The organism is Streptomyces sp. NPDC026515 (assembly GCF_055567595.1).
Genome location: NZ_JBVHQD010000002.1, coordinates 466,178 through 557,335, shown reverse-complemented (window position 1 = coordinate 557,335; position 91,158 = coordinate 466,178). Strand labels below are relative to the sequence as shown.

83 protein-coding genes (1 of these 83 running past the window's edge) are annotated in these 91,158 nt (G+C 70.5%); 29 read left to right on the top strand and 54 right to left on the bottom strand.

Translation table 11 applies throughout. The features are described 5' to 3' along the window. The 3 genes from ACZ4O3_RS06000 to glgB all read left to right on the top strand — a co-directional run. On the top strand, window positions 1-513 hold a 513-nt coding region (locus tag ACZ4O3_RS06000), incomplete at its 5' end, for an alpha-glucosidase C-terminal domain-containing protein (RefSeq protein ID WP_467721307.1). Window positions 514-617: 104 nt separating this feature from the next. Next, entirely contained in the window at window positions 618-1,997 is a 1,380-nt protein-coding gene (locus ACZ4O3_RS05995) for a maltokinase N-terminal cap-like domain-containing protein (protein WP_467721306.1), read from the top strand. Between the two features lie 22 nt (window positions 1,998-2,019). Next, on the top strand, window positions 2,020-4,206 hold the full coding sequence (gene glgB / locus ACZ4O3_RS05990; protein WP_467721305.1) for a 1,4-alpha-glucan branching enzyme: 2,187 nt from the start codon (window positions 2,020-2,022) through the stop codon (window positions 4,204-4,206). Here glgB and ACZ4O3_RS05985 read toward each other — a convergent pair. The 5 genes from ACZ4O3_RS05985 to ACZ4O3_RS05965 form a co-directional block, all read right to left on the bottom strand. Then, the gene (locus tag ACZ4O3_RS05985; protein WP_467721327.1) at window positions 4,181-6,421 is read right to left on the bottom strand and encodes a HelD family protein; all 2,241 of its coding nucleotides are present in this window, start codon (window positions 6,419-6,421) and stop codon (window positions 4,181-4,183) included. The genes glgB and ACZ4O3_RS05985 overlap by 26 nt on opposite strands. A gap of 179 nt (window positions 6,422-6,600) precedes the next feature. Further along, the gene (locus ACZ4O3_RS05980) at window positions 6,601-6,933 is read right to left on the bottom strand and encodes a thioredoxin family protein (protein WP_362729587.1); all 333 of its coding nucleotides are present in this window, start codon (window positions 6,931-6,933) and stop codon (window positions 6,601-6,603) included. Continuing rightward, window positions 6,930-7,358: a MerR family transcriptional regulator gene (locus ACZ4O3_RS05975; protein ID WP_467721304.1), complete on the bottom strand. Its 429-nt coding sequence runs from the start codon at window positions 7,356-7,358 to the stop codon at window positions 6,930-6,932. The genes ACZ4O3_RS05980 and ACZ4O3_RS05975 overlap by 4 nt, the downstream gene beginning before the upstream one ends. A gap of 29 nt (window positions 7,359-7,387) precedes the next feature. Beyond that, on the bottom strand, window positions 7,388-8,161 hold the full coding sequence (locus ACZ4O3_RS05970; protein WP_362729591.1) for a DUF2127 domain-containing protein: 774 nt from the start codon (window positions 8,159-8,161) through the stop codon (window positions 7,388-7,390). Between the two features lie 93 nt (window positions 8,162-8,254). Beyond that, a complete protein-coding gene (locus tag ACZ4O3_RS05965; protein ID WP_467721302.1) occupies window positions 8,255-9,928 on the bottom strand; it encodes an MFS transporter in 1,674 nt (557 codons plus the stop codon). Window positions 9,929-10,103: 175 nt separating this feature from the next. On the opposite strand from ACZ4O3_RS05965, the gene ACZ4O3_RS05960 reads away from it, so the two are divergent. Next, complete coding sequence (locus ACZ4O3_RS05960; RefSeq protein ID WP_467721301.1) at window positions 10,104-10,721, top strand: TetR/AcrR family transcriptional regulator; 618 nt, start codon at window positions 10,104-10,106, stop codon at window positions 10,719-10,721. Window positions 10,722-11,117: 396 nt separating this feature from the next. Here ACZ4O3_RS05960 and ACZ4O3_RS05955 read toward each other — a convergent pair whose 3' ends face one another. Next, the gene (locus ACZ4O3_RS05955) at window positions 11,118-12,527 is read right to left on the bottom strand and encodes a cation:dicarboxylate symporter family transporter (protein WP_362713773.1); all 1,410 of its coding nucleotides are present in this window, start codon (window positions 12,525-12,527) and stop codon (window positions 11,118-11,120) included. Window positions 12,528-12,648: 121 nt separating this feature from the next. On the opposite strand from ACZ4O3_RS05955, the gene ACZ4O3_RS05950 reads away from it, so the two are divergent. Beyond that, complete coding sequence (locus ACZ4O3_RS05950; RefSeq protein WP_362713721.1) at window positions 12,649-14,280, top strand: sensor histidine kinase; 1,632 nt, start codon at window positions 12,649-12,651, stop codon at window positions 14,278-14,280. A 62-nt stretch (window positions 14,281-14,342) separates the two neighbouring features. After that, window positions 14,343-14,960 (top strand): response regulator, encoded by a 618-nt coding sequence (locus tag ACZ4O3_RS05945; RefSeq protein WP_467721326.1) that lies wholly within the window; start codon window positions 14,343-14,345, stop codon window positions 14,958-14,960. Here the strand turns inward: ACZ4O3_RS05945 and ACZ4O3_RS05940 are convergent. Continuing rightward, on the bottom strand, window positions 14,845-15,423 hold the full coding sequence (locus ACZ4O3_RS05940; RefSeq protein ID WP_467721299.1) for a hypothetical protein: 579 nt from the start codon (window positions 15,421-15,423) through the stop codon (window positions 14,845-14,847). The two genes, ACZ4O3_RS05945 and ACZ4O3_RS05940, sit on opposite strands and share 116 nt — an antisense overlap. A gap of 300 nt (window positions 15,424-15,723) precedes the next feature. Further along, window positions 15,724-15,990, bottom strand: a complete 267-nt coding sequence (locus ACZ4O3_RS05935) for a hypothetical protein (protein WP_467721298.1) — start codon at window positions 15,988-15,990, stop codon at window positions 15,724-15,726. A gap of 339 nt (window positions 15,991-16,329) precedes the next feature. Here ACZ4O3_RS05935 and ACZ4O3_RS05930 point away from each other — a divergent pair, with 339 nt between their 5' ends. The 4 genes from ACZ4O3_RS05930 to ACZ4O3_RS05915 all read left to right on the top strand — a co-directional run bounded on the left by ACZ4O3_RS05930 (window position 16,330) and on the right by ACZ4O3_RS05915 (window position 20,226). Further along, window positions 16,330-17,703: an extracellular solute-binding protein gene (locus ACZ4O3_RS05930; RefSeq protein WP_467721296.1), complete on the top strand. Its 1,374-nt coding sequence runs from the start codon at window positions 16,330-16,332 to the stop codon at window positions 17,701-17,703. Beyond that, a complete protein-coding gene (locus ACZ4O3_RS05925; protein ID WP_362713731.1) occupies window positions 17,700-18,572 on the top strand; it encodes a carbohydrate ABC transporter permease in 873 nt (290 codons plus the stop codon). Before ACZ4O3_RS05930 ends, ACZ4O3_RS05925 begins: the two co-directional genes overlap by 4 nt. A gap of 9 nt (window positions 18,573-18,581) precedes the next feature. Next, complete coding sequence (locus ACZ4O3_RS05920; RefSeq protein ID WP_384999710.1) at window positions 18,582-19,412, top strand: carbohydrate ABC transporter permease; 831 nt, start codon at window positions 18,582-18,584, stop codon at window positions 19,410-19,412. Window positions 19,413-19,503: 91 nt separating this feature from the next. After that, a complete protein-coding gene (locus tag ACZ4O3_RS05915) occupies window positions 19,504-20,226 on the top strand; it encodes an XRE family transcriptional regulator (protein ID WP_467721295.1) in 723 nt (240 codons plus the stop codon). An 86-nt stretch (window positions 20,227-20,312) separates the two neighbouring features. Here ACZ4O3_RS05915 and ACZ4O3_RS05910 read toward each other — a convergent pair whose 3' ends face one another. After that, window positions 20,313-21,338 (bottom strand): ATP-dependent 6-phosphofructokinase, encoded by a 1,026-nt coding sequence (locus tag ACZ4O3_RS05910; RefSeq protein WP_362713737.1) that lies wholly within the window; start codon window positions 21,336-21,338, stop codon window positions 20,313-20,315. A 186-nt stretch (window positions 21,339-21,524) separates the two neighbouring features. Here ACZ4O3_RS05910 and pta point away from each other — a divergent pair, with 186 nt between their 5' ends. The 3 genes from pta to pyk all read left to right on the top strand — a co-directional run bounded on the left by pta (window position 21,525) and on the right by pyk (window position 26,387). Then, on the top strand, window positions 21,525-23,669 hold the full coding sequence (gene pta, locus ACZ4O3_RS05905; RefSeq protein WP_362713739.1) for a phosphate acetyltransferase: 2,145 nt from the start codon (window positions 21,525-21,527) through the stop codon (window positions 23,667-23,669). Next, window positions 23,666-24,883 (top strand): acetate kinase, encoded by a 1,218-nt coding sequence (locus ACZ4O3_RS05900; RefSeq protein WP_362713741.1) that lies wholly within the window; start codon window positions 23,666-23,668, stop codon window positions 24,881-24,883. Before pta ends, ACZ4O3_RS05900 begins: the two co-directional genes overlap by 4 nt. A 73-nt stretch (window positions 24,884-24,956) precedes the next feature. Beyond that, window positions 24,957-26,387: a pyruvate kinase gene (pyk, locus tag ACZ4O3_RS05895; RefSeq protein ID WP_362713743.1), complete on the top strand. Its 1,431-nt coding sequence runs from the start codon at window positions 24,957-24,959 to the stop codon at window positions 26,385-26,387. A 76-nt stretch (window positions 26,388-26,463) separates the two neighbouring features. On the opposite strand, the gene ACZ4O3_RS05890 is transcribed toward pyk, so the two are convergent. From ACZ4O3_RS05890 to ACZ4O3_RS05870, 5 genes are all read right to left on the bottom strand, one after another. Beyond that, window positions 26,464-26,946: a hypothetical protein gene (locus ACZ4O3_RS05890; protein WP_467721293.1), complete on the bottom strand. Its 483-nt coding sequence runs from the start codon at window positions 26,944-26,946 to the stop codon at window positions 26,464-26,466. A gap of 133 nt (window positions 26,947-27,079) precedes the next feature. Then, entirely contained in the window at window positions 27,080-28,447 is a 1,368-nt protein-coding gene (locus ACZ4O3_RS05885; RefSeq protein ID WP_467721292.1) for a hypothetical protein, read from the bottom strand. Beyond that, complete coding sequence (locus ACZ4O3_RS05880; RefSeq protein WP_467721290.1) at window positions 28,437-29,015, bottom strand: DUF6114 domain-containing protein; 579 nt, start codon at window positions 29,013-29,015, stop codon at window positions 28,437-28,439. The genes ACZ4O3_RS05885 and ACZ4O3_RS05880 overlap by 11 nt, the downstream gene beginning before the upstream one ends. Window positions 29,016-29,156: 141 nt before the next feature. Continuing rightward, window positions 29,157-29,804 (bottom strand): DUF6230 family protein, encoded by a 648-nt coding sequence (locus tag ACZ4O3_RS05875; RefSeq protein WP_362713751.1) that lies wholly within the window; start codon window positions 29,802-29,804, stop codon window positions 29,157-29,159. Between the two features lie 646 nt (window positions 29,805-30,450). Next, the gene (locus tag ACZ4O3_RS05870) at window positions 30,451-31,428 is read right to left on the bottom strand and encodes a tetratricopeptide repeat protein (protein ID WP_362713753.1); all 978 of its coding nucleotides are present in this window, start codon (window positions 31,426-31,428) and stop codon (window positions 30,451-30,453) included. A gap of 232 nt (window positions 31,429-31,660) precedes the next feature. Between ACZ4O3_RS05870 and ACZ4O3_RS05865 the strand changes: the two genes are divergently transcribed. Next, window positions 31,661-32,293: a TetR/AcrR family transcriptional regulator gene (locus ACZ4O3_RS05865; protein ID WP_362713755.1), complete on the top strand. Its 633-nt coding sequence runs from the start codon at window positions 31,661-31,663 to the stop codon at window positions 32,291-32,293. 36 nt (window positions 32,294-32,329) lie between these two features. Here ACZ4O3_RS05865 and ACZ4O3_RS05860 read toward each other — a convergent pair whose 3' ends face one another. The 6 genes from ACZ4O3_RS05860 to ACZ4O3_RS05835 all read right to left on the bottom strand — a co-directional run bounded on the left by ACZ4O3_RS05860 (window position 32,330) and on the right by ACZ4O3_RS05835 (window position 36,276). Beyond that, the gene (locus ACZ4O3_RS05860; RefSeq protein ID WP_467721288.1) at window positions 32,330-32,665 is read right to left on the bottom strand and encodes a hypothetical protein; all 336 of its coding nucleotides are present in this window, start codon (window positions 32,663-32,665) and stop codon (window positions 32,330-32,332) included. Window positions 32,666-32,724: 59 nt separating this feature from the next. Beyond that, complete coding sequence (locus ACZ4O3_RS05855) at window positions 32,725-34,425, bottom strand: acyl-CoA mutase large subunit family protein (RefSeq protein ID WP_467721287.1); 1,701 nt, start codon at window positions 34,423-34,425, stop codon at window positions 32,725-32,727. A gap of 75 nt (window positions 34,426-34,500) precedes the next feature. Next, window positions 34,501-34,839: a DUF3817 domain-containing protein gene (locus ACZ4O3_RS05850; protein WP_362713761.1), complete on the bottom strand. Its 339-nt coding sequence runs from the start codon at window positions 34,837-34,839 to the stop codon at window positions 34,501-34,503. Window positions 34,840-34,899: 60 nt separating this feature from the next. Beyond that, window positions 34,900-35,409: a MarR family winged helix-turn-helix transcriptional regulator gene (locus ACZ4O3_RS05845; RefSeq protein WP_362713763.1), complete on the bottom strand. Its 510-nt coding sequence runs from the start codon at window positions 35,407-35,409 to the stop codon at window positions 34,900-34,902. Window positions 35,410-35,641: 232 nt separating this feature from the next. Then, window positions 35,642-35,935: an MTH1187 family thiamine-binding protein gene (locus ACZ4O3_RS05840; protein ID WP_384999653.1), complete on the bottom strand. Its 294-nt coding sequence runs from the start codon at window positions 35,933-35,935 to the stop codon at window positions 35,642-35,644. Further along, entirely contained in the window at window positions 35,932-36,276 is a 345-nt protein-coding gene (locus ACZ4O3_RS05835; protein WP_467721286.1) for a DUF3817 domain-containing protein, read from the bottom strand. The genes ACZ4O3_RS05840 and ACZ4O3_RS05835 overlap by 4 nt, the downstream gene beginning before the upstream one ends. 219 nt (window positions 36,277-36,495) lie before the next feature. Between ACZ4O3_RS05835 and ACZ4O3_RS05830 the strand changes: the two genes are divergently transcribed. From ACZ4O3_RS05830 to ACZ4O3_RS05815, 4 genes are all read left to right on the top strand, one after another. After that, entirely contained in the window at window positions 36,496-37,128 is a 633-nt protein-coding gene (locus tag ACZ4O3_RS05830) for an AIM24 family protein (RefSeq protein ID WP_362713775.1), read from the top strand. A 1-nt stretch (window position 37,129) separates the two neighbouring features. Further along, entirely contained in the window at window positions 37,130-37,780 is a 651-nt protein-coding gene (locus tag ACZ4O3_RS05825; protein ID WP_362713777.1) for an AIM24 family protein, read from the top strand. After that, complete coding sequence (locus tag ACZ4O3_RS05820) at window positions 37,777-38,574, top strand: AIM24 family protein (protein WP_362713769.1); 798 nt, start codon at window positions 37,777-37,779, stop codon at window positions 38,572-38,574. Before ACZ4O3_RS05825 ends, ACZ4O3_RS05820 begins: the two co-directional genes overlap by 4 nt. A 92-nt stretch (window positions 38,575-38,666) precedes the next feature. Further along, the gene (locus ACZ4O3_RS05815; RefSeq protein ID WP_362713771.1) at window positions 38,667-39,143 is read left to right on the top strand and encodes a MarR family winged helix-turn-helix transcriptional regulator; all 477 of its coding nucleotides are present in this window, start codon (window positions 38,667-38,669) and stop codon (window positions 39,141-39,143) included. Window positions 39,144-39,200: 57 nt separating this feature from the next. Here ACZ4O3_RS05815 and ACZ4O3_RS05810 read toward each other — a convergent pair whose 3' ends face one another. From ACZ4O3_RS05810 to ACZ4O3_RS05800, 3 genes are all read right to left on the bottom strand, one after another. After that, window positions 39,201-40,409 (bottom strand): MFS transporter, encoded by a 1,209-nt coding sequence (locus ACZ4O3_RS05810; RefSeq protein WP_467721285.1) that lies wholly within the window; start codon window positions 40,407-40,409, stop codon window positions 39,201-39,203. A 144-nt stretch (window positions 40,410-40,553) separates the two neighbouring features. Continuing rightward, on the bottom strand, window positions 40,554-41,516 hold the full coding sequence (gene meaB, locus ACZ4O3_RS05805) for a methylmalonyl Co-A mutase-associated GTPase MeaB (RefSeq protein ID WP_362727504.1): 963 nt from the start codon (window positions 41,514-41,516) through the stop codon (window positions 40,554-40,556). Window positions 41,517-41,564: 48 nt separating this feature from the next. Beyond that, window positions 41,565-42,770: an acetyl-CoA C-acetyltransferase gene (locus ACZ4O3_RS05800; RefSeq protein ID WP_362727501.1), complete on the bottom strand. Its 1,206-nt coding sequence runs from the start codon at window positions 42,768-42,770 to the stop codon at window positions 41,565-41,567. A gap of 149 nt (window positions 42,771-42,919) precedes the next feature. Between ACZ4O3_RS05800 and mce the strand changes: the two genes are divergently transcribed. The 7 genes from mce (at window position 42,920) to ACZ4O3_RS05765 (ending at window position 52,762) form a co-directional block, all read left to right on the top strand. Beyond that, window positions 42,920-43,360, top strand: coding sequence for a methylmalonyl-CoA epimerase (gene mce, locus ACZ4O3_RS05795; protein WP_362727496.1), 441 nt, complete (start codon window positions 42,920-42,922; stop codon window positions 43,358-43,360). Between the two features lie 222 nt (window positions 43,361-43,582). Next, a complete protein-coding gene (gene scy, locus ACZ4O3_RS05790; RefSeq protein ID WP_467721284.1) occupies window positions 43,583-47,431 on the top strand; it encodes a polarized growth protein Scy in 3,849 nt (1,282 codons plus the stop codon). Window positions 47,432-47,626: 195 nt separating this feature from the next. Continuing rightward, window positions 47,627-48,562 carry a coiled-coil domain-containing protein gene (locus ACZ4O3_RS05785; protein ID WP_362729537.1) on the top strand — a complete coding sequence of 312 codons (936 nt, stop codon included), beginning with the start codon at window positions 47,627-47,629 and terminating at the stop codon, window positions 48,560-48,562. A gap of 206 nt (window positions 48,563-48,768) precedes the next feature. Next, window positions 48,769-49,725: an ABC transporter ATP-binding protein gene (locus tag ACZ4O3_RS05780; RefSeq protein ID WP_467721283.1), complete on the top strand. Its 957-nt coding sequence runs from the start codon at window positions 48,769-48,771 to the stop codon at window positions 49,723-49,725. Beyond that, window positions 49,725-50,501 carry an ABC transporter permease gene (locus ACZ4O3_RS05775; protein WP_362730052.1) on the top strand — a complete coding sequence of 259 codons (777 nt, stop codon included), beginning with the start codon at window positions 49,725-49,727 and terminating at the stop codon, window positions 50,499-50,501. Before ACZ4O3_RS05780 ends, ACZ4O3_RS05775 begins: the two co-directional genes overlap by 1 nt. A 120-nt stretch (window positions 50,502-50,621) precedes the next feature. Then, window positions 50,622-51,884, top strand: a complete 1,263-nt coding sequence (locus ACZ4O3_RS05770) for an ABC transporter ATP-binding protein (RefSeq protein ID WP_467721281.1) — start codon at window positions 50,622-50,624, stop codon at window positions 51,882-51,884. Beyond that, window positions 51,881-52,762, top strand: coding sequence for an ABC transporter permease (locus ACZ4O3_RS05765; protein ID WP_362725294.1), 882 nt, complete (start codon window positions 51,881-51,883; stop codon window positions 52,760-52,762). The genes ACZ4O3_RS05770 and ACZ4O3_RS05765 overlap by 4 nt, the downstream gene beginning before the upstream one ends. A gap of 13 nt (window positions 52,763-52,775) precedes the next feature. Here the strand turns inward: ACZ4O3_RS05765 and ACZ4O3_RS05760 are convergent, their stop codons facing one another. Next, window positions 52,776-53,117 carry an ATP/GTP-binding protein gene (locus ACZ4O3_RS05760; RefSeq protein ID WP_362725280.1) on the bottom strand — a complete coding sequence of 114 codons (342 nt, stop codon included), beginning with the start codon at window positions 53,115-53,117 and terminating at the stop codon, window positions 52,776-52,778. Between the two features lie 222 nt (window positions 53,118-53,339). On the opposite strand from ACZ4O3_RS05760, the gene ACZ4O3_RS05755 reads away from it, so the two are divergent. Continuing rightward, a complete protein-coding gene (locus ACZ4O3_RS05755) occupies window positions 53,340-54,368 on the top strand; it encodes an LLM class flavin-dependent oxidoreductase (protein ID WP_362725283.1) in 1,029 nt (342 codons plus the stop codon). A 106-nt stretch (window positions 54,369-54,474) separates the two neighbouring features. On the opposite strand, the gene ACZ4O3_RS05750 is transcribed toward ACZ4O3_RS05755, so the two are convergent. Further along, the gene (locus tag ACZ4O3_RS05750; protein ID WP_362725286.1) at window positions 54,475-54,867 is read right to left on the bottom strand and encodes an SCO5389 family protein; all 393 of its coding nucleotides are present in this window, start codon (window positions 54,865-54,867) and stop codon (window positions 54,475-54,477) included. A gap of 300 nt (window positions 54,868-55,167) precedes the next feature. On the opposite strand from ACZ4O3_RS05750, the gene nucS reads away from it, so the two are divergent. After that, complete coding sequence (nucS, locus tag ACZ4O3_RS05745) at window positions 55,168-55,839, top strand: endonuclease NucS (protein WP_362725289.1); 672 nt, start codon at window positions 55,168-55,170, stop codon at window positions 55,837-55,839. Between the two features lie 75 nt (window positions 55,840-55,914). On the opposite strand, the gene ACZ4O3_RS05740 is transcribed toward nucS, so the two are convergent. The 3 genes from ACZ4O3_RS05740 to ACZ4O3_RS05730 form a co-directional block, all read right to left on the bottom strand. Next, entirely contained in the window at window positions 55,915-58,449 is a 2,535-nt protein-coding gene (locus ACZ4O3_RS05740; protein ID WP_467721280.1) for an ATP-binding protein, read from the bottom strand. A 354-nt stretch (window positions 58,450-58,803) separates the two neighbouring features. Beyond that, the gene (locus tag ACZ4O3_RS05735) at window positions 58,804-59,127 is read right to left on the bottom strand and encodes an STAS domain-containing protein (RefSeq protein WP_003997851.1); all 324 of its coding nucleotides are present in this window, start codon (window positions 59,125-59,127) and stop codon (window positions 58,804-58,806) included. Window positions 59,128-59,335: 208 nt separating this feature from the next. Beyond that, window positions 59,336-60,184: a 3-hydroxyacyl-CoA dehydrogenase family protein gene (locus ACZ4O3_RS05730; protein ID WP_467721278.1), complete on the bottom strand. Its 849-nt coding sequence runs from the start codon at window positions 60,182-60,184 to the stop codon at window positions 59,336-59,338. Between the two features lie 289 nt (window positions 60,185-60,473). Between ACZ4O3_RS05730 and ACZ4O3_RS05725 the strand changes: the two genes are divergently transcribed. Both ACZ4O3_RS05725 and ACZ4O3_RS05720 read left to right on the top strand, forming a co-directional pair. Further along, entirely contained in the window at window positions 60,474-61,046 is a 573-nt protein-coding gene (locus tag ACZ4O3_RS05725) for a cob(I)yrinic acid a,c-diamide adenosyltransferase (RefSeq protein WP_362726401.1), read from the top strand. A gap of 184 nt (window positions 61,047-61,230) precedes the next feature. Further along, window positions 61,231-63,054, top strand: coding sequence for a glycoside hydrolase family 18 chitinase (locus tag ACZ4O3_RS05720; protein ID WP_362726399.1), 1,824 nt, complete (start codon window positions 61,231-61,233; stop codon window positions 63,052-63,054). Between the two features lie 75 nt (window positions 63,055-63,129). Here the strand turns inward: ACZ4O3_RS05720 and ACZ4O3_RS05715 are convergent, their stop codons facing one another. The 26 genes from ACZ4O3_RS05715 to ACZ4O3_RS05590 all read right to left on the bottom strand — a co-directional run. After that, window positions 63,130-63,576, bottom strand: coding sequence for a DUF2550 domain-containing protein (locus ACZ4O3_RS05715; protein WP_362726396.1), 447 nt, complete (start codon window positions 63,574-63,576; stop codon window positions 63,130-63,132). 129 nt (window positions 63,577-63,705) lie between these two features. Then, window positions 63,706-64,080: a F0F1 ATP synthase subunit epsilon gene (locus tag ACZ4O3_RS05710; protein ID WP_362722448.1), complete on the bottom strand. Its 375-nt coding sequence runs from the start codon at window positions 64,078-64,080 to the stop codon at window positions 63,706-63,708. A 113-nt stretch (window positions 64,081-64,193) separates the two neighbouring features. Beyond that, window positions 64,194-65,630, bottom strand: coding sequence for a F0F1 ATP synthase subunit beta (atpD, locus tag ACZ4O3_RS05705; RefSeq protein WP_362722445.1), 1,437 nt, complete (start codon window positions 65,628-65,630; stop codon window positions 64,194-64,196). After that, on the bottom strand, window positions 65,630-66,550 hold the full coding sequence (locus ACZ4O3_RS05700; RefSeq protein ID WP_362722442.1) for a F0F1 ATP synthase subunit gamma: 921 nt from the start codon (window positions 66,548-66,550) through the stop codon (window positions 65,630-65,632). Before ACZ4O3_RS05700 ends, atpD begins: the two co-directional genes overlap by 1 nt. A 21-nt stretch (window positions 66,551-66,571) precedes the next feature. Next, window positions 66,572-68,161, bottom strand: coding sequence for a F0F1 ATP synthase subunit alpha (atpA, locus tag ACZ4O3_RS05695; RefSeq protein WP_360477400.1), 1,590 nt, complete (start codon window positions 68,159-68,161; stop codon window positions 66,572-66,574). A 134-nt stretch (window positions 68,162-68,295) separates the two neighbouring features. Next, window positions 68,296-69,111 (bottom strand): F0F1 ATP synthase subunit delta, encoded by an 816-nt coding sequence (locus ACZ4O3_RS05690; protein WP_362722438.1) that lies wholly within the window; start codon window positions 69,109-69,111, stop codon window positions 68,296-68,298. After that, window positions 69,108-69,653, bottom strand: a complete 546-nt coding sequence (locus ACZ4O3_RS05685) for a F0F1 ATP synthase subunit B (RefSeq protein WP_351936896.1) — start codon at window positions 69,651-69,653, stop codon at window positions 69,108-69,110. Before ACZ4O3_RS05685 ends, ACZ4O3_RS05690 begins: the two co-directional genes overlap by 4 nt. A gap of 38 nt (window positions 69,654-69,691) precedes the next feature. After that, entirely contained in the window at window positions 69,692-69,925 is a 234-nt protein-coding gene (atpE, locus tag ACZ4O3_RS05680) for an ATP synthase F0 subunit C (protein WP_031181218.1), read from the bottom strand. 73 nt (window positions 69,926-69,998) lie between these two features. Beyond that, window positions 69,999-70,820: a F0F1 ATP synthase subunit A gene (gene atpB, locus ACZ4O3_RS05675; RefSeq protein ID WP_362722434.1), complete on the bottom strand. Its 822-nt coding sequence runs from the start codon at window positions 70,818-70,820 to the stop codon at window positions 69,999-70,001. A 225-nt stretch (window positions 70,821-71,045) separates the two neighbouring features. Beyond that, a complete protein-coding gene (locus ACZ4O3_RS05670) occupies window positions 71,046-71,459 on the bottom strand; it encodes a hypothetical protein (protein WP_362722431.1) in 414 nt (137 codons plus the stop codon). Window positions 71,460-71,804: 345 nt separating this feature from the next. Next, window positions 71,805-73,169, bottom strand: a complete 1,365-nt coding sequence (locus tag ACZ4O3_RS05665; RefSeq protein ID WP_467721276.1) for an MraY family glycosyltransferase — start codon at window positions 73,167-73,169, stop codon at window positions 71,805-71,807. Window positions 73,170-73,294: 125 nt separating this feature from the next. Further along, on the bottom strand, window positions 73,295-74,563 hold the full coding sequence (locus ACZ4O3_RS05660; protein ID WP_467721275.1) for a serine hydroxymethyltransferase: 1,269 nt from the start codon (window positions 74,561-74,563) through the stop codon (window positions 73,295-73,297). Between the two features lie 84 nt (window positions 74,564-74,647). After that, window positions 74,648-75,331: an arsenate reductase/protein-tyrosine-phosphatase family protein gene (locus ACZ4O3_RS05655; RefSeq protein ID WP_362729331.1), complete on the bottom strand. Its 684-nt coding sequence runs from the start codon at window positions 75,329-75,331 to the stop codon at window positions 74,648-74,650. After that, entirely contained in the window at window positions 75,328-75,975 is a 648-nt protein-coding gene (locus ACZ4O3_RS05650; protein ID WP_362729333.1) for an L-threonylcarbamoyladenylate synthase, read from the bottom strand. The genes ACZ4O3_RS05655 and ACZ4O3_RS05650 overlap by 4 nt, the downstream gene beginning before the upstream one ends. A gap of 79 nt (window positions 75,976-76,054) precedes the next feature. Then, a complete protein-coding gene (prmC, locus tag ACZ4O3_RS05645; protein WP_362729336.1) occupies window positions 76,055-76,900 on the bottom strand; it encodes a peptide chain release factor N(5)-glutamine methyltransferase in 846 nt (281 codons plus the stop codon). Window positions 76,901-77,120: 220 nt separating this feature from the next. Further along, on the bottom strand, window positions 77,121-78,197 hold the full coding sequence (prfA, locus tag ACZ4O3_RS05640) for a peptide chain release factor 1 (RefSeq protein WP_362727453.1): 1,077 nt from the start codon (window positions 78,195-78,197) through the stop codon (window positions 77,121-77,123). 108 nt (window positions 78,198-78,305) lie between these two features. Beyond that, entirely contained in the window at window positions 78,306-78,530 is a 225-nt protein-coding gene (gene rpmE, locus ACZ4O3_RS05635) for a 50S ribosomal protein L31 (protein ID WP_190206740.1), read from the bottom strand. Between the two features lie 248 nt (window positions 78,531-78,778). Further along, window positions 78,779-79,915 (bottom strand): LCP family protein, encoded by a 1,137-nt coding sequence (locus ACZ4O3_RS05630; protein ID WP_467721274.1) that lies wholly within the window; start codon window positions 79,913-79,915, stop codon window positions 78,779-78,781. Window positions 79,916-80,133: 218 nt separating this feature from the next. Continuing rightward, on the bottom strand, window positions 80,134-81,966 hold the full coding sequence (locus tag ACZ4O3_RS05625) for a trypsin-like serine protease (RefSeq protein ID WP_467721273.1): 1,833 nt from the start codon (window positions 81,964-81,966) through the stop codon (window positions 80,134-80,136). Window positions 81,967-82,102: 136 nt separating this feature from the next. Next, window positions 82,103-84,136, bottom strand: a complete 2,034-nt coding sequence (gene rho, locus ACZ4O3_RS05620; RefSeq protein ID WP_385002979.1) for a transcription termination factor Rho — start codon at window positions 84,134-84,136, stop codon at window positions 82,103-82,105. A gap of 404 nt (window positions 84,137-84,540) precedes the next feature. After that, on the bottom strand, window positions 84,541-85,470 hold the full coding sequence (thrB, locus tag ACZ4O3_RS05615) for a homoserine kinase (protein ID WP_362724556.1): 930 nt from the start codon (window positions 85,468-85,470) through the stop codon (window positions 84,541-84,543). A gap of 341 nt (window positions 85,471-85,811) precedes the next feature. Next, the gene (gene thrC, locus ACZ4O3_RS05610; RefSeq protein ID WP_362724559.1) at window positions 85,812-86,870 is read right to left on the bottom strand and encodes a threonine synthase; all 1,059 of its coding nucleotides are present in this window, start codon (window positions 86,868-86,870) and stop codon (window positions 85,812-85,814) included. 6 nt (window positions 86,871-86,876) lie between these two features. Then, on the bottom strand, window positions 86,877-88,169 hold the full coding sequence (locus tag ACZ4O3_RS05605; protein ID WP_362724562.1) for a homoserine dehydrogenase: 1,293 nt from the start codon (window positions 88,167-88,169) through the stop codon (window positions 86,877-86,879). 283 nt (window positions 88,170-88,452) lie between these two features. Next, window positions 88,453-89,844 (bottom strand): diaminopimelate decarboxylase, encoded by a 1,392-nt coding sequence (gene lysA / locus ACZ4O3_RS05600; protein WP_362724565.1) that lies wholly within the window; start codon window positions 89,842-89,844, stop codon window positions 88,453-88,455. 16 nt (window positions 89,845-89,860) lie between these two features. Then, window positions 89,861-90,838: an ArgS-related anticodon-binding protein NrtL gene (gene nrtL / locus ACZ4O3_RS05595; RefSeq protein ID WP_385002991.1), complete on the bottom strand. Its 978-nt coding sequence runs from the start codon at window positions 90,836-90,838 to the stop codon at window positions 89,861-89,863. A gap of 269 nt (window positions 90,839-91,107) precedes the next feature. Further along, window positions 91,108-91,158, bottom strand: partial view of a response regulator gene (locus ACZ4O3_RS05590; protein WP_362721439.1) — the 3' portion only. Its footprint extends 507 nt past the window's final position; only the last 51 of its 558 coding nucleotides appear in the window; its start codon lies off the right edge, out of view; it ends in the stop codon at window positions 91,108-91,110.

Here is a 91,158-nt window from a genome sequence, read left to right as displayed (position 1 = left end):
GACGAGATCGGCATGGGCGACAACATCTGGCTCGGCGACCGGGACGCGGTGCGCACCCCGATGCAGTGGACACCGGACCGCAACGCCGGGTTCTCGTCCTGCGACCCGGGACGGCTCTTCCTGCCGACGATCATGGACCCGGTCCACGGCTACCAGGTCACCAACGTCGAGGCGTCGATGTCGTCCCCGTCCTCGCTGCTGCACTGGACCCGCCGCATGATCGAGATCCGTAAGCAGAATCCTGCCTTCGGACTGGGGTCCTACACCGAGCTGCAGTCGTCGAACGCGGCGGTGATCGCCTTCCTGCGGGAGTACGAGGACGACCTCGTCCTGTGTGTGCACAACTTCTCCCGGTTCGCCCAGCCCACCGAGCTGGACCTGCGGCGCTTCAACGGCCGCCATCCGGTGGAGCTGTTCGGCGGGGTGCGGTTCCCGGCCGTCGGCGAGCTGCCGTACCTGCTGACCCTGGCCGGGCACGGCTTCTACTGGTTCCGGCTGCGCGCGGACGGGTAACCGGAACCCAGGCACGGTCCACCCCGGGCGGCGACGGTTTCCGCCGGCCCGCCCGGGGCACGCATCACTCACGCCCCCGACGACCGGGGAAAGGACGTACCGCCATGGCGGAAACGGTCACCCCCTCCACGCCCCCTCTCCTCGCCTCGCTCGATCCCCTCCTGCGCGAGTGGCTGCCCCGGCAGCGCTGGTTCGCGGGCAAGGGCAGTCCGGTCACCGGCTTCACCACCGTGGCCGAGACCGAACTCCTGCCGTCGGACGGCAAGCTGGGCCTGCACCATCTGCTGGTCCGCGCCGAACAGCCGCCCGCACCCGCCGCGGCCGGCGACTGCTACCAGCTGCTCATCGGCACGCGGGAGGCGCTGCCGCCGCGGCTGGCGCCCGCGCTGATCGGCCACCTCACCGAGGGCCCGCTGGCCGGACGCACGGTGTACGACGCCCTGTACGACCCCCGCCCGGCCGAGGTGCTCCTGGAGGCCCTGCGCACCCGGGCCCGCATCGGCGGCCTGCTCTTCGAACACGCCCCCGGCACGGAGATACGCGACGGGCTGGTGGCCCGGCTCCTGACCGCCGAGCAGTCCAACTCCTCGGTCGTCTACGGAGATACGTTCATCCTGAAGCTCCTGCGGCGGGTCGTGCCCGGCGTCAACCCCGACCTGGAGCTGCCCCTGGCCCTGGCCCGCGAGGGCTGCGCCCGGGTGCCCGCCCCGACGGCGTGGCTGCGGGCGGAGCTGTCCGACGAGCCCGACGCGTCGTACGTCCTGGCCGTTCTTCAGCCCTTCGTACGCGGCGCGACCGACGGCTGGGAACTGGCCCTGCGCGAGCTGGCCAAGGGCGAGGACTTCGCGGCGGACGCACGGGCGCTGGGGCGGGCCACCGCCGAGGTGCACACCGCGCTGGCCCGGGCGCTGCCGACCGTCACCCTCGGGCACAGCCAACTGGAGTCCATGGTCGCGGGCATGACCGAGCGGCTGACGGCGGCCGCCCAGGCGGTGCCGGCGCTGCGACCGTACGAGGACGGCCTGCGCTCGGCCTACGAGGCGCTGGGGGGCCTGGCCGCCGAGGGCCGCACCTGGACCGCCCAGCGGGTGCACGGCGATCTGCATCTGGGGCAGTGCCTGCGCTCGCCGTCCGGGGAGTGGTCCCTGATCGACTTCGAGGGCGAGCCCGCCCGCCCGCTGCCCGAGCGCCGGATGCCGCAGCCGCCGGTGCGCGACATCGCGGGCATGCTGCGCTCCTTCGACTACGCGGCCCACTCGGTGACCCCGGCGGCCCGCGCCTGGGCGCGACTGTGCCGGGCGGCCTACTGCTCCGGGTACGCCGAGATCACCGGCGTCGACCCCCGCACCGACCCCGTGCTGCTGCGGGCCTGCGAGACCGACAAGGCCGTCTACGAGGTCGTCTACGAGGCCCGGCACCGCCCCGACTGGCTTGCGGTGCCCCTGTCGGCCGTGCACCGCCTCGCCACCTCCGACCCGACCTGACACCTCTCCGGGAGACGCGTCCGTGACCTCCAAGACGTCCGTATCCGTAACCGCCGACGACCGCGACCGGCTGCTGCTCGGCACGCACCACGACCCGCACTCCGTCCTGGGCGCCCATCCGGTGCCGGGCGGCGGGATAGCCGTGCGCGCGTTCCGTCCGTACGCCCGCGCGGTGACGGTGGTCGCCGGCCGGGATCTGCGGACCGGGCTGCACGACGACGGCGACGGCTTCTTCTCCGTCCTGCTCCCCCTCTCCGACGTGCCGGTCTACCGGCTGCTGGTGGAGTACGAGGGGACGGCCCAGGAGTCCGAGGACGCGTACCGCTTCCTGCCCACCCTGGGCGACCTCGACCTGCACCTGCTGGGCGAGGGCCGGCACGAGCGGCTGTGGGAGGTGCTCGGGGCGCACCCGATGACCCACCAGGGCGTGTCCGGCACGCGTTTCTCGGTGTGGGCGCCGAACGCGCGGGGCGTCCGGCTGGCCGGCGGTTTCAACTTCTGGGACGGCACCGGGTACCCGATGCGCTCGCTCGGCTCCTCCGGGGTCTGGGAGCTGTTCGTGCCGGGCGTCGGCGCCGGCGAGCTGTACAAGTTCGAGATCACCCGCCCGGACGGCTCCCGCACCCTGCGGGCCGACCCGCTGGCCCGGCGTACCGAGGTGCCGCCCAGCACGTCGTCCATCGTGGACGCGTCCCGGCACGAGTGGGCCGACGAGGAGTGGATGACGCACCGGGCCGACATCCCCGTGCACGAGGCCCCCTTCTCGGTCTACGAGGTGCACCTGCCGTCCTGGCGCCCGGGTCTGACCTACCGCGACCTGGCCGAGCAGCTCCCGCGCTACGTCGGTGACCTGGGCTTCACGCATGTGGAGCTGATGCCGGTCGCCGAGCACCCCTTCGGCGGCTCCTGGGGCTACCAGGTCACCGGCTTCTACGCGCCGACGGCCCGCCTCGGCACCCCCGACGACTTCAAGTACCTGGTCGACGCCCTGCACCGGGCGGGCATCGGGGTGCTGATGGACTGGGTGCCCGCGCACTTCCCGCGGGACGACTGGGCGCTGGCGGAGTTCGACGGACGGCCGCTGTACGAGCACTCGGACCCGCTCCGGGCGGCCCACCCCGACTGGGGCACCCTGGAGTTCGACTTCGGACGCCGGGAGGTGCGCAACTTCCTGGTGGCGAACGCGGTGTACTGGTGCGAGGAGTTCCACATCGACGGGCTGCGGGTGGACGCGGTCGCCTCGATGCTCTACCTCGACTACTCGCGCGAGCCGGGCCAGTGGACGCCGAACGAGCACGGCGGCCGGGAGAACCTGGACGCGGTGGCGTTCCTCCAGGAGATGAACGCGACGGTCTACCGGCAGGTGCCGGGTGTGGTCACGATCGCCGAGGAGTCGACTGCCTGGGAGGGGGTGACCCGCCCCACCGACAGCGGGGGGCTCGGCTTCGGCCTGAAGTGGAACATGGGCTGGATGCACGACTCGCTGGAGTACATGGCCCACGAGCCGGTCCACCGCAGGTACCACCACCACGAGATGACCTTCTCGATGGTGTACGCCTACAGCGAGAACTACGTGCTGCCCATCTCCCACGACGAGGTCGTGCACGGCAAGCGCTCGCTGGTCTCCAAGATGCCCGGCGACTGGTGGCAGCAGCGTGCCAACCTCCGTGCCTACCTGGGCTTCATGTGGGCCCACCCCGGCAAACAGCTGCTCTTCATGGGCCAGGAGTTCGCCCAGGGCGCGGAGTGGTCCGAGGCCCACGGCCCCGACTGGTGGCTGCTGGACCCGGCCTACGGCGCCGAGGCCGACCACCGGGGCGTGCGCGACCTGGTCCGCGACCTCAACACCGTCTACCGGGAGACCCCCGCCCTGTGGCAGCGGGACACCTCCGTCGCCGGCTTCCAGTGGATCGCGGGCGACGCGGCCGAGGACAACGTCTTCGCGTTCCTGAGGTACGACGCCGAGGGCGCTCCGCTCCTCGCGGTCTCCAACCTCGCCCCGGTGGTCCGCGCCGACTACCGCCTGGGCGTCCCGGACGAGGTGCCCGCCTGGCACGAGGCCCTCAACTCGGACGCGGCCCGGTACGGCGGCAGCGGCATCACCAACCCCGACCCGGTGAAGCCGGAACACCAGCCGTCCCACGGCCGCGCCGCGAGCATCCGCCTGACCCTGCCCCCGCTGGCTACGGTGTGGCTGCGGCCTGCCTGAGCCCGTCCGGGAGCGGGCCGGTGTGCAGCACGCCCAGGCGCTGGGTGGCCCGGGTCAGCGCCACGTACAGGTCGCTGGTGCCGTAGCGGCCCGGTTCGACCACCAGGACCGAGTCGAACTCCAGGCCCTTGGCCTGGCGCGGGTCCAGGAGCACGACCGCCCGGGTCAGGTCGGGTTCGGTGCCGGGCGTGACGCCGTCCAGGCGGGCCGCGAGGGCGCGGTGCAGGTCACGGGGTGCGATCACGGCCAGGCGGCCCTCGGCGGGGGTCAGTTCGGCCACCGCCTTCCCGACGGCGCCGGGCAGGTCGTCGTGGGCCTGCCGGATCCACGGGGTCACACCCGTGGACCGTACCGAGCTCGGGGGCTCGAAGGCGGGGTTCTCGGCACGGACCACGGCCGCCGCGAGGTCCATGATCTCGGACGGGGTGCGGTAGTTGACGCCGAGGCGGGTGTGCTCCCAGCGGTCCTCGACGTAGGGGCGCAGGATGTCGTCCCACGCGCCGACTCCCGCCGCCTCCGCGGTCTGGGCGGGGTCGCCGACCAGGGTCATCGAGCGGGTCGGGCTGCGGCGCATCAGCAGCCGCCAGGCCATCGGCGACAGCTCCTGCGCCTCGTCGACGATGATGTGCCCGAAGGCCCAGGTGCGGTCGGCCGCCGCGCGTTCGGCCGCGCTGCGGAAGTCCTCCTCCTCGTGGCGCTCGGCGAAGCGTTCGGCGTCGATGATGTGGTGCGCGGACAGGACCTCCGAGGCGTCGGGGTCGCTGTCCTCCTTGTCGTCGAACTCGTAGGTCCGGGAGGCGTAGGAGACGTCGAGGACGCCCTGCGCGTAGGCGATCTGGGTCTCCCGTTCACGATCGGCGCGGGCCCGGGCGACCCGCTCGTCGACGCCCAGCAGCTCGGCCGCCTCGTCGAGCAGGGGTACGTCGGAGACGGTCCAGGCCCGGGTGACCGGGCGCCGGATCGCGGCCGCGTCCTCCGCGCCGAGACGGCCCTCGGGAGCGGCGAGGAAGTCGGCGACCAGGCGCTGCGGGGTCAGCCGCGGCCACAGCCGTTCGACGGCGGACCAGACCTCCGGGTTCTCGGCGAGGTCGTCGCGGATCTGGGTGATGTCGGAGGCGTCCAGCAGGCTGCTGCCGTCGAAGGGGTCGGTGCCGACCCGCTCCGCGTACAGCTCGGTGAGCGTGTTCAGGATGTGCCCCTCGAAGTACTCGCGGGCCACGTTGTGCGGGAGCCCGGCGGCCCGGGTGCGCTCGCGGGCCATGTTGACCAGGCCGTCGTCGAGCATCAGCACCTCCCGGTCGTGCTCGACGGCGATGACGGGGTCGGGCAGCGCCTGCCGGTCCCGTACGACGGCGGCGAGCACGTCGGCCATGTCGGCGCGGCCCTTGACGGCGGCCGCCTGCGGGGTGTCGGCCGCCGTGGCCTTCACGCCCGGGTACAGCTCGCCGACCGTCGCCAGCAGCACGCCGGTCTCGCCGAGCGAGGGCAGCACCTCGCCGATGTAACCGAGGAAGGCCGGGTTGGGCCCGACGATGAGCACGGCCCGCTTGGCGAGCAGTTCCCGGTGCTCGTAGAGGAGATAGGCGGCCCGGTGCAGCGCGACCGCGGTCTTGCCCGTCCCCGGCCCGCCCTCGACCACCAGGATCCCGCGGTGCGGCGCCCGGATGATCTCGTCCTGCTCGGCCTGGATGGTCTGCACGATGTCGTTCATCCGGCCGGTGCGGGCCGAGTCGAGGGCGGCGAGCAGCACCGCGTCGCCCGACGGGTCCTCGTGGCCGGTGCGCTCCCGGTCGCCGAGGTCGAGGATCTCGTCGTGCAGGGAGGCGACCCTGCGGCCGTCGGTGGCGATGTGCCGGCGCCGGCGCAGGCCCATCGGGGTGTGGCCGGTGGCCAGGTAGAAGGGGCGGGCGACCGCGGCGCGCCAGTCGATGAGGAGCGGGGTGCGCTCGGCGTCGTCCCGGCGCAGTCCGATCCGGCCGATGTGGTGCTTCGTACCGGAGGTCAGGTCGATCCGGCCGAAGCACAGCGAGCCGTCCACGGCGTCCAGCGCGGCCAGCAGCCCGGACCGTTCGGCGACCAGGATGTCCCGCTCCAGCCGGGCCTGCATCGGCTTGTCGCCGAGGGAGAGGGCGTCCGCGACCGAGGCCTCGGTGTCGCCGCGCAGCGCGTCCACCCGTGCGTACAGTCCGTCGATGAATTCCTGCTCGTGCCGCAATTCATCGTCCGGAAATTCGGTGTTTGACAATTCCGCTCCCGCCCGGATATACTGTGCCCACTGAACTTCTTCGCGACCTCATCGATTTCATTGTCGGTCTGAAGTCACGAACTCCTGAATATACGCAAAGAAATCCCCCGGGCGCAATTGCCGGGGGATTTCTTGTGTACGGGGTGAGCTCAGAGGACCTCGGACAGCTCCTCCAGGAGGCGCCGCTTGGGCCGCGCTCCCACCATCGCCTTCACCGGCTCGCCGTCCCGGAACACCATGAACGTCGGCATCGACAGCACCTTGTAGGCGTTCGTCGTCTCCGGGTTGTGGTCCACGTCCAGCTGGACCACCTTCAGCCGTTCCCCCTCCTGCGCCGCGAGGGCCGTGAGCACCGGCGCCATCTGCCGGCACGGCGGGCACCAGTCGGCGGTGAACTCCACCAGCACCGGCCCCGCCGCCCCGATCACCTCCGCCGCGAAGTCCGCGTCCGTCACCTCGGCCACACCCGCTGCCCTGGTCATCCGCCGTCCCCTCCCAGCTCGCACACCGGTTCCGGACCACCCGGAACCTCCGACTCGACGGCCAGCCGGTGACGCGCCGGCTCGGCCCGCTCCAACTGCGCCCCGACCTCGGCCCGAACGGCCTGCAACTCGCCGATGAGCGAGTCCAGCTCCGCCAGCTTGCGCCGGTAGACCGCGAGCGACGCCGGGCAGGTGTCGCCCTGCGGGTGCCCGGCCCGCAGGCACTCCACGAACGGCCGGGTCTCCTCCAGCTCGAAGCCGAAGTCCTGGAGGGTCCGGATCTGCGTGAGCAGCTTGAGATCGCTCTCGTCGTAGGTCCGGTGGCCGTTGTGGGAGCGGCGTGCGGGCAGCAGCCCGCGCGCCTCGTAGTAGCGCAGGGTGCGTGTGGTGGTACCGGCCCGTGCGGCCAGCTCGCCGATTCGCATGGGTACGACGGTAGGCCTTGACGCCGACGTCAAGGCAAGCTCGGCTGCACCCCGGCGGATTCCTCGACCTCCAGCAGGGAGGCGCTGTGCCGTTCCTCGTCGAAGGCCCGGCGGCCGCCCCGCAGCCCGAACAGCCGCTTGGCGAGGGCGATGTAGAGCACCGCGACGATGTTGAGGACCAGGGTGGCGATCTTCAGGTAGCTCACCTTCTCGGTCAGTTCCCAGATCTCCAGCGGCAGGAAGGCGGCGGTGGCGACCACCGTGAGGTACTCCGCCCACCTCTTGGCGTACCAGAGCCCGACCGCCTCGACGAGTTCGATCAGCGCGTACGCCAGCAGCAGCCCGGCCACCAGCAGCAGCGTGGAGTGCTTGTAGCCGAAGGCCCTCTGTATGGAGCCGACGACCGGTGAGTGGTCGAGGTCGTAGTGGAAGTGCTTGAAGACCGGCCGGAAGGTGTCCAGGTACTCGTTGAAGAGCCGGCGCACCGCGTCCTGGCTGTTGCTGAACTTCCACACCGCGACCGCGACGAGCACGATGAACACCCCGCGCACGGCCCGCTCGATCGCCAGGAACCGCAGGATGAACAGGTCCCGCAGCACCTTCCCGCGCGGCACCAGCGGGGCGTCGGCCGCCGGGCCCGAGCCGTGCGGCTCGCCGAGCGCGAAGTCGCCGCAGCGCAGGCAGCGCCAGGCCTCGCCGACCGCGGTCTGGGCGTGCAGCCGTACCCGCAGCCGCGGGTCGTCGGGGGCGTAGGTCACATGCCCCTTGCGCGCGCAGTGCCGACGGTCCCAGTCGATCTTCATCCCCCGTGCCTCCTGCCAGGAATGCCAACGTGCCTTTCCGGTTGGCCCGGAGCGGCACGTTAGTGGATACGGCTGACGAGTGCCGGTCAGGGATCAGTGCGCCCCGCTCTCCGCCGGCTCCCGCTCCTCGGCCCGAGCCTCCCGCTCCGCCTTCTCACGCCCCGGCAGCAGCACCGCCACCAGTACGGTCCCGATACCCAGCACGATCGCGCCGACCAGGCTGGTGTGGGCCACCGCGGAGGCGAAGGAGGAACCGACGGCGTCCGTCATCTGCCGGGCCCCCTCGGCCAGTTGCTGCGCCTGCGCCTTCAGCTGGGCGGCCTGCTGCGGGTCGGTGGCCTGCGCGGCCCGGGCGGCCGTCCGCCTGGCCTGCTCGCCGATGCCCTGGGCGACCGCGTAACCGGCGCCGACCGAGTCCTGCGCGGTGGCCAGCGCGCTCGCGGGCAGTTCGCCGGCGTCGGCGGCGTCGGTGAGGTGGCTGCCGTACGAGGTGGCGAGCAGCGAGCCGAGGACGGCGATGCCGAGGGAGCCGCCCAGTTCCAGCGAGGTGTCGTTGACGGCGCCGCCGACGCCCAGTTCGGACTCCGGGAAGGCGCCCATGATCGCGTCCGTGCAGGGCGAGAGCGCGAGGCCGATGGCCAGTCCGAGGATGATCAGCGGCGCCACGAACTCCCCGTACCCCGAGCCGGCGTCCACCCGGGTGAGCAGGGCGAGTGCGGTCGTCCCGCCGGCCATCCCCGCGGTGACCGTCCACTTCATGCCGACGCGCGGGGTGAGCCAGCCGGTGAGGGCCGAGCCGGCGAAGACCGCCCCGGCCAGCGGGAGCATGCGGACGCCGGTGCCAAGGGCGTCGTGGCCGAGGACGAACTGGAGGTGCTGGGTGAGGTAGTAGAAGGCGCCGAAGACGGCCAGGAAGAACAGGGCGACGGCGAGGTTGGAGCCGGCGAAGCGGCGGTGGGTGAAGCGGCGGACGTCCAGGACCGGATGCGGGTGGCGCAGCTCCCACAGGACGAAGGCGACGAGGCCGGCGCCCGCGACCACGGCCGCGGTGACCGCCCTGACGCCCCAGCCGAAGTGCGGCCCTTCGATGATCATGTAGACCAGCGAGCCGGTCCACAGCACGGAGAGCAGGCCGCCCACGTAGTCGATGCGATCGTGGTGACCGGCCTTGCTCGGCGGCACGAGGACCAGCGCGCCGACGACGGCGACGGCCGCGACGGGCACGTTGATGAGGAAGGTCGAGGACCAGCCGTGGTCGCGCAGCAGGGCGCCGGCGACCACCGGCCCGGCGGCGATGGCGAGCCCGGCGGTGGCGGTCCAGAGCGTGATCGCCTTGACCCGCTCGGTCCGCGGGAAGGTCGCGGCCAGCAGGGAGAGCGTCGCCGGCATGATCAGCGCGGCGCCGGTGCCCATCACCGCGCGGGCCGCGATCACGGTCGCCGCGCTGTCGGCGAGGTAGCCGAGGACGGCGCCACCGCCGAACACCACCAGCCCCACGAGCAGGGCCCCGCGGCGGCTGTACTTGTCGCCGATCGCGCCGAGCAGCAGCATCAGGGCGGCGTACGGAACGGTGTACCCGTCGATGACCCACTGCAGGTCGGCACTGCCGAGCCCGAGGTCGGCGGTCATGTCGGGCGCCGCCACCGTGAGGGCGGTGTTGGCCATCACGATGACCAGCAGGCTCAGGCAGAGCACCAGCAGCGCCCACCAGCGGCGCGGATACGGCCGCGCCGTCGTCTCGACCGGGTCCTTCATGACGAGTCGCATGACAGGGATCGCCTTCCTCACGCGTCCGGTGCCGTCCGATGCACAGGACGGGACTTGCACATCGCCGTGCAATTGCACAACCATGCGCAATGTAGGGGATCTGCACAGCACTGTGCAAACGAACGGGGTGAAGCACGTGCGCGGAGGCGGCGGGCCCCGCTGCGGGCCAGGCACAATGGCAGCCATGACCACGGGCAACCCCTCCCGCGCCGACCTGAACCGGCGCCGCATCCTGGACGTCGCCCTCGCCGAGCTGCTGCGCGACCCCGATGCCTCGATGGACCAGATCGCGCGCGCGGCAGGGGTCGTACGGCGGACCGTGTACGGGCATTTCCCGAGCCGGGAGGCGCTGATCGGCACTCTCGTCGACGGCGCGGTGGAGGCGCTGACGGCCGCCGACGAGAGAGCCGGCCGCGAGACGGCGGACCCGGCGGAGGCGGTGGCCCGCTCGGTCCTCGCCGTCTGGGAGATCGCCGACCGCTACCGGCTGCTGATCGGCCTCGCCCAGCGCACGGTGACCATGCAGGGCATCCGCGACCGTCTCACCCCCCTGCGCGAGAAGAAGGTGGAGCTGCTGCAACGCGGGCTCGACGAGGGCCACTTCAGCTCACCGCTGCCGGCACCGGCCCTGGCGTACGTGCACGAGCAGCTGTTGTTCGCGGTGATGGAGGCGGTCAACGACGGCCTCCTCGACGCGAAGGAGGCGGGCCGCTCCGCCGCCGTCAGCGCACTGACGGCGGCGGGCGTACCCGCCTCCAGGGCCACGCCGCTGGTGGCCGAGTTGAGCGACTAGGTCGTGTTGCGAAAGTCCCGTCGTTCGTCCGAAGGGCGGGCCGTGCGGCGTCAGGCGCGTACTCTCCGCGTGCCGGGCGGAAGTCCTCGTACTGGATGTACTCGGGCTTTCGCCCGGTGCGGCGAGCGTGCGTGCACGGCGTCGCACCGCAGACGGGACTTTCGCAACACGCCCTGGCCGGGCCGGGCTCCGGGCGGCCGAACGGGGGGAGTTGCCGGCCGCCCGGAGGCTTCGGCCGGACGCCCGGCCCCGGTTCAGGCGGGGCCGGGCGTCCGACGGTTCGGAAGTGCCCCGAAGGGGGCGCCGGGGGTACCCCGGCCGGAGGCTGGGGGAGGAACCGCGCGACCAGCCACCCGCGACCGGCACCCGCGGATCCGCAGCAGCCCGGCAGATCGCTCAGGCCTTCGCCAGCTCCTCCCGCTGCTCGGGCAGTTCGGGCGTCCCCTGCTCCCCGTCGTCCAGCAGCGTCTTCTCGTCGAACGGCAGCTCACCCGCGAGCACCAGCCGCACGCGCCCCTTGTCGATCTCCTTCGTCCACGTGCCGATCAGCACCGTGGCGACCGCGTTGCCGGCGAAGTTCGTCAGCGCGCGGGCCTCGCTCATGAACCGGTCGATGCCGACGATCAGGCCGACGCCGTCCACCAGCGCGGGCTTGTGCGACTGCAGACCACCGGCCAGCGTGGCCAGACCGGCGCCGCTGACACCCGCCGCGCCCTTGGAGGCCAGCAGCAGGAAGAGCAGCAGCGGGACCTGCTCGCCGACCGACATCGGCGTACCGAGGGCGTCGGCGATGTAGAGCGAGGCCATGGTCATGTAGATCATGGTGCCGTCGAGGTTGAAGGAGTACCCCGTCGGCACGGTGATGCCGACGACCGGCTTGCTGACGCCCAGGTGCTCCATCTTCGCGATGAGCCGCGGCAGCGCGGACTCGGAGGAGGAGGTGGACAGGATCAGCAGGAACTCGCGGGCGAGGTATTTGAACAGGGAGAAGATGTTCAGGCCGGCGATGGCCCGGAGCATCGCGCCCAGCACCACGAAGACGAACAGCACGCAGGTGACGTAGAAGCCGAGCATCAGCACGGCGAGGCTCTTGAGCGCGTCGAGCCCGGCGGAGCCGACGACGGCGGCGATGGCCCCGAACGCACCGATCGGCGCGGCCCACATGATCATGCCCAGGATGCGGAAGACGAGCCGCTGGATGTGCTCGACGCCCCGCAGCACGGGCTGCCCGGCCGACCCCATGGCCTGCAGCGCGAACCCGGCGAGCAGCGCGATCAGCAGCGTCTGCAGCACCTGGCCCTCGGTGAAGGCGGAGACGAACGTGGTCGGAATGATCGAGAGCACGAAGTCGACGCCGCCGAGCGCCTCGGAGTCCACCTGGGCGTGCCCGGTGGCCTTCAGGGCGTTGGTGATGTGCAGCCCGTCACCGGGGTGCAGGATGTTGCCGACGACCAGGCCGATGGTGAGCGCGACCAGCGACATCACCAGGAAGTAGCCGAGCGCGATACCGCCGACGGCACCGACCTTGGCGGCCTTCCGTACGGATCCGATCCCGAGCACGATCGTGCAGAAGATGATCGGCGAGATCATCATCTTGATCAGGTTGACGAAACCGGTACCGAGGGGCTTGAGCTCGACGCCGGCGTCGGGCCAGATGAGCCCCACGGCGATGCCCAGGGCCACCGCGACGATCACGGCGATGTACAGGTAATGGGTACGGTCCCGCTTCGCAGCGGGAGCGGCAGGTGCCGTACTGGGGGTGCTTGCGGCGGCCACGGCTGCCCTCCTTGACGTCTTCGTCGGCATCACCGGCGTGCGGCTCACGTCCGGGGGATATGGGGGTTGCGGTGACTATCTCCCGCCCTGTGAGCCCGGTCACCCTTCCGTTCATTTAGTTCATCGCCGACCCGGGAGGCACACTGCTGACATGCGCGTCCCGACCGTCCCCCGCCCCCGCAGCCTGGCCGGGCAGCTCTTCGCCATGCAGGCCGTGCTGATAGCGGTGCTGGTCGCCGGGTACGCGCTGTTCACCTACGTCAGCGACCGCCACCAGGCCCAGGAGGCGGCCGCCCGGCAGGCGGCGGCGGTGGCCCGGTCGGTCGCCGACGCGCCCTCGGTCCGTGCCGCGATCCACACCCCCGACCCGAGCGCCGAGTTGCAGCCGTACGCCCTCCAGGTCATGCGGGACACCGAGGTCGACTTCGTCACGATCATGACCGCGGACGGCATCCGCTGGACCCACCCCGACAAGAACGAGATCGGCCGGCACTACCTGGGCCACATCGAGGCGGCCCAGCACGGCCACACCTTCAGCGAGACCTACAAGGGCACCCTCGGCCCCTCGGTGCGCACGGTGACGCCGATCCTGGACAACGGCCGGGTGATCGGCCTGGTGAGCGCCGGCATCAGGGTGGAGGCGATCAGCCAGCGGGTCCAGGAGCAGGTGACGGCGCTGCTCGGGGTGGCGGCGGGCGCGCTGGCGCTGGGCGCGATCGGGACGTACGTGATCAACGCGCGCCTGCGCCGCCACACGCACAACATGAACGCGGCGGAGCTGAGCCGGATGCACGACTACCACCAGGCGGCGCTGCACGCGGTCCGCGAGGGCCTGCTGATGCTGGACGGCCAGTTCCGGGTGGCCCTGATCAACGACGGGGGCCGGGACCTGCTGGGGGTGGGCCAGGAGGGCGACGTGGTGGGCCGCTCGGTGGCCGAACTGGGTCTGCCGGCCCCGCTGACCGGCGCGCTGCTGGCCTCGGAGCCGCGAGTGGACGAGGTGCATCTGACAGCGGACCGGGTGCTGGTGCTGAACACCTCACCGGTGTCGGGCGGCGAGCGCCGCGGCACGGTGGTCACCCTCCGGGACGTCACCGAACTTCAGGCGCTGATGGGTGAGTTGGACTCGGAGCGGGGCTTCACCCAGGCGCTGCGCTCGCAGGCGCACGAGGCCGCGAACCGCCTGCACACCGTCGTCTCGCTCATCGAGCTGGGCAGGGCCTCGGAGGCCGTCGACTTCGCGACGGCGGAGCTGGAGCTGGCACAGGCGCTGACCGACCAGGTGGTGGCGGCGGTCAGCGAGCCGGTTCTCGCGGCCCTGCTGCTGGGCAAGACGGCCCAGGCGAACGAGCGGGGCGTGGAACTGGTGGTCTCGGACGAGAGCCGGCTGGATGACGGTTTGCTACCGGAGAGCCTGTCGGCGCGCGATCTGGTCACCGTCCTCGGCAACCTGATCGACAACGCGGTGGACGCGGCCCAGGGGACGGTCCGGGCGCGCGTGACGGTGACCGCGTACGCGGACGACGACGATGCCGAGCTGGTGATGAGGGTGGCGGACACGGGCGCGGGAGTGGACCCCGCGCATGCGGAACTGGTCTTCCAGCGCGGCTTCAGCACGAAACCGGCGGGACCGGGCGGGCGGGGACTGGGCCTGGCGCTGGTCCGGCAGGCGGTGAACCGGCTGGAGGGCACCCTGACCGTGACCGAGGCGCCGGAGGGCGGGGCGGTGTTCGAGGTGCGGCTGCCGCTGCGCACCTCGCCGGCGGGAGGCGGGGCCCGGTGACCGGGGAGCCGATCAGAGTCCTGGTGGTCGAGGACGACCCGGTGGCCGCGGACGCGCACGTCATGTACGTGGGCCGGGTGCCGGGGTTCGTCGCGGTGGGCAAGGCGCACACCGGGGCGGAGGCGCGCCGGATCCTCGACCGCACGCCGGTGGACCTGCTCCTCCTGGACCTGCACCTGCCGGACGTGCACGGGCTGCAGTTCGCGCGTGCGCTCCGGGCGGCCGGCCATCAGGCCGACGTCATAGCGGTGACCTCGGCGCGGGACCTGGCAGTGGTGCGGGAGGGCGTCTCGCTGGGGGTCGTCCAGTACGTCCTGAAGCCGTTCACCTTCGCGACGCTGCGCGACCGCCTGACCCGGTACGCGGAGTTCCGCGGGGCGGTGGGCGAGGCGAGCGGCCAGGACGAGGTGGACCGGGCGCTCGGCGCGCTGCGTGCGCCGTCGCCCGCGGCGCTCCCGAAGGGGCTGAGCGCGCCGACCCTGGAACGGGTCACGGTCGCCCTGCGCGAATCGGAGCAGGGCCTGACGGCCGCGGCGCTGGCGGAGAGCGTGGGCATCTCGAGGATCACGGCCCGGCGGTACCTGGAGCACCTGGTGGAGGCGGGGCGGGCGGCGCGGAGTCCCCTGTACGGGCAGGTGGGGCGGCCGGAGCTGGTCTACCGGTGGGTGCGGGGGCGGTGAGGGAGCCGGGCCCCGCCGGTGCGGCGGCCCAGAACACCGCCGGCGCGGCCAGCGGCACCGCGCGGAACGCCGTCAGGTCGATCACGGCCTGGATCGTCTTGCGGGTGCGCCGCCGGACGTCGGTCCGGTGGTGTGCCTCCCCGCCGAAGGCGGTGAAGTCCCCTTCGGCGGAGGCCGGCCGGGCGAGCCGCGGCCCCAGCTCCTCGCGCACCCGGTGCCCGATCGCCGCGATCTTCTCGTCGTTGGCCAGGTAGGTCCGTCCGAGCACCACGCACTCCGGCGGCAGCGCCGGCAGCGTCGACGCCTGCTCGGCCTGCGCCGCCGCGGCGACGACGGCCACCGCACCGAGCGTCACGTACAGCAGGCTGTCCCGGAAGCCGATCCGCGCCCGGTGCTCGTCCTTGATCGTCTGATCCTCGGCGAGCAGCAACTGCCCGACGGTGAAGCCCTGTTCGTCCGGCATTCGGCTCTCCCCCGTCCGACGGCCGCACCGACGGCGGCCACCCTGCCGCCGCCGGCCCGGCCTCGATCGACTGCGCAGGGACTCCCGTCACCCGCTCGACGCCGTCGGTGGTGCGGTCGTAGCGGTTGTCCCGGTGCAGCTTGGCCACGGTGATGATGTGCTGGACAACGTGGGCCGACAGGCCCAGCTTCGGGAGCTGCTCCTCCCAGCCTTCCGGAGGCAGGTCCACGTGGGAGACCTCACGGCCCAGCACCCGGGAGAACTCCGCCGCCGCCGGGAGGCCGACCGAGCTCGGCCCGGTCAGCTCGTGGACCTGCCCGATGTGCGGAGCGGGGCCGCGATCACGCCGCGGAGGGCTGCCCGGTCTCCGGATTCGCCGCCGGCCTCGGGCGCGAGCCCGGCCAGGCCGCCCGCTCCCGCGAGATCTACGTCGACGGCGTACGGAACCGCGCCGCCCCGCCGGCCGGCGTCGACGACGGTCTGGCCCAGTTCTGCACCCTTGTCGGCGCCCTCGCCCGCGCCACCCGCGGCAACCCGCTCTCGGAAGAACTGCTGCGGGCCGCGCACAAGGCTCTGACCGGGAATGACACCAGGGAGCAGGACCGGGTTCGGGCGAGGGGTTCTCCTGCCGCCCCCGGGAGGCGACCGGGGCCCGTCAGCGCCGGCCGGTACTCAGCCCAGGCCTGCGGTACGCCGCGCCGGATTGAAGTTCGGCGCCGGCGGCCGCTCACGCACGAAATCGTCCAACTTGCCCCTACGGTCCACCGAATGCATGGGGGCATCCTCACCTCTCCCCTCCCTCAGCAAACCCCCGCACACTCATTGACCTGACTAGACCACTCCACTTACCTTCACTCGGCAAGAGACGAACCCCCAGGCCACAGCGCAGTGGCCGCCAAGGAGGTCGTGCCCGTGCGCCCCACCGCCGTCAGCATCCTTGCCCTCTCCCTCGTCACCGCCGCCGCCTCACTCACCGCGTGCGGCAGCGGGTCCGGGAGCAGTCCCGACACCGTGAAGATCTCCTTCAAGCAGTCCACGGACAACTCCATCAAGGTGATGGACACCTATCTCGCGGACATCAAGAAGCAGTTCGAGAAGGAGTACCCGGGGAAGAAGGTCGAGCTCGTTCCGATCAAGGCTCCGGACTCCGAGTACTACACCAAGCTCCAGCAGATGCTCCGCTCTCCGCGGACCGCTCCCGACCTGGTCTACGAGGACACCTTCCTCATCAACTCGGACATCACCAGCGGGTACTTGAAGCCGCTCGACCCCTACCTCGCCAAGTGGAAGGACTGGGGGCAGTTCATCGACACAGCGAAGTCGGCCGCCCGGGGTGAGGACGGGAAGACGTACGGCGTGCCCGACGGGACCGACACCCGCGGCCTCTGGTTCGACAAGCGCGTCTTCAAGAAGGCCGGGCTGCCGCTGAACTGGCAGCCGACGAGCTGGGACGACGTGCTGGCCGCCGCCCGGACCATCAGGAAGAAGGTGCCCGGCGTCACCCCCCTCAACGTCTACACCGGCAAGCCCGCCGGCGAGGCCGCCACCATGCAGGGCCTGGAGATGCTGCTGTACGGGACCAACGACGGCACCAGCGACCCGCTGTACGACAGGGGAAGCAAGAAGTGGATCGCCGGGAGCCAGGGGTTCAAGGACGCGCTGTCGTTCGTCGAGACCGTGTACAAGGAGAAGCTCGGGCCGGACGTCTCCGACGCCCTCGACCCCAACTTCGGGACCGCCGTACGCGGTGAACTCCTCCCCCAGGGCAAGCTGGGCATCGACCTGGACGGCTCGTGGCTGCCACAGGACTGGAACAAGGGCAGCGGGCACGAGTGGGCCGACTGGTCCAAGGAGCTGGGGCTGGCGTACATGCCGACCCAGCACGGCCAGGCACCCGGCAAGGTGAGCATGTCCGGCGGCTGGACCTGGGCGGTCCCGGCCAAGGCCGGCAACCCCGACCTCGCCTTCGACTTCGTCAAGACCATGCAGACCAAGGCGAACGCCCAGAAGTGGTACATCGCCAACTCCGGGATCGCGGTGCGCAAGGACGTCGCGAGCGACCCGTCGTACACGGCCGCCCAGCCGGGCATCAAGTTCTTCACGGACCTCGTCGCCAGCACGCACTACCGGCCCGCCTACCCGGCCTACCCGAAGGTCTCCACCGCCATCCAGGAGGCGATGGAGAGCGTGACGACCGGTGACGCCTCCGTGGACAAGGCGGCGAGCCAGTACGACACGACCCTCAAGGACGTGACCGACAACCAAGTGGTCACCCAGTGAGTCACCCCGCGATCACCCGGCGGCTCTTCCGCGCCCTGCCCCTCACCCCCGCCCTGGCCCTGCTGCTGCTCTTCCTCGGCGGGCCGATCGTCTACTGCGCCTGGATCGCCTTCACCGACCTCCAGCTCACCGGTCAGGCGCACTCGTCCTTCGTCGGTCTCGCCAACTTCCGTACGGCGTTCCACGACGACGCGTTCCTGAACGCCGTCTGGCTGACCCTCGTCTTCACCGTGCTGTCCGCGCTCGTCGGGCAGAACACGCTGGGGCTGGCGCTCGCCGCGCTGATGCGGCGGGCGTCGAAGCCGGTACGGACGCTCACCGGCGGGATCGTGATCACCGCGTGGGTGCTGCCGGAGGTCGTCGCGGGGTTTCTGCTGTATGCCTTCTTCCGCCGGGAGGGCACCCTCAACGCCCTCCTGGACTTCCTCCATCTCCCGTCCCAGAACTGGCTGTACACCCTGCCCATCCTGGCCGTGTCGTTCGCCAACGTGTGGCGGGGCACCGCCTTCTCGATGCTCGTCTACTCCGCGGCCCTCGACGAGATACCGAACGAGATCGAGGAGTCGGCGGAGGTCGACGGCGCCAACGGATGGCGGCGGATGTGGCACATCACGCTGCCGATGATCCGCCGGTCCATCGGGACGAACCTGATGCTCAACACCCTCCAGACGCTCTCCGTCTTCGGGCTGATCTGGGTGATGACCCGGGGCGGCCCCGGCGACAGGAGCCAGACGCTTCCCCTGTTCATGTACGAACAGGCCTTCCAGAACAGCATGATCGGGTACGGGACGGCGGTCGCCCTGCTCCTCCTCCTGGTCGGTTCGCTCTTCTCCGTCGTCTACATGCGGCTGCTGCGTACAGAGGTGTGAACAAGACAGATGCCCCGCAACCGCCGGCGTTCGCGCCGCCTCGCCGCCGACCTGGGACTGCTCGTCGTGGCCGCCGCCTTCGTGCTGCCGCTCGCCTGGGTGCTGCTCTCCGCCGTCGACCCGCACGCCGGCCTGAGGGTGCGGATCCCGGACGGGTTCACCTTCGCCAACTTCGACGCGATCCTCACCCCCGACATCACCTACACTCCGCTCCTGAACAGCCTGATCCTGTGCGGCGGCGCCACCGCGCTCACCGTCGTCTGCGCCGCCCTCGCCGCCTACCCGCTCTCCCGCTACCGCTCCCGGCTCAACCGGCCGTTCCTGCTCTCCATCCTCTTCGCCACCAGTCTGCCGATCACCGCGATCATGGTGCCGGTGTACGCCCTGTTCGTACGGATCAACCTCATCGACACCATGCAGGGCACCATCCTGTTCTTCGCCGCCTCCCAACTCCCCTTCGCCATATGGCTGATGAAGAACTTCATGGACGGGGTGCCGAAGGAGCTGGAGGAGGCCGCCTGGACGGACGGCGCGGGCCCCGCCCAGTCGCTGGTGCGGATCGTGCTCCCGCTGATGGGGCCGGGGCTCGCCGTCGTCACCGTCTTCGCCTTCGTGATGATGTGGGGCAACTTCTTCGTCCCCTTCATGCTGCTGCTCTCACCGGACCAGATGCCCGCCTCGGTCAGCATCAACGACTTCTTCGGTAACCGTGGCATGGTCGCCTACGGCCAGCTCGCCGCGTTCTCCGTCATCTACTCGACGCCGGTGATCCTGCTGTACGTCCTGGTGGCGCGGCGGCTGGGTGGTGGGTTCGCCCTGGGCGGCGCTGTGAAGGGATGAACAGGTCGGCCGTACGTCCGCATCCGTACGTTCCCACAATCCGTGTTCCTGGCCGAACGGACCGTAGTCAGCGCCCCCGCGCGCCCCTAGCTTGTGCGCTGTGCGCCGACCCCCAGCTCTGCCGAACCAGCCAGGTCCCCCCTTCAACGCCCCCGCCGCCCGCAGACTCCGTGCCGCGCTCGGCATGGACCCCGAGCACGTGGCCCACCATCTGCGGGCCTCGTACGGGATGCCGTACGCCACCCCCGACCTCGTGCTCTCCTGGGAGCGCGGCGCGGCGCTCCCCAGCAGCCCCGAACTCACCGCGCTCTCGGGTGTGCTGTGGTGCTCCCCGGGCGAACTGATCGGCCGGCCGCGGACCTTGCGCGAGCACCGGATCGCGCGCGGGCTGGCACCGGAGGACGTGGCGCTGGCCGTGGGCTTCGAACTCCTCGCCTACCTCGCCATGGAGGAGGACGGGCAGTGGCAGGGCACCGAACGGCAGTCCGCCGTCCTGGCCGGCACCCTCCGGCTGTCCCTGCCGGACTTCGTCACCGTCACCGGCAAGGAGGAGAAACTGGCCGATCTGCTGCGCAGTGCGGTCACCACCCGCTGGCAGGCCTATGTCCGCCCGGTGGGCAAACTGGTCCCGCTGGACCGCCGGGTGCTGGAGAACGTGCTGCGACCCCTCTACGAGGACTACCAGGGCCGGATGACGGCGACCCTGACCTGGGGCGACATCCCGGCAGGCGGATCAGCCGACGACAGGGGGAGGGACTTCCTGGCGGGCATCGTCGGCCACTTCTGGGACACGGTGGCGGGCGGGCGCCCCTGACAGGGGGCGGGGCTGTGTCGAATACGGCTCCGCCGCGGGGCGCGAACGGCCCCCGCGCACCCGCGGCCGGAATCGAGACCCCAGACCTAGAAGACCGACTCCGCCTCGTCCATCCGGTCCTTCGGCACCCGCTTCAGCTCGGTGACCGCCTCCGCCAGCGGCACCATCACGATCTCCGTCCCGCGCAGCGCCGTCATCTTCCCGAACTCGCCCTGGTGCGCCGCCTCCACGGCGTGCCAGCCGAACCGCGTCGCGAGGACCCGGTCGTAGGCGGTCGGCGTACCACCGCGCTGGACGTGCCCGAGGATGACCGGCTTGGCCTCCTTGCCGAGCCGCCGCTCCAGCTCGTACGCCAGCGCCGTACCGATGCCCTGGAAGCGCTCGTGGCCGTACAGGTCGATCTCGCCCTTGCCGTAGTCCATCGTGCCCTCGGCGGGATGCGCGCCCTCGGCCACGCAGACCACCGCGAACTTCTTGCCGCGGGCGAACCGCTCCTCGACCATCTTGGCCAGGTCGGCGGGGTCGAAGGGCCGCTCGGGAAGGCAGATGCCGTGGGCGCCGGCGGCCATGCCGGACTCCAGGGCGATCCAGCCGGCGTGCCGGCCCATGACCTCGACGACCATCACCCGCTGGTGGGACTCGGCGGTGGTCTTCAGCCGGTCCATCGCCTCCGTGGCGACACCCACCGCCGTGTCGAAGCCGAACGTGCGGTCGGTCGAGGAGATGTCGTTGTCGATGGTCTTCGGGACGCCCACGACCGGCAGGCCGGCGTCGGACAGCATGCGTGCCGCCGTCAGCGTGCCCTCGCCGCCGATCGGGATCAGCGCGTCGATGCCGAACTCCTCGACCATGTCGGTGGCCCGGTCGCACGCCTCGCGCAGCCGGTCCCGCTCCAGCCGCGACGAGCCCAGGATCGTGCCGCCGAGGGACAGGATGCCGCCGACCGCGTCCAGGTCGAGGGTGCGGTAGTGGCCGTCGAGCAGACCGCGGAAGCCGTCCTCGAAACCGATGACCTCGTCGTCGTACTGTGCGACCGCACGGTGTACCACCGATCGGATGACGGCGTTCAGGCCGGGGCAGTCGCCGCCTGCGGTGAGAACTCCGATGCGCATGGTGGTGTGTCTCCTGCTCGCTGTCGTTGCCGGTGAGCCGATCCGATTGTTTCATGCCCCACGAGGCGGTGGGATCCTGGCGGGCGCCATATCCGGCGCCAGGGGTATTGTCAAGAGGGTTCCGCTCACCCCGGTGGGCGATTTTTATGTTGCCGCACAGGAACTACACAGAGACGGAGTGCACACGTGACGCGCAGCGTGTACGTGACCGGGATCGACCGCGGCGACGGCCGCCAGGTCGTGGAGCTGGGCATGCTGGAGCTCCTGACCCGGCAGGTCGACCGGGTGGGCGTCTTCCGCCCGCTGGTCCACGACGGCCCCGACCGACTGTTCGAGCTGCTGCGTGCGCGGTACCGTCTCGCCCAGGATCCGGCGACCGTCTACGGCATGGACTACCACGAGGCCTCCGCCCTCCAGGCCGAGCGCGGCGCCGACGAACTGGTCTCCACCCTCGTCGACCGCTTCCACCTGGTCGCCCGCGACTACGACGTCGTCCTCGTCCTCGGCACCGACTTCGCCGACACCCAGTTCCCGGACGAGCTGTCCCTCAACGCCCGGCTCGCCAACGAGTTCGGCGCCTCGGTGATCCCGGTGGTCGGCGGCCGCGACCAGAACGCCGAGTCGGTGCTCGCGGAGACCCGGAACGCCTTCCGCGCGTACGACGGTCTCGGCTGCGACGTGCTGGCCATGGTCGCCAACCGGGTCGCCCGCGAGGACCGGGACGAGATCGCCCGGCGGATCGAGGGGCGGCTGCCGGTCCCGGTGTACGTGCTGCCGGACGAGCCCGCGCTGTCCGCGCCCACGGTCGCCCAGATCGCCCACGCGCTCGGTGCGAAGGTGCTGCTCGGCGACGACTCGGGGCTGGCCAGGGACACGCTGGACTTCGTCTTCGGCGGCGCGATGCTGCCGAACTTCCTGCCCGCGCTGACCCCGGGCTGCCTGGTGGTGACTCCCGGCGACCGCGCCGACCTGGTCGTCGGCGCGCTCGCCGCGCACAGCGCCGGCACCCCGCCGATAGCCGGCGTGCTGCTCACCCTGAACGAGCGGCCCAGTGACGAGATCCTCACCCTGGCCGCCCGGCTCGCCCCGGGCACCCCGGTCCTCTCGGTGCCCGGCAACAGCTTCCCGACCGCCGCCCGGCTGTTCTCCCTGGAGGGCAAGCTGAACGCGGCCACCCCGCGCAAGGCGGAGACCGCGCTCGGCCTGTTCGAGCGGTACGTCGACACCGCCGGTCTCAACAAGCGGGTCTCCGCGCCCAGCAGCGGCCGCGTCACCCCCATGATGTTCGAGCACAAACTGCTCGAACAGGCCCGCTCCGACAAGCGGCGGGTCGTCCTGCCGGAGGGCACCGAGACGCGCGTCCTGCACGCGGCGGAGGTGCTGCTGCGCCGGGGAGTCTGCGACCTGACCCTGCTCGGGCCCGTCGACCAGATCCGCAAGAAGGCCGCCGACCTCGGTATCGACCTCGCGGACGCGCAGCTGATCGACCCCGCCACCTCCGAACTGCGGGACGCCTTCGCCGAGCGGTACGCCCTGCTGCGGGCCCACCGCGGGGTGACGGTGGAGCTGGCGTACGACGTGGTCACCGACGTCAACTACTTCGGCACGCTGATGGTCCAGGAGGGGCTGGCGGACGGCATGGTCTCCGGGACCGTGCACTCCACGGCGGCGACCATCCGGCCCGCGTTCGAGATCATCAAGACGCAGCCGGGCTCGTCGATCGTCTCGTCCGTGTTCTTCATGTGCCTCGCGGACAAGGTGCTCTGCTACGGCGACTGCGCGGTCAACCCGGACCCGAACGCCGAGCAGCTCGCCGACATCGCCATCCAGTCGGCCGCCACCGCCGCCCAGTTCGGGGTGGAGCCACGGATCGCGATGCTGTCGTACTCCACGGGCACGTCGGGTTCGGGGGCGGACGTGGACAAGGTGCGGGAGGCGACCGAGCTGGCGCGCTCACGCCGGCCCGACCTGAAGATCGAGGGGCCGATCCAGTACGACGCGGCCGTGGAGCCGAGCGTCGCGGCCACCAAGCTGCCGGACTCCGAGGTCGCCGGGCAGGCCAGCGTGCTGATCTTCCCGGACCTCAACACCGGCAACAACACCTACAAGGCCGTGCAGCGGTCGGCCGGCGCGATCGCCGTCGGACCGGTGCTGCAGGGGCTGCGCAAGCCCGTCAACGACCTGTCCAGGGGCGCCCTCGTCCAGGACATCGTGACGACCGTCGCCATCACGGCGATCCAGGCCCAGAACCTCGATTCCTCCGGCACCGCCGACTCCTCCACCACCTCCAGCTCCTCCAGCCCCTCCAACGCGAAGGCGTCCGCCCAGTGAGCCCCACCCGTGTCCTCGTCCTCAACTCCGGCTCCTCGTCCCTGAAGTACCAGCTGCTGGACATGCGGGACGGTGGCCGGCTGGCGGTCGGCCTGGTCGAGCGCATCGGCGAGCAGACCTCATGGCTCAAGCACACCTGCCTCACCAGTGGCGACACCCGTGAGCTCAGCGGACCGATCGCCGACCACGACGCCGCGCTGAAGGCCGTGTCGGAGGAACTGTCCAGGGACGGGCTCGGGCTCGATTCGCCGGAGCTGGCCGCGATCGGACACCGGGTGGTGCACGGCGGGATGTTCTTCACCGAGCCGACCGTCGTCAGCGACGAGGTGCTCACCGAGATCGAGCGGCTGATCCCGGTCGCCCCGCTGCACAACCCGGCCAACCTGACCGGTATCCGTACCGCACGGGCGCTGCGCCCCGATCTGCCGCAGGTCGCCGTCTTCGACACGGCGTTCCACACGACCGTGCCGGAGTCGGCGGCCCGCTACGCGATCGACCCGAAGGTCGCCGACCGGTACCGCATCCGCCGCTACGGCTTCCACGGCACCTCGCACGCCTATGTCTCCCGGGAGACCGCGCGGCTGCTGGGAAAGACACCTGAGGAGGTGAACGTCATCGTGCTGCATCTCGGCAACGGGGCGTCGGCCTCGGCGGTCCGGAGCGGCCGGTGCGTGGAGACCTCCATGGGGCTGACGCCTTTGGAGGGGCTGGTGATGGGTACGCGTTCCGGTGATCTGGATCCCGCCGTCATTTTCCATTTGGCGCGTGTTGGCGGAATGTCCATGGATGAGATCGACACTCTTCTCAACAAGGGGAGCGGTCTGTTCGGACTGTGCGGTGACAACGACATGCGGGAGATCCTGCGCCGGATCGACGCGGGCGACGAACAGGCCGAACTCGCCTTCGACATCTACATTCACCGCCTGAAGAAGTACATCGGCGCCTACTACGCCGTGCTCGGCCGGGTGGACGCCGTGGCGTTCACGGCGGGGGTCGGCGAGAACGCGGCGCCCGTGCGGGAGGCTGCCGTGGCCGGGCTGGAGGGGCTGGGACTGGCCGTGGACCCGGGGCTCAACGCCGTACGGGCGGACGGGCCGCGGCTGATATCGCCGGCGGACGCGCGCGTCGCCGTCGCCGTGGTGCCGACGGACGAGGAACTGGAGATCGCCACCCAGACCTACGCACTGGTCGGCGGCGGCAGAAATAACAGCTGAGCATATCGGCGCCCATTTGTATCTTCCGCCAGACGGAATATTCCGCAGCGAAACAAACCGATAGGATCGCCCCATGCGCCGTTCGAAAATCGTCTGTACTCTCGGCCCCGCGGTCGACACCCACGAGATGCTCGTGGCCATGATCGAGGCCGGCATGAACGTGGCCCGCTTCAACTTCAGCCACGGCTCGCACGCCGAGCACCAGGGCCGCTACGACCGGGTCCGGGCCGCCTCCAAGGAGACCGGCCGGGCCATCGGTGTCCTCGCCGACCTGCAGGGCCCGAAGATCCGTCTGGAGACCTTCGCCGAGGGGCCGGTCGAGCTGGAGCGCGGTGACGAGTTCGTCATCACGACCGAGGACGTCCCGGGTGACAGGACCATCTGCGGTACGACCTACAAGGGCCTGCCGGGCGACGTCTCGCGCGGCGACCAGATCCTCATCAACGACGGCAACGTCGAGCTGAAGGTCCTGGGGGTCGAGGGCGCCCGGGTGAAGACGATCGTCATCGAGGGCGGTGTCGTCTCCGACCACAAGGGCATCAACCTGCCCGGCGCGGCCGTCAACGTGCCCGCGCTGTCCGAGAAGGACGTCGAGGACCTCCGGTTCGCGCTGCGCATGGGCTGCGACATGGTCGCGCTCTCCTTCGTGCGGGACGCCAAGGACGTCGACGACGTCCACAAGGTGATGGACGAGGAGGGCCGCCGGGTCCCCGTCATCGCCAAGGTGGAGAAGCCGCAGGCGGTGGAGAACATGGAGGGCGTCGTGATGGCGTTCGACGCCGTCATGGTGGCCCGTGGCGACCTGGCCGTCGAGTACCCGCTCGAGAAGGTCCCCATGGTGCAGAAGCGCCTGATCGAGCTGTGCCGGCGCAACGCCAAGCCGGTGATCGTGGCGACCCAGATGATGGAGTCGATGATCACCAACTCCCGGCCGACCCGCGCCGAGGCCTCCGACGTGGCCAACGCGATCCTGGACGGCGCGGACGCGGTCATGCTCTCGGCGGAGTCCTCCGTCGGCGCCTACCCGGTCGAGACCGTCAGGACGATGTCGAAGATCGTCGTCGCGGCGGAGCAGGAACTGCTGAGCAAGGGTCTGCAGCCGCTCGTCCCCGGCAAGAAGCCGCGTACGCAGGGTGGTTCGGTGGCCCGTGCGGCCTGCGAGATCGCCGACTTCCTCGGCGGCCGCGGCCTGGTCGCCTTCACCCAGTCCGGCGACACGGCGCGCCGTCTCTCCCGCTACCGCGCCCAGCAGCCGATCATCGCCTTCACCACCGACGAGAACACCCGCAACCAGCTCACGCTGAGCTGGGGCGTGGAGTCGCACGTGGTGCCGTTCGTGAACACCACGGACGAGATGGTCGACATGGTCGACCAGGAGCTCGCCAAGATCAACCGCTTCGACCAGGGCGACACCGTCATCATCACGGCCGGCTCGCCCCCCGGTGTCCCCGGCACCACGAACATGCTCCGCGTCCACCACGTCGGCGGCTCCGCCGCCAACTGAGGTACCCGTAGCAGGTCCTGTACGACACTGAGGGCGCCCCCTGCGACAGGGGGCGCCCTCAGTCCCTGCCGTCGGATCACCTGCCCGGCGGTGCTCCGACCGTCTCCCGCAACCACGCGTTGCCGCGCAGCTCCGGATGGGCGGCGGTGATCAGCCGGAACGCCTCGGCCTTCGCCCGGCCGGCGAGCTGCCCCAACTCGTCCCAGGCCAACTCCACCACGCGCGGCGCGTAGTTCGTCGTGAGGGTGACGGCCTCCGGTCCGCGGCTGAAGGAGAACACGTGCCCGGTCACGCTCGTCTCCACCGCGATGTCGCTCCGGGTCTCCAGCTCTCCTCGCGCGTACTCCAGCATGAGGGCGAAGTCGACCACGGGCAGCCCCGGCGTACGAAGGCTGAGATCCACGCCGTGGACGACGAGCCGTACATCTGCCCGGAAACAGCTCACGGAGAAGTCCGCGCCGGTCAGCTCAGGGTGCTCCGGCCGGTCCGTGTTCTCCGGTCGCTGCGCCGAGGACCAGAAGGGGTCCTCGGCGCGGGGCGCGAAGAAGAAAGTGATCATCTCGTCCTTCCACTCCTGCCCGAGGGACGGAGCCCGAGCTCGGTGCGGCGCCGCGCAGAACTGTGCCCCGCCGAATCGGTACTCGGCGGGGCACAGTCTCCTTGCGGCTCCCGAACGGGTTGGTGGGTGGCGCTCAGCCGGTGCCGTCGGTGGTGTAGACGTGCATACCGGGGACGTGCAGGGTGCCGCCGAACTGGGCCGCCTGGACGACCTTCACGTTGGTGAAGTAGATCAGCGGGATGTTCAGCGGCGGCGGGTTGTCCGGGTCGAACGTGATCGGGATCAGACCGAACAGGTTGCCCGAGATCGACTCCGTGTACATCGTGGTGTCGCCGCCGGTGATGGTGGACTTCGAACCGGCCGCGGCCTGCACGTGGTAGGTCTTGCCGATGTTCGCGTCCTTGACCGTCTGGTGCAGGTCGCCGATGTCGGTGCCGCCGGAGATGACGTACTTCAGCACCTTCTTCGTCTTGCCGCCGGCCGTCTTCACCTCCACGACACCCTGGTAGTCGGCGCTCTTCAGCAGCAGCGAGCTGGCACTGAGGTACCAGGGGTCGTCCGCCACCGCGACCTTGTTGTCGACACCGCCCACGTCGTCGGTGGCGACGTCGCAGTCGTCGGCCGACGTGCCGGCGCTCGCGGACGGGCTCGGCGTGGCGGTGGCGTCGCCGGCCGCCTTGGTGACGTCGCCGGTGACCTCGCCCGCCTCCTTGGTCACCGTGTCCGTGGTGTCCTTCACGGTGTCCGTGACCGTCTTGGCGGCCTTGGTGACCGTGTCCTTGACGGTGCCGGAGGCGCTGTCGCCCTTGTCCGTGCCCGACGACTTGTCCGAGGAGGACGAGGTCGACGCGGAGGCGGACGGCGTCGGGCTCGCGGTGGAGTCCGACGCGGACGAACCCGTCGAGGTACCGCCGAGGATGCCGGTGATGGCACCCCCGATGGAGTCCAGCAGGCCGCCGCCGTTGCCGCTGCTCGCGGAGGCGGACGGCGAAGGCGTGGCCGTGCCGTCGGAGCCGGACGAACCCGAGCCGTCCGAGGACGAGGACGACTTGGTCGGGGTCGGGGTCGGGGTCTTCGCGTCGTCGGAACCTGAATCCGACGCCGCGTCCTTGCCCGAGTCCTTGCCCGTGCCCGAGGACGCCGGGTCCTTGGCGCCGGAGGACGCCGAGGGGGACGGCGTGGCCGAGTCCTTGTCTTTGGAGTCGTCGCTCGCGCTCGCGGAGGGCGAGGCCGAGTCCAGGGCGGAGACGCAGTCCTTGTACTCGTCGGCCTTCTGGCTGTTCGACGCGGAGGCCGTGTTGTTCGTGTCGGCGATCGCGAGCGTGGACGTGAACCCCATGCCCATGATCACGGCCGTCGGCATCGCCACGGAGGCTATCGCCTTGCCGGCCGGCATGTGGAACCTGGTGAACAGCGGCTTCTTGGGTGCCGCGTGGCGCGGCCCGGTTCTCACACGGGACGCGTCCACATCAGTCCCGTGGATCACCTCGTCAGCCGGCACTGTGCCTCCCGTTCGCCCCGTCCAGCGGGCTCGTTCCTGACAGGTCATTCGCCTTGCCCACGGCGTCCTGGCCCGTGAAGCGGGTGTCCGCGCCGGGGGTGTGGTCCCCGGCCGGCGGAACATCGCCCTCCGGCTGCGGCGTGCCCGGTGCCCAGGCGACCTCCGGCTGCGGCGGGGCACCCGGTGCCCAGGCCACGGCCATCGCTCCACCGATCAGGGCGAACAGGAAGCCCATGATGAAGCCGCCGAAGTTGGACACGGGGAGGGACACCAGCGCCAGCAGGATCGCGGCGACACCCGCGAACGTGCGGATGTGCTTCTGGAACCAGACGCTGATGCCGAGGACGACGAGCAGCACGCCGATGATCAGGGACCCGGCACCCGCTGTGGTGGCCATCGCGACCGTGAGGTTGCCGATCTGGAGATGCGCGTACGGGAAGTACATGATCGGGAAACCGGCGAGCAGGATGTACAGACCGGCCCAGAACGGCCGCGTGCCCCGCCAGGAGCGGAACTGCAGCCTCCGGCGGTCGAACTGGCCGGGTGCGGCAGGAGTCTCGGCGCTCATGGAAAACAGCTCCCTGGTGCGGCGTTGCTGTGGTGTAGATGCTGTGGTTGGGCGGTGCCGTGATGTGCACCGCGCGTGAAGACCGCGGGAAGAAGGTGGAGGGCGGGGGTGCCGTCGGCGCCCCCGCCCGTCACGGAGTGCTTAGTAGCACTCCGCACCCTTCGTCGAGATCGACATGTGCAGACCGCTCAGCTTGAAGGTTCCGGCGGTGGTGGCCCACGCCGTCTGCTTCACGCCGGACAGGGAGGCGTGGTCGGCCTCCTGCGCGAACCCGTTCGGGTTCGTCTGCTTGTTGGCGACCTCGTCCGACTTGATGCCGGGACCCTTGGTCGAGCTGCCGGCCGCGACACCGATGTTGATGTTGGTGAACGTCGCGTCGGCGCTCAGGTCGTCGAGGTCGATGTAGAGCTTGCTGGCCTCGACCGGCTTCTTCGCGTCGGTGCCCGCGTGCAGGATCAGGCTGACGTTCCCGAAGATCGGGACGTTCGGCGTGACCACGGACTGGCACAGGTTGGTGATCTCCGCGCTCTTGAACGCCGAGACCGCCACCGGGTGGATCGTCTTGTCACCGGCGAGGGTGACACCCGAGTCGACGGCGCCGTACTGGACGAACCCGTCACCTTCGAGCTGGTCGGCCGTGACCTTGAACTGCTGGCCCGACACGCTGAACGACGCGGCGAGAGCACCCTGCGCGAGGGCGACACCTATACACGCCGTGGCGGCGACGCTGGGCACCATGACCACAGCGAACCGCTTCCATCTGGTCCCGCCACGCACCTGGGACTCCATATTTCCTCCTTCTCGGACGTACATCTCCTGGCCCGGAATCGCCCCCAACGGCGGCTCGGCCGGGCAGGGATGGGAGAAGTGCTACGTCCTCGGAAGGGGAGCGCCCGCGTTCACAGGCGCGAACCGCACCTCGATCACCGGCGATCACCCCCGAGCGACAACCACTGGTCGCGCCTGACACGCATCACGCACAACCTTGCTGGACAGGCTCCACCTCGCGGCGAAGACCCCCCTGCCCAAGAGCCGGCGTCACTGCCGCCGACTCTGCTCGGTGGGGACCCAGATGAGCCCGCGGGCCCGACTGGTTGTCGGGGTACGGCAATGGACCGAGCGTCGCCGATCGTGGTGCATTCTCGCCGCCCGCACAAGGGGCTTCGTTACTGGGTAGTAACGGCCGGATAACCGATGAACGGCCCACCGGTCTCGGAGTGCGACGCTGGGTGGCATTCGAGGGCAGAACAAAGCAGTTGACCTCTGGACGAAACCAGACAGATCAAGGCCCCTGATTTACTGCGAGTAACAGCGGCCACTATTACCAAGATTTGGTAAAGAGCGGCCGCTGTGACCTCGCGTCGGCGAATCTTTCACTTCGGCATCACAGGACGTGACGTTTAGCGACTGGTCAGAACCGTGTTCAGACCGTGCTTCAGAACAGCGCCCGTGCCAGTGCCCGGCGTGCGTCCACCACCCGGGGGTCATCGGTGCCGACGACCTCGAAGAGTTCGAGGAGCCGCCGCCGTACGGCGTCCCGGTCGTCTCCGGCCGTCCGCCGTACCGTCTCGATCAATCGCCCGAAGGCGTCCTCGACGTGGCCGCCCGCCAGGTCCAGGTCGGCGCCCGCGATCTGCGCCTCGGCGTCGGCCGGCTTCTCGGCCGCGTTCCTGCGCACCTGCTGCGGGTCCATCCCCTGCACGCGCTGGAGCAGCTCGGCCTGCGCAAGCCCCAGTTTGGCCTCGCTGTTGGCGGGGTCGTCGCTCAGTACGTTCCGGTACGCCTGGATCGCACCGCCGAGGTCACCCGCGTCCAGCGCCTGTACGGCGGCTTCGAGAAGCGCGTCGTACGGACCGGCGGACGTCGCGGGCCCGGCCGCCGGGGCGGCGCCCGGCTGCGCGTCGGGGTCGACGGTCAGGCCGGTCAGCCCGAACCGCTCCTCGGCGACCTGGATCAGCTGGTCGAGGGTGCCGCGGACCTGGTCCTCACCGGCGGCGCCCTGGAAGAGCGGCAGCGCCTGCCCGGCGACCACCGCGAACACCGCCGGGATCCCCTGGACCCCGAACTGCTGCATCAGCATCTGGTTGGCGTCGACGTCGATCTTGGCCAGCAGGATGCGGCCGTTGTACTCGACGGCGAGCCGCTCCAGGACCGGGCTCAGCTGCTTGCAGGGCTGACACCACTCGGCCCAGAAGTCGATGACGACGGGGACTTCGGCGGACCGCTGCAGGACATCGCGCTCGAAGCCGGCTTCGTCGACGTCGATGACCAGGTCGGCCGGGGCGACGGCGCCGGCTCCACCCTGCCGGGCCGCTTCGGCGCGCGTCTGCTCGGCCTTGGCCTTGGCCTCCTGGGCCGCCTTCACCGCGGCGAGGTCGACGACGCCGCTCATGGACATGTTCCGTGGCTGCATGCGCCTATCCTCCCCCGTTCCCGCGCGTGTGTGAAAAACGTTGTGAAAGCCAGGCCGAACAAACGTCTGAAGCGGGCGCCGGGTCCCCACCCGGCGCCGTGGTCGTCGCCCGTGCGGTCACCCACGAGCTTTCGCTACGAGTCGTAGCGTAATGCCATGCCGACCCCGCGCGACACCCCTTCCCGGTGATCTCCCTCACGACGTCACATGAACCGCCGGTTATGGTCGTGGGATGCAGAGCCGCACCCCAGCCGCCCGTACCGGCCGCCCCCGCAGCGCCGAGGCGGACGCCGCGATCCTGGCGGCGACCCGGCAGGCGCTGGTGGAACTGGGCTGGTCCAAGCTCACCCTGGGAGACGTGGCGACGCGGGCCGGGGTTGCGAAAACCACCCTCTACCGCCGCTGGGCCGGCAAGAACGAACTCGTCGTCGACGCGGTCGCGGAGCTGTTCGACGAACTCGAACTCCCCGACCGGGGCAGCCTCGCCGACGACATCGAGGGCGTGGTGCTGCAGTTCGCCGCGATCCTGGACCGCCCGGAGGCGAAGAGCGGGCTGATGGCGGCGGTGGCCGAGTCGACCCGGGACGACGCGCTGCGGGAACGTATCCGCGCCTCCATCGTGGACCGCCAGAAGCGGCTGGTCCTGGAGGGCCGGGAGCGCGCCCAGCGGCGCGGCGAACTCCCCGCGCAGCCCGACCCGTGCGAGGCGGACCGCACGGCGGACCTCATCTTCGACCTGGTGGCCGGCTCGGTGGTGCACCGCGCCCTGGTGAGCGGCAAACCGGCGGACGAGGAATGGGTGCGCGGCCTCACGAGGATCCTGCTGCTGGGCCTGGCGGGCGCGGCGGACGACGCCAGGACCTGACCGCGGGCCCCACCGCGACGTCGGCACCGGGCACTTTCAGCGGACGGCGGCGGTGCCGTCACCCATCTCCGCGACATGCCCTCGCGGGCCGCGTTCCTCGTCGCGGGCCCAGTCCGGCCAGGCGCGTTCCGTCGGCGTGTTCGCGGTGACGGGGGCGCTGTCGGCCGGCACGACCATCACGGGCGGCGGGCCGTCCATCATTTTGATCACCTTCTGGTGCCCGGCCGCCGCAGACGTCGTGGGGGTCCACTGGGCCCTGCGAGGATCCGCGAACCGGGCGCGTCGACGCCGCCCGTGAAGAGCCGGCCGGCGGACGGGCGCGGGTTCCCGGACCTCCTCGTCGGTCGCGGTGACCGTGAGGACGCAGCTCATCACGGTCACCGTCAGCGGGTGTCGAGGGCCGCCTCGGGCCCTCCCCCGTCCCCGGCCGGTCAGAACCCCGCCGGCTCCGTGTACACCCCCCACTCGTCCCGCAGCACCCCGCAGATCTCGCCCAGGGTCGCCTCGGCGCGTACCGCGTCGAGCATCGGCTCGATCATGTTGGTCCCGGCGCGGGCGGCGCCGAGCATCGCGTCGAGCGCGGCACGCACCGCGCCCTCGTCGCGGGCGGTCCTGCGCTCGCCCAGGACTCGTACCTGCTCCCGCTCCACCTCGTGCGAGACCCGCAGGATCTCCAGGTCGCCGGTGACGGACCCGGTGTGCACGTTGACGCCGACGACCCGCTTGTCGCCCTTCTCCAGCGACCGCTGGTACTGGAAGGCGGACTCGGCGATCTCCCCGGTGAACCAGCCGTCCTCGATGCCCCGCAGGATCCCGGAGGTGACCGGGCCGATCGGGTGCCGCCCGTCCGGACGGGCGCGCAGCCCGCGCTCCTTGATCTGGTCGAAGATCTTCTCGGCGTCGGCCTCGATCCGGTCGGTCAGCTGCTCGACGTACCAGGAACCGCCCAGCGGGTCCGCCACGTTGGCGACCCCGGTCTCCTCCATGAGCACCTGCTGGGTGCGCAGCGCGATCTCGGCGGCCTGCTCGCTCGGCAGCGCGAGGGTCTCGTCGAGCGCGTTGGTGTGCAGCGAGTTGGTCCCGCCGAGCACCGCCGCGAGCGCCTCCACAGCCGTGCGCACGACGTTGTTGTACGGCTGCTGGGCGGTCAGCGAGACGCCCGCGGTCTGGGTGTGGAAGCGCAGCCACTGCGACTTCTCCGACCGGGACCCGTACACCTCCCGCATCCAGCGGGCCCAGATCCGGCGGGCCGCGCGGAACTTGGCGATCTCCTCGAAGAAGTCGACGTGCGCGTCGAAGAAGAAGGAGAGTCCGGGCGCGAAGACGTCGACGTCCAGGCCGCGGCTGAGCCCCAGCTCCACGTAGCCGAAGCCGTCCGCGAGCGTGTACGCGAGTTCCTGCGCGGCCGTCGCGCCGGCCTCGCGGATGTGGTAGCCGGAGACGGACAGCGGCTTGTACGCGGGGATGCCGGCCGCGCAGTACTCCATCAGGTCGCCGATGAGGCGCAGATGGGGCTCGGGCTGGAACAGCCACTCCTTCTGGGCGATGTACTCCTTGAAGATGTCGGTCTGGAGCGTGCCGTTGAGGACCGCCGGGTCGACGCCCTGCCGTTCGGCGGCGACGAGGTACATGCAGAAGACCGGGACCGCCGGACCGCTGATCGTCATCGACGTCGTGACGTCGCCCAGCGGGATGCCCTTGAACAGGACCTCCATGTCGGCGGCGGAGTCGATGGCCACGCCGCAGTGCCCGACCTCGCCGAGCGAGCGCCGGTCGTCGGAGTCGCGGCCCATCAGGGTCGGCATGTCGAAGGCCACCGACAGACCCCCGCCGCCGTTGGCGAGGATCATCTTGTACCGCTCGTTGGTCTGCTCGGCGTTGCCGAACCCGGCGAACTGGCGGATGGTCCAGGTGCGCCCGCGGTAGCCGGTCGGGTACAGGCCGCGCGTGAAGGGGTACTCTCCGGGCCAGCCGATCCGCTCGAATCCCTCGTACGTGTCACCGGGTCGCGGCCCGTAGACCGGCTCCACCGGGTCCCCGGAGAGCGTCGTGAAGTCCGCGTCCCGCTTGCGGGCCGTGTCGTAACGGGCCTGCCAGCGCAGGCGGCCCTCCGTGATGGCGTCAGCGTCCATACCATCGAATTTACTAGGACGTCCTAGTAAATGTCGATGGCGAACCGCCGCACGGTGGTCCGTACGGCGGTGGGATCAGGCTTTGGCCACGACCGGGGTGCCCTCGGTGACCTTGGCGTCGAGCTCACGGGTGACCTTGCGCTCCACGAAGAACGCCGCGGTCGGAATGGTGCCCGCGAGCAGCACCCACAGCTGCTTGCCGACCGGCCACTTCGCCTTGGAGCCCAGGTCGAAGGCGAAGACCAGGTAGACGACGTAGAGCCAGCCGTGCGCGATGGCGACGACCCGCGTGACGTCGGCCGCACCGTCGATGTCCAGCCCGTACTTGGCGATCATGCTCAGGCACAGCAGCACCAGCAGCACACCGGTGACATAGGCCAGGACGCGGTAGCGGGTCAGCACGCTCTTTTTCATGGGGACGAGCGTAACCACCCGTTCCGGGAGATCTTGCCCCGGGTCGCTCCGCGCCGAAGGTCAGTCCTCGTCGAAGTCGTGCGCCGAGACCCGCAGCGGACGCAGCATCGCGAAGATCTCCGCGCACTCCTCGGAGTCGTACGCCCCGAGCCCGAAGTCCATCGCCATCAGGTCCCGGGTGGCCGCCTCGACCACCTCGCGGCCCTTCTCGGTGATCGTGGCGAGCGTGCCGCGCCCGTCGTTGGGGTTGGGCCGCTTGGCGACCAGACCGGACCGCACCAGCCGGTCCACCGTGTTCGTCACGGAGGTCGGGTGCACCATCAGACGCTCACCGATCTTCGACATCGGCAGTTCACCGGCCTTGGAGAAGGTGAGCAGCACCAGCGCCTCGTAGCGCGCGAACGTCAGCTCGTACGGCTTGACCACCGCGTCGACCTCGGCCAGCAGGATCTGCTGGGCCCGCATGATCGAGGTGATCGCGGCCATCGACGGGACGTTCCCCCAGCGCTGCTTCCAGAGGTCGTCGGCACGGGCGATGGGGTCGAAGGGAAGACTGAGAGGCTTCGGCACGCCACCGACCCTACCGGCCGGTCATATACCGGTCAGCCCTGTCTCGGCTTTCGGTCACCCGGCCCCCGCCGCCGCCGACACCTCGGGCCCGGCGCGCCTGGAACGGCAGCGTACGGCGGCCGCTACGGCACCGGCGGCGGCATCCGCCGGGCGGCCCCGCCGAGCGCTCAATCCGGCGGGAGAAGAAAACCCCGGCCCAGGGAAGGGCCGGGGTTCACCTGCTCGCCGCCGGCTACGGGGCGAGATACCGCTCGACCGTCTCGACCTTGCTGGTGAGGCCGTCGGTGACACCGGGACGGATGTCCGCCTTCAGGACCAGGGAGACGCGCGGGACACGCTCCTCGACGGCGGCGACGGCGCGCCTGACCACGTCCATCACCTGATCCCACTCGCCCTCGATCGAGGTGAACATGGCGTCGGTGCGATGGGGCAGCCCGGACTCGCGGACCACCCGGACGGCGTCGGCGACGTACTCCCCGACGTCCTCGCCGACGCCCAGCGGCGTCACGGAGAAGGCGACGATCATGCGTTCACGACCCCTTCCTTGCGGGCGCGGGCGGCGATGAGCTCGTCCTCGGCGGCGCGCTTGAGCTTGCGCTCGGCGAAGAAGCCACCGGTCGGCAGGACGGAGAGGACGAAGTAGAAGGCGGCGGTGCCCGGGGACCACTTGGTGCGGTTCCAGGCGTCGGCCCAGAAGATCACGTACAGGATGAACAGGACACCGTGGATCGCGCCCATCACGGGAACCGCGTTGAAGTCCGTGGTCCGCTTCAGCACCGAGCAGACGAGGAGGATCAGGAAGGAGACGGCCTCCGGGGCGGAGACCAGGCGCAGGCGGCGGAGGGCGGTGGCGGTCTTGATGTCCACGAGTCACCTTCGGTGGGAGAGACGTCCACTCTTTGTGAACGCGAGCACAAACGTCCGCCCATTGTGGCAAAGAAGCCTCGCGGCCCCCGCGCGGGGGTGGAGGACCGGCCCCGGTCTCCGCACGGGTCCCACCGGTACCCCGGGGGACGGATCCGGGAGGACGTCCACCCGTGGGACCTGTCGGTGTCGTCGGGCTGCGGCTACCTTCGCAGCGTGGCGATGTTCCGACTCCAAGGCAGCAAGGTGCTCGCCGTCGAGATGACCGGGGACGCCGTGAAGGCGAAAAACGGCTCGATGGTCGCGTACGACGGGCAGATGGCGTTCAAGAAACTGAGCGGCGGCGGTGAGGGGCTCCGGGGGATGGTGACCCGGCGGCTCACCGGCGAGCAGATGACGGTGATGGAGGTGAAGGGGCACGGGACGTGCTGGTTCGCGGACCGGGCGTCCGAGATCAACCTGGTCGGCCTCCAGGGCGACAGGCTGTACGTCGAGTCGAGCAACCTGCTCGCGACCGACGCCGGCCTGCGCACCGGCACGACCTTCACGGGCCTGCGCGGCGCCTCCCAGGGCAACGGCCTGTTCACGACCACGGTCGAGGGCCACGGCCAGGCGGCGATCATGTCGGACGGCCCGGCGGTGGTGCTCCGGGTGAGCGCGCAGTACCCGCTGACCGTGGACCCGGGCGCCTACATCGCCCACCAGGGCAACCTCCGCCAGTCCTTCCAGTCAGGTGTGACATTCCGCACCTTCCTCGGAGAGGGCGGCGGCGAGGCCTTCCAGATCCGGTTCGAGGGGGACGGCTTGGTGTACGTGCAGCCGAGCGAGCGGAACACGATCGCGGGGGATGTGTGAGATGGCCCTGCGCGAGGTGAACTCCAAGATGGTCGAGGCGACCGTCATGCCCGGACAGCGGCTCTACAGCCAGCGTGGCGCGATGCTCGCCTACAAGGGCGAGGTGTCCTTCACCCCCAACGTCCAGGGCGGTCAGGGCGGCCTGATGTCCATGATCGGCCGCCGGGTCGCGGGCGAGGCCACCCCGCTCATGACCGTCGAGGGCAGCGGCACGGTCTTCTTCGGGCACGGCGGCCATCACGTCCAGGTCATCACCCTCACCGGCGACACCCTGTACGTCGAGGCGGACCGGCTGCTCGCCTTCGAGGGCACGCTGCAGCAGGGCACGATGTTCATGGGCGCCCAGGGCGGCGTGATGGGCATGGTGCGCGGCCAGGTCACCGGCCAGGGCCTGTTCACGACCACCCTCAAGGGCCACGGCGCGGTCGCCGTGATGGCCCACGGCGGGGTCTTCGAGGTCCCGATCACCCCGCAGCGCCCGGTCCACGTCGACCCGCAGGCCTACGTCGCCCACCACGGTGACGTCCGCAACAAGCTGTCGACCGCGCTCGGCTGGCGGGACATGGTGGGCCGCGGCTCCGGCGAGGCGTTCCAGCTGGAGCTCAGTGGAAACGGCACGGTGTACGTCCAGGCGTCGGAGGAGAAGCTGTGAGCGCATACGGTGCCGCCGGGCCGGTGGTCCACGACCCCATGACCCTCCCTGTCGACGACAACGTCAACAAGTACACCTTCTGCGTGGAGCTCAAGAGCGGCCAGTGGTTCCTGCAGAAGGGGAAGATGATCGCCTACTACGGGTCGATCGACTTCAACGGCGTCGGACACGGCCGTCTGGACCGTCTGGTCCGCACTTCTTTCCATTCGCCTCTGCACGCGAGCGACTGGGTGGTGGCGGAGGGCTCGGGCAAGATGCTCCTCGCCGACCGGGCCTTCGACGTCAATTCGTACGATCTGGACGAGGGCAACCTGACCATTCGCTCTGGCAACCTGCTCGCTTTTCAGCCAAGTCTCGCGCTCAAACAGTCGATCGTGCCGGGTTTTCTGACCCTTATCGGAACCGGAAAGTTTGTGGCCGCGTCCAACGGTCCGGTGGTGTTCATGGAACCCCCGATCCGGGTGGACCCGCAGGCGCTCGTGGGGTGGGCCGACTGCCCCTCCCCGTGCCACCACTACGACCACGGGTACATGACCGGGGTCATGGGCGGTCTACGTGCGATGACAGGCCTCGGCGGGGCCTCCGGGGAGGAGCACCAGTTCGAGTTCGTGGGGGCCGGCACGGTCCTGCTCCAGTCCACCGAGACCCTGATGGCGGAGCAGGCGACGGGAGCGGTTCCACACGAGCCCGGGGTACCCGGCGCGAGCGGGCCTTTCACAGGTCATTCACAGCAATCGGGCGCACCGCGCCTTCCCGGACAGCTGGGAGACCTGCAACGTCGCTTCGGGCTGTGAGCGGTAGTCTGCGGAGTGTGACATCGAACGCGTGCGCACAGTCACACCACCCTCACTAGTTCGCCTTTCAACATTTTAGGTAGACTTCATACATGGAGACCGAGACGGCCACGCGCTGGCTGACCGATGCGGAGCAGTGCGCCTGGCGCACCCACCTGGAGGTCAACAGGCTGTTGACGTACCAGCTCGAAAAGGATCTGCAGCCGTTCGGCCTGACAATGAACGACTACGAGATCCTGGTGAATCTGTCCGAATCCGAGGACTACCGGCTGCGGATGAGCGACCTCGCCGCGGCGACGCTCCAGTCCAAGAGCCGGCTCTCCCACCAGATCACCCGTATGGAGAACGCGAACCTGGTACGCCGGGAGAACTGCGAGTCCGACCGCCGCGGACTGTTCGCCGTCCTCACCGAACACGGCATGGAGACGATGAAGAAGGTGTCGCCCCATCATGTGGCCTCCGTGCGCCGGCACTTCATCGACCTGCTGTCACCGGAGGCGCTCATAGAGCTCGACAAGGGCCTCAGGCCGATCGCCGAACACCTGCGGGGACAACGCGGGCGCCCATGACGGCGAACGGCACCTGACGGCGGCGGACGAGGGTTCAGGTCTCGTCCGCCGCCCGCGTCAGGGACGCAGCCGGGTCACCGCCCACACGGCGGTGGCGGAACACAGGGCCGCGGCTGCCGCCAGGGCGAAGCAGGGTCCCACCGGCAGGCGCCCGAGCGCCAGCCCCGCGGCCACCGAACCCACCGAACTTCCGGCGTTCACGGCGGCGTTCACCCACGCCCCGGCCCGGGTCCGTGCCGACTCGCCCGCCGTCTCGTCGGCGAGCAGGTAGGCCGTGGTCAGGGTCGGCGCCACGAACACGCCGGTGGCCGTCATGGCCAGCCCCAGGGTCCAGACCCCGGGAGCCAGCCCGGCGACAGCCAGCGCCGACCCCATGCCCACCGTCAGCCGTACCAGCCGGGCGGCGGCCGGGAGGCGCCAGTCCACCGCCCCGTTCAGCAGGCCGCCCACCGCGCTGCCCACCGAGAGCGCCGCCAGCACCCAGGGGACGGCCTCGGTGCCGTTCGGCCGCTGCTCGGCGAAGGCCATCACCAGCAGGTCGGCACCGCTCAGGGCGAGCCCCAGCCCGGCGGCCGCGACCACCGGGGCCGCCGGAAAACGCCCGGGCGCCGCGCCGGCCGTACGCTTCGAGGCGGTCACGCCCCGCACCGCCGGTGACGTCACGAACGCGCAGGTACCGGCCAGCATGAGCACCGCGCTCAGCAGCAGCCCGGCCGGCGGCGGACCGAACCGCAGCAGCAGGCCGACCAGCGCCGGTCCGGACACGAACAGCAGCTCCTCGGCGACCCCGTCCAGGCTGTAGGCCCGCCGGAGCAGCGCCGGCTCGTCGACCAGGCGGCCCCACACCGCCCGCATGGTGGGGCCGAGCGGTGGCGCCAGGCAGCCGGAGAGGGCGGCGGTGACGGCGAGCGCCGCCGCGGGAGCGCCCGGACGCCACGTCAGGGCGGCGAGCAGACAGAGCACGCCGCTGTAGGCGGCCGCCATGGGAGGCAGGGCCCGCCGGGGGCCGTACCGGTCGACCAAGGTCGCCCGGACCGGCAGCAGGACGACCGCGGCGCCGCCGAAGAGGGCCATCACCACCCCCGTCACGGCGTAGGAACCGGTGGCGCGGGTCACGGACAGCAGGACGGACAGGGAGACGGTGCCGTAGGCGAGGCGGGCCGCGAGGGCGGCGAGGAAGGTGCGGCGCGCGTGCGGGACGCGCAGGACGGCGGCGTACGACGGTCGCCGGGCAGGTGCGGGGCGCGATGAAGTCAGCGCGGACATGGGGCGGTTCCTCGGGCGGAGGCGGAAGGGGGAACACCTGTGCGCGCCACGGCACGGGACATCGGGGTGCCGGTGGCGCGGGTGCCCGCTTACGCCATGGAGAGGAACATGCGGGTCAAAATAGCAGCCGGGGCCGTCCGCCGGTCACGATCGGTTCTCCGTCAGCCCCGCCACCAGTTCGTCCGCCGCGCGGTACGGGTCGAGTTCGCCGGTGACGATACGTTCGGCGAGCGCGCCGATCTGGCGGTCTCCGTGGAGATCGCCGATGCGTGCGCGCAGCGCCGTCACGGCGATGGTCTCGACCTCGCGGGCTGCGCGGGCCAGCCGGCGCTCGGCCAGGACGCCCCGCTCCTCCATCCAGGCGCGGTGCTTCTCCAGGGCTTCCACCAGCTCGTCGATGCCCTCGGCGCGGGCGGCGACCGTCTTGACGATCGGGGGGCGCCAGTCGCCGGGGCCCCGGGACTCGCCGAGCCCGAGCATGTGGTTCAGTTCGCGGGCGGTGGCGTCCGCGCCGTCCCGGTCGGCCTTGTTGACCACGTACACGTCGCCGATCTCCAGGATTCCGGCCTTGGCCGCCTGGATGCCGTCGCCCATTCCCGGGGCCAGCAGGACGACGGACGTGTCCGCCTGGGAGGCGATCTCCACCTCCGACTGGCCCACGCCCACCGTCTCGACGATGACCACGTCGCAGCCGGCCGCGTCCAGGACGCGGATGGCCTGCGGGGCCGCCCACGCGAGGCCGCCGAGGTGGCCTCGCGTGGCCATGGAGCGGATGTAGACGCCGGGGTCCGAAGCGTGGTCGGACATCCGGACGCGGTCCCCGAGCAGGGCGCCTCCGGAGAAGGGGGAGGACGGGTCGACGGCGAGTACGCCGACGCGTTTGCCCTGTTTGCGATAGGCGGTCACCAGGGCCGAGGTGGAGGTCGACTTGCCGACCCCCGGAGAGCCCGTCAGGCCGACGACATAGGCGTTGCCCGTCAGTGGCGCGAGCGCCGCCATGACCTCCCTGAGCTGCGGGGACGCCCCCTCCACCAGTGAGATCAGCCGGGCCACCGCACGCGGCCGGCCCTCCCTGGCCTGGGCCACCAGTGAGGAGACGTCCTGCATCACAGCTCCGTTCGCTCCGTTCGCTTCCGTCGGGTCGGCGAAACCTGCTCAGGCCTTCGGCACCCGCACGATCAGGGCGTCGCCCTGGCCGCCGCCACCGCACAGGGCGGCCGCGCCGACCCCGCCGCCGCGCCGCTTGAGCTCCAGCGCGAGGTGCAGGACCAGGCGGGCGCCGGACATGCCGATGGGGTGGCCCAGGGCGATGGCACCGCCGTTGACGTTCACCGTTTCGGTGGACACCCCGAGGTCCTTCATTGACTGGACGGCGACGGCCGCGAAGGCCTCGTTGATCTCGATGAGGTCCAGGTCGCCGACCTCCAGGCCCTCCTTCTTCAGGGCGTGCCGGATGGCGTTGGACGGCTGGGACTGCAGGGAGTTGTCCGGGCCCGCCACGTTGCCGTGGGCGCCGATCTCCGCCAGCCACTCCAGGCCCAGTTCCTCGGCCTTGGCCTTGCTCATCACGACCACGGCCGCCGCGCCGTCGGAGATCTGCGAGGAGGAGCCGGCCGTGATCGTGCCGTCGCGGGTGAACGCGGGCCGCAGCCTGCCCAGCGACTCGGCCGTGGTGTCGCCGCGGATGCCCTCGTCCTTGCTGAAGACGACCGGCTCGCCCTTGCGCTGCGGGATCTCGACCGGGGTGATCTCGGCCTCGAAGACGCCGTTCTTCTGCGCTGCCGCGGCCCGCTGGTGGGACAGGGCCGCCACCGCGTCCTGCTCCTCGCGCCCGAGGCCGAGACGGGTGTTGTGCTTCTCGGTCGACTCGCCCATCGGGATGTTCTCCCAGGCGTCGGTCAGACCGTCGTACGCCATCGCGTCGAGCATCTCGATCGATCCGTACTTGAAGCCCTCGCGGGACTTGGGGAGCAGATGCGGGGCGTTGGTCATGGACTCCTGGCCGCCCGCGACCACGATGTCGAACTCGCCGGCGCGGATCAGCTGATCGGCCAGGGCGATGGCGTCGAGGCCGGAGAGGCAGACCTTGTTGATCGTGAGCGCCGGGACGCTCATCGGGATGCCGGCCTTCACGGCGGCCTGGCGGGCCGGGATCTGGCCGGCGCCGGCCTGGAGCACCTGCCCCATGATCACGTACTGCACCTGGTCGCCGCCGATTCCGGCACGGTCGAGGGCGGCCTTGATCGCGAAGCCGCCCAGGTCGGCCCCGGAGAAGGACTTCAGCGAGCCCAGCAGTCGCCCCATGGGCGTGCGCGCACCCGCGACGATCACTGAGGTGGTTCCAGCGGTTCCAGAAGTCATGAGCTGCGAATCCCCTTACCGGCTGCACTGCCGAGGAGTGAACGAGGGTTTACTTCGAATGTATTGCGTGGCACTCCGTGCCGTCATCGGGCCGTCAGTGTGATCGCTGGCACGTTGCGTAACCATCGCGGTGGCGCTGCACTGAATCCATGCTGACGCGAATCGACCACATCGGGATCGCCTGCCACGACCTCGACGCGACCGTCGAGTTCTACCGGGCGACGTACGGCTTCGAGGTGTTCCACACCGAGGTCAACGAGGAGCAGGGTGTCCGGGAGGCCATGCTCAAGATCAACGAGACGTCCGACGGAGGCGCCTCCTACCTGCAGCTTCTGGAACCGACCCGGGAGGACTCGGCGGTCGGCAAGTGGCTGGCGAAGAACGGCGAAGGGGTGCACCACATCGCCTTCGGTACCGCCGACGTCGACGGTGACGCCGCGGACATCCGTGCCAAGGGCGTACGCGTTCTGTACGAGGAGCCACGGACCGGCTCCATGGGGTCGCGGATCACCTTCCTGCACCCGAAGGATTGCCACGGTGTACTGACAGAACTGGTCACTTCGGCGGCTGTTGAGTCACCTGAGCACTGACCCTCGTACATATGGGCCGGTAGGGTTGGGGGCGGTCGTCCCTTCGTACGTTCGCAGGGCCGGGGCGGCCGCATGCCGGGGTCCGGGTTTCGGGGGACGAGCGTCGGGGCAGCAGCCCGTGCTCCGCCGCTGATCTGACACCATTCCCCGGGGGCCCCGTTCGGCGGAAGAACGGAGCTCGTTCGGAGAAGGTTGCGACCAGGGGACGGATGGGACCGCGCAGTGCGGGGCTACGAGAGCCAGGAGCGAGAGCCGGCGGCTGACGTCGACCACCTCTCTCGGTTCGAGGCCGAGATGAAACGGCTGAAGACCGAGCGGGAAAAGGCGATCCAGCATGCCGAGGACCTCGGCTACCAGGTCGAGGTGCTGCGCGCCAAGTTGCACGAGGCGCGCCGCACCATCATGTCCCGGCCCGCGTTCGACGGCGGTGACATCGGGTACCACGCCGAGCAGCTGCTGCGGAACGCCCAGGTACAGGCCGACCAGATCCGCCAGGAGGCGGAGCGGGTGGCCGCGGAGGCGCGGGCGCAGACCCAGCGCATCCTCCAGGAGCACGCCGAGCAGGCCGCGCGGCTCCAGACCGAGCTGCACCAGGAGGCGGTGACCCGCCGCCAGCAGCTGGACCAGGAGCTGGCCGAGCGCCGGCAGACCGTCGAGTCGCACGTCAACGAGAACGTGGCATGGGCCGAGCAGCTGCGGGCCCGGACCGAGTCCCAGGCCCGGCGGCTGCTCGACGAGTCACGGGCCGAGGCCGAGCAGGCCATGGCCACCGCCCGCGCCGAGGCCGAGCGGATCGCCACCGAGGCCCGCCAGCGGGTGGCCGGCGACGCCGAGGCGGCTCGCGCCGAGGCCGAGCAACTGCTGCTGCGCGCCCGCCGGGACGCCGAGCGGCTGCTGAACGCCGCCTCCACGCAGGCCCAGGAGGCCACCGACCACGCGGAGCAGCTGCGCAGCTCCACCGCGACGGAGTCGGACACGGCCCGCCGGCAGGCCGGCGAGCTGAGCCGGGCCGCCGAGCAGCGGATGGCCGAGGCCGAGGAGGCACTGCGCAAGGCGCAGTCCGAGGCCGAGAAGCTGGTCACCGAGGCCGAGGCGAACGCCACCAAGGCCCTCTCCAGCGCCGAGGCCACCAACCAGCAGCGCACCCAGACGGCCAAGGAGCAGGTCGCCCGGCTGGTCAGCGAGGCCACCAAGGAGGCCGAGGCCACCAAGGCGAGCGCCGAGCAGGTCGTCGCGGACGCCCGCGCCGAGGCCGAGAAGATCATCGCGGAGGCCTCCGAGAAGGCCCGCACCCTGACCGCCGAGGAGAGCGCCTCCCAGCTGTCCAAGGCCGCCAAGACCGCCGAGGACGTCCTGAACCGGGCGGCCGAGGAGGCCAAGAACACCACCAAGGCGGCCGCCGAGGAGGCCGAGCGGATCCGCACCGAGGCGGAGACCGAGGCGGACCGGCTGCGCGCCGAGGCGCACGACATCGCCGAGCAGCTCAAGGGCACGGCGAAGGACGACACCAAGGAGTACCGCGCCAAGACGGTCGAGCTGCAGGAGGAGGCCCGCCGGCTGCGCGGCGAGGCCGAGCAGCTGCGTTCCGACGCGGTCGCCGAGGGCGAGTCGATCCGCGCCGAGGCCCGGCGCGAGGCCGTGCAGCAGATCGAGGAGGCGGCCAGGTCCGCCGAGGAACTGCTCGCCAAGGCCAAGGCCGACGCGGACGAGCTGCGGCAGACCGCCACCACGGACAGCGAGAAGGTCCGCACCGAGGCCATCGAGCGGGCGACGACGCTGCGCCGGCAGGCCGAGGAGACCCTGGAGCGCACCCGCCAGGAGGCCGACCGGCACCGCACCGAGGTCCTGGAGCAGTCCGAGTCCCTCAAGGAGGACGCCGAGCGGGCCGCGCGCGAACTGCGCGAGGAGACCGAGCGGGGCGTGGAGGCCCGGCGCGCGGAGGCCGCCGAGGAACTGACCCGGCTGCACACCGAGGCCGAGGAGCGGTTCGCGAGCGCCGAGCAGTCGCTCACCGAGGCCCGTGAGGAGGCCGGCCGCATCCGCCGGGAGGCGGGCGAGGAGACCGAGCGGCTGCGTTCCGAGGCCACCGAACGCATCCGCACGCTCCAGCAGCAGGCCGAGACCGAGGCCCAGCGGCTGCGCGACGAGGCCGCCGCCGACGCGTCCGCGTCCCGCGCGGAGGGCGAGTCCATCGCCGTACGGCTGCGGTCCGAGGCCGCGGCCGAGGCGGAGCGGCTCAAGCAGGAGGCCCAGGACACCGCCGACCGGGTCCGCGCCGAGGCGCAGGCGGCGGCCGAGCGGCTGTCCACCGAGGCGTCCGAGACACTGGCCGCCGCCCAGGAGGAGGCCACCCGGCGCCGCCGTGAGGCCGAGGAGCTGCTCGGTTCCGCCCGCCAGGAGGCCGACCAGGAGCGCGAGCGGGCCCGCGAGCAGAGCGAGGATCTGCTGGCCCAGGCCCGCAACCGGGTCGAGGAGGCGCAGGCCGAGGCCGTACGGCTGGTCGAGGACGCGGACCGGCGGGCCACCGAGATGGTGTCGGCCGCCGAGCTCCACGCCCAGCAGGTACGGGACTCGGTCTCCGGGCTGCACGAGCAGGCCCAGGAGGAGATCTCCGGACTGCGGTCGGCCGCCGAGCACGCGGCGGACCGCACGCGCCGGGAGGCCGAGGAGGAGTCGGACCGGGTCCGCGCGGACGCCTACGCCGAACGGGAGCGGGCCAGCGAGGACGCGACCCGGATCCGCCGGGAGGCGTCCGAGGCGTCCGAGGCGGCGACGGCGCTGGCCGAGCGGACCGTGTCCGACGCCGTGGCGGAGTCGGAGCGGCTGCGTTCGGAGGCGGCTGCGCACGCCCAGCGGGTGCGCACCGAGGCCTCCGACGCCACCGCGCAGGCCGAGCAGGACGCGGCGCGCACCCGCGCCGAGGCCCGGGAGGACGCCAACCGCCTGCGTTCGGACGCGGCGACGCAGGCCGACACCCTCATCACCGAGGCCCGCAACGAGGCCGAGCGGCTGCAGAGCGAGACCATCACCGAGGCCGACCGCGTCCGCGCGGACGCCATCGCCAAGGCGGAGAAGCTGATCGCGGACGCCTCCGGGGACGCGGAGCGGCTGCGCGCCGAGGCCGCCGAGACGGTCGGCTCCGCACAGCTGCACGCCGAGCGGACCCGGGCCGACGCCGAGCGGCTCAAGGCCGACGCGGAGGCGGCGGTCGAGCGGCTGCTCAACTCCGCCCGCGAGGAGGCCGAGCGGACGCTCGACGAGGCCCGCAAGGACGCCAACAAGCGGCGTCAGGACGTGGCCGAGCAGGTCGACACCCTCATCAACGAGACGACCGCCGAGGCCGACAAGCTGCTCACCGAGGCGCAGCAGCAGGCCCGCCAGACCACGGCGGACGCCGAGGCGCAGGCCGACAGCATGGTGGGCGCCTCCCGCAAGGAGGCCGACCGGCTGGTGGCCGAGGCCACGGTCGAGGGCAACTCGCTGGTGGAGAAGGCCCGCACGGACGCGGACGAGCTGCTTGTCGGCGCCCGCCGGGACGCCACCGCCATAAGGGAGCGGGCGGAGGAGCTGCGCGACCGCATCACCAGCGAGATCGAGGAGCTGCACGAGCGGGCCCGCCGCGAGGCCGCCGAGACCATGAAGTCCACCGGCGACCGCTGTGACGCGCTCATCAAGGCCGCCGAGGAGCAGCTCGCCAAGGCCCAGGCCAAGGCGAAGGACCTGGTGTCGGAGGCGAACTCCGAGGCGGGCAAGGTCCGGATCGCCGCCGTCAAGAAGGCCGAGGGGCTGCTCAAGGAGGCCGAGCTGAAGAAGGCCACGCTGGTCCGGGAGGCCGAGGAGCTCAAGGCCGAGGCGGTCCGCGAAGCCCGGGCCACGGTCGACGCCGGCAAGCGCGAGCTGGAGATCCTGGAGCGCCGCCGCGAGAACATCAACGGCGAGATCTCCCGTGTCCAGGACGTCCTGGAGGCATTGGAGTCCTTCGAGACCCCGGGGGCCGGCAAGGACGGCGGAGTCAAGGCGGGCAGCACGGTGGGTGCCCCCCGATCGGGTGGCAAGTCGTCAGAAGGATAGAGTCCGGTGTCGGTTCTGTAATGCTCTGGTGCTTTTGACCGAATCTTTGACAGAGCCTTTGGCAAGCGATCTCACAGCTAGCCACCCAAAAGGGGTGTCATTCTCCAGATCAAACACGTATCCGCTCGATGACACACCGCTTCGGCCCCTAGGATTCCACCTATCACCTCACCGGTCTCACTCGACAGGAACCCCATGAGCGACACTTCCCCCTACGGCTTCGAGCTTGTGCGGCGTGGGTACGACCGCGCTCAGGTGGACGAACGGATCTCCAAGCTCGTCTCCGACCGTGACAGCGCTCTCGCCCGCATCACCGCTCTGGAAAAGCGCATCGAGGAGCTCCACCTCGAAACGCAGAACGCCCAGGCCCAGGTAACCGACGCGGAGCCGTCGTACGCCGGCCTCGGCGCGCGGGTCGAGAAGATCCTTCGCCTCGCCGAGGAAGAGGCCAAGGACCTGCGCGAGGAGGCCCGCCGGGCGGCCGAGCAGCACCGTGAGCTCGCCGAGTCGGCCGCCCAGCAGGTTCGCAACGACGCGGAATCGTTCGCTGCGGAGCGCAAGGCAAAGGCCGAGGACGAGGGCGTCCGGATCGTCGAGAAGGCCAAGAGCGACGCGTCGCAGCTGCGTTCCGAGGCCCAGAAGGACGCGCAGTCCAAGCGTGAGGAAGCGGACGCGCTCTTCGAGGAGACCCGCGCGAAGGCCGCGCAGGCCGCCGCCGATTTCGAGACGAACCTCGCCAAGCGGCGCGAGCAGTCCGAGCGCGACCTGGCCTCGCGTCAGCAGAAGGCCGAGAAGCGCCTCGCCGAGATCGAGCACCGCGCGGAGCAGCTGCGCCTCGAGGCGGAGAAGCTGCGCACGGACGCGGAGCGTCGGGCGCGTCAGACCGTCGAGACGGCTCAGCGTCAGGCCGAGGACATCGTCGCGGACGCGAACGCCAAGGCCGACCGGATCCGCTCGGAATCCGAGCGCGAGCTGGCCGCGCTGACCAACCGCCGCGACAGCATCAACGCTCAGCTGACCAACGTCCGCGAGATGCTGGCCACGCTGACCGGCGCGGCGGTCGCCGCGGCGAGCAGCCCCGTGGAGGACGAGCCCGTCTCCCGTGGGGTCCCGGCCCAGCAGTCCCGCTAGGCGTTGGCGACATCAATGGCCCGTGCCCCTTCGGGGGTACGGGCCTTTGTCGTACCGCTGCGGGTGGACCGTGGTGGCTCGCGCAGTTCCCCGCCCCGTTCAGGGGCGTGCACCCGGCGCCCCTGAACGGGGCGGGGAACTACCCGAACGGCCCCCGCGGCTCCGCTCCGGTGGCAGGCCCAGGAGGCCGGTCTTAGCGTGGCCGCATGATCGAGCTGGAGGGCCTGACCAAGCGCTACGGCGACAAGACCGCGGTCGACGGCCTCACCTTCGCCGTGCGGCCCGGCATCGTGACCGGATTCCTCGGACCCAACGGGGCCGGGAAGTCCACCACCATGCGGATGATCCTCGGGCTCGACCATCCCACCGCCGGCCACGTGCGGATCGACGGCAAGCGGTACGAGCAGCTCAAGGACCCGCTGAGGTACATGGGGGCGCTGCTCGACGCCAAGGCCGTGCACGGCGGGCGCAGCGCCTTCAACCACCTGCTGTGCCTGGCGCAGAGCAACGGGATCCCGAAGACCCGGGTGGCCGAGGTCCTGGACACCGTCGGACTCACGGCGGTCGCTCGCAAGAAGGCCAAGGGGTTCTCGCTGGGCATGGGGCAGCGGCTGGGGATCGCCGGGGCGCTGCTCGGGGACCCGCGGATCCTGATGTTCGACGAGCCGGTGAACGGGCTCGACCCGGAGGGGATCCACTGGATCCGGACCCTGATGAAGTCACTGGCCGGCCAGGGACGGACCGTGTTCGTCTCCTCCCACCTCATGAGCGAGATGGCGCTGACCGCCGAGCACCTCGTCGTCATCGGCCAGGGACGGCTGCTCGCCGACACCTCCATGGCGGACTTCATCCGGACGAACTCGCGGTCCTACGTCCGGATCCGCTCCCCCCAGCGCGAGCGGCTGCTCGACGTGCTGCACGCGGCCGGGATCACCGTCGTCCAGACGGGGACCGGGGCGCTGGAGGTCGAGGGCGCGAAGGCCGAGCCGATCGGGGAGCTGGCCGCGCAGCACGGGATCGTGCTGCACGAGCTGAGCATCCAGCAGGCCTCGCTGGAGGAGGCGTTCATGCAGTTGACGGCGGAGTCCGTGGAGTACCACGCGCACGCCGACCCGGCCCCGGTGCCGCAGGGCTGGGGCTCCGGCTGGGACAAGGGGGCGTAATGGCGGTCGTCACTCAGGTCGTGCGGTCCGAGTGGACCAAGATCCGGTCGGTCTCCTCGACCGTGTGGACGCTGTCGCTGGCCGTGGTCGTCAGCGTGGCGCTCGGGACGCTGCTGTCCGCGCTCGCGGACAGCCACTTCTCCGACATGCCCGCTCGGGAACGGGTCTCCTTCGACCCGACGAACATCAGCTTCGCCGGGCTGACCCTCGGGCAGCTCGCGATGATCGTGTTCGGGGTGCTGGTGGTGTCCAACGAGTACAGCACCGGCATGATCCGCACCTCGCTGGCCGCGGTACCGCAGCGCGCCACCTTCCTCTTCAGCAAGATCGCGGTGGCGACGGGTCTGGCGCTGGTCGTCGGACTGGTGACCAGCTTCGCCGCGTTCTTCCTCGGGCAGGCCGTGCTCGGCTCGCACCGGGCCCACCTGGGCGACACCGGGGTGCTGCGCGCGGTCATCGGGGGCGGTCTCTACATGACGCTCATCGCGATGTTCTCCATGGGGGTGGCCACGATGCTGCGTTCGCCGCTGCTCTCCCTCGGCATCCTGATGCCGTTCTTCTTCCTGATCTCCAACATCCTCGGCAACGTCGACGCGACCAAGAAGATCGGCCGGTTCCTGCCGGACCAGGCGGGCAGCCACATCATGCAGGTGGTGCCGAGGGCCGGCGACGACGTCCCGTACGGGCCCTGGGGCGGCCTCGGGATCATGGGGCTGTGGGTGGCCGCCGCGCTCATCGGCGGGTACGCGCTGCTGAAGAAGCGGGATGCCCAGTGACCGGACCGATACGGACCGGCTTTGCCAGCTCTTGATGGGAACCGTCAGCGTCCCGATATCCTCCTAACCCTTACGGGGGCGTCTGCCCTGCTGTCCTGATCCTTTCGATGGGTGCGGAGCATGATCGAGGCTGTCGGCCTGACCAAGCGCTACGGCGACAAGACCGCCGTCTACAACCTTTCCTTCCAGGTACGGCCCGGCGCCGTCACCGGCTTCCTCGGGCCCAACGGTTCGGGCAAGTCGACGACCATGCGGATGATCCTGGGTCTGGACAACCCGACCGCGGGCGCCGTGACGATCGGCGGCTACCCCTACCGGCGGCTGCCCAACGCCGCCCGCCAGGTCGGCGCGCTGCTCGACGCCAAGGCGGTGCACGGCGGCCGGTCCGCCCGCAACCATCTGCTCTCCCTGGCCCAGCTGTCCGCCATCCCGGCCCGCCGGGTCGACGAGGTGCTCGGGGTGGTCGGCCTGCAGGGCGTGGCCGGCAAGCGCTCCAAGGGCTTCTCGCTCGGCATGGGCCAGCGCCTCGGCATCGCCGCCGCGCTGCTGGGGGACCCCCAGGTGCTGCTCTTCGACGAGCCGGTCAACGGCCTCGACCCGGAGGGCATCCTCTGGGTGCGCAACCTGATGAAGTCGCTCGCCGCCGAGGGCCGTACGGTCTTCGTCTCCTCCCACCTGATGAGCGAGATGGCGCTGACCGCCGACCACCTCATCGTCATCGGGCGCGGCCAGCTGCTCGCCGACATGAGCGTGACGGACTTCATTTCGGCCAACTCCGCCGACTTCGCGCGGGTGCGGACCCCGGACACCGAACCGCAGCTGCGCGAGAAGCTCGGCTCGGCGCTGACCGAGGCCGGCGGCCACGTCATGCCCGAGCAGGACGGGGCGCTGCGGGTGACCGGCCTGCCGCTGCCGCGGATCAGCGACCTCGCGCACGAGGCGGACGTACGGCTGTGGGAGCTCTCACCGCACCAGGCCTCCCTCGAAGAGGCGTACATGCGCATGACGCAGGGCGCCGTCGACTACCGGTCCTCGATCGACCAGAAGGCGGGCCTCCAGCAGCCCCTGCCGCCCGGTGCCCTTCCGCCGATGCCCGTGCCCGGGCAGGGCCAGCCGGGCTGGTACGCCCCGCCGCCGCCCCAGCAGGGCGGTCAGCCGTTCGCCGGGCCGTACGGCGCACAGGGAGCGCCCGCGGGCGCGTACGGCGCCCCACAGGCCCCTTACGGGGCTCCTCAGGCCGCTCCCCGCCCCAACCCGTACGCCGCCCCTGCCCAGGCGCCCGCCACCCCGGCCCCGGCGCCGGCCCCGGTGCCACAGCCGGCCTCCGACGCTCCCGCCCCCGCCGGCCCCGCCGACCTGACCAAGCCCGAGGACGCCCGATGAGCACCCACCAGCCCCCGATGCCGCAGGCAGCCCCGGCCGCGCCCGACTGGCAGGCGGCGCCCGGCGGTCCGTACCCCGGTTACACCTCGCCGATCCCGGTGGTGCGCACGCACCTCGGCCACGCCATCGCCTCCGAGTGGACGAAGATCCGTTCGGTGCGCTCGACGATCTGGACGCTCGGCGTCTTCGTGCTCCTCGTCGTCGGCATCGGGCTCCTCGTCGGCGCGGTGGTCAGCAACTCCGCCTCGACCGAGGACCTGTCCGGCGAGAGCGCGCTGTCCCTCGGCTTCTTCGGGCTGCTGCTCGGCAGCATGTGCATCATCACGCTGGGCGTGCTGACCACGGCCTCCGAGTACGGCACCGGAATGATCCGTACGACGATGGTCGCCTGCCCCTCCCGCGCGCGCGTGCTCGCGGCCAAGGCGATCGTCTTCTTCGGGCTCGCGTTCGTGATCACCCTCGCGGTCAGCGCGTTCGTGGCCATGACGCAGGTCTCGATGCTGAACGACGTCGCGCGGACGCCCACCGGCGGGGAATGGCTGAAGGGCACCGTCGGTGTCAGCCTCTACATCGCGCTGCTCGGGCTGCTCTCGCTGGTCATCGGTTCGGTCATCCGGCACTCGGCGGGCGCCATCACCATCATGATCGGCGCGGTGCTCGCCCCGCTGGTGATCGCGCTGTTCATGTTCTCGTCGTCGCTGGAGAAGGTGCGCACGGCCCTGTTCGAGTACTCGATCCCGAACCAGCTGAGCGTCTTCTACTCCAACTCCCTCAGCGACTCCGGCCCTTCGGGCTGGGACCCGCTGTGGATCATCCTGCTCGTGACCGCCGTCGCGTTCGGCGGCGCGTACCTGCTGCTGGAGAAGCGGGACGTGTGAGTCTCCTCCCGCTCTAGAACTTCGGCGCGTTCCTGGACCGCTGCACCCGTGTGGTGCGGCGGTCCTTCGCGTTCCAGCAGGCCTTGTGCCAGTGCCGGCGCTCGTCGACGCCCGAGTGCTCCGGCCAGGCGACGACGTGCGGGACGCCGGAGGGGATCACCTGGTCGCAGCCCGGGCAGCGGTAGGTCTTGCCGATCGCGCTGGCACCCGCGACGTGCCGCACGCTCCACTCCTCGCCCTGCCAGCTCTCGCTGGACTGCCAGCCGCCGTAGCGGTCCGCGCGGTCGTCCTCGGCGCTCCGGGCGGAGGCGGAGGCTCCGTTCGGGCCCTTGGCTCGGTTGCGACGCGGGGACACAGGACACCTCACGGGGCTATACAGGAAGCAGGAGCTGTCTCCAGCCTACGACGCGCGCGCGGGGGTACGCGAAGGGCACCAACCGGCACAAGTCCCCCTCCACGGCGACCCATTCTCCAGACAATCCGCAAATCTCTTCGCCAGGCCGTGTCCTCGGCACGTGTCAGACGGTTATGCCCGGTGGGGGAGCTCCGAGTAGGAGCCAGGAAAGCAGGAAATGCGATGCACGTAGGAAGTTTTGTCCTGGCGGCCCAGTTCCCGGGCCAGGGCCAGGGGGAGGCACTGCACCGGGCGGTGCGCACGGCGGAGGTGGCCGAAGAGGCCGGTCTGGACGCGGTCTGGCTGGCCGAACACCACTTCGTGCCGTACGGCACCTGTCCGTCCGCGGTCACCCTGGCGGCTCTGCTGCTGGGCCGCACCAGGCGTCTGCGAGTCGGTACGGCGGTGAGCGTACTGCCGACGGTGCACCCTGTGGCGCTCGGCGAACAGGCCGCACTGCTGCACGTCACGAGCGGCGGCCGCTTCACGCTCGGCGTGGGCCGGGGCGGGCCGTGGGTGGATCTGGAGGTGTTCGGGGCCGGTCTCGAAGCGTATGAACACGGCTTCCCGGAATCACTCGAACTGCTGATGCGCTGGCTGCGCGAACCCGCCGTGTCGGCCTCCGGGCCCCGCTTCTCCTTCCGTGAAGTCCCGGTCGTGCCGCGCCCGTCGGAGGCGCTGACGGAGGCACCGGGGCCGGAGGTGGTGGTCGCCTGCACCTCCCCGGCGAGCGTCCGGCTGGCCGCCGAGCACGGGCTGGCGATGCTGCTCGGGATGCATGTCGGGGACGAGGAGAAGGCCGAAATGGTCGCGCTGTGGCGCCGGCACGCGCGGGCCGCCGGGCGACCGGCCGAGGAGATCCTCGGCGCGGCCCACGTCTCGGCCGGCGTCTGCCAGATCGCCGACCGGCGCACCGACGCCGTGGAAACGCTGACGAAGGCGATGCCGGGCTGGCTCAAGCAGGGCCTGGAGGCCCATATGACGGTGGACGGCCGCTTCCGCTCCATGCGCGATCCGCTGGCCTACACCGAACTCCTCTGCGGACTGCACCCGGTGGGAACCCCGCGGCTGTGTGCCGACCGGCTCGCGGCGACCTCCGAGCGGACCGGAATCTCCCGTTTCGCCCTGCTGACCGAGGGCTCGGGAGATCTTGCGGCCACGGAGGAGAACGTACGACGGCTGGGTGCCGAGGTACTGCCGCACCTCCGGTGACCTCACAACTGCGCGGGGAGCTTGCCGCCCCAGTGACTTATTGCACCTCCCGCGTGTGGAGCGGCAAGCAAGCGGCTCACTGCGTCAGCAGCACCGGAGCTCCGCGTCAGCAGTCCCGGAGCTCCGGGGACTGGTTCAGCAGTTGGTTGCGCACCGAGGTGAAGCGGGCCAGCGTCGCGTCCACCGAGGTGTCCAGCGGGAACACCGCTACCCGGTGGCAGTTCTGGAAGGCCAGCCGGACACCGAAGTGCCGCTGCAGGGCGCCGCGTATGGCGTCACTCGCGAGCGCACGCAGCAGCTGACCGCGTGCCTGCTCGTCCGGCGGGGGCGTCTGGTTGTCGGCGAACTCTCCGCCGTCCACCTTCAGCTGGGCCACCAGGGAGCTGATCATCTCCCATGCGTAAGGCAGGGAGGTCCGGACGCAGTCGACGAAATCTGCTTCGTCGACCTCGCCTCGCTCGGCCTGTTCGAGTAGGGCCGGTGAGACGTCGAGCGACATGGGTTCTCCTCTCGCACCCCCGAACAGCAGGGGTTGCCGGACAGGTAGGGGGAGTTCGCGATACCGGACACGCTGAGTGCACACACAGCGACCTCCCGTTCACTACGGTAGGCAACGTACGGTGACGCCACCAGGAGATTGCGTATATGCGACGGTCCCTTTAGGCACACAATCGGCCAGAGTTGAACAGGCGTGTGCAGGCGACTCGTCAGGACCGGTCGCGGCGGCCGGTCGGAGGCCGGCCTGACGGTGGCTGGGCGAATCGCGTGGAGGGCGGGGCGTCGAGTAGCGTTGCCGACCATGCGTCTCGTCATCGCCCGGTGCTCCGTCGACTACGCCGGCCGGCTCACCGCCCACCTTCCCTCGGCCCCCCGTCTGATCCTGGTCAAGGCGGACGGCAGTGTCTCCATCCACGCGGACGACCGGGCCTACAAGCCCCTCAACTGGATGTCGCCGCCGTGCACCCTCAAGGAGGGGTCGGGCGGCGAGGAGGGCGTCTGGACGGTCATCAACAAGGCGGGCGAGAAGCTCATCATCACGATGGAGGAGGTCCTGCACGACTCCTCGCACGAGCTGGGTGTGGACCCGGGTCTGATCAAGGACGGCGTGGAAGCGCACCTGCAGGAGCTGCTGGCCGACCGCATCGAGACGCTCGGCGAGGGCTACACCCTGATCCGCCGCGAGTACATGACGGCGATCGGCCCGGTGGACATCCTGTGCCGGGACGCGGACGGCCAGACCGTCGCCGTCGAGATCAAGCGCCGGGGCGAGATCGACGGCGTGGAACAGCTCACCCGGTACCTGGACCTGCTCAACCGCGACCCCCATCTCGCCCCCGTGCGGGGCGTCTTCGCGGCCCAGGAGATCAAGCCCCAGGCCCGCGTCCTCGCCACCGACCGCGGCATCGGCTGCGCGGTCCTGGACTACGACGCGCTGCGGGGCGTGGAGGACGACAAGCTGCGGCTGTTCTGAACGCCGGGCGGCCGGCCGCCGCCCCACACGGCCGAGGGCCGGTCTCCACGCGGGAGACCGGCCCTCGGGCGTTGCTCAGATGACCGTGCCGGTGGATGTTCCCGGGCGGACACCCTCCGACGCGCTCGACGTGACGACGGTCGGGGTGTCGGAGGTCGGGCCGCTGGCCGAGTCGGTCGTGCTGGGGGTGTCGCTCGGGGAGGCGCTCTCCGAGGGGGTGGCCGACGACGTCTCGGACGGGGGGATCGAGGACGGCGGTGTCGTCGGCGGCTTCGTCGGCGGGCTGGACGACGGCTTGGTCGGTTTCACTGACGGCTTGCTCGACGTCCCTCCGCCGCCCGAAGAGCCCTTCGTTCCGGTCGGCGTCTCCGACGGGGTCACCTCGTCCGACGGCGGTGTCGGATCGTCCGACGTGCCGAGCGTGCCGTCGGGGCCGGGGTCCGTCGGTTTGGTGGACGTCATGCCCGTGTCGCCCGCTCCCGGCGACTGCTTGGGATCGGCGTCGAGGCCGCCGTCGCCCGCACCCGCCGACGGGTTGACGCTCACGTTGTCGGCCGGGTCGTCGGCGTTGTCGTGGGAGGTCATGCCGAGCCCCACCACCGTGCCGAGGACCGCGGTGAGCAGGACACCCGCGCTCACCGCCACCAGGTTGCGGCGGGCCATGCGCACGAGACCGCCGCCCCGGGCCGCCGGCGTGTGCTCCGGGACCCGGCGGGTGACCACCGTGTCCGAGATCGGGGAGTGGACGGCCGGGAAGGGCGTCGTGACACCGCCCGCCGGGGATATCGACTCCTCGTGGCGGGCGTCGGAGATCTCGTCGCCGACCATCGCGGCGAGGCTGGGAATGACCTCGCCCAAGCGGTCGGCGACCAGCGCCAGCGCCCGCCGGCCGGCCGTCGTACCCCGCTTGTCGGAGAGCGCGCCACGCAGCCCGATGGAGGCCTCCAGCTCCGCCCGGGCCTGGTCCAGCTCGTCGCCGCAGAGCGCGAGTATCCCCAACTCGTGATGGAAATAGGCTTGTTCCCCTACCTCGCCGGAGAGGCGGGTCGCCTCCGCGCCGGCCCGGAGCACACGTTCCCAGGCGCTCCAGCGCAGTCCGGCCGCGAACGCGGGCGCGGCCGTGCGGGCCAGTCGCACCGGCGTGGACTCCTCGCCCTCGGCCGGAGGCACGGTGGCCGGGACGAGGACCGCCAGGGCGGCGAGGACCGCGTCGGCCTCGGCGCACACCCGGTCGGGGGTGACCGAGGGGTGCCCGGCCCACCAGGAGTAGTGCCGGCCGGCGGCGAGGGCCTGGGCTTCGATGTCGTCGGCGTACCCGGCGGCCTCCAGCTGCTGCTGGACGCCCGCGGCGAGCCGGTAGCGGGAGCCGACCGGGGAGACCAGTCCGCAGGCCGCCAGTTCGCCGAGGGCGGCGTCCGCGTGGGTGTCGCCTACCAGGGCGGGCAGGTGGGCCTGGTGCGGGATCTCGCCGCCGAGGGCGACCGCGAAGCGCAGGGTGGCGCGGGCGGAGGCGCTGAGGCGGCCGGCGAGCAGCGGGGCGGGCGCGGCGGCCTCGCCGAGGGACGGCAGCGGGATCTCTTCGGCCGCGTCGGCGTCGAAGTGCGCGTCGGCCGGCAGCTCGGACAGGTCGGAGGCGAAGACGCCGAACTCGTCGACGGCGCCGGTGCTGGCCCGCAGCTGGTCGCGCTGGCGCAGCAGGGCGCCCGCCTGGACGAACCGCAGCGGCAGGCCCTCGGACTCGAACCAGAGGTCGCCGGCCCAGTTGGCCTCCTCCTCGCTGAGCACCCGGCCGACCGCGCGCTCCAGGATGTCCACTCCCCCGGCCCGCTCCAGGCCGCTGAGGAACACCTCCTCGACGGCGGAGTCGGCACTGGGCGCCGGTACGTCCGGGGTGGCGGCGATCAGGAAGGCGCACTCCGGGGTGGCGTCGATCAGCTCGTCGAGTCCGGAGCCGCCGAACTCGATGTCGTCGAGGACGACGACCGCGCCGATCTCTCCGGCCAGTTCGAGGAGCTCGTCGTGGCCGGGCCGGTGCGCGGGCGCCTTGTAGACGGCGTAGAAGAGGTCGCGGAGCAGGTCCTCGGACGTGCGGTGGAAGCCGTTGAGGCGGACCACGCCGTCGGGGGCGAGGTCCGAGCAGTCGTCGGCGACCAGGTCGAGGAGGGCGGTGCGGCCGGAGCCCGCGGGGCCGGTGAGGCGCACGGAGCGGCCGCGGGCGAGCAGGCGTACCAGGCGTTCGCGGTCGTCCTGGCGCTCCAGGAGCGGCAGCTCGGGCCGGCTGGGACCGGGCGGCACCGGCGGCCGGGCGGCGCGCTCGTACTCGGCGCGCTCGGCGGCGGTGCGCTTCTCCGGTACGGCGGGACGTTCGGTCGGCGGGCAGGGTTCTATCTCGCTGCCGTCGACCGGGTTCACGGTCAGCAGGAAGTCGCCGGAGACCAGCCGCGCCGTGCGGACGACCGCCGGCGTGCTCTGGCCGAAGTCGCTGGTGAGGGATTCCCTCGGCGGGCGCTGGCGCGGCGCGGCGCCCGACCCGGTCTCGAACAGGCTCGGCCGGGAGACGCCTCCCTCGTCCTGTCCGTACGCCTCGGGTCCCGGGTTGATCGGGTCCATAGGTTCCTAGCCCCCCAAAAGCGTGGTGTGCCGTGAATTCGGGCCCCTCCCGGCCTGTTGCACACTGCACTGTCGCTTCTGGTCCGGGCCCGCGCTCGAAGGGTGACAAGGCAGCGGGCGACCGAACCCTAAACCTTCGCACAGTATCTACGACAGTCCGGGGTACCGCGCCGTCCAAGACATCACGGTCTCGTGAGGATTGCGCCTGACATGCGCTTGTGCGCGGTCCGTCCGGGTCAGCCCCGCCGCCCGGTTCCCACCGCGTCCCGCCCGTTCACCGCCGCACACCCGTTCACGCCACGCACCCGGTCGCCGTCGCACACCCGGTCCAAGCGTGGCGCCCCTCTCCGGGTGTCACACCCGTGGCAGCGACTCCACCCCGATACCCCCCTCGATCGCCAGGATCCGGTGCAGCCTGGTGGCCACCAGCAGGCGCTGCATCTGCGGCGGTACGCCGCGCAGCACCAGACGGCGGCCGCAGCGGCCGGCCCGCCGGTGGGCCCCCATGATCACCCCGAGTCCGGTGGCGTCCCAGGAATCCAGCTCGGACAGGTCCAGTACCAGATCGCCGGCTCCGTCGTCGACGGCCGAGTGCAGGACCGTGCGGGCGTCCGCCGCGCTGCGAACGTCGAGGCGGCCCCCGACGACCAGCTCGGCGTGGTCGCCCCTGATGTGCATATGCGCTCCCCGAGAGTGCGTGTCCTAGTCCGTGAAAGTGATGTCCGGTGATGCAACCTCTGACTGCGTTCGACGGCCAGAGGTTGCCATCTGTAAGCGAACCGATACCGAATTCACCCTCGAGAGTGAAACTCTCGAGCCTTGTGCGTTTTCGGAATCGGTTCAGAATATTTCCGTACTAATGCCATGCCGATGGCGCACTGATGTTTCAGTACGTATAGAAGCCCTGCCCGCTCTTGCGCCCGATGTCACCGGCGTCAACCATCCGGCGCATCAGCTCCGGCGGTGCGAACTTCTCGTCCTGCGACTCGGTGTAGATGTTGCCCGTGGCGTGCAGCAGGATGTCGACGCCGGTGAGGTCCGCCGTGGCCAGCGGGCCCATGGCGTGGCCGAAGCCCAGCTTGCAGGCCAGATCGATGTCCTCGGCGGTGGCGACGCCCGACTCGTAGAGCTTGGTGGCCTCGACGACCAGCGCCGAGATCAGCCGGGTGGTCACGAACCCGGCGACGTCCCGGTTGACGACGATGCAGGTCTTGCCGGTGGACTCGGCGAACTCCCGCGCGGTGGCGAGCGTTTCGTCGCTGGTCTTGTAGCCCCTGACCAGTTCCACGAGCTGCATCATCGGCACCGGCGAGAAGAAGTGGACGCCCACGACCCGCTCGGGGTGCTCGGTGGCCGCCGCGATCTTCGTGATCGGGATGGCGGAGGTGTTGGAGGCGAGCACGGCCTCCGGACGCACGATCTTGTCGAGCGCACGGAAGATCTCGTGCTTGACCTCCAGCTTCTCGAAGACGGCCTCGACGACGATGTCGGCGTCGGCGACCGCGTCCAGGTCGGTGGTCATGGTGATGCGGGCCAGGGCGCCGTCGGCGTCGTGCGCCTCCAGCTTCCCTTTGCTCACGAACTTGTCGTACGAGGCCTGGATGCCCCCGACGGCACGCTCCAGCGCCTCGTCGGTGACGTCCCGCAGGACCACGTCCCAGCCGGCCTGTGCGGCGACCTGGGCGATGCCGGAACCCATCAGGCCGGCACCGATGACGGCAAGTTTCCGTGCCACTCCGCTCCCCTTACACGCTGTTGAGGTATGCCTCTTGGGCGGGACCCTAGCGCTCGCGAGGGGCCGGGAAACCCGGTAAGTAATGCGTGTCACGGTCTCAGGGTGTGAGACAACCGTCACGTCCGGTCAGCCGTGCCCCGCGACACGGTCCATTCCCGGCCACATACCGCGTCGTTGAGCACGTTCTCGCCCGTCCACGGCCGGCCGGCCGCCGTCACCTTCGCGACACCCGCCGTGACGGTGGGCACACGCGCGTTCCGGACCGCCGGGGCGTAACTACGCTGGTCGTATGGTCAATCTGACGCGCATCTACACCAGGACCGGCGACCAGGGCAGCACCGCCCTCGGGGACATGAGCCGGGTCGCCAAGACCGATCTGCGGATCTCGGCGTACGCGGACGCCAACGAGGCGAACGCGGCGATCGGCGCGGCGATCGCGCTGGGCGGGCTGGACGAGGAGGTCGTCAAGGTGCTCACCCGGGTACAGAACGACCTCTTCGACGTCGGCGCGGACCTGTGCACGCCCGTGGCCGAGAACCCGGAGTTCCCGCCCCTGCGGGTCGAGCAGTTCTACGTCGACAAACTGGAGGCGGACTGCGACCGCTTCAACGAGCGGCTGGACAAGCTCCGTTCGTTCATCCTGCCCGGTGGCACCCCCGGCGCGGCCCTGCTCCACCAGGCCTGCACCGTCGTGCGGCGGGCCGAGCGGTCGACGTGGGCCGCACTGGAGGTGCACGGGGAGGTGATGAACCCGCTGACCGCGACCTACCTCAACCGGCTGTCGGACCTGCTGTTCATCCTGGCCCGCACGGCCAACAAGGACGTCGGGGACGTGCTGTGGGTACCGGGCGGGGAGCGCTGAGTCCGGGCGGAACCACCCGGCCGGGCGGCAAGCGGCCCAGTCTATAGAGGAGTTGGAGGGGACGACACCCGCTTCCGGATAGTGGTCCAGACCTATTGACCGGTGGTCCAGACCTTTCTATTCTCGCGGCACTGTGGGTGCGAAGGCTCAGTCGCGCCCCCCAACTCCCCATAGGAGGCGCAGGATGCGCTTCAGACACAGAGCCGCGGCCGGGTTCGCGACCCTGTTGCTCCCGCTGGCCGGTCTGGTCGGTCTCGCGGGCCCCGCCCAGGCCGCGACCACCGCCACCGCCACCTACACCAAGACCCAGGACTGGGGTACCGGCTTCGGCGGCCAGTGGACCGTCAAGAACACCGGTACCACGTCGATCAGTTCCTGGACCGTCGAGTGGGACTACCCCTCCGGCACCTCGGTCACCTCCGCCTGGGACGCGGACGTGACGTCCTCCGGCACCCACTGGACCGCCAAGAACAAGTCCTACAACGGCTCGATCGCCCCCGGCGCCTCGGTCTCCTTCGGCTTCAACGGCGCGGGCTCCGGCTCCCCGGGCAACTGCCTCCTCAACGGCGCAAGCTGTGACGGCGGCACCACCGTCCCGGGTGACGCGGCGCCCTCCGCGCCCGGCACCCCGACCGCCTCCTCCGTCACCGACACCTCGGTGAAGCTGAGCTGGTCCGCCGCCACCGACGACAAGGGCGTCAAGAACTACGACGTGCTGCGCGACGGCAGGGTCGTCTCCACCGTGACGTCCACGTCGTACACCGACTCGGGTCTCACGGCCGGCACCGACTACTCGTACACGGTCCAGGCCCGCGACACCGCGAACCAGACCGGCCCGGTCAGCGGCGCCGTCTCCGTCCACACCACCGGCGGTACGACCACTCCCCCGCCCACCGGCGACAAGGTCAAACTCGGCTACTTCACCGAGTGGGGCATCTACGGCCGGAACTACAACGTCAAGAACCTGGTGACGTCCGGTTCCGCCGCCAAGATCACGCACATCAACTACGCGTTCGGCAACGTGACGAACGGCCAGTGCGCGATCGGCGACTCCTACGCCGACTACGACAAGGCGTTCACCGCCGACCAGTCGGTGAGCGGCGTGGCCGACACCTGGGACCAGCCGCTGCGCGGCAACTTCAACCAGCTGCGCGAGCTGAAGGCCAAGTACCCGAACATCAAGATCCTGTGGTCCTTCGGCGGCTGGACCTGGTCCGGCGGGTTCGCGCAGGCCGCGGCCAACCCGACCGCGTTCGCGAACTCCTGCTACAACCTGGTCGAGGACCCGCGCTGGGCCGATGTCTTCGACGGCATCGACATCGACTGGGAGTACCCGAACGCCTGCGGGCTGAGCTGTGACACCAGCGGGGCCGCGGCCTACAAGAACCTGATGGCCGCACTGCGCGCCAAGTTCGGCTCGAACAACCTGGTCACCGCGGCCACCACCGCGGACGGCACCTCCGGCGGCAAGATCGACGCCGCCGACTACGCGGGCGCCGCCCAGTACGTCGACTGGTACAACGTGATGTCGTACGACTTCTTCGGCGCCTTCGACGCGGACGGCCCGACCGCCCCGCACTCCCCGCTCACCACCTACACCGGCATCCCGACGCCCGGCTTCACCACGGCCGACGCGATCGCCAAGTTCAAGTCGAAGGGCGTCCCGGCGAGCAAGCTGCTCATCGGTATCGGCTTCTACGGCCGCGGCTGGACCGGTGTCACCCAGTCGGCACCGGGCGGCTCGGCGACCGGTCCGGCGCCGGGCACCTACGAGCAGGGCATCGAGGACTACAAGGTCCTCAAGACGTCCTGCCCCGCCACCGGCACGGTCGCGGGCACGGCGTACGCCTACTGCGGCAACAACTGGTGGTCCTACGACACTCCCGCCACGATCGCCGGGAAGATGAGCTGGGCCAAGACCCAGGGACTCGGCGGCGCGTTCTTCTGGGAGTTCAGCGGTGACACGAGCGACGGCGAACTGGTGAGCGCCATCAACGCGAACCTGTGACAACGGGTCTCAAGCGACACCGGCGCTCCCTCCGGACCTAGTCCGGGGGGAGCCCCACCCAGCGGGTGAATGTGGCTACGCCACATTCACCCGCTGTCCTGGCGGGGCTGCTTCCAGCCACGCGAGGAATCCGGTCAGGGCGTCTTCGCTCATGGCGAGTTCGAGGCGGGTGCCTCGATGGACACAGGTGAGGATCACCGCGTCGGAGAGCAGGGCCAGCTCCTCCTCGCCCTCCGGGAGACGGCGGCCGGCCACCTCGATGCGGTCGCGTGCCAGGGCCCGGCGGGGGCGGTAGGCGTAGGAGAAGACCCGGTACCACTCGACGCTGTCGCCGTTGTAGCGGGCGACGCCGTAGCTCCAGCCCTTGCCGCTGGTGTCCGTCTTCTCGGGCACGTCCCACCGCAGCGAACAGTCGAAGGTGCCGCCGGAGCGCTGGATCAGTCTGCGCCGCAGCCCGAACAGGAAGAGTCCCACCACCACGAGCGCGACCACGATTCCGCACACAGTCAGAGCGAGGACCATCGGCACCGACCTCCTCGTCTCCTAGGTAATGGAACGTAAAAAGACCCAGATCTACCTCAGCCGCGGCTGGGACCGGATGGCTCCGGTCCCAGCCGCGGCTGAGTCAGTTCAACGCATACGCGCAGTGTGTCAGCGCGACGTCGCCGCCCGCAGACGGACGTCGGCGCGTCGCTCGGCGGTGGCGTCACCCTCCGCCTTCGCGCGCTCCAGCTCCCGCTCCGCGCGCTGGACGTCGATCTCGTCCGAGAGCTCGGCGATCTCGGCCAGCAGCGACAGCTTGTTGTCCGCGAACGAGATGAAACCGCCGTGCACCGCGGCGACGACCGTTTCACCTTCACTCGTACGGATGGTCACCGGGCCCGACTCCAGCACACCCAGGAGCGGCTGGTGACCGGGCATGACGCCGATGTCGCCGGACGTGGTGCGCGCGACGACCAGGGTGGCCTCGCCGGACCAGACCTGACGGTCGGCGGCGACCAGCTCGACATGCAGCTCAGCAGCCAAAGGTGGCTCCTCGGGTCACCACCCGGTGGGATCACCGGGTGTTGGATACAAGTCTAATGGGCGTGAGTGAGGGGGCGGGACGCGCCCGCCCCCTCACACGAACTCAAGCGAGTTCAGGAGACGCCCAGCTCCTTGGCGTTGGCCTTGAGGTCCTCGATGCCACCGCACAGGAAGAACGCCTGCTCCGGGAAGTGGTCGTACTCGCCGTCGATGATCGCGTTGAACGCGGCGATCGACTCGTCCAGCGGGACGTCCGACCCGTCGACGCCGGTGAACTGCTTGGCGACGTGGGTGTTCTGGGACAGGAAGCGCTCCACGCGACGGGCACGGTGGACGACGAGCTTGTCCTCCTCGCCGAGCTCGTCGATACCGAGGATCGCGATGATGTCCTGGAGGTCCTTGTACTTCTGGAGGACCGTCTTCACCCGCATGGCGGTGTTGTAGTGGTCCGCCGCGATGTAACGCGGGTCCAGGATCCGGGACGTGGAGTCCAGCGGGTCCACGGCCGGGTAGATGCCCTTCTCGGAGATCGGACGGGACAGAACCGTCGTCGCGTCGAGGTGGGCGAAGGTGGTGGCCGGGGCCGGGTCGGTCAGGTCGTCCGCGGGGACGTAGATCGCCTGCATCGAGGTGATCGAGTGACCGCGGGTCGAGGTGATGCGCTCCTGCAGGAGACCCATCTCGTCGGCCAGGTTCGGCTGGTAACCCACCGCGGAGGGCATGCGGCCGAGCAGGGTCGAGACCTCGGAACCGGCCTGCGTGAAGCGGAAGATGTTGTCGATGAAGAACAGCACGTCCTGCTTCTGCACATCGCGGAAGTACTCCGCCATGGTCAGACCCGCGAGGGCCACGCGCAGACGGGTGCCCGGGGGCTCGTCCATCTGGCCGAAGACGAGGGCGGTCTTGTCGATGACGCCCGAGTCCGCCATCTCCTCGATGAGGTCGTTGCCCTCACGCGTGCGCTCGCCGACACCGGCGAACACGGAGACACCGTCGTGGTTGTTGGCGACGCGGTAGATCATCTCCTGGATGAGCACCGTCTTGCCGACGCCGGCACCGCCGAACAGACCGATCTTGCCACCCTTGACGTACGGGGTGAGCAGGTCGATGACCTTGACGCCGGTCTCGAACATCTCGGTCTTCGACTCGAGCTCGTCGAAGTTCGGGGCCTTGCGGTGGATGGACCAGCGCTCGCCCGTGTACTTCTCGTCGACGTTCAGCACCTCACCGAGGGTGTTGAACACCTTGCCCTTGGTGAAGTCACCGACCGGGACGGTGATGCCGTCGCCGGTGTCGGTGACCGGGGCCTGGCGGACCAGACCGTCGGTGGGCTGCATGGAGATCGTGCGGACCAGGCCGTCACCCAGGTGCTGGGCGACCTCCAGGGTCAGCGTCTTCTTCTCGCCGGCGTTGGCCGGGTCGGCCACCTCGACGTGCAGCGCGTTGTAGATCTCCGGCATCGCGTCGACGGGGAACTCCACGTCGACGACCGGGCCGATGACCCGGGCGACGCGGCCCGTGGCCGTCGCGGTCTCAACAGTGGTGGTCATTAGCGGTCACTCCCCGCGGTCGCGTCGGCCAGGGCGCTGGCGCCACCGACGATCTCGCTGATTTCCTGGGTGATTTCGGCCTGGCGGGCCGCGTTGGCAAGACGGGAGAGCGTGTTGATCAGCTCGCCCGCGTTGTCGGTGGCCGACTTCATCGCACGCCGCGTGGCGGCGTGCTTCGAAGCCGCCGACTGGAGCAGCGCGTTGTAGATGCGGCTTTCCACGTAGCGCGGCAGCAGGGCGTCGAGGACGTCCTCCGCCGAGGGTTCGAAGTCGTACAGCGGAAGGATCTCGTCGCCCTTGGCGGCGCCCTCCTCCGCGACCTCTTCGAGGCTGAGCGGCAGCAGCCGGTCGTCGAGCGCCGTCTGCGTCATCATCGACACGAACTCGGTGAAGACGATGTGGAGTTCGTCCACCCCGCCGTCCGCCGTCTCCGTCTCGATGGCCTCGATCAGCGGCGCCGCGACCTTCTTGGCGTCCGCGTACGAGGGCTCGTCGGTGAAGCCCGACCACGACTCCGCGACCTTGCGCTCGCGGAAGGTGTAGTGGGCCAGACCACGGCGGCCGACGATGTACGTGTCGACCTCCTTGCCCTGTGCCTGCAGACGTTCGGTCAGCTGCTCGGCGGCCTTGATGGCGTTGGAGTTGAAGGCGCCGGCCAGACCGCGGTCGCTCGTGAGGAGCAGAACCGCGGCACGGGTCGGGTTCTCCGCCTCCGTGGTGAGCGGGTGCTTGGTGTTCGAACCGGTACCGACCGCCGTGACCGCGCGGGTGAGCTCGGTCGCGTACGGCGCGGAGGCCCGCACCTTGCGCTGCGCCTTGACCACACGCGAGGCGGCGATCATCTCCATCGCCTTGGTGATCTTCTTGGTCGCGGTGACGGATCGGATGCGACGCTTGTAGACCCGGAGCTGGGCTCCCATGAGTCAGGTCCCTTCCTTACGTCACTTGGCCGCGGCCGGGGCGTCCTCGCCGAGAAGCTTGCCGTCCGAGGTCTCGAACTGCTTCTTGAACTCGGCGATCGCGTCGGCAACAGCGGTGAGGGTGTCGTCCGACATCTTGCCGCCCTCCTTGATGGAGGTCATGAGGCCCTGCTCCTTGCGGTGCAGGTACTCGAGCAGCTCCTTCTCGAAGCGGCGGATGTCGGAGACCGGGACGTCGTCCATCTTGCCGGTGGTACCGGCCCACACGGAGACGACCTGGTCCTCGGTCGGCATCGGCTGGTACTGCGCCTGCTTCAGCAGCTCGACCAGTCGCGAACCACGCTCCAGCTGCGACTTCGACGCGGCGTCCAGGTCGGAACCGAAGGCGGCGAACGCCTCCAGCTCGCGGTACTGGGCGAGGTCCAGACGCAGACGGCCGGAGACCTGCTTCATCGCCTTGTGCTGCGCGGAACCACCGACTCGGGAGACGGAGATACCGACGTTCAGCGCGGGGCGCTGACCGGCGTTGAACAGGTCCGACTCCAGGAAGCACTGGCCGTCGGTGATGGAGATGACGTTGGTCGGGATGAACGCCGAGACGTCGTTGGCCTTGGTCTCGACGATCGGCAGACCGGTCATCGAACCGGCGCCCATCTCGTCGGACAGCTTGGCGCAGCGCTCCAGCAGACGGGAGTGCAGGTAGAAGACGTCACCCGGGTAGGCCTCACGGCCCGGCGGGCGGCGCAGCAGCAGCGACACGGCGCGGTAGGCGTCGGCCTGCTTCGAGAGGTCGTCGAAGATGATGAGGACGTGCTTGCCGTCGTACATCCAGTGCTGGCCGATGGCCGAGCCGGTGTACGGCGCCAGGTACTTGAAGCCGGCCGGGTCGGACGCCGGGGCGGCGACGATGGTCGTGTACTCCAGCGCGCCGGCCTCTTCGAGGGCGCCACGCACGGAGGCGATGGTCGAGCCCTTCTGGCCGATGGCGACGTAGACGCAGCGGACCTGCTTCTTCGGGTCGCCCGAGCGCCAGTTGTCACGCTGGTTGATGATCGTGTCGACGGCCAGGGCGGTCTTGCCGGTCTGGCGGTCGCCGATGATCAGCTGACGCTGGCCGCGGCCGACCGGGGTCATGGCGTCGACGGCCTTGTAGCCGGTCTCCATCGGCTCGTGCACCGACTTACGCGCCATCACGCCCGGAGCCTGCAGCTCCAGGGCGCGGCGGCCGGACGTCTCGATCTCGCCGAGGCCGTCGATCGGGTTGCCGAGCGGGTCGACGACGCGGCCGAGGTAGCCCTCGCCCACCGCGACGGAGAGGACCTCGCCCGTGCGGTGCACCGGCTGACCCTCCTCGATGCCGCTGAACTCACCGAGGACGATGGCGCCGATCTCGCGCTCTTCCAGGTTGAGCGCGAGGCCGAGGGTGCCGTCCTCGAACTTCAGCAGTTCGTTGGCCATGGCCGAGGGCAGGCCCTCGACCTTCGCGATGCCGTCGCCGGCAAGGGTGACCGTACCGACCTCCTCGCGCGAGGCCGCGTCCGGCTTGTACGACTGGACGAAGTTCTCCAGCGCGTCCCGGATCTCCTCCGGCCGGATCGTGAGCTCCGCCATCTGGGTTCCCTGCTCTCCTTGTTGGGCCCGAAGTTTCACTTGGGGGGTCTGGGGGCGACCCCCAGGGATTCTTCATGTACGGCCCAACCCGGGCCGTCGTGAGTACGTACTGCTTGTTCTCGACTACCGAGGTGCTAGCTCGCCATGCGGCGGGCCGCGTCCTCCAGCCGGTCCGCGATGGAACCGTTGATGACCTCGTCACCGACCTGCACCCGGATCCCGCCGACGACCTCGGGGTCGACGTCGAGGTTGAGGTGCATCGCGCGGCCGTAGAGCTTCGCGAGGGCGGCGCCCAGGCGTCGCTTCTGCGGCTCGCTCAGCGGCACCGCGGAGGTGACGACGGCGACGGCGCGGCTGCGGCGCTCCGCGGCGAGCTTGGAGAGGGCCTCCAGGCCCGCTTCCAGGCTACGTCCCCGCGGCGCGGTCACAAGGCGCGTGACCAGACGCTCGGTGACCGGCTTGGCACGGCCGACGAGCAGCTGGTGCACCAGCTCGGTCTTGGCCGTGGTGCCGGCCTTGCGGTCGGTGAGCGCGGCGCGCAGCTCGGTGCTGGAGGAGACGATCCGGCCGAACCGGAACAGCTCGTCCTCCACGTCGTCCAGCGTGCCCGACTTCTCCGCGGCCGTCAGGTCGGCGACGGACGCCAGCTCCTCCAGCGCGTCCACCAGGTCGCGGGGCTGCGACCAGCGGGACCGGACCATGCCGGTGACCACGTCGGCCGTGTTCGCGCCGACCTGGCCGCCGATCAGGCGCCGGACCAGCTCGGCCTTGGCCTCGCCGGACTGCGCCGGGTCGGTGAGGACCCGACGCAGGCCGCCCTCGCGGTCGAGCAGCGTGGTGACGGCCGCCAGCTCGTCCGCGAGCCGCGTCGCGTTCACGGACGTCGAGTCCGTCAGCGCGTCGAGACGCTCCCGTGCGGCTGCCAGTGCCTCGCGGCTCGCTCCGTTCATCGGGCCGCCTCGGCCTTCTCCTCAAGCTCGTCGAGGAAGCGGTCGATCACGCGGCTCTGGCGGGCGTGGTCCTCCAGGGACTCGCCGACGAGCTTGCCGGCCAGGTCGGTGGCCAGCTGGCCCACGTCCTGACGCAGCGACTGCGCGGCGGACTTGCGGTCGGCCTCGATCTGGGCGTGACCGGCGGCGACGATCTCCTCACGCTGCCGCTGGCCCTCGGCACGCATCTCGGCGATGAGCGTGGCGCCCTGCTCCTGAGCCTCCTGGCGCAGGCGCGCGGCCTCGTGCCGGGCCTCGGCCAGCTGCGCCTTGTACTGCTCAAGGACGCTCTGGGCCTCCGTCTGCGCGGCCTCGGCCTTCTCGATACCGCCCTCGATCGCCTCGCGGCGCTGCTCCAGAACCTTGTTGATGTTCGGAAGGAGCTTCTTGGCGAGGAAGCCGAAGACGATGACGAAGGCGATGAGGCCGATGACGAGCTCTGGGATCGGCGGGATGAGGGGGTTCTCGGCCTCCTCAGCCGCAAGCTGAACCAGGGGGCTCATATCAGTGCCTTTCGTCTAGTCAGAGGTGGATCGGCAGATCACTTGCCGTAGACGAACGGCATGACCAGACCGATCAGGGCGAGCGCCTCACAGAAGGCGAAGCCGAGGATCTGGTTGGCGCGGATCAGGCCGGCGGCCTCGGGCTGACGGGCCAGCGCCTGGGTGCCGTTACCGAAGATGATGCCGACGCCGACGCCGGGGCCGATGGCGGCGAGGCCGTAACCGATGGAGCCGAGGGAGCCGGAAACAGCGGCAGCAAGGGTCTGGGACATGCCAGTTCTTCCTTTTCTTTACGGACCGGTGGGGGTTGGCCACCGGACGATCACAGGGGTGAGTGCGAGGCGCTCAGTGGTGCTCGGCCAGGGCGCCCTGGATGTAGGTGCACGTCAGGAGAACGAAGACGTAGGCCTGCAGTGCCTGGATGAAGAGCTCGAAGGCCGTCATCACGAGGGTCATGATGAACGAGACACCGGCGTAGGCGATGCCGATGCCGTTCAGCAGGTACCAGCTGGCGATCGTGAAGAGCAGCAGCAGGGTGTGGCCGGCGAACATGTTCGCGAAGAGTCGGACGGCGTGGGTGAAGGGCCGCACGAGCAGGTTCGAGAAGAACTCGATGACCATCGCGAGCGGCAGCACCGCGCCGAGCGACTTGTCGTACCCGGTCACGTTCTTGAAGAAGCCGACGAAGCCGTGGCGCTTGAAGGTCAGCGAGACCCAGAGCACGTAGACGATGAGGGCCAGGACGAGCGGGTAGGAGATGATCGCCGTCACCGGGAACTGGGCGACCGGGATGATCGACCAGAGGTTCATCATCCAGACGAAGAAGAAGAGCGAGACGACGAGCGGTACGTACTTCTCGCCTTCCTTCTTGCCGATCGTCTCGTAGACGACCCCGCGCCGGATGAAGTCGTAACCGGCCTCGGCCACCATCTGCAGCTTGCCGGGGACGACCTTCGGCCTGCGGAAGGCGGCCCAGAAGAAGCCGACGATGATGACCGTGCCGAGCAGGGCCAGCAGCATCGTCTTGTTGAAATACACGTTGCTGTCGGCATCGCCCCAGAGGGGCTTGAACAGGAACGAGTGCAGGCCGGGAGCCGGGAAGCCACAGCCGTCGAAGATGTGGCAGTCGGTCTCGAAGGCGAGCACCTGCGTCGGGTCAGCACTCACCGCGGGCTCCTTCAGCGTGGCGCATAGGTACGGCAACCTCGTTGTGTCGGCGCGGCGTGAGGCCGCGGTTCGGCACGGGACTGGTGTTACGGATGTGGGGGCGGCCGGGGGGCATCTCGCCTCGCGATTGAGCAGGCGTCAGCTCAGATGCCCGCGCCCGCGATGCCGCAGTTGGCACCGGACGATAGCAGCATCTCTCGTGCGCCTTTATCCCGGGCCTACCTCTCACGACGGCTGCCCGGTCTTCTCGGGCTCCACGTAGAGGATCTTGGCCTTCATCTGGGCGCGCGCCTGGGCGGCGATCCATGTGACCGTGCCGACCACGAGCGCGACGGCGAAGGCCCGGGGGTTGAACAGCGTCGTGTCCTTGAAGACGGCGACGAAGATGAACAGCAACAACAACTGCGCCGTGTAGAGCATGAGCCCCATGGCCTGGAACAGGTGGGGAAGCGATTTGGCGGTGCGCTGCAGGACGTAGAGGCCGATCCCCATGAAGAGGATCACCACCACCGTCGCGACGACAGCTCCGATCGCCCCCTTGCCGCCCGCGACGACCGCGCTGACGACGGCAGCGAGCACGCCGACGGCGGCCGTGGGTACGGCGGCCTGGGCCAGGATCCGGGCGTCATTGGACGGCATGGCGGCAACTCCGCTTTCACAGGGGGCAGGTGTCGTCATGGACGAGCGTAGTCCCGGCCGGAGGGTCGAAGTCCTCACGCCAATGGACCATCGCACTCGGGTCCTTCGGCTCTGTCCGGGGTTCTCGTGAACCGTATCACAAACTATTTGATGAGGTCTTTACCTGGTGGGTGTGCTCACTGTCACACATGAGGGTGAACATGCGCGTCTGAGCGAAAACCGAGCCGTTGTGTCTGGTATTAGGGGTCTTTGCTCCCCCACGACTTGGCAATGCTCTAGTCAGATTCTTACCTTGCAAGGGTCGGCGCGGAGTCAACGCGGGGTCGGCAAGGGGTCAGCGCGTGGTCAGCGCGAGGTTTCGGAAGCGTGCCGGTCCAGCATGCGTGAACGGGGGCCGACGGCGGTCGCGCCGTTGACCCGGGCCACGCCCGCGGGCACCGGCGAGCGGTGCCCCTCGCACGGCTCCCCCGCCTTCTCCAGCACGACGGGGGCGCTCTCCTCGGCGGTCACGGCCGCCGGCTCGGCGGCCTCCTGACCGGCCCTTCGGCGCCGGTAGCGCGGCGGCACGAACCGCTGGGCCCACACCGGCACCCGCGGGGTGAACCGCGGCAGCAGAAGCAGCCCCAGACCGATCGCGCTGAGGAAGACCACTCCGAGCACGATCCACATGGACGCGGAGTTCACCGAGTACGCCAGCGCCCCGAAGCCGATCAGCGCCGACCAGAAGTACATGATCAGCACCGCCCTGCTGTGCGAGTGGCCGATCTCCAGGAGGCGGTGGTGCAGGTGCCCGCGGTCGGCCGCGAACGGCGACTGGCCGCGCCAGGTGCGCCGCACGATCGCCAGCACCAGGTCGGCGGCCGGCACCGCGATGATGGTCAGCGGCAGCAGCAGCGGGATGTAGACCGGGACCATCTGGTGCACGGCGTTGCGCTCGGACCCGGCGAACAGGTTCATCACGTCCGGGTCGAGCTGACCCGTGATCGAGATCGCGCCGGCGGCGAGCACCAGGCCGATCAGCATCGAGCCGGAGTCGCCCATGAAGATCCGCGCCGGATGCAGGTTGTGCGGCAGGAAGCCCAGGCACATGCCCATCAGGATCGCCGAGAACAGCGTGGCCGGGGCGGCGGCCTCGATGCCGTACGAGTACCAGATCCGGTACGCGTACATGAAGAACGCCGCGGCCGCGATGCACACCATGCCGGAGGCCAGGCCGTCCAGGCCGTCGACGAAGTTGACCGCGTTGATGGTGATGACCACGAGCGCCACCGTCAGCAGAGTGCCCTGCCACGGGGTCAGGGCGACCGTGCCGACGCCCGGGACGGGCAGCCACAGGATGGTCAGCCCCTGCATGACCATGACGCCCGCGGCGATCATCTGGCCGCCCAGCTTGATCAGGGCGTCGATCTCGAACTTGTCGTCGAGCACACCGATCAGCCAGATCAGCGCCGCGCCGGAGAGCAGCGCCCGCGGCTCGTTCGACTTCTCGAAGACCTCGTTCAGGTTGGTCAGGTGGTCGGCGACCAGCAGACCTGCGCACAGCCCGAAGAACATCGCGATCCCGCCGAGCCGCGGAGTGGGCTCCCGGTGCACGTCACGGGCCCGGATCTCCGGCATGGCCCCCGCCACGATCGCGAACTTCCGCACCGGCCCTGTCAGCAGATACGTCACCGCGGCCGTGATGCAGAGCGTCAGCAGGTATTCACGCACAGGCTTCCCCACAGGTCTCGCTGGCCATCACAGCCCACACCCTAGCGACGCTCGCATATGTATGGGGACTTCCGGGTAGCGACGATGGTTGCACGTGTGCCTGTAAGGCCGGCGTACAACCGGCTCTACGACGCTGCGCCTACCCCGTCTCCACCGGGATACGGCGGAAATCTACCGGTGAGCTCGCGCACCTCGTCACGCACCCTCCCCGGGTCCGTCGCACCGCGCAGTACCGCCGCCAGCAGAGCCGCGATCCGGGTCATCTCCCCGGGCCTCATGCCCTGCGTGGTCACCGCGGCGGTGCCCAGGCGGAGGCCGCGCGCGTCCCCGTGCGGCAGGGCACAGCTGTCCAGCACGATCCCGGCGGCGACCAGGCGGCCGCGGGCGGTGCGTCCGTCGACGCCCAGCGGAGCGGGGTCGGCGGTGATCAGGTGGGTGTCCGTACCGCCCGTGGTGACAGCCAGCCCCTGGTCCGCGAGGCCGGCCGCGAGCACCCGCGCATTGGCGACCACCTGATGGGCGTACACGGTGAAGGCCGGCGTCGCCGCCTCCCCGAACGCCACCGCCTTGGCGGCGATGGTGTGCATCTGGGCGCCGCCCTGTGTGAAAGGGAACACGGCCCGGTCGAGACGCTCGGCCAGCTCCGGCGAACGGCACAGGAGCATCCCGCCGCGCGGTCCGCGCAGCACCTTGTGTGTGGTCGCGCACACCACGTCGGCGTACGGCACCGGGTTGGGCGCCGCTCCCCCGGCTACGAGCCCGATGGGGTGGGCGGCGTCGGCGATCAGATAGGCCCCGACCTCGTCGGCGACCTCGCGGAAGAAGGCGTGGTCGATGTGCCGGGGATAGGCGATGGACCCGCACACGATCGCCTTGGGCCGGTGGCTGCGGGCCAGCGCCCGCACCTGGTCGTGGTCGATGAGCCCGCTCTCCGGGTCGACGCCGTACCCGACGAAGTCGAACCAGCGACCGGAGAAGTTGGCCGGCGATCCGTGCGTGAGATGACCGCCGTACGGCAGCCCGAGGGCGAGCACGGTGTCCCCGGGGCACAGCAGCGCGGCGTAGGCGGCCAGCACGGCGGACGAACCCGAGTGGGACTGCACATTGGCGTGCGCCGCGCCGAACAGGGCCTTGGCGCGGTCGACGGCCAGCCGTTCGGCGACGTCCACGATCTCGCAGCCGCCGTGGTGCCGGGCGCCCGGGTACCCCTCGGCGTACTTGTTGGAGAGCGCCGAGCCGAGGGCGGCCAGCACGGCCGGGGAGGAGAAGTTCTCGGCGGCGATCAGCTGCAACGACGTCGACTGCCGGGCCAGCTCGCTCAGCAGGATCTCCGCCAGCTCCGGGTCCTGCCGCCGCAGCGGACCGGCCTCGACGAGGGTAGGGCTGACCGACATGACGGGCTCCGGGCGGTCGAAGGTGACGTAGGTCCAATGTAGGCCCGGGGTGGGTGGGGTGCGCGGTGTGTACGGCGCCTCGGGCTACATCCGCGCGGGGACGCCCGTCAGCGCCGTGACCACCGGGTCCAGCGCCTCGTGTATCTCGTCGCCGATGGAACGGAAGAACGGCAGCGGGGCGCCGTACGGGTCGTAGACCTCGTCCGCCTCCGCCGTGGGGGCCAGCAGCCAGCCGCGCAGCGCCGCCGCGGCACGCACCAGCGCGCGGGCGCGGACGACCACGCCCTCGTGCAGCGGGGGCAGCGTCGCCGGGTCGATCGCCCGGACCAGCCGGGTGAACTCCTTCAGGGTGAAGGTGCGCAGGCCCGCGGAGTGGCCCATGGAGATGACCTGGGCGCGGTGGTCGCGGGTGGCGGTCAGCACCAGGTCGGCGCGGATGACGTGCTCGTCGAGCAGCTCCCGCCCGGTGAACCCGGTCGCGTCCGCGCCGAAGTCGGCCAGGACCGCCTCCGCGTTGGCCTCCATGGGGGCGCCCTCGTGGCCCCAGGTGCCCGCGCTCTCCACGATCAGCCCGCCGCCCAGGAAGGTGCCGAGCCGGTCCGTCACGAGATGGCGGGTCAGCCGCTCGGTGATCGGCGAGCGGCACACGTTGCCGGTGCTGACGTGGAGGATGCGGAAGCTGTCCCGCGGAAGCCCCACGAACGTGGTCGTGATCTCCGCCGCGCGCTCCCCGTTGCCTATGCCACGCCCCGCGTCAGGGGCTGTCAATTCGCCACCTCGAGGTCGGGTACGACCTTGCGCAGCTCCTCCGCCGAGATGGCGCCCGCGCGCAGCAGCAGCGGCACCTCGCGGGTGACGTCGACGATCGACGAGGGCACGTTGCCCGGGGTCGGACCGCCGTCGAGGTACACCGAGACGGAGTCGCCGAGCATCTCCTGGGCGGCGTCACAGGTCTCCGGGGACGGGTGGCCGGTGAGGTTGGCGGAGGAGACGGCCATCGGACCGACCTCGGTGAGCAGCTCGATGGCGACCGGGTGCAGCGGCATGCGCACGGCGACGGTGCCCCGGGTGTCGCCGAGGTCCCACTGCAGGGACGGCTGGTGCCTGGCGACCAGGGTGAGGGCGCCCGGCCAGAACGCGTCGACCAGCTCCCAGGCCAGCTCGGAGAAGTCGGTGACCAGCCCGTGCAGCGTGTTCGGGGACCCGATCAGCACCGGGGTGGGCATGTTGCGCCCCCGGCCCTTGGCGTCGAGCAGGTCGGAGACGGCCTCCGAGGTGAACGCGTCGGCGCCGATGCCGTACACCGTGTCCGTGGGCAGCACCACCAGTTCGCCCCGGCGGACGGCGGACGCGGCCTCGCGCAGACCCGTCACGCGGTCGGTCGCGTCATTGGTGTCGTATCGCCGTGCCATGTCTAGCGGGCCTCCTCGTACACGAAGTACACGTACTTCCGGGACTCCCGGGGCTTCCGGGAGGGGGTCTGGGGGGTGCTCACGGCAGCGCCTTGCGGGCGGTCGCGAAGCGGGGGCGGTTGTTGAGGTCCGGGTGGTCGGCCGCGTCGGCCCAGCCCCGCTCCTCGGTGAAGATCCACGGCACCTGGCCGCCCTGGGTGTCGGCGTGCTCGATCACGACGACACCGCCGGGGCGCAGCAGCCGGTGCGCGGTGCGTTCGATGCCCCGGATGAGGTCGAGGCCGTCCTCGCCGGAGAACAGGGCCAGCTCCGGGTCGTAGTCGCGGGCCTCGGGGGCGACGTACTCCCACTCGGTGAGCGGGATGTACGGCGGGTTGGAGATCACCAGGTCGACCTGACCGTCGAGGTCGTGGAAGGCGTCCAGGGCGTCCCCCTGGCGCAGGTCGACCCTGGAGCCCGCCACGTTCTTGCGGGTCCACTGGAGCGCCTCCTCGGACAGCTCCACGGCGTGCACGCGCGAACGCGGGACCTCCTGGGCGAGGGCGAGCGCGATGGCGCCGGAGCCGGTGCACAGGTCGACGATGGACGGCTCGACCACATCCATGGCGCGCACGGCGTCTATGGCCCAGCCGACCACCGACTCGGTCTCCGGGCGCGGTACGAAGACGCCCGGCCCCACCTGGAGTTCGAGGTAGCGGAAGTAGGCCCGGCCGGTGATGTGCTGGAGCGGCTCGCGCTGCTCCCGCCGGGCGATGACCTCCCAGTAGCGGGCGTCGAAGTCGGAGTCCTTGACGGAGTGCAGCGCGCCCCGCTTCACGCCGTGCACGAACGCGGCGAGCTCCTCCGCGTCGTTGCGCGGCGAGGGCACGCCCGCGTCGGCCAGCCGCTGGGTGGCCTGTGCCACCTCGGCGAGCAGCAGGTTCACGCTGGTCCTCCGTGTCGTACTCGGTCGTGCATGGCCTGGGGGTGTCTCGTGGGCCCGGCCGGGGGGCACGGGCCCTGGCGCCCGCGTCCGCCGCGTCGCCGTCACCCGCCGACGCCCCGCGTCGCCCGCCGCGGCGGAGGCTGTTCGTCCCAGCCTCCTCCGCTCGGCTCACCTAATCAGGTTCCGCGTCCATCCTCCGCCCGGATGCAGGAGACATCCCCTACGCGGCCGCGAGCTTCGCGGCCGAGTCCGCGTCGACGCAGGCCTGGATCAGCGCGTCGAGGTCGCCGTCCAGGACCTGGTCCAAGTTGTACGCCTTGAAGCCGACGCGGTGGTCCGAGATGCGATTCTCCGGGAAGTTGTACGTGCGGATCTTCTCGGAACGGTCGACGGTGCGGACCTGGCTGCGGCGGGCGTCGGCGGCTTCCTTCTCCGCCTCCTCCTGCGCCGCGGCGAGCAGCCTGGAGCGCAGGATACGCAAGGCCTGCTCCTTGTTCTGCAGCTGGCTCTTCTCGTTCTGGCAGGAGGCGACGACCCCGGTGGGCAGGTGCGTGATGCGCACCGCGGAGTCGGTGGTGTTGACGGACTGCCCGCCGGGTCCCGAGGACCGGTAGACGTCGATCCGGAGGTCGTTCGGATTGATCTCGACGTCGACCTCCTCCGCCTCGGGCGTCACCAGCACGCCGGCCGCCGACGTGTGGATACGGCCCTGCGACTCGGTCGCCGGCACGCGCTGCACCCGGTGCACGCCGCCCTCGTACTTCAACCGCGCCCAGACGCCCTGCCCGGGCTCGGTCGCGCCGTTGCCGCCCTTGGTCTTCACCGCGACCTGGACGTCCTTGTAGCCGCCCAGCTCGGACTCGGTGGAGTCGATGATCTCGGTCTTCCAGCCGACGCGCTCGGCGTACCGCAGGTACATCCGCAGCAGGTCACCGGCGAACAGGGCGGACTCGTCGCCGCCGGCTCCCGCCTTGATCTCCAGGATCACGTCCTTGTCGTCGGACGGGTCCCGGGGCACCAGCAGCAGTCGCAGCTTCTCGGTCAGCTCGTCGCGCTGCTTGTCCAGCTCCTTGACCTCGGCGGCGAAGTCGGGGTCGTCGGCGGCCAGTTCACGCGCGGTCTCGATGTCGTCGCCGGTCTGCTTCCAGGAGCGGTACGTGCCGACGATCGGGGTGAGTTCGGCGTAGCGCTTGTTCAGCTTGCGCGCGTTGGCCTGGTCGGCGTGGACCGACGGGTCGGCGAGCTGCTTCTCCAGGTCGGCGTGCTCGACGACGAGTTCCTCGACGGCCTCGAACATTTTTGGGCTCCTGATACTGCGGACGGAAGGGAAGGCGGGCGACCAAAAACGCCGGTCCCGGGCGTGCCCCCGTGGGGACACGGCCGTGGACCGGCGAAATGGGGCTCGCTACTTCTTGGAGCCGGCGGCAGCCTTGCCGAAGCGGGCCTCGAAGCGGGCCACACGGCCACCGGTGTCGAGGATCTTCTGCTTGCCCGTGTAGAACGGGTGGCACTCGGAGCAGACCTCAGCCCGGATGGTGCCGGACTGGATGGTGCTACGGGTGGTGAACGACGCGCCACAGGTGCAGCTGACCTGCGTCTCGACGTACTCGGGGTGGATCTCGCGCTTCAAGGTGTCTCCTAGATTTCGGGAGGGCACCGGGTCGCCACCGCGGGCTGCGGGACGTGAACCGGGGCCGACGTACCAGTCTGCCAGGGCTGGCCGCATACCCCAAAACCGGGGGCACTGGTGATCTATTCCCCGCGGGCGGGTGGGGGCTTGCCGCGCCGTTCCCCTCGCCCCTCAGGACAGGCGGGACCGGCGGACCGGCTCCCGGGGGCGCGGGGAACGGCGTGAGCGGCCACGACGGCGCCGCACCCTCACGACGACGTCACGACCCCGTTGGCCTCCCCCGTCGCCGTGCCCTTCGTGGCGCTCGCGGGGATCGGCCGGTCGTGCTTCAGGGCCGTCCATACCTGCTTGGCCTTGGCCTTGGCCACGATCACCCGGTTCGGGTTCGACGGGTCGTACTCGACCGGCATCGTGACCATGCGCATGTTCTTCGAGCCGATGGACTTCAGACCGTCCGCGAAGTCGACGAGGGAGTTCACCGAGCCCAGGCCGGAGTCGGTGGTGACCGCCTTCGTCGCGGTGTCCGCCAGGTCGAGGAGCTTCTTGGGGCTGGTGAAGACGCCCACCTGCTCGGCCTGGTTGATCAGGGCCTTGACGAACGCCTGCTGGAGCTGGATACGGCCCAGGTCGGAGCCGTCGCCGACACCGTGCCGGGTGCGGACCAGGCCGAGTGCCTGCTCGCCGTCGAGGGAGTGCCTGCCGGCCTTGAGGTCCAGGTGGCTCTGCGGGTCGTCGATGCTCTTCGTCGTGGTGACCGTGACCCCGCCCAGCTCGTCGATGAGCTTCTGGAAGCCGGAGAAGTCGACCTCCAGGTAGTGGTCCATGCGGACCCCCGTGATGGCCTCGACGGTCTTGACCGCGCAGGTCGCGCCGCCCGTGGAGTACGCGGAGTTGAACATCACGTCGGTGGCCGCGCCGTGCCTGACACCGTCGGCGTCCTTGCAGGACGGACGGTCGATCAGGGTGTCCCGCGGAACGGAGACCACGGCGGCCTTCCGGTGTCCCTTGTACACGTGGACGATCATCGCCGTGTCGGACCGGGCACTGCCGTCGTCGGTGCCGCCGCCGAGCTTCCTGTTCACGCCGGAACGGGTGTCCGAGCCGAGGACCAGGATGTTCTCGGAGCCGTTGTCGACCTTGGCGGGCCGGTCGGTGCCCAGCGCCTGGTTGATGTCGACGCTCTTGATGTTGCCGTTGAGCTTGAAGTACAGGTAACCGAAGCCGGTCCCGCCGAGCACCAGGACACCGGCCGCCGTCCAGGCCGTGACGAGCAGCGCCTTGCGGCCCCGCCTCGGGGGCTTGCGGCGGCGGCCCCCGCCACTGCGGCCAGGGACCTGCGGGCCGGCCACGGGTATACCGGGCTCCGGCGTGCTCTCGGCGGACATGGGCTCCTCTGCTCTCCTACGACAGTGCGCTTACCCCCTGCTTTCAGGGTCAGGCCCGGCGTACCGGGAACTTCGGCACGTACCGGACCATCGTCGCTCCGCCTGGTCAGACGGCGAAACTCGGGAAAGGGTTGCACAACGCAGTGTGCCCACCGCGTCGCGCGATGGGCACACCGTGTAGTCGGGCGAGAGGGGGCGAACCCCGCTCACCAGCTCTTTCAGCCGAAGATGTCGTACTGCTGGAAACCGGTACCGAGCGACTTCCTTGTGCCGAAGATCTCACTGGTCGCCTTGCCGGTACCCGGGTACAGGTACAGCGTGCCGCCGGTCGTACGGGCGACCAGGTCGGCCCTGCCGTCGCCGGTCATGTCGCCGACCGCGGCAAGGGTGTTGAAGCCGGTCCAGCCGGAACGGACCTTCACCCGGGCCGAGAAGAGGCCGGTGCCGGACTTGCCGGTGCCCTTGTACAGGTAAAGGTCGCCGCCGCTGCTCTTGCGGGTCAGCAGGTCGGCCTTGCCGTCGCCGTTGAAGTCGCCGACGCCGCGCAGCTGGTTGTACTGGCTCCAGCCGCCGCCGATGCGCACGCGGGTGCCGAAGGTGCCGTTGCCCTTGCCCGGGTACAGCCACAGGACACCGGAGGAGTCCTCCGAGAGCACGTCGGGCAGGTAGTCACCGGTGAGGTCACCGGGGATGACCGTGGCCTTGCGGGTCTTCCAGTTGGTGAAGATCTTCTTCGTCACCCAGGAGCCGCTGGTCTGGGCGCTGTTCAGGGCGAAGTGGTCCCAGTAGACGTCGCCGGTGGAGGCCACCCGGTACACCATGTCCTGGAAGCCGTCCCGGTTGAGGTCGGCCTGCAGGATGAAGTTGACACCGGTCCAGTCGCCCCAGGACTGGCGGGCGGCCAGCGAGGTGCCCTTGGAGTCCAGTTCGTAGCCGACGTGGGTCGACGACTTGCGGGCGAACAGGTCCGCCTTGCCGTCGGTGTAGCTCAGGTTGGAGTCGGCGGTCTGGGCGTAGGCGGCACCGACGTAGGTGCTGACCTTCGTGAAGACCGGGTAGGCGCCCTTGGCGACACAGTCCTCGACGCCCCAGGAGACCACGCCGACGATCCGGCCGGCGACCACCAGCGGACCGCCGGAGTCGCCGTTGCAGGTGGTGGTGGTGCCGGTGTCGGAGCCGGTGGCGGCCTTGCCGGCGCAGACCATGTGGCCCTTGACGAAGTCGGTGCTGCCGTAGGCGGCGGTGCAGGTGGTGTCCGAGACGATCGGCAGCGTGGCCGTCTTCAGCGTCTCGGAGATGTCCTGCGTGGTGGAGCTGGTGCGGCCCCAGCCGTAGACCTTGGCGCTGGTGTTCGTCTTGTAGGAGGCCGTGTCGGTGTTGGTCGTCATCCGGATCGGTGTGGCCTTGACCGGGGCCGCCAGCGTGAGCACCGCGATGTCGTTGTTGGGGGCGCCGTCGGCCGACACGGTGTACGACGAGTGGTTCCACTGCCGCAGGACGCCGGTGGCGGTGCCGCCGTGCAGGTTGGCGGTGCCGTCCGCGTTGCTGGTGGGCAGCGAGGCCGTGCCGGTGACGACCGCGGAGTCGGTGGTGCTCCACCTGAAGCCCTTGACGCAGTGCGCGGCGGTGAGGATCTTCGTGGGCGAGATGACCGAGCCACCGCAGAAGAAGCCGACGTCGTCGCTGGTGCTGGTGGTGCCCTTGTCGTCGTAGTACCAGAGCTGGGCCATCCACGGTGCCGAGGAGATGGTGGCCGTACCGCCACCGATGATCTTCGGCGAGACGGCCGAACCGCTCGCGGTGGCGGCCGGCTTCCTGGTGGTCGTGGTCCCGTTGTCGGCGGTGATCGCGCGCGCGATCCGCTTGTTCAGGACGGCCTGCGACGGCGCGCTGACGGCCGGAGTGACCGTGGGCGCCGGCTGGGTGGCCGCGCTGGCCGAGCTCGACAGCAGAGCGGCGGTGACGGCCGCGGCGACCGAGGCCGCGGCGACGGGCAGTGCGAGACGTATCCGGCGTCTGTGCCGACCGCTCCCGGACGTGGGTGTGCCCACCTAAGTCCCCCCTCGGGATCAGGATTTCGAGATTCGGTCAGATGACCGAAGGGCGTGATCCTACACCGGTGGGGGGAACGCCAGAAGCCGTCCCCCAGCGGGGGACGGCTTCCGTTTATGGAGATCTGCCGAGGCGTCAGTCGCCGTTGCCGGGTGTCGGCGTCGTCTTCTGGATCTGCATCAGGAACTCGACGTTCGACTTCGTCTGCTTCATCTTGTCGAGCAGCAGCTCGATCGCCTGCTGCTGGTCGAGCGCGTGCAGCACCCGGCGCAGCTTCCAGACGACCGCCAGCTCCTCGTTGCCGAGCAGGATCTCTTCCTTACGGGTGCCGGACGCGTCCACGTCCACCGCCGGGAAGATGCGCTTGTCGGCGAGCTTGCGGTCGAGCTTGAGCTCCATGTTGCCGGTGCCCTTGAACTCCTCGAAGATCACCTCGTCCATGCGGGACCCGGTGTCCACGAGGGCGGTGGCGAGGATCGTGAGGGATCCGCCGTCCTCGATGTTGCGGGCCGCACCGAAGAAGCGCTTCGGCGGGTACAGGGCGGTCGAGTCGACACCACCGGACAGGATGCGGCCGGAGGCCGGCGCGGCCAGGTTGTACGCACGGCCCAGACGCGTGATCGAGTCGAGCAGCACGACGACGTCGTGGCCCAGCTCGACGAGACGCTTGGCGCGCTCGATGGCCAGCTCGGCGACCGTGGTGTGGTCCTCGGCCGGACGGTCGAAGGTCGAGGAGATGACCTCGCCCTTGACCGACCGCTGCATGTCGGTGACCTCTTCCGGACGCTCGTCGACCAGGACGACCATCAGGTGGCACTCCGGGTTGTTGTGGGTGATCGCGTTGGCGATCGCCTGCATGATCATGGTCTTGCCGGTCTTCGGCGGGGCCACGATCAGACCGCGCTGGCCCTTACCGATCGGCGACACGAGGTCGATGATGCGGGTGGTCAGCACGCCCGGGTCGGTCTCCAGACGGAGCCGGTCCTGCGGGTAGAGCGGGGTCAGCTTGTTGAACTCCGGGCGGCCTCGGCCGTGTTCGGGCGCCATGCCGTTGACGGAGTCGAGGCGGACCAGCGCGTTGAACTTCTCGCGGCGCTCGCCCTCCTTGGGCTGGCGGACCGCACCGGTGACGTGGTCACCCTTGCGCAGGCCGTTCTTGCGGACCTGGGCGAGCGAGACGTACACGTCGTTCGGGCCCGGCAGGTAGCCGGAGGTCCGGATGAACGCGTAGTTGTCGAGGATGTCCAGGATGCCCGCGACGGGGATCAGGACGTCGTCGTCGGCCAGCTGCGGCTCGGCGCCGCCGATCTCGTCGCGGCCACGTCGGCCACGGCGGTCCCGGTAACGGCCGCGGCGGCCGCGGCGGCCACCGTCGAAGTCGTCCTCGTCCTGCGGGCCGGCGTTGCGGTCCTGACGGCCGCCGCCCTGCTGCTGCGGCTGCTGCCGGTCCCGGTCCTGGCGGTCCCGGTCCTGACGGTCCTGACGACCGCCCTGGCCGCCGCCCTGCTGCTCGTCGCCCTTGCCGCGCCGGTCACGGTCCCGGCCGCGCTCACGGCGGTCACGGCGGCCACGGCCCTCGCCGTCGGCGTCGCCCTGCGGCTGCGCCGCGGGCGTCTCGGCCTTCGGCTCGCTCTTCGCCTCGGCGACGACGGTCTCCGCGCCACCCGCGGTGGGGCTGCCGGCCTCGGCGGTGGCCCGGCGACGGCGGCGCTCGGCCGGCGCGTCGTCCCCGCCGCGCTCGCCGTCGCCGGTGCGGCCGGCGGGCTGGCCGGGAATCTCGATCTGCTGCTGGGCCACGGCCTGCTCGGCGGGGGCCTCGGCGGCCTGCTCCGCCTTCTTCTCGGCGGCCTCGTCGCCCGAACGGGCCTTGGAGGTGGCCCGGCGCTTCGGCTTGGTCTCGGTGGCGCTCTCGGCGGCCTTGGGGGCGGCGCCCCCACCGGCCTGCGCCTCCTTGATGACCTCGATCAGCTGGCTCTTGCGCATCCGCGCCGTGCCCCTGATACCGAGGCCGGATGCGACCTGCTGAAGCTCGGCCAGCACCATGCCGTCGAGGCCGGTACCACGGCGCCGCCGGGAGCCGGCACCGGTGGCAGGCGCGGAGGCGTCCGTGGCGGGCGCGGCAGCGGTCTCCTCGACACGTGCGCCCATCAGATCGGTGGTGTCGCTCACGAAGGGTCCTTCCCTGGAGCGGACGTCGGCCTGTGTGGCTCGGCGACCGGTTGTGCTGTCCGGCTGCGGTCCTTGCTGTGTGGACCGTGCCGGGGCGGTGGTCCGCCTGAACGGCGGAGAGAATTTCTGGTGACGGCGCTTCCTCAGCCGTGGCACCCGGTGTCACGTGGCGTGGTAGCACCTATTCCGGAGCGTGCCCAGCGGCCCGCTCAGTGTCCACGTACGACGTACTGCCCAGGTACGGCATACGAAACGCTGAGTGGCTTGGGAGACTCCCGGAAGAATGTCTGTCCCGGACGGGGACACGATGCACCTCGCCATGGTGGGGTCGGGTGCAGACTTGAGGTTAACACTACCGGATCCAACAAACATTCCCCCTCTCCAAATCCGGCAACCGTGCGCAGTCAGATGTCACTGGTGGGCGCGAGCGGCAACACGCTCGCGCCTTGTACGTCGAGGTTCAGCCGGTTGGCCGCCCAGTCGGAGCCGGCCAGGGCTTCCACCTTGTCGGCGCTCGCGGCGTCGACCAGGGCCATGACGGTGGGTCCGGCACCGGAGATCACGGCCGGGATCCCGTCGGCGCGCAGCCGCTCCACCAGTGCCGCGCTCTCCGGCATGGCCGGGGCGCGGTACTCCTGGTGCAGACGGTCCTCGGTGGCGGGCAGCAGCAGCTCGGGGCGCCTGGTGAGGGCCTCGACGAGCAGGGCTGCACGGCCCGCGTTGGCGGCGGCGTCGACGTGCGGCACGGTGCGCGGGAGCAGTCCGCGCGCCGTCTCCGTCAGGACCGGCTTCCCGGGCACGAAAACCACCGGAACGATGGAATCGGCCGGCTCCATCCTGATCGCCCGGGCGGCGCCGGACTCCATCCAGGAGAGCGTGAAGCCCCCCAGCAGACAGGCCGCGACGTTGTCGGGGTGGCCCTCGATCTCGGTGGCCAGTTCGAGGAGCGCGGCGTCGTCGAGACGGGCCTCGCCGCCTATCGTCACGGCACGCGCGGCCACGATGCCCGCGCAGATGGCGGCGGAGGAGGAGCCCAGGCCACGGCCGTGCGGAATGCGGTTGGCGCACACGATCTCCAGACCGCGGGGCTGTCCGCCCAGCAGGTCGAAGGCGGTGCGCAGGGAGCGTACGAGCAGGTGGTTCTCGTCACGCGGCAGCGTCTCGCTGCCCTCACCCGCGATGTCGATGTGCAGCCCGGAGTCGGCCACCCGGACGACGACGTCGTCGTAGAGCCCCAGCGCGAGGCCCAGGGCGTCGAAGCCCGGACCGAGGTTGGCGCTGGTGGCAGGGGTGCGCACCCGGACGGCGGCGGCGCGGAACGCTGGACCGGCCATCGCTCGATGACTCTCCTTGAGCTGCGTGATGGTCGAATGACACTCGATGGGTACCTGAGGGAACCTCGGGCCGCGGAGGCGGCACGGCACCGCACCATATGCGAAGGCATATGCGGCGGGCGGTTTCGGTACAGCCTATCGAAGGAAGGTTCTGTGGCGACATAGGGCGCACAGGAGGCGCACGATGCGTGTCGTAAGCCCCTTGTGCCCCCTCCTCAGGGAGTCCCCTGTTCAGGACGCCGCAATCCGTTCACCGGTTGCCTGGCAGAGGGCGGACGAGTGCTGCCCGGCCCTGCCCGAACGCCGCTCCCGCGGTTCTCGGGCAGGGCTCCAGCGATTCCCTAGGCGAGCCCGAGCCGCTCGGCCGCGGCGGCCGCGTCGACGGGCACGGTGACCGGTTGCGGGGCGCCGGCGACGGCCCAGTCGGGATCCTTCAGGCCGTTGCCGGTGACCGTGCAGACGATGCGCTGGCCCGGGTCGACCTTGCCCTGCTCGGCGGCCTTCAGCAGACCGGCCACCGACGCGGCGGACGCGGGCTCCACGAAGACACCCTCCTGAGCGGCCAACATCCGGTAGGCGCGCAGGATTTCACGGTCCGTCACCTCGTCGATGAAGCCCCCCGACTCGTCCCGGGCCGCGAGCGCGAACTGCCAGGAGGCGGGGTTGCCGATCCGGATCGCGGTCGCGATGGTCGAGGGGTCCTTGACGATCTCGCCGCGGACGATCGGGGCGCTGCCCGAAGCCTGGAAACCCCACATTCGAGGGCTCTTCGTGGAGACACCGTCACCGGCGTACTCCTGATACCCCTTCCAGTACGCGGTGATGTTGCCCGCGTTGCCGACCGGCAGGACGTGGATGTCCGGTGCGTCGCCGAGCATGTCCACGATCTCGAAGGCGGCCGTCTTCTGCCCCTCGATGCGCACCGGGTTCACCGAATTGACCAGGGCCACCGGGTAGTTCTCACTCAGCTTGCGGGCGAGGGTGAGGCAGTCGTCGAAGTTCCCGTCGACCTGGAGGATCTTCGCGCCGTGCACGAGGGCCTGGCCCATCTTGCCGAGCGCGATCTTGCCCTGCGGCACGAGCACGGCCGACACCATGCCGGCGCGCACGGCGTAGGCCGCGGCGGAGGCGGAGGTGTTGCCGGTGGAGGCGCAGATGACCGCCTGCGCGCCCTCCTCCTTGGCCTTGCTGATCGCCATGGTCATGCCGCGGTCCTTGAAGGACCCGGTCGGGTTCGCGCCCTCCACCTTCAGGTGGACCTCACAGCCCGTGCGCTCGGAGAGCACCTGCGCGGGCACGAGGGGCGTACCGCCCTCGCGGAGCGTCACGACCGGCGTGGTGTCGGAGACGGGCAACCGGTCCCGGTACTCCTCGATGATTCCGCGCCACTGGTGGGTCATTGCTGGTTACTCTCCTTCAACCCGCATGATGCTGGCGACACCCCGCACGGTGTCCAGCTTGCGCAGCGCCTCGACGGTCCCGGACAGGGAGGCGTCGGAGGCCCGATGGGTGACGACGACGAGGGAGGCCTCGCCGTCCTTGCCCGTCTGCCGCACCGTATCGATGGAAACCCCGTGCTCGGCGAACACGGTGGCGACCTGGGCGAGAACACCCGGTTTGTCGGCGACGTCGAGGCTGATGTGGTAGCGCGTGACGACATCGCCCATCGGCGACACGGGCAGGGCGGCGTACGCCGACTCGCCGGGCCCCGTTGCCCCGCTGAGCCGGTTGCGGCAGACGGCGACCAGGTCGCCGAGGACCGCGGAGGCGGTCGGGGCGCCGCCGGCGCCGGGACCGTAGAACATCAGCTGACCGGCCGCGTCCGACTCCACGAACACCGCGTTGTAGGCGCCGCGCACGGACGCGAGCGGATGGGTCAGCGGGATCATGGCGGGGTGCACGCGGGCCGTCACCGAGCCGCCGTCCTGAGCCCGCTCGCAGATGGCGAGCAGTTTGATGGTGCAGCCCATGTTCTTGGCGGAGGCGAAGTCGGAGGCGGTCACCTCGGTCATGCCCTCGCGGTAGACGTCGTCGAGGCGCACCCGCGAGTGGAAGGCGATACCGGCGAGGATGGCGGCCTTGGCGGCGGCGTCGAACCCCTCGACGTCGGCGGTGGGGTCGGCCTCCGCGTACCCGAGGGCCGTGGCCTCGTCGAGGGCCTCCTGATAGCCGGCGCCCGTCGAGTCCATCTTGTCGAGGATGAAGTTGGTCGTCCCGTTGACGATCCCCAGCACCCGGTTGACCTTGTCACCGGCGAGCGACTCGCGCAGCGGCCGGATCAGCGGGATGGCACCGGCGACGGCCGCCTCGTAATAGAGGTCCTTGCCGTTCTGCTCGGCGGCCGCGTGCAGGGCGGCACCGTCCTGGGCGAGCAGCGCCTTGTTGGCGGAGACCACGGAGGCGCCGTGCTCGAAGGCGGTGGTGATGAGCGTGCGGGCGGGCTCGATGCCCCCGATGACCTCGACGACGACGTCGATGTCCCCCCGCTTGACCAGCGCGGTCGCGTCCGTGGTGACCAGGCTCGGCTCGATGCCCTCACGCACCTTGGAGGGCCGTCGTACGGCGACGCCGGCCAGCTCGATCGGGGCGCCGATGCGCTGCGCGAGGTCGTCGGCGTGCGTCGTCATGATGCGCGCCACCTCTGAGCCGACAACCCCACAGCCCAGCAGCGCCACCTTCAGCGGACGCGTACGCATCATCCGACCTCGTTTCCTCTCACCGTCTACGGTTGGACCAGTCTCACTCACCGGACGGGAGTTTCTACCCTTCGTCCGGATCGTGAGACATCTATTTCATTGTGTGATCGCGGCCTGCAGGAGATCTTCCGTCCGCGTCATCCGGACCGACGGACACCATCCGAGAATGCCCGTCCCGTGCCCGCCCCGGGGCGGTCGGGGGACGGAATCCGGGGTCCTCCGTGCGGGGTCCGCGATCCGGGGTCCGCGTCAGGGACGCGCCCCTGGATCGCCCGGGCCATTCGAGTCACCCGACGTCGAGGCGCAGGAGGTCCTCCTCCGTCTCGCGGCGGACGATGACCCGGGACTCGCCGTCGCGCACCGCGACGACGGGCGGCCGGAGCACGTGGTTGTAGTTGCTCGCCATCGACCGGCAGTAGGCGCCGGTGGCCGGTACGGCGATCAGGTCACCGGGTGCCAGGTCCCCCGGCAGGAACGCGTCCTTGACGACGATGTCCCCGCTCTCGCAGTGCTTGCCGACGACCCGGGCGAGCATCGGCTCGGCGTCGCTCGTCCGCGACACCAGGGCGACGCTGTACTCGGCGTCGTACAGCGCGGTCCGGATGTTGTCGGACATGCCGCCGTCGACGGAGACGTAGGTGCGCAGCCCGTCGAGGGGCTTGATGGTGCCGACCTCGTAGAGGGTGAAGGCCGTGGGCCCGACGATGGCGCGCCCCGGCTCGACGGAGATACGCGGAGTCCGCAGCCGGGCGGCCTCGCACTCACGGGAGACGATCTCGGTGAGCGCCTTGGCGATCTCGTGCGGTTCACGGGGATCGTCGTCGCTGGTGTAGGCGATGCCCAGCCCGCCCCCCAGGTCGATCTCGGGCAGTTCGACACCGTGCTCGTCACGGATGTCCTTCAGCAGCCCGACGACCCGGTGCGCGGCGACCTCGAAGCCGGACATGTCGAAGATCTGCGACCCGATGTGCGAGTGGATCCCGATGACCTCCAGGCCGTCCAGCTGCAGCGCCCGCCGTACCGCCTCGGCGGCCTGCCCGCCCGCCAGCGGGATCCCGAACTTCTGGTCCTCGTGGGCGGTGGCGATGAACTCGTGCGTGTGCGCCTCGACGCCGACGGTGACACGGATCTGCACACGCTGCCGCTTGCCGTGGGACTGGGCGATGTGGGCGACCCGCACGATCTCCTGGAACGAGTCGAGCACGATCCGCCCGACGCCAGCCTCGACCGCCCGCTCGATCTCGTGCGCCGACTTGTTGTTGCCGTGGAAGGCGATCCGGTCGGCGGGCATCCCGGCGGAGAGGGCGGTGGCCAGCTCGCCGCCGGAGCACACGTCGAGGTTGAGCCCTTCCTCGTGCAGCCAGCGCACGACGGCCCGGGACAGGAAGGCCTTGCCGGCGTAGAACACGTCGGCGTCAGGGCCGAAGGCGGTGCGCCAGGCGCGCGCCCGGGCACGGAAGTCGTCCTCGTCGAGGACGTAGGCGGGCGTGCCGAACTCCGCGGCGAGGGTCTTCACGTCGACACCGCCGACGGTGGCGACTCCGTCGGCGTCCCGGGTGACGGTCTGGGCCCACACCCTGGGGTCGAGGGAGTTCAGGTCGGCGGGCGGGGCGGCGTAGTGACCCTCGGGCAGGACGTCGGCGTGGCGGGGCCCGGCAGGGTGCGCGGAACGGCTCATTACTCTTTGGGCTCTCTCAGAGGTGATCGGGTGCGTCGATGCCGAGCAGGGACAGGCCGCCGGCCAGCACCGTCCCGGTGGCTTCGGCGAGGGCGAGCCGGGCACGGTGGGCGACCGAGGGTTTCTCGTCGCCACGGGGCAGCACGGTCGGCAGGAACGGCAGGGCGGCATCGGCGACGGTGACGAGATGCCGGGCGAGCCGGTCGGGGGCGCGGTGGGTGGCCGCGGCGGTGAGGATGCGGGGGTAGTCGGCGAGGGCGCTCACCAGGTCGCCCTGGGTGCCGGGGACGTCACCGGGTTCGGCACCGAAGCCGAGCCGGCCGGCGCCGCGCCCGACGGCTCGTGCCCGGGCGTGGGCGTAGCGCACCCGGAAGAGCGGGTTGCTCTCGCGCTGCACCAGGTGGTCGGCGGTGATCCGGGGCCGGTCGTGGGCGGCGGGATGCAGCAGGGCCCACTGGGCGGCGTCGGGCCCGAGCGGGGCCGGGTCCTCGGGCGCCGGAACGGGCCGGAGGCTGACGGGCTCGCCGTGTCCGACCTCACCGCGGCCGCCCTGGGTCGCGACGATCCGTACGACGGCGTCCGCGACGACCTCGGCCCGGACGTCGTACGGCACGCGCAGCGCCACGACCTGCCCGGCGAGCGCGTCGCCGTGGCCGTAGCCGGAGCCGAGGGCACGGATCTGCGCGACCAGGGCGGCCGTGGGGGACACGGCGGGGCTGAGGCTGATGTTGAGGAACCCGGGCCCGGTGACGACGACGTCCTCGACCCCGGCGGCGTGCACGAGATGGGGCACCAGGATCTCGGCGACCCGCATCGGGGACTGACCGGCCGGGCGGGACAGCTGGAGCGCGATGTTGGTGGCGTAGTCCCCGCACCCACCGGGCCCCGGCACCGTGACCACGGCCCGCTCGGGCACGCTCACGCTCAGCTCCCCGTCGTCAACAGCACGACGCACCGCGCGCAGCACGGTACGGGAGAGCTCGACGGGAGTCACGGGACAAGCGTAGGGGAGGAGGGGGTGGGGCAGGCGACCCGGTTTGGGAGGAAGTCCGCCATGTGGACGCCTGCACGTGCGCTCTCCCGAAGCCCAGACCACCTTACGGACCTACGGCCCTCCGGGCTGACTGGCTTACGGGCCTGCGGGCCTGCGGGCCTGCGGGCTTACGGACTCCCGGGACCCTGGCTCGCGGACCTACGGGTTTACGGGCTTACGGACTCCGGGCCCACGAACTTCCGGGCTCACTGGCTTACGGCCCTACGGGATCAGTGCGGACCCACGGGCTGATGCGGCGGATGGACGGGACGCCCCCCGGC

Bases quoted from the DNA above. Each gene is read 5' to 3' on its own strand.
- ACZ4O3_RS05995 (WP_467721306.1), top strand. From the start codon at position 618: ATGGCGGAAACGGTCACCCCCTCCACGCCCCCTCTCCTCGCCTCGCTC.
- ACZ4O3_RS05980 (WP_362729587.1), bottom strand. From the start codon at position 6,933: ATGACCAGGGCAGCGGGTGTGGCCGAGGTGACGGACGCGGACTTCGCG.
- ACZ4O3_RS05975 (WP_467721304.1), bottom strand. From the start codon at position 7,358: ATGCGAATCGGCGAGCTGGCCGCACGGGCCGGTACCACCACACGCACC.
- ACZ4O3_RS05970 (WP_362729591.1), bottom strand. From the start codon at position 8,161: ATGAAGATCGACTGGGACCGTCGGCACTGCGCGCGCAAGGGGCATGTG.
- ACZ4O3_RS05965 (WP_467721302.1), bottom strand. From the start codon at position 9,928: ATGCGACTCGTCATGAAGGACCCGGTCGAGACGACGGCGCGGCCGTAT.
- ACZ4O3_RS05960 (WP_467721301.1), top strand. From the start codon at position 10,104: ATGGCAGCCATGACCACGGGCAACCCCTCCCGCGCCGACCTGAACCGG.
- ACZ4O3_RS05955 (WP_362713773.1), bottom strand. From the start codon at position 12,527: ATGCCGACGAAGACGTCAAGGAGGGCAGCCGTGGCCGCCGCAAGCACC.
- ACZ4O3_RS05950 (WP_362713721.1), top strand. From the start codon at position 12,649: ATGCGCGTCCCGACCGTCCCCCGCCCCCGCAGCCTGGCCGGGCAGCTC.
- ACZ4O3_RS05945 (WP_467721326.1), top strand. From the start codon at position 14,343: ATGTACGTGGGCCGGGTGCCGGGGTTCGTCGCGGTGGGCAAGGCGCAC.
- ACZ4O3_RS05940 (WP_467721299.1), bottom strand. From the start codon at position 15,423: ATGCCGGACGAACAGGGCTTCACCGTCGGGCAGTTGCTGCTCGCCGAG.
- ACZ4O3_RS05920 (WP_384999710.1), top strand. From the start codon at position 18,582: ATGCCCCGCAACCGCCGGCGTTCGCGCCGCCTCGCCGCCGACCTGGGA.
- ACZ4O3_RS05910 (WP_362713737.1), bottom strand. From the start codon at position 21,338: ATGCGCATCGGAGTTCTCACCGCAGGCGGCGACTGCCCCGGCCTGAAC.
- pyk (WP_362713743.1), top strand. From the start codon at position 24,957: ATGCGCCGTTCGAAAATCGTCTGTACTCTCGGCCCCGCGGTCGACACC.
- ACZ4O3_RS05890 (WP_467721293.1), bottom strand. From the start codon at position 26,946: ATGATCACTTTCTTCTTCGCGCCCCGCGCCGAGGACCCCTTCTGGTCC.
- ACZ4O3_RS05880 (WP_467721290.1), bottom strand. From the start codon at position 29,015: ATGAGCGCCGAGACTCCTGCCGCACCCGGCCAGTTCGACCGCCGGAGG.
- ACZ4O3_RS05875 (WP_362713751.1), bottom strand. From the start codon at position 29,804: ATGGAGTCCCAGGTGCGTGGCGGGACCAGATGGAAGCGGTTCGCTGTG.
- ACZ4O3_RS05870 (WP_362713753.1), bottom strand. From the start codon at position 31,428: ATGCAGCCACGGAACATGTCCATGAGCGGCGTCGTCGACCTCGCCGCG.
- ACZ4O3_RS05865 (WP_362713755.1), top strand. From the start codon at position 31,661: ATGCAGAGCCGCACCCCAGCCGCCCGTACCGGCCGCCCCCGCAGCGCC.
- ACZ4O3_RS05860 (WP_467721288.1), bottom strand. From the start codon at position 32,665: ATGAGCTGCGTCCTCACGGTCACCGCGACCGACGAGGAGGTCCGGGAA.
- ACZ4O3_RS05855 (WP_467721287.1), bottom strand. From the start codon at position 34,425: ATGGACGCTGACGCCATCACGGAGGGCCGCCTGCGCTGGCAGGCCCGT.
- ACZ4O3_RS05850 (WP_362713761.1), bottom strand. From the start codon at position 34,839: ATGAAAAAGAGCGTGCTGACCCGCTACCGCGTCCTGGCCTATGTCACC.
- ACZ4O3_RS05840 (WP_384999653.1), bottom strand. From the start codon at position 35,935: ATGATCGTCGCCTTCTCCGTGACGCCGCTGGGCGTCGGCGAGGACGTC.
- ACZ4O3_RS05830 (WP_362713775.1), top strand. From the start codon at position 36,496: ATGTTCCGACTCCAAGGCAGCAAGGTGCTCGCCGTCGAGATGACCGGG.
- ACZ4O3_RS05825 (WP_362713777.1), top strand. From the start codon at position 37,130: ATGGCCCTGCGCGAGGTGAACTCCAAGATGGTCGAGGCGACCGTCATG.
- ACZ4O3_RS05815 (WP_362713771.1), top strand. From the start codon at position 38,667: ATGGAGACCGAGACGGCCACGCGCTGGCTGACCGATGCGGAGCAGTGC.
- ACZ4O3_RS05810 (WP_467721285.1), bottom strand. From the start codon at position 40,409: ATGTCCGCGCTGACTTCATCGCGCCCCGCACCTGCCCGGCGACCGTCG.
- meaB (WP_362727504.1), bottom strand. From the start codon at position 41,516: ATGCAGGACGTCTCCTCACTGGTGGCCCAGGCCAGGGAGGGCCGGCCG.
- ACZ4O3_RS05800 (WP_362727501.1), bottom strand. From the start codon at position 42,770: ATGACTTCTGGAACCGCTGGAACCACCTCAGTGATCGTCGCGGGTGCG.
- mce (WP_362727496.1), top strand. From the start codon at position 42,920: ATGCTGACGCGAATCGACCACATCGGGATCGCCTGCCACGACCTCGAC.
- ACZ4O3_RS05785 (WP_362729537.1), top strand. From the start codon at position 47,627: ATGAGCGACACTTCCCCCTACGGCTTCGAGCTTGTGCGGCGTGGGTAC.
- ACZ4O3_RS05780 (WP_467721283.1), top strand. From the start codon at position 48,769: ATGATCGAGCTGGAGGGCCTGACCAAGCGCTACGGCGACAAGACCGCG.
- ACZ4O3_RS05775 (WP_362730052.1), top strand. From the start codon at position 49,725: ATGGCGGTCGTCACTCAGGTCGTGCGGTCCGAGTGGACCAAGATCCGG.
- ACZ4O3_RS05770 (WP_467721281.1), top strand. From the start codon at position 50,622: ATGATCGAGGCTGTCGGCCTGACCAAGCGCTACGGCGACAAGACCGCC.
- ACZ4O3_RS05765 (WP_362725294.1), top strand. From the start codon at position 51,881: ATGAGCACCCACCAGCCCCCGATGCCGCAGGCAGCCCCGGCCGCGCCC.
- ACZ4O3_RS05755 (WP_362725283.1), top strand. From the start codon at position 53,340: ATGCACGTAGGAAGTTTTGTCCTGGCGGCCCAGTTCCCGGGCCAGGGC.
- ACZ4O3_RS05750 (WP_362725286.1), bottom strand. From the start codon at position 54,867: ATGTCGCTCGACGTCTCACCGGCCCTACTCGAACAGGCCGAGCGAGGC.
- nucS (WP_362725289.1), top strand. From the start codon at position 55,168: ATGCGTCTCGTCATCGCCCGGTGCTCCGTCGACTACGCCGGCCGGCTC.
- ACZ4O3_RS05740 (WP_467721280.1), bottom strand. From the start codon at position 58,449: ATGGACCCGATCAACCCGGGACCCGAGGCGTACGGACAGGACGAGGGA.
- ACZ4O3_RS05735 (WP_003997851.1), bottom strand. From the start codon at position 59,127: ATGCACATCAGGGGCGACCACGCCGAGCTGGTCGTCGGGGGCCGCCTC.
- ACZ4O3_RS05725 (WP_362726401.1), top strand. From the start codon at position 60,474: ATGGTCAATCTGACGCGCATCTACACCAGGACCGGCGACCAGGGCAGC.
- ACZ4O3_RS05720 (WP_362726399.1), top strand. From the start codon at position 61,231: ATGCGCTTCAGACACAGAGCCGCGGCCGGGTTCGCGACCCTGTTGCTC.
- ACZ4O3_RS05715 (WP_362726396.1), bottom strand. From the start codon at position 63,576: ATGGTCCTCGCTCTGACTGTGTGCGGAATCGTGGTCGCGCTCGTGGTG.
- atpD (WP_362722445.1), bottom strand. From the start codon at position 65,630: ATGACCACCACTGTTGAGACCGCGACGGCCACGGGCCGCGTCGCCCGG.
- ACZ4O3_RS05700 (WP_362722442.1), bottom strand. From the start codon at position 66,550: ATGGGAGCCCAGCTCCGGGTCTACAAGCGTCGCATCCGATCCGTCACC.
- atpA (WP_360477400.1), bottom strand. From the start codon at position 68,161: ATGGCGGAGCTCACGATCCGGCCGGAGGAGATCCGGGACGCGCTGGAG.
- ACZ4O3_RS05690 (WP_362722438.1), bottom strand. From the start codon at position 69,111: ATGAACGGAGCGAGCCGCGAGGCACTGGCAGCCGCACGGGAGCGTCTC.
- ACZ4O3_RS05685 (WP_351936896.1), bottom strand. From the start codon at position 69,653: ATGAGCCCCCTGGTTCAGCTTGCGGCTGAGGAGGCCGAGAACCCCCTC.
- atpE (WP_031181218.1), bottom strand. From the start codon at position 69,925: ATGTCCCAGACCCTTGCTGCCGCTGTTTCCGGCTCCCTCGGCTCCATC.
- ACZ4O3_RS05670 (WP_362722431.1), bottom strand. From the start codon at position 71,459: ATGCCGTCCAATGACGCCCGGATCCTGGCCCAGGCCGCCGTACCCACG.
- ACZ4O3_RS05660 (WP_467721275.1), bottom strand. From the start codon at position 74,563: ATGTCGGTCAGCCCTACCCTCGTCGAGGCCGGTCCGCTGCGGCGGCAG.
- ACZ4O3_RS05650 (WP_362729333.1), bottom strand. From the start codon at position 75,975: ATGGCACGGCGATACGACACCAATGACGCGACCGACCGCGTGACGGGT.
- prfA (WP_362727453.1), bottom strand. From the start codon at position 78,197: ATGTTCGAGGCCGTCGAGGAACTCGTCGTCGAGCACGCCGACCTGGAG.
- ACZ4O3_RS05630 (WP_467721274.1), bottom strand. From the start codon at position 79,915: ATGTCCGCCGAGAGCACGCCGGAGCCCGGTATACCCGTGGCCGGCCCG.
- thrB (WP_362724556.1), bottom strand. From the start codon at position 85,470: ATGGCCGGTCCAGCGTTCCGCGCCGCCGCCGTCCGGGTGCGCACCCCT.
- thrC (WP_362724559.1), bottom strand. From the start codon at position 86,870: ATGACCCACCAGTGGCGCGGAATCATCGAGGAGTACCGGGACCGGTTG.
- ACZ4O3_RS05605 (WP_362724562.1), bottom strand. From the start codon at position 88,169: ATGATGCGTACGCGTCCGCTGAAGGTGGCGCTGCTGGGCTGTGGGGTT.
- lysA (WP_362724565.1), bottom strand. From the start codon at position 89,844: ATGAGCCGTTCCGCGCACCCTGCCGGGCCCCGCCACGCCGACGTCCTG.